The sequence below is a fragment of the Flavobacterium sharifuzzamanii genome, assembly GCF_003254585.1.
Classification (GTDB): Bacteria; Bacteroidota; Bacteroidia; order Flavobacteriales; family Flavobacteriaceae; genus Flavobacterium; species Flavobacterium sharifuzzamanii.
Genome location: NZ_QJGZ01000040.1, coordinates 1 through 115,343 on the forward strand (window position 1 = coordinate 1; position 115,343 = coordinate 115,343).

General features: G+C 33.8%; 92 protein-coding genes, 1 tRNA gene, 1 other RNA gene and 1 pseudogene (1 of these 95 running past the window's edge). 61 read left to right on the forward strand and 34 right to left on the reverse strand.

Translation table 11 applies throughout. The features are described 5' to 3' along the window. Window positions 1-2,283, reverse strand: a 2,283-nt coding sequence (locus DMA14_RS15195) for an HYR-like domain-containing protein (protein WP_317047260.1), incomplete at its 3' end; no start/stop codon positions are given. An 826-nt stretch (window positions 2,284-3,109) separates the two neighbouring features. Between DMA14_RS15195 and DMA14_RS15200 the strand changes: the two genes are divergently transcribed. From DMA14_RS15200 to DMA14_RS15225, 6 genes are all read left to right on the forward strand, one after another. Then, window positions 3,110-3,595: a SixA phosphatase family protein gene (locus DMA14_RS15200; protein WP_111377238.1), complete on the forward strand. Its 486-nt coding sequence runs from the start codon at window positions 3,110-3,112 to the stop codon at window positions 3,593-3,595. A gap of 5 nt (window positions 3,596-3,600) precedes the next feature. After that, entirely contained in the window at window positions 3,601-5,679 is a 2,079-nt protein-coding gene (gene ppk1, locus DMA14_RS15205) for a polyphosphate kinase 1 (RefSeq protein ID WP_162536293.1), read from the forward strand. 33 nt (window positions 5,680-5,712) lie between these two features. Continuing rightward, window positions 5,713-6,603 (forward strand): Ppx/GppA phosphatase family protein, encoded by an 891-nt coding sequence (locus DMA14_RS15210; RefSeq protein WP_111425457.1) that lies wholly within the window; start codon window positions 5,713-5,715, stop codon window positions 6,601-6,603. A gap of 20 nt (window positions 6,604-6,623) precedes the next feature. Further along, a complete protein-coding gene (locus tag DMA14_RS15215) occupies window positions 6,624-7,196 on the forward strand; it encodes a TMEM175 family protein (RefSeq protein WP_111425458.1) in 573 nt (190 codons plus the stop codon). Window positions 7,197-7,208: 12 nt separating this feature from the next. Next, window positions 7,209-7,769 (forward strand): Crp/Fnr family transcriptional regulator, encoded by a 561-nt coding sequence (locus tag DMA14_RS15220; RefSeq protein WP_111425459.1) that lies wholly within the window; start codon window positions 7,209-7,211, stop codon window positions 7,767-7,769. 182 nt (window positions 7,770-7,951) lie between these two features. Next, window positions 7,952-8,530 (forward strand): NAD(P)H-dependent oxidoreductase, encoded by a 579-nt coding sequence (locus DMA14_RS15225; RefSeq protein WP_111425460.1) that lies wholly within the window; start codon window positions 7,952-7,954, stop codon window positions 8,528-8,530. Window positions 8,531-8,654: 124 nt separating this feature from the next. Here DMA14_RS15225 and DMA14_RS15230 read toward each other — a convergent pair whose 3' ends face one another. The 3 genes from DMA14_RS15230 to DMA14_RS15240 form a co-directional block, all read right to left on the reverse strand. Then, entirely contained in the window at window positions 8,655-9,071 is a 417-nt protein-coding gene (locus DMA14_RS15230; protein WP_111425461.1) for a DNA polymerase III subunit gamma/tau, read from the reverse strand. A 254-nt stretch (window positions 9,072-9,325) separates the two neighbouring features. Further along, window positions 9,326-10,411 carry a DNA polymerase III subunit gamma/tau gene (gene dnaX, locus DMA14_RS15235; RefSeq protein ID WP_111425462.1) on the reverse strand — a complete coding sequence of 362 codons (1,086 nt, stop codon included), beginning with the start codon at window positions 10,409-10,411 and terminating at the stop codon, window positions 9,326-9,328. Window positions 10,412-10,472: 61 nt separating this feature from the next. Further along, window positions 10,473-11,129 carry a hypothetical protein gene (locus tag DMA14_RS15240; RefSeq protein ID WP_157957714.1) on the reverse strand — a complete coding sequence of 219 codons (657 nt, stop codon included), beginning with the start codon at window positions 11,127-11,129 and terminating at the stop codon, window positions 10,473-10,475. Window positions 11,130-11,260: 131 nt separating this feature from the next. On the opposite strand from DMA14_RS15240, the gene DMA14_RS15245 reads away from it, so the two are divergent. Then, the gene (locus DMA14_RS15245) at window positions 11,261-12,058 is read left to right on the forward strand and encodes a peptidase (protein ID WP_111425464.1); all 798 of its coding nucleotides are present in this window, start codon (window positions 11,261-11,263) and stop codon (window positions 12,056-12,058) included. A gap of 14 nt (window positions 12,059-12,072) precedes the next feature. Continuing rightward, on the forward strand, window positions 12,073-12,468 hold the full coding sequence (locus tag DMA14_RS15250; RefSeq protein WP_111425465.1) for an NIPSNAP family protein: 396 nt from the start codon (window positions 12,073-12,075) through the stop codon (window positions 12,466-12,468). A gap of 231 nt (window positions 12,469-12,699) precedes the next feature. On the opposite strand, the gene DMA14_RS15255 is transcribed toward DMA14_RS15250, so the two are convergent. Beyond that, entirely contained in the window at window positions 12,700-12,993 is a 294-nt protein-coding gene (locus DMA14_RS15255; RefSeq protein ID WP_111425466.1) for an SH3 domain-containing protein, read from the reverse strand. Between the two features lie 126 nt (window positions 12,994-13,119). Between DMA14_RS15255 and rnpB the strand changes: the two genes are divergently transcribed. Further along, window positions 13,120-13,451, forward strand: an RNA gene (rnpB, locus tag DMA14_RS15260) — RNase P RNA component class A. A 30-nt stretch (window positions 13,452-13,481) separates the two neighbouring features. Next, a complete protein-coding gene (locus DMA14_RS15265) occupies window positions 13,482-14,729 on the forward strand; it encodes a cation:dicarboxylate symporter family transporter (protein ID WP_111425467.1) in 1,248 nt (415 codons plus the stop codon). Window positions 14,730-14,818: 89 nt separating this feature from the next. On the opposite strand, the gene DMA14_RS15270 is transcribed toward DMA14_RS15265, so the two are convergent. The 3 genes from DMA14_RS15270 to DMA14_RS15280 form a co-directional block, all read right to left on the reverse strand. Further along, window positions 14,819-15,013 (reverse strand): hypothetical protein, encoded by a 195-nt coding sequence (locus DMA14_RS15270; RefSeq protein ID WP_111377225.1) that lies wholly within the window; start codon window positions 15,011-15,013, stop codon window positions 14,819-14,821. Window positions 15,014-15,107: 94 nt separating this feature from the next. Next, window positions 15,108-15,794, reverse strand: a complete 687-nt coding sequence (locus DMA14_RS15275) for a response regulator transcription factor (protein ID WP_111425468.1) — start codon at window positions 15,792-15,794, stop codon at window positions 15,108-15,110. 10 nt (window positions 15,795-15,804) lie between these two features. After that, entirely contained in the window at window positions 15,805-17,163 is a 1,359-nt protein-coding gene (locus DMA14_RS15280; RefSeq protein ID WP_111425469.1) for a sensor histidine kinase, read from the reverse strand. A 139-nt stretch (window positions 17,164-17,302) separates the two neighbouring features. Here DMA14_RS15280 and DMA14_RS15285 point away from each other — a divergent pair, with 139 nt between their 5' ends. Continuing rightward, window positions 17,303-19,417 carry a TonB-dependent receptor domain-containing protein gene (locus DMA14_RS15285; protein WP_111425470.1) on the forward strand — a complete coding sequence of 705 codons (2,115 nt, stop codon included), beginning with the start codon at window positions 17,303-17,305 and terminating at the stop codon, window positions 19,415-19,417. Between the two features lie 95 nt (window positions 19,418-19,512). Here DMA14_RS15285 and DMA14_RS15290 read toward each other — a convergent pair whose 3' ends face one another. Both DMA14_RS15290 and DMA14_RS15295 read right to left on the reverse strand, forming a co-directional pair. After that, complete coding sequence (locus tag DMA14_RS15290) at window positions 19,513-20,118, reverse strand: RsmD family RNA methyltransferase (protein WP_111425471.1); 606 nt, start codon at window positions 20,116-20,118, stop codon at window positions 19,513-19,515. Beyond that, the gene (locus DMA14_RS15295) at window positions 20,115-20,936 is read right to left on the reverse strand and encodes a DUF3822 family protein (RefSeq protein ID WP_111425472.1); all 822 of its coding nucleotides are present in this window, start codon (window positions 20,934-20,936) and stop codon (window positions 20,115-20,117) included. The genes DMA14_RS15290 and DMA14_RS15295 overlap by 4 nt, the downstream gene beginning before the upstream one ends. Before the next feature lie 294 nt (window positions 20,937-21,230). Here DMA14_RS15295 and DMA14_RS15300 point away from each other — a divergent pair, with 294 nt between their 5' ends. Then, window positions 21,231-22,640 carry an ATP-dependent DNA helicase gene (locus DMA14_RS15300; protein ID WP_111425473.1) on the forward strand — a complete coding sequence of 470 codons (1,410 nt, stop codon included), beginning with the start codon at window positions 21,231-21,233 and terminating at the stop codon, window positions 22,638-22,640. A 161-nt stretch (window positions 22,641-22,801) separates the two neighbouring features. Continuing rightward, the gene (ygiD, locus tag DMA14_RS15305) at window positions 22,802-23,632 is read left to right on the forward strand and encodes a 4,5-DOPA-extradiol-dioxygenase (protein WP_111425474.1); all 831 of its coding nucleotides are present in this window, start codon (window positions 22,802-22,804) and stop codon (window positions 23,630-23,632) included. Window positions 23,633-23,704: 72 nt separating this feature from the next. Here ygiD and DMA14_RS15310 read toward each other — a convergent pair whose 3' ends face one another. Continuing rightward, window positions 23,705-25,042, reverse strand: a complete 1,338-nt coding sequence (locus DMA14_RS15310) for an outer membrane protein assembly factor BamB family protein (protein WP_111425475.1) — start codon at window positions 25,040-25,042, stop codon at window positions 23,705-23,707. Window positions 25,043-25,385: 343 nt separating this feature from the next. Here DMA14_RS15310 and DMA14_RS15315 point away from each other — a divergent pair, with 343 nt between their 5' ends. The 3 genes from DMA14_RS15315 to DMA14_RS15325 all read left to right on the forward strand — a co-directional run bounded on the left by DMA14_RS15315 (window position 25,386) and on the right by DMA14_RS15325 (window position 27,479). After that, window positions 25,386-26,195, forward strand: a complete 810-nt coding sequence (locus DMA14_RS15315; RefSeq protein ID WP_111425476.1) for a class I SAM-dependent methyltransferase — start codon at window positions 25,386-25,388, stop codon at window positions 26,193-26,195. A gap of 155 nt (window positions 26,196-26,350) precedes the next feature. Beyond that, the gene (kdsB, locus tag DMA14_RS15320) at window positions 26,351-27,085 is read left to right on the forward strand and encodes a 3-deoxy-manno-octulosonate cytidylyltransferase (protein ID WP_111425477.1); all 735 of its coding nucleotides are present in this window, start codon (window positions 26,351-26,353) and stop codon (window positions 27,083-27,085) included. Window positions 27,086-27,098: 13 nt separating this feature from the next. Continuing rightward, window positions 27,099-27,479 carry a hypothetical protein gene (locus DMA14_RS15325; protein ID WP_111425478.1) on the forward strand — a complete coding sequence of 127 codons (381 nt, stop codon included), beginning with the start codon at window positions 27,099-27,101 and terminating at the stop codon, window positions 27,477-27,479. 79 nt (window positions 27,480-27,558) lie between these two features. On the opposite strand, the gene DMA14_RS15330 is transcribed toward DMA14_RS15325, so the two are convergent. The 8 genes from DMA14_RS15330 to DMA14_RS15365 all read right to left on the reverse strand — a co-directional run bounded on the left by DMA14_RS15330 (window position 27,559) and on the right by DMA14_RS15365 (window position 42,654). Next, window positions 27,559-29,970, reverse strand: a complete 2,412-nt coding sequence (locus DMA14_RS15330; protein WP_111425479.1) for an alpha-ketoacid dehydrogenase subunit alpha/beta — start codon at window positions 29,968-29,970, stop codon at window positions 27,559-27,561. 190 nt (window positions 29,971-30,160) lie between these two features. Next, window positions 30,161-32,908: a gluzincin family metallopeptidase gene (locus tag DMA14_RS15335; RefSeq protein ID WP_111425480.1), complete on the reverse strand. Its 2,748-nt coding sequence runs from the start codon at window positions 32,906-32,908 to the stop codon at window positions 30,161-30,163. A 289-nt stretch (window positions 32,909-33,197) separates the two neighbouring features. After that, window positions 33,198-33,926: an LOG family protein gene (locus DMA14_RS15340; RefSeq protein WP_111425481.1), complete on the reverse strand. Its 729-nt coding sequence runs from the start codon at window positions 33,924-33,926 to the stop codon at window positions 33,198-33,200. 625 nt (window positions 33,927-34,551) lie between these two features. Further along, on the reverse strand, window positions 34,552-37,383 hold the full coding sequence (gene uvrA / locus DMA14_RS15345) for an excinuclease ABC subunit UvrA (RefSeq protein WP_111425482.1): 2,832 nt from the start codon (window positions 37,381-37,383) through the stop codon (window positions 34,552-34,554). Between the two features lie 101 nt (window positions 37,384-37,484). Further along, complete coding sequence (locus DMA14_RS15350; protein WP_111425483.1) at window positions 37,485-38,438, reverse strand: Fic family protein; 954 nt, start codon at window positions 38,436-38,438, stop codon at window positions 37,485-37,487. A 64-nt stretch (window positions 38,439-38,502) separates the two neighbouring features. Beyond that, a complete protein-coding gene (locus DMA14_RS15355; protein WP_111425484.1) occupies window positions 38,503-40,287 on the reverse strand; it encodes a chloride channel protein in 1,785 nt (594 codons plus the stop codon). 72 nt (window positions 40,288-40,359) lie between these two features. Beyond that, a complete protein-coding gene (gene ggt / locus DMA14_RS15360; RefSeq protein WP_111425485.1) occupies window positions 40,360-42,048 on the reverse strand; it encodes a gamma-glutamyltransferase in 1,689 nt (562 codons plus the stop codon). Between the two features lie 21 nt (window positions 42,049-42,069). Further along, on the reverse strand, window positions 42,070-42,654 hold the full coding sequence (locus DMA14_RS15365; protein WP_111425486.1) for an acyl carrier protein phosphodiesterase: 585 nt from the start codon (window positions 42,652-42,654) through the stop codon (window positions 42,070-42,072). A gap of 429 nt (window positions 42,655-43,083) precedes the next feature. Between DMA14_RS15365 and glmM the strand changes: the two genes are divergently transcribed. Further along, entirely contained in the window at window positions 43,084-44,472 is a 1,389-nt protein-coding gene (gene glmM, locus DMA14_RS15370) for a phosphoglucosamine mutase (RefSeq protein WP_111425487.1), read from the forward strand. A 66-nt stretch (window positions 44,473-44,538) separates the two neighbouring features. On the opposite strand, the gene DMA14_RS15375 is transcribed toward glmM, so the two are convergent. Then, window positions 44,539-45,411: a lysophospholipid acyltransferase family protein gene (locus tag DMA14_RS15375; protein WP_111425488.1), complete on the reverse strand. Its 873-nt coding sequence runs from the start codon at window positions 45,409-45,411 to the stop codon at window positions 44,539-44,541. Between the two features lie 120 nt (window positions 45,412-45,531). On the opposite strand from DMA14_RS15375, the gene DMA14_RS15380 reads away from it, so the two are divergent. From DMA14_RS15380 to DMA14_RS15390, 3 genes are all read left to right on the forward strand, one after another. Continuing rightward, window positions 45,532-46,170, forward strand: coding sequence for a rhomboid family intramembrane serine protease (locus tag DMA14_RS15380; protein WP_111425827.1), 639 nt, complete (start codon window positions 45,532-45,534; stop codon window positions 46,168-46,170). Window positions 46,171-46,221: 51 nt separating this feature from the next. Next, a complete protein-coding gene (locus DMA14_RS15385) occupies window positions 46,222-46,914 on the forward strand; it encodes an SIMPL domain-containing protein (RefSeq protein ID WP_111363535.1) in 693 nt (230 codons plus the stop codon). Window positions 46,915-47,100: 186 nt separating this feature from the next. Continuing rightward, entirely contained in the window at window positions 47,101-48,273 is a 1,173-nt protein-coding gene (locus tag DMA14_RS15390; protein ID WP_157957715.1) for an XAC2610-related protein, read from the forward strand. Between the two features lie 191 nt (window positions 48,274-48,464). Here DMA14_RS15390 and DMA14_RS15395 read toward each other — a convergent pair whose 3' ends face one another. After that, entirely contained in the window at window positions 48,465-49,835 is a 1,371-nt protein-coding gene (locus DMA14_RS15395) for a sensor histidine kinase (protein WP_111425490.1), read from the reverse strand. Between the two features lie 249 nt (window positions 49,836-50,084). Here DMA14_RS15395 and DMA14_RS15400 point away from each other — a divergent pair, with 249 nt between their 5' ends. Next, window positions 50,085-51,062, forward strand: coding sequence for a YheT family hydrolase (locus DMA14_RS15400; RefSeq protein ID WP_111425491.1), 978 nt, complete (start codon window positions 50,085-50,087; stop codon window positions 51,060-51,062). 9 nt (window positions 51,063-51,071) lie between these two features. Here DMA14_RS15400 and DMA14_RS15405 read toward each other — a convergent pair whose 3' ends face one another. Continuing rightward, window positions 51,072-51,839: a DUF2490 domain-containing protein gene (locus tag DMA14_RS15405; RefSeq protein ID WP_157957716.1), complete on the reverse strand. Its 768-nt coding sequence runs from the start codon at window positions 51,837-51,839 to the stop codon at window positions 51,072-51,074. A 256-nt stretch (window positions 51,840-52,095) separates the two neighbouring features. Between DMA14_RS15405 and DMA14_RS15410 the strand changes: the two genes are divergently transcribed. The 20 genes from DMA14_RS15410 (at window position 52,096) to DMA14_RS15505 (ending at window position 80,950) form a co-directional block, all read left to right on the forward strand. Then, entirely contained in the window at window positions 52,096-52,722 is a 627-nt protein-coding gene (locus DMA14_RS15410) for a TetR/AcrR family transcriptional regulator (RefSeq protein WP_111425493.1), read from the forward strand. A gap of 28 nt (window positions 52,723-52,750) precedes the next feature. Then, window positions 52,751-53,992, forward strand: coding sequence for a TolC family protein (locus tag DMA14_RS15415; protein WP_111425494.1), 1,242 nt, complete (start codon window positions 52,751-52,753; stop codon window positions 53,990-53,992). 11 nt (window positions 53,993-54,003) lie between these two features. Continuing rightward, a complete protein-coding gene (locus DMA14_RS15420; protein ID WP_111425495.1) occupies window positions 54,004-54,906 on the forward strand; it encodes an HlyD family secretion protein in 903 nt (300 codons plus the stop codon). An 11-nt stretch (window positions 54,907-54,917) separates the two neighbouring features. Further along, the gene (locus DMA14_RS15425) at window positions 54,918-55,868 is read left to right on the forward strand and encodes an ABC transporter ATP-binding protein (RefSeq protein ID WP_111425496.1); all 951 of its coding nucleotides are present in this window, start codon (window positions 54,918-54,920) and stop codon (window positions 55,866-55,868) included. Beyond that, window positions 55,858-56,601, forward strand: coding sequence for an ABC transporter ATP-binding protein (locus DMA14_RS15430; protein ID WP_111425497.1), 744 nt, complete (start codon window positions 55,858-55,860; stop codon window positions 56,599-56,601). The genes DMA14_RS15425 and DMA14_RS15430 overlap by 11 nt, the downstream gene beginning before the upstream one ends. Window position 56,602: 1 nt before the next feature. After that, window positions 56,603-57,709, forward strand: coding sequence for an ABC transporter permease (locus tag DMA14_RS15435; RefSeq protein ID WP_111425828.1), 1,107 nt, complete (start codon window positions 56,603-56,605; stop codon window positions 57,707-57,709). After that, entirely contained in the window at window positions 57,706-58,830 is a 1,125-nt protein-coding gene (locus tag DMA14_RS15440) for an ABC transporter permease (protein ID WP_111425498.1), read from the forward strand. The genes DMA14_RS15435 and DMA14_RS15440 overlap by 4 nt, the downstream gene beginning before the upstream one ends. Window positions 58,831-59,160: 330 nt before the next feature. Beyond that, window positions 59,161-59,430: a hypothetical protein gene (locus tag DMA14_RS15445; RefSeq protein WP_157957717.1), complete on the forward strand. Its 270-nt coding sequence runs from the start codon at window positions 59,161-59,163 to the stop codon at window positions 59,428-59,430. Window positions 59,431-59,600: 170 nt separating this feature from the next. Beyond that, window positions 59,601-60,437: a hypothetical protein gene (locus DMA14_RS15450; RefSeq protein WP_111425500.1), complete on the forward strand. Its 837-nt coding sequence runs from the start codon at window positions 59,601-59,603 to the stop codon at window positions 60,435-60,437. A gap of 30 nt (window positions 60,438-60,467) precedes the next feature. Next, window positions 60,468-61,505: a hypothetical protein gene (locus DMA14_RS15455; protein WP_157957718.1), complete on the forward strand. Its 1,038-nt coding sequence runs from the start codon at window positions 60,468-60,470 to the stop codon at window positions 61,503-61,505. A gap of 275 nt (window positions 61,506-61,780) precedes the next feature. Next, window positions 61,781-63,178, forward strand: a complete 1,398-nt coding sequence (locus tag DMA14_RS15460; protein WP_111425502.1) for a DHA2 family efflux MFS transporter permease subunit — start codon at window positions 61,781-61,783, stop codon at window positions 63,176-63,178. 139 nt (window positions 63,179-63,317) lie between these two features. Further along, window positions 63,318-65,690, forward strand: a complete 2,373-nt coding sequence (locus DMA14_RS15465; protein WP_111425503.1) for an arylsulfatase — start codon at window positions 63,318-63,320, stop codon at window positions 65,688-65,690. Between the two features lie 31 nt (window positions 65,691-65,721). Then, window positions 65,722-67,299: an arylsulfatase gene (locus DMA14_RS15470; RefSeq protein WP_111425504.1), complete on the forward strand. Its 1,578-nt coding sequence runs from the start codon at window positions 65,722-65,724 to the stop codon at window positions 67,297-67,299. A 1,061-nt stretch (window positions 67,300-68,360) separates the two neighbouring features. Beyond that, window positions 68,361-71,450 carry a SusC/RagA family TonB-linked outer membrane protein gene (locus DMA14_RS15475; protein ID WP_111425505.1) on the forward strand — a complete coding sequence of 1,030 codons (3,090 nt, stop codon included), beginning with the start codon at window positions 68,361-68,363 and terminating at the stop codon, window positions 71,448-71,450. A gap of 11 nt (window positions 71,451-71,461) precedes the next feature. Further along, window positions 71,462-73,402, forward strand: a complete 1,941-nt coding sequence (locus DMA14_RS15480; protein WP_111425506.1) for a RagB/SusD family nutrient uptake outer membrane protein — start codon at window positions 71,462-71,464, stop codon at window positions 73,400-73,402. 289 nt (window positions 73,403-73,691) lie between these two features. Then, window positions 73,692-74,927, forward strand: coding sequence for an SGNH/GDSL hydrolase family protein (locus tag DMA14_RS15485; protein WP_111425507.1), 1,236 nt, complete (start codon window positions 73,692-73,694; stop codon window positions 74,925-74,927). Window positions 74,928-74,965: 38 nt separating this feature from the next. Further along, complete coding sequence (locus tag DMA14_RS15490; RefSeq protein WP_111425508.1) at window positions 74,966-75,820, forward strand: sialate O-acetylesterase; 855 nt, start codon at window positions 74,966-74,968, stop codon at window positions 75,818-75,820. A 329-nt stretch (window positions 75,821-76,149) separates the two neighbouring features. Continuing rightward, a complete protein-coding gene (locus DMA14_RS15495) occupies window positions 76,150-78,681 on the forward strand; it encodes a glycosyl hydrolase 115 family protein (protein ID WP_317047261.1) in 2,532 nt (843 codons plus the stop codon). A 234-nt stretch (window positions 78,682-78,915) separates the two neighbouring features. Further along, window positions 78,916-79,890 (forward strand): ornithine cyclodeaminase family protein, encoded by a 975-nt coding sequence (locus tag DMA14_RS15500; protein WP_111425510.1) that lies wholly within the window; start codon window positions 78,916-78,918, stop codon window positions 79,888-79,890. Next, window positions 79,883-80,950: a proline racemase family protein gene (locus tag DMA14_RS15505; RefSeq protein ID WP_111425511.1), complete on the forward strand. Its 1,068-nt coding sequence runs from the start codon at window positions 79,883-79,885 to the stop codon at window positions 80,948-80,950. Before DMA14_RS15500 ends, DMA14_RS15505 begins: the two co-directional genes overlap by 8 nt. 103 nt (window positions 80,951-81,053) lie before the next feature. On the opposite strand, the gene DMA14_RS15510 is transcribed toward DMA14_RS15505, so the two are convergent. From DMA14_RS15510 to DMA14_RS15530, 5 genes and pseudogenes are all read right to left on the reverse strand, one after another. Further along, window positions 81,054-81,134: transfer RNA gene (locus DMA14_RS15510), tRNA-Tyr, on the reverse strand. A gap of 412 nt (window positions 81,135-81,546) precedes the next feature. Next, window positions 81,547-81,933: pseudogene (locus tag DMA14_RS15515) on the reverse strand (TlpA family protein disulfide reductase); the annotation flags it as partial. Window positions 81,934-81,951: 18 nt separating this feature from the next. Then, window positions 81,952-82,713, reverse strand: a complete 762-nt coding sequence (locus DMA14_RS15520) for a DUF4369 domain-containing protein (protein WP_111425513.1) — start codon at window positions 82,711-82,713, stop codon at window positions 81,952-81,954. A gap of 260 nt (window positions 82,714-82,973) precedes the next feature. Beyond that, window positions 82,974-83,414 (reverse strand): KTSC domain-containing protein, encoded by a 441-nt coding sequence (locus DMA14_RS15525; protein WP_026730047.1) that lies wholly within the window; start codon window positions 83,412-83,414, stop codon window positions 82,974-82,976. 371 nt (window positions 83,415-83,785) lie between these two features. After that, complete coding sequence (locus DMA14_RS15530) at window positions 83,786-84,031, reverse strand: hypothetical protein (RefSeq protein ID WP_111425829.1); 246 nt, start codon at window positions 84,029-84,031, stop codon at window positions 83,786-83,788. Window positions 84,032-84,115: 84 nt separating this feature from the next. Here DMA14_RS15530 and DMA14_RS15535 point away from each other — a divergent pair, with 84 nt between their 5' ends. The 9 genes from DMA14_RS15535 (at window position 84,116) to DMA14_RS15570 (ending at window position 92,372) form a co-directional block, all read left to right on the forward strand. Continuing rightward, window positions 84,116-84,658: a hypothetical protein gene (locus DMA14_RS15535; protein ID WP_111425514.1), complete on the forward strand. Its 543-nt coding sequence runs from the start codon at window positions 84,116-84,118 to the stop codon at window positions 84,656-84,658. Then, window positions 84,658-84,804: a hypothetical protein gene (locus DMA14_RS22930; RefSeq protein ID WP_203418311.1), complete on the forward strand. Its 147-nt coding sequence runs from the start codon at window positions 84,658-84,660 to the stop codon at window positions 84,802-84,804. Before DMA14_RS15535 ends, DMA14_RS22930 begins: the two co-directional genes overlap by 1 nt. Before the next feature lie 76 nt (window positions 84,805-84,880). Beyond that, window positions 84,881-85,114 carry a hypothetical protein gene (locus tag DMA14_RS15540; RefSeq protein ID WP_111289368.1) on the forward strand — a complete coding sequence of 78 codons (234 nt, stop codon included), beginning with the start codon at window positions 84,881-84,883 and terminating at the stop codon, window positions 85,112-85,114. Beyond that, window positions 85,086-85,484 (forward strand): YchJ family protein, encoded by a 399-nt coding sequence (locus tag DMA14_RS15545; protein WP_238989980.1) that lies wholly within the window; start codon window positions 85,086-85,088, stop codon window positions 85,482-85,484. Before DMA14_RS15540 ends, DMA14_RS15545 begins: the two co-directional genes overlap by 29 nt. Window positions 85,485-85,590: 106 nt before the next feature. Further along, the gene (locus DMA14_RS15550; protein ID WP_111366997.1) at window positions 85,591-86,709 is read left to right on the forward strand and encodes a vWA domain-containing protein; all 1,119 of its coding nucleotides are present in this window, start codon (window positions 85,591-85,593) and stop codon (window positions 86,707-86,709) included. Between the two features lie 152 nt (window positions 86,710-86,861). Next, window positions 86,862-88,325, forward strand: coding sequence for a MoxR family ATPase (locus tag DMA14_RS15555; protein WP_111425516.1), 1,464 nt, complete (start codon window positions 86,862-86,864; stop codon window positions 88,323-88,325). A gap of 100 nt (window positions 88,326-88,425) precedes the next feature. Next, the gene (locus tag DMA14_RS15560; RefSeq protein ID WP_111425517.1) at window positions 88,426-89,280 is read left to right on the forward strand and encodes an EamA family transporter; all 855 of its coding nucleotides are present in this window, start codon (window positions 88,426-88,428) and stop codon (window positions 89,278-89,280) included. A gap of 448 nt (window positions 89,281-89,728) precedes the next feature. Further along, window positions 89,729-91,015: a Glu/Leu/Phe/Val family dehydrogenase gene (locus DMA14_RS15565; protein WP_238989981.1), complete on the forward strand. Its 1,287-nt coding sequence runs from the start codon at window positions 89,729-89,731 to the stop codon at window positions 91,013-91,015. Window positions 91,016-91,148: 133 nt separating this feature from the next. Further along, complete coding sequence (locus DMA14_RS15570) at window positions 91,149-92,372, forward strand: sterol desaturase family protein (RefSeq protein ID WP_111425519.1); 1,224 nt, start codon at window positions 91,149-91,151, stop codon at window positions 92,370-92,372. A gap of 220 nt (window positions 92,373-92,592) precedes the next feature. Here DMA14_RS15570 and DMA14_RS15575 read toward each other — a convergent pair whose 3' ends face one another. Continuing rightward, window positions 92,593-94,191 carry a DUF6377 domain-containing protein gene (locus DMA14_RS15575; RefSeq protein WP_111425520.1) on the reverse strand — a complete coding sequence of 533 codons (1,599 nt, stop codon included), beginning with the start codon at window positions 94,189-94,191 and terminating at the stop codon, window positions 92,593-92,595. 483 nt (window positions 94,192-94,674) lie between these two features. Between DMA14_RS15575 and DMA14_RS15580 the strand changes: the two genes are divergently transcribed. The 6 genes from DMA14_RS15580 to DMA14_RS15605 all read left to right on the forward strand — a co-directional run bounded on the left by DMA14_RS15580 (window position 94,675) and on the right by DMA14_RS15605 (window position 104,336). Further along, on the forward strand, window positions 94,675-95,196 hold the full coding sequence (locus DMA14_RS15580) for a DUF5004 domain-containing protein (RefSeq protein ID WP_111425521.1): 522 nt from the start codon (window positions 94,675-94,677) through the stop codon (window positions 95,194-95,196). Between the two features lie 8 nt (window positions 95,197-95,204). Next, complete coding sequence (locus DMA14_RS15585) at window positions 95,205-96,287, forward strand: hypothetical protein (RefSeq protein ID WP_111425522.1); 1,083 nt, start codon at window positions 95,205-95,207, stop codon at window positions 96,285-96,287. 28 nt (window positions 96,288-96,315) lie between these two features. Then, window positions 96,316-99,333 (forward strand): SusC/RagA family TonB-linked outer membrane protein, encoded by a 3,018-nt coding sequence (locus DMA14_RS15590; RefSeq protein WP_238989982.1) that lies wholly within the window; start codon window positions 96,316-96,318, stop codon window positions 99,331-99,333. A 28-nt stretch (window positions 99,334-99,361) separates the two neighbouring features. Continuing rightward, window positions 99,362-100,873, forward strand: coding sequence for a RagB/SusD family nutrient uptake outer membrane protein (locus tag DMA14_RS15595; protein ID WP_111425524.1), 1,512 nt, complete (start codon window positions 99,362-99,364; stop codon window positions 100,871-100,873). Window positions 100,874-101,047: 174 nt separating this feature from the next. Further along, the gene (locus DMA14_RS15600; RefSeq protein WP_111425830.1) at window positions 101,048-102,292 is read left to right on the forward strand and encodes a glycoside hydrolase family 71/99-like protein; all 1,245 of its coding nucleotides are present in this window, start codon (window positions 101,048-101,050) and stop codon (window positions 102,290-102,292) included. Window positions 102,293-102,317: 25 nt separating this feature from the next. Further along, on the forward strand, window positions 102,318-104,336 hold the full coding sequence (locus tag DMA14_RS15605; RefSeq protein WP_111425525.1) for a glycoside hydrolase family 97 protein: 2,019 nt from the start codon (window positions 102,318-102,320) through the stop codon (window positions 104,334-104,336). Window positions 104,337-104,650: 314 nt separating this feature from the next. On the opposite strand, the gene DMA14_RS15610 is transcribed toward DMA14_RS15605, so the two are convergent. Then, a complete protein-coding gene (locus tag DMA14_RS15610; protein WP_111425526.1) occupies window positions 104,651-105,565 on the reverse strand; it encodes a hypothetical protein in 915 nt (304 codons plus the stop codon). 175 nt (window positions 105,566-105,740) lie between these two features. Here DMA14_RS15610 and DMA14_RS15615 point away from each other — a divergent pair, with 175 nt between their 5' ends. The 3 genes from DMA14_RS15615 to DMA14_RS15625 all read left to right on the forward strand — a co-directional run bounded on the left by DMA14_RS15615 (window position 105,741) and on the right by DMA14_RS15625 (window position 109,281). Beyond that, entirely contained in the window at window positions 105,741-106,217 is a 477-nt protein-coding gene (locus tag DMA14_RS15615; protein WP_111425527.1) for a MarR family winged helix-turn-helix transcriptional regulator, read from the forward strand. A 60-nt stretch (window positions 106,218-106,277) separates the two neighbouring features. Beyond that, window positions 106,278-107,699, forward strand: a complete 1,422-nt coding sequence (locus tag DMA14_RS15620; protein ID WP_111425528.1) for an MATE family efflux transporter — start codon at window positions 106,278-106,280, stop codon at window positions 107,697-107,699. Window positions 107,700-108,114: 415 nt separating this feature from the next. After that, window positions 108,115-109,281, forward strand: coding sequence for a hypothetical protein (locus tag DMA14_RS15625; RefSeq protein ID WP_111425529.1), 1,167 nt, complete (start codon window positions 108,115-108,117; stop codon window positions 109,279-109,281). Window positions 109,282-109,368: 87 nt separating this feature from the next. Here the strand turns inward: DMA14_RS15625 and DMA14_RS15630 are convergent, their stop codons facing one another. After that, window positions 109,369-109,803: a DUF6526 family protein gene (locus DMA14_RS15630; RefSeq protein WP_111425530.1), complete on the reverse strand. Its 435-nt coding sequence runs from the start codon at window positions 109,801-109,803 to the stop codon at window positions 109,369-109,371. A gap of 300 nt (window positions 109,804-110,103) precedes the next feature. Further along, window positions 110,104-110,589, reverse strand: a complete 486-nt coding sequence (locus DMA14_RS15635; RefSeq protein ID WP_111425531.1) for a DNA-deoxyinosine glycosylase — start codon at window positions 110,587-110,589, stop codon at window positions 110,104-110,106. 171 nt (window positions 110,590-110,760) lie between these two features. Between DMA14_RS15635 and DMA14_RS15640 the strand changes: the two genes are divergently transcribed. Next, on the forward strand, window positions 110,761-111,786 hold the full coding sequence (locus tag DMA14_RS15640; protein WP_111425532.1) for a helix-turn-helix domain-containing protein: 1,026 nt from the start codon (window positions 110,761-110,763) through the stop codon (window positions 111,784-111,786). A gap of 231 nt (window positions 111,787-112,017) precedes the next feature. After that, a complete protein-coding gene (locus DMA14_RS15645) occupies window positions 112,018-112,968 on the forward strand; it encodes a bifunctional helix-turn-helix transcriptional regulator/GNAT family N-acetyltransferase (RefSeq protein WP_111425533.1) in 951 nt (316 codons plus the stop codon). Window positions 112,969-113,098: 130 nt separating this feature from the next. Here the strand turns inward: DMA14_RS15645 and DMA14_RS15650 are convergent, their stop codons facing one another. The 3 genes in view from DMA14_RS15650 to DMA14_RS15660 are tightly spaced (each overlapping or abutting the next) and all read right to left on the reverse strand, a layout consistent with a single transcriptional unit that may run on beyond the window. Then, complete coding sequence (locus DMA14_RS15650; protein WP_111425534.1) at window positions 113,099-114,298, reverse strand: NAD(P)/FAD-dependent oxidoreductase; 1,200 nt, start codon at window positions 114,296-114,298, stop codon at window positions 113,099-113,101. Then, window positions 114,295-114,810, reverse strand: a complete 516-nt coding sequence (locus DMA14_RS15655) for a low affinity iron permease family protein (protein ID WP_111425535.1) — start codon at window positions 114,808-114,810, stop codon at window positions 114,295-114,297. The genes DMA14_RS15650 and DMA14_RS15655 overlap by 4 nt, the downstream gene beginning before the upstream one ends. Next, on the reverse strand, window positions 114,810-115,343 hold the 3' portion of the coding sequence (locus tag DMA14_RS15660; RefSeq protein ID WP_111425536.1) for an AsmA family protein. 2,286 nt of this gene lie beyond the right edge of the window; the window shows 534 of its 2,820 coding nt (coding positions 2,287-2,820); the start codon falls outside the window, past its right edge; its stop codon occupies window positions 114,810-114,812. The genes DMA14_RS15655 and DMA14_RS15660 overlap by 1 nt, the downstream gene beginning before the upstream one ends.

The window sequence follows — 115,343 nt, forward strand, 5'->3', positions numbered from 1 at the left end:
AGTAGTATCCTGAATTGTGATCACTTGAGTGAAAGTGTCAGAAGTATTTCCGCAGTCATCTTTAACGGTCCAAGTGTTGGTGTATGTTCCAGCGTTTCCGCATCCTTGAGAAGCTACGAATTGACCGCTTACTTTAATGATATTGGTAACATCGGCATCGCACAAGTCAGATGCTGATGGAGACTTTCCTTGAGCTATAATAAGTCCAGCTGCATCGCTGCATTCTACTGTTGTATTTAGCGAACCGGCAGCAGTTGTCCAAATTGGAGCAGTAGTATCCTGAATAGTGATTACCTGTGTGAAAACTGTCGAAGTGTTATTGCAGACATCTTTAGCGGTCCAAGTGTTGGTGTAAGTTCCAGAATTGGCACATGTTCCAGCGGCGAAAGCTCCGCTCACTTTTGTATAGGTTACAGTTCCACCGCAATTGTCTGTGGCAACAGGAGCCTGATTTTGTGCTGCTGTCAATCCTGCAGTATCGCTACACTGTAAAGTAACATTTAAAGTGCCTGCAAGAGTTGTCCAAGTTGGTGCAGTCGTGTCTTGAATAGTGATCACTTGAGTGAAAACTGTTGAAGTGTTATTGCAGACGTCTTTAGCGGTCCAAGTGTTGGTGTAAGTTCCAGAATTGGCACAAGTTCCAGCAGCGAAAGTTCCGCTCACTTTAGTATAGGTTACAGTTCCACCGCAATTGTCTGTGGCAACAGGAGCTTGATTTTGTGCTGCTGTTAATCCTGCCGTATCGCTGCACTGTAATGTAACATTTAAAGTACCTGCTTGAGTTGTCCAAGTTGGCGCAGTCGTGTCTTGAATAGTGATCACTTGAGTGAAAACTGTTGAAGTATTATTGCAGGCGTCTTTAGCGGTCCAAGTGTTGGTGTAAGTTCCAGAATTGGCACAAGTTCCAGCGGCGAAAGTTCCGCTCACTTTAGTATAGGTTACAGTTCCACCGCAATTGTCTGTGGCAACAGGAGCCTGATTTTGCGCTGCTGTCAATCCTGCAGTATCGCTGCATTGTAAAGTAACATTTAAAGCGCCTGCAAGAGTTGTCCAAGTTGGCGCCGTTGTGTCGTTAACAGTTACTATTTTTTCACAAGTAGAACTGCATCCATTTAAAGTAGTGGTTAATAATAATTTAAACGTTGTATTACAAGTAGAGCCAGCTTGAACAGTGACGTTTTGTAAATTTGTAGCCGATGTTATTGTAGCGCCATTTGCAGTTGCCGGAGGCAAAGACCACGAATATGTTGTCATACTGGCTGGAGCCGCATAAACATTAGAAGAAGATAGACATACAGGGCCACTAGTGCCAGTAATAGAACAAGCAGTTGGAGTATTTACCGTTACGGTTGCTTCACTTGTCGCAATATTACTTCCAGAGCATAAACCCGAATTAGAAAATATTGCTCTGAATTTTGTGGTTTGTGTTAAACTACCTGTATTGTAAGCTGTTAAACCTACGGTATTGGCAATATCTACCCACACTGAAAAAGGAGCAACAGATGATTGCCATTTAATTACATTAGAATTAGCATTTAGACCTGTTATTGTTAAAGCAGCACTAGCTCCTGAACATATAGTTGAGTTTGGTCCAACTGTTCCTTTTAGTGGAATTCCGAAAGTAAGTGGAGTATTAGTACATAGACTTGAATTAGGTGAGTTACCACTAACAGAAGCTAATTTTGTAACGTTAATTACACCTGGGTTATTGGGATCACAAATGTTAATTCCCAAGCTTCCAAAAGGAACATTAAACTCTAAAAATGTAGCACCAGAATTACAATTGGCATTACCTGCCTTAGCACCAAGACCTGCAGGGATAACATTAGTTTGAGTTTTAACACTGCCATTTCCTGTGTATAAAGTAAAACCATTTCCGTTAGAATTAATTTCTAAGATATACTCAGCACCGGCTACAGTAATTGTTCCCCCAAATGAATCTGATGTTAATCCTGTTGCTGGATTATTATCAGTATCTAAGTACAATCTAAAAAGTGCCGAACCACCATTCCCAATATCCATACCTAATCTTAAAACTTGATTTTGGGTATCAACTTTAGCGCGAATCGTACCAATGTTGCATGTTGAAGAAGGGTTAGCTAATAATACTGTGCTGTAAACCGTTCCAGTCGCATATTCATCACCAACTGCACCTGGGCCAGGGCAGTAATTGCCATCATATGTGTTTTGAGAATAGCCACTTGTAGTAAATATTAAAAGTAACGTAATATAAACGCATTTAATATTAGTATTAATATTCGTTAAAAGAGTAATGTTTTTCATAATCTCTAATTTTTAATCTTTAGTAAATTTTATTTTGAGATTCTTGAGTTATAATCCGTTTTAATTGATTATAAATTGCCGAGGCTGTTCTTGGTAAAAATTATAATATTGACTTAAAAAATTGGCTTGTAGAAAAATGAGTGTTTTTGATTTTTTTTTAAGTTTTAGGTTAATGTTCAGTAAAAATCTCAAGAAGATGGAAAAACTTTTCTATTCATTTAAATGGGACAAATAGCTTATTAATCACATCCTGCATTTCTAACAAAAAAATAACTTACAATTTTGACACTTTTTAGGACCGTTCAAGTGACACTTTTTTATTCTTATAAATTGTTTCTCTGTTTTGTGATATATTTAATATTTTAACAGAATCAAAGTTATATTAGAGTTTTTCTAATATGATTTTTTTATCTGTAACTAACCTAAAAACTCGTTGAAGTGTTGTTTTTTTATCAAAAAATGACTCAAAAACACTTTTTTTTAACTCAAAAAAGTAGAATTTTTCTCCTCATTTTTTTGCTTTATTGATGATATTAAGTTTCTTTGTTGTGTATTAAGTGATTAATAATCAGGTATTTAGTTAATTTTTTGGAATATTGCGGAATGTCGACTAAATACTAATTTTATAGATGAAGTACATAAAATGACAAAAAGTAGCTTTTCTAATTTTTGCAGTCCAAAAGTTTTTACAGGGCATTTATTCTTGTTAAAATTTTGTTATAATGTTAACAGAAATAAAAAAAAGAAAAGGTTTAAGATATCTTTTGTAAATTAGAACTTAATTAAAAAAATGACCTGCAATTCAGGTTTTTAAAATTTGCTACTTATGAAAAATCTTATATTAATTCGTCATGCCAAATCTAGCTGGGAAGCACCATTGAAAGATTTCGATCGTCCATTGATGAAAAGAGGGATTTTAGATGCGCATGATGTTTCATTAAATATTTCAGAGTATCTTCCAAAAACGTATATTATTTGGAGCAGCACAGCCGCGAGAGCCACAGAGACTGCTTTAATTTTTGCGCAAAACATATCTTATCCATTAGAAAGCATCATTTTTAGAGACGATTTGTACACTTTTGATGAGAAGCAGCTCGAAAAAGTTATTAAATCGTGTGATAATAGTTTTGAAAGCGTTATTCTTTTTGGACATAACGAGGCTATTACAAATTTTGTTAATAAATTTGGGGATGTTTTTATAGAAAATGTACCAACTTCAGGCTTTGTATCGTTACAGTTTGATGCCGAAAGTTGGGACACGATCCATAAGGGCAAAACACATAAAACTATTTTCCCCAAAGATTTAAAATAATTACAGTGTACGAACAGAAATATATCGATAGAGAAAAAAGCTGGTTAGCGTTTAATGCGAGAGTGCTTCAGGAAGCAGCAGACAATACAGTACCACTTTTAGACAGACTGCGTTTTGTTGGAATTTTTTCAAACAACTTAGACGAATTTTTTAGAGTTCGGTACGCGGCCATTCGACGATTAAGTCTTTCAGGTATTTCTGGTGAAAAATATTTAGGCGGTATTTCTGCTCATCAATTAATTAAAGATATTACTGAAATTGTAATTCAACAACAATCTGAGAGTTTGCGTATTCTCGGAAACATTGAAGCAGAACTAGAATCTGAAAATATTTTTATTATCAATGAAAAACAGATTACACCAAAACAAGAGTGTTTCTTAAAGGACTTTTATACCCAAAAATTAAGTCCAGAACTAGTGACTATCATTTTAAATGATTTGGCTGTTTTTCCAATTCTAAAAGATACTTTAGGATATTTGGCAGTTCGTTTAGAATTAGCAAATGATGAGGTTCGTTATGCCTTAATTGAAATCCCAAAAAATATCAACAGATTTGTCGTTCTTCCTTCTGAAGACGAAAAACAATATGTTATTTTAATAGATGATGTTATTCGTTTTAAACTGAAAAACATCTTTAATATATTTGATTACAAGAGCGTTTCTGCTCACATGATCAAAATTACTCGTGATGCGCAATTGGATATAGACAGTGATTTAAGTAAAAGTATGCTAGAAAAGATTGCTTCGTCTGTAAAAGATCGCCGAATTGGAGAGCCTGTTCGTTTTATTTACGATAATTTAATTGAAGAAGATACTCTGCAATTTTTCTTGGATAAAATGAAAATTGTAGAAACAGATAGTATAATTCCAGGAGGAAGATATCATAATCGTCGCGATTACATGAGTTTTCCAAATCTCGGTAGATACGATTTGTTGTATAAACCAAACGAACCACTGCCAGTTCCAGGTCTGAGTTTGGAAGGAAGTATTTTGGAAAAAATCTCTAAAAAAGATTATTTAGTGCACGCACCTTACCAGTCATTTTCATATTTGACTAAGTTTTTGCGTGAAGCCGCTTTAGATCCAAAAGTAACAAGCATTAAAATTACATTATATCGTTTAGCAAAGAACTCACAAATTATTAGTTCTTTGATAAACGCAGCCAAAAATGGTAAAAGAGTAGTTGTGCAGATCGAACTTCAAGCACGTTTTGATGAAGCTTCGAATATTTCTTATGCAGAACAAATGCAGACAGAAGGCATCGAACTTATTTTTGGTATCAAAGGATTGAAAGTGCACAGTAAGATTTGCGTAATTGAAAGAACGGAAGAAGGTAAAAACCGTCGTTACGGATTCATCTCAACAGGAAACTTCAACGAATCTACGGCAAAAATTTATACTGATGTAACACTTTTTACATGTCATCAAGGGATTTTAAAAGACACATCAAAAATATTTGAGTTTTTTGATATTAATTATAGAGTTCATAGATACAAACATTTAATTGTATCACCTCATTATACCAGAACCAAATTCATCAAACTAATTGATCGTGAAATTCTTCATGCATTGGCTGGTAGAAAAACGCACATTAAATTAAAAATGAATAGTTTGTCCGATTTTAAAATGATCGATAAATTATACGAAGCAAGTAATGCAGGAGTAAAAATCCAGCTTCAAGTAAGAGGAATATGTTCTCTAATTCCGGGAATTCCGGGAATGAGCGAAAACATCGAAGCCATAAGTATTGTAGATAATTACTTAGAACATTCGAGAGTTTACATTTTCGGAAATGCAGGCTTAACCGAGGTTTACATTTCGTCTGCCGATTTTATGACTAGAAATCTTGACGGCAGAGTCGAAGTAACCTGTCCGATTTACGATCTTGAAATCAAAAAAGAATTGATTGATAACTTTAATATTGCTTGGAAAGGAAATGTAAAAGTGAGATATCACTCTTATAAATTAGATAATAAATATAAGCCGAAAAATCATCATGCCCCATTTAGAGCACAATTTGAAACCTATAAATATTATCAGAATAAAGTAGCCATACTTGAAGAGGTTCCTCAAAAAGTAAATTAATAATAAATACCAATTTCAAATCATAAAGTGAGCATGATTAATATTAGGAAGTTCGCAGCGATAGATATCGGTTCAAATGCCATGAGGCTTTTGATTGCTAACGTTGTTGAACAAGAAGGCAAAGAACCGCAGTTTAATAAAAGTTCCCTTGTTCGTGTGCCAATTCGTTTAGGACAAGATGCCTTTACAGTTGGAGAAATTTCACCAGAAAATATAGATCGAATGGCGGATGCAATGAAAGCATTCAACCTTTTGATGAAAGTACATAAAGTAGAGCGTTATATGGCATTTGCAACTTCTGCAATGCGCGAAGCTTATAATGCAAAAGAAGTTGTGGCTTTAATTAAGAAAAAAGCCGACATTAAAATCGAGATTATCGACGGTAAAAAAGAAGCAGCAATTATTGCTTCTACAGATTTGCATCATTTAATTAAATCTGACGAAACTTATCTTTTTGTGGATGTTGGAGGTGGAAGTACCGAGTTTACTTTATTCTCTGATGGAAAAATGATTACTTCAAGATCTTTCAAAGCGGGAACTGTTCGTTTATTGAACAACATGGTTCATGATTCAGTTTGGGATGAAATCGAAAAATGGATTAAAACCAACACGGCAGATTACGATGAAGTAACATTGATAGGTTCTGGAGGAAACATCAATAAGCTGTTTAAAATGTCTGGAAAACAGCAAGAAAAACCGCTTTCATACATATATGTTAATTCACAGTATGCATTTTTAAATTCATTGACTTACGAACAGAGAATTGCCGAACTGGGTTTGAACTCCGACCGTGCCGACGTAATTATTCATGCAACAAGAATTTATCTAAACGCTATGAAATGGAGTGGTGCGCGCCAGATTTATGTTCCTAAAATCGGACTTTCTGATGGTATCGTAAAAGCAATGTATTACGGTAAAATTTAATATTTATATTTTCTTTGTAAATGAATAAAGGCAGACTTGAAGCTTTTAGTGATGGCGTTTTGGCTATCATTATTACGATTATGATTTTGGAAATTAAAGCCCCAGAAGGGCATGAATTTGCAGATTTAAAACCACTTATTCCGAAGTTTTTAAGTTATGTTTTGAGTTTTATTTACGTTGGAATATACTGGAATAATCACCATTATTTACTTCATGGTTTATCAAAAGTAAATGGGAAAGTATTATGGAGTAATCTGCACTTTTTGTTTTGGCTTTCTTTAATCCCCGTTTCTACCGCTTGGATGGGAGAGCATAATTTTGAAAAAGCCGCAATGACGATGTATGGAGTTGTGCTACTTCTTTCTGCAATCTCTTATATTATTTTGCAATATACTATAATGTGTAGCGAAGGAAGCAATTCTGCTTTAAGAAAAGCACTAAACAAAGATTATAAAGGTAAAATCTCCTTAGTTTTATACGTTATCGGAATTGTTACGGCATTCTTTAATCAGTGGGTTTCTGGGGCGGCCTATTTTACAGTTGCAATGTTATGGCTTATTCCAGACAAAAGAATCGGAAAGATTTTTTCTTAAAATGAATAGTTTATGAAATCTGTTTTTCAGTCCATTCAAGATTTTTCTGCTGATGAATTGAGTCTTTTAGATAGCTTGATTACATTTCGGACATTAAAAAAAGGAGAACTTCTCTTGACTGAAAATCAGGTTTGCAATGAAATAGTTTTTATCGAAAAAGGAATTCTCCGTTCCTTTTTTGTCAATCATAAAGGTGACGAAATCACTAATTGTTTTGCTTTCGAAAATGAATTTATGGCTTCTTTTGCCAGTTTTATCACAGAAGAAAAAGCAGAGGAAAACATTCAAGCACTTACAGATACAGAATTACAGATTTTAGACCGAAAAGCTTTGGAAAAACTCTATCTATCAGGTTTTAACTGGCAGGAAACAGGTAGAAAATTAACTGAATTAGAATTTGTTAACCTGCACAAAAGAATGGTTTCTTTTCAGAAACTATCAGGGGCACAACGCTACGAAGAACTTTGCCAAAATCATCAAAAGTATATTCAGTTAATTCCGTTGCAATACTTAGCTTCCTATCTAGGAATTACCCCAAGACATTTAAGCCGGATCAGGAAAGCGGTTGTTTAATTTTTTTGTTTCCCGCAGATTTTGCAGATTGAGCAGATTTGTTTTTTTTAAACTTATTGACTTGGAAGAAAGAATCTGCTCAATCTGCAAAATCTGCTAGAGAAATAAATCTAAACAGTTTTTTCAGGACATTTGTCCAGTGAAAGAAAATGTACTAATAGTATTTTTGAAAAAACATAAACATGAAAAAAATACTAATTATAAACGGACACCCAAACGCCGAAAGCTTCAATTTTGGAATTGCAGAATCGTATCAAAAAGGTGCCATAGCTTCTGGTGCACAAGTAGAAACCATCACAATTGCCAATTTAAACTTTAGCCCAAATCTCAAATTCGGTTACCAAAAAAGAACAGATCTAGAACCAGATTTATTAGAATCTTGGGAAAAAATTAAAAGAGCCGATCATTTGATTTGGATTCATCCCGTTTGGTGGGGTGGACTGCCGGCGATAACAAAAGGATTTATAGATCGTTTGTTTTTGCGAGGAATGGCTTTTCAATACCGTGAAAATTCAGTTTGGTGGGATAAATTGTTAAAAGGCAAAACAGCTCACATTATCACAACTCTAGATCAGCCGGGCTGGTATTATCGTTTGTTCTTTGGAAGACCAAGCGTTAATCAGTTGAAAAAATCTACTTTAGAATTCTGTGGTGTAAAACCAGTTAAAGTAAGCTTCATCGGAGTTATAAAAGGTTCTAAGGAAGAACAAAGGAAAAAATGGCTAGAGAAAATTTACAATTTCGGACTAAAAAACAAATAGATTTTTATTTGCTGCGACTCGAGCGATGGCGAATTGGCGAAGCAAATTCAATAAATTATTAAACAGTTTTTAATAAAGAAAAAAAAATCATGAAAATTCGAGAAATTCGTGGCCAACAAAAAAATTAGTCCTTCAAATCCAATCCAAATGTTGAACGCAAAAGCTCGATGTTTGGATTAATTTCTAAGAAACGATTATATCTATCTTGATTATTATAAGTTCGTTTTGTTTCAGCCTGCTCATTTACAATTACTTCGATTGTTATGTCGTGATTATGTAAATGACCTTTTAAATGCCCCAATAAACCATTCATCTGACTTTCAAATTCTAGTTTAGAACCTTCATTTGGCAGTTCGTAAGAAATTGTGGTTCCGTTTAGAACAGGATCGCTAATCAATAGAATAGATTCCATGATTCTAAGCCCTTTTTGCCCTAAACGTTCTGCATATTTGTTCCAATGAAGACGCATATCGGTTTCGTTAAATTCCTCAGTAGGCAAAACTGAAGAAGGTTTAACATACGATTTGCTGCTTGCTTCCAATTCTTTTTTCTTACGGATACTGGCAAGAGAAAAAGCAGAAACTTTAGGCGCGCCATTTGCATCTGTTTTTGGAGCTTCTGGAGCCTGAACTTTTGGAGTTTCAGCAACTTGTTCTGGTTGAGGAATGGCAACTTTAGTTTCAGTTACAGTCTGAGAAGCTTGATTTTCAGTTGCAACAGAACTTTCAACTATGGACTTTGGACTTTGGACTTCAACTATAGAATAGCCTCCGTTTTTAAAGTAAACGGGAGGAATTATGAATTGCTCAACTTTTTTTTTTCTCCATCAAAGTTGATAGAGGCCAATTGCATCAAGCATAATTCAACTAAAAGTCGTTGATTCTGGCTTAATTTGTATTTTAAATCGCAATCATTCGCAATGTCAATTCCTTTTAGCAAAAAATCCTGAGAACATTTTTGCGATTGTGCAGCATACATTTGCTGTGCTTGCTCACCAACTTCTAATAAAGCAATAGTCGAAGGTGTTTTGCTTACTAATAAATCTCTGAAATGTGAAGCCAAACCTGCAATAAAATGATGCCCATCAAAACCTTTGGCTAAGATATCATTGTATGCTAATAAAAGTTTCGGAATCTCATTTTCCAGAAGTAAATCAGTAATCGAAATATAAGTTTCGTAATCTAAAACGTTTAGGTTTTCGGTTACAGCTTGACGTGTCAAATTTGTTCCGCAGTAAGAAACTACACGGTCAAAAATAGACAAAGCATCACGCATGGCACCATCTGCTTTTTGAGCAATAATGTGCAATGCATCATCTTCAAAAACGATTCCTTGACTTTCAGCAACATCAGCCAAATGTTCTTTAGCATCTTTTACTGTAATTCTTTTGAAATCAAAAATCTGACAGCGAGATAAAATCGTTGGAAGGATTTTGTGTTTTTCTGTTGTTGCTAAAATGAAAATAGCATGTTTTGGCGGTTCTTCTAATGTTTTAAGAAAAGCATTAAAAGCGGCCGAAGACAACATGTGGACCTCGTCAATGATATATACTTTGTATTGTCCAGTTTGTGGCGGGATTCTAACCTGATCGATAAGGTTACGAATATCATCAACCGAGTTGTTTGAAGCAGCATCTAACTCAAAAACGTTAAAGGCAAAATCTTCAGTAGGATCGTCATATCCAGGCTGATTTATTTTTCTTGCCAAGATACGCGCGCAAGTTGTTTTACCAACTCCACGCGGACCTGTAAACAAAAGAGCAGAAGCTAAGTGATTGGTTTCAATAGCGTTCAACAAAGTGTTTGTAATGGCCTTTTGCCCCACAACATCCTTAAAGGTCTGCGGGCGATATTTTCTTGCCGATACTACAAATTGTTCCATATTCTCTTTTATTGGATAGCAAATATATGACTTTTGTTTCGTTGTTTAAAACCGATTTTAGTTATTTAGAGAAATTCTTTTTCTTCAAAATAACAAAGAATAAAATAAGAAATAATACGATGTTGACAATCAAAGAAATGATAATGTATTGGCTGTAAGTTTCCAATTTTGCATCTGTTTTTTCTTTATCAGAAATTTCTTTTTGAGAATTTTTATAGATTCTTAGCTTCTCTAGTTGATAAATCCAATCTTGTAAATTTCGATTTTCAAATTTCAGATCCCAAACATAAAAAGACAATAATTTTATTTGATCATCTATCTTTTGTGAGGTTCTGATTTCTGGCGGAGAAGGCATGGAGTCACTCCCATAAGGTTTAAATCCAGTGCTTGGAGAGCAACCGCTCACTTCGATAGTTTTATCGTCATTAAAATAAGCGTAAACAATCCAAAGTTGTTTTAGAGAAGGAATAATAGAACAATTGCCAGAATATTTTTGTGTAATGAACTGAGCATTATATTTTCCTTTGAAGAGTTCTATGATTTTAAAAGTATAGATTCTCTTTATTGAATCTACTTTTATAACTTCTCCGTAAAATACAATATCATATTTTAGTCCTATTTCTACCATTTTTTCTCTGTCAATTGTTTGGCATTCACATGAAAAAGAATAATTGGTGATTAATAAGGTCGCAATAAGTAATAGGCATTTTAATTTCATGAGATCAGTTTAGAATACAATAATAAACTTTTTACGTTTATTTTTTCATCTCTAAATTGAATTTTTGTAATAAAAAATGTACTATTTTTAATCCGAAACTAAGTGGCATTTAAAAAAAACGTCAATCATTCATGAACGCAAAACAAATAGTTAAATTAAGTAATATCATCGGAATTTCCTCTATAATTTTATTAGTGTATTGGGTCTTTACATTTATTGTAATTGAAGTTTTCGGACTAAAGGTTTTTAGAGAAAACATGACCGAAAGCTTTTATTTAAGCATTCTTGGAATTTTGGCTCTCATGGCTGGATCTCTTATAGTGAATCTCATGTTTAATTTGACCAGAATTGCAGAAAGAAAAAATGAAGATGAAGTAAACGCCAAATCAAATCGACGCAAGTTTGCTGTTTTGCTTTTAATTTTCCCGTTAATTCTAATTATACTTTTCGGAGGTAATTATTTGACTTCAGCCAAAAAAGAAAAAATGCTAATTAGTTCTGCAAAATCAATTATAGAATCTAACAAGGCAAATAGCGATAAACTTTTAAATTATACTTTTTCCAAATCTTACATAAAAGAAACCACAGGAATTTTAAGAGTTTTGTCAGTAACAGATAAAAATTTTCCTAGTGTAACTTTAATTGTGAAAGATTCTATTAAAGATTCGCCAGTTTTTCTTGGTTTTAATGCCTATTATAATGAAGGTTTAGATAATGATACAATACAGCCTCAAAAAGTGAATTATATTTATCAGACTACTAAAGAAGAAAGAGCTTATCTTAATGAGGTTTTTAATGAAAATAGTGAAGAGTTAAGATATAGTTCAAGCAATGGTAATTACGAATTGTTTTACCCATACAAAAAGAACGGAAAAACGATTATCATCTATTTTTCTGAACAGCAGCGTTATGGTAAATTAGGAAGCTGATAAAATTATAAATCATGAAGAAGTATTTTCTACTAATAATTTTGTTTGCAGCGTTTGCTGTAAAAGCACAAAAAACTCAAACGAGTCCAGTTTATCAATTGCGAATCTATGAGATTTTCGAAAGCAATAAAAAAGAATTTCATGAACGTTTTCGCGATCATGCCATGCACATTATGAAGAAATATAACTTTAAGATTATTTCCATTTACGAATCAAAATCAGATAAGAAAACCGAGTTTGTATATTTTCTGGAATGGCCAGATGAAGCATCTATGAAAAAAGCTTGGGAAGATTTTAGAAAAGATCAGGAATGGATTGATATTAAAAAGCAATATACTGCAAAATATGGTGATGTAGTTGGGAATATCGAAGATCGTGTTTTAACTAAACTTGATTATTCGCCTAATTAAAAAAATGAAAAGAGTTTATTTTTATGTCATTCCTAAGGAACGAAAAGAATTTCAGTTTCTAGGAATGACATAGATTATCGAATCATTTTTTGTTCTCATTTGTTTTACTTGATTTATAAAAGATTCTTTCTTTTGAAACCGATTGCTCTAGCCCTGATGGCAGCGGCATCCTTTTGTGGCGGGGTTCGCCGCAAAAGATATAGCGTACAGCAGGTTCCCGGCTCCTAAAAGCTATCTTCTCTTAATACTTAAATCCAATAAAAACTGTGCTGTTTCCTGATCTGAATCGGCTGAGAAACCAGCAACGTAAACTCCTTTTTTACCCGTAGTCGACTTAATTCCGTATACAACTGCCTCATCTGCTGGGTCTGACTCACCCTCGTATCGATACACATGAACAATTTCAAATTTCTCAGGATTCTTTTTAATCGCATCAGCATTTCGATTAAAATCACAAGTAAATCCTTTTTCATTCAATTGATCTAAAGCTTTTGAAACAGTTGCGTAATGATACATTCTTTTCATGATAAACTGAATTTATTAATAATAGATTTCTAAAGATAACTATTTTAAAATTAAAAAGTTATGATAAAATTCATAAAATCTAAAATTTAAAATCATTATTGTTAGTTCTTAAATCGCTACTTTTGCAGCGCAGACCGCCTTATCGTCGTCCGCCTCGGCGGAGGGAGGAAAGTCCGGACACCATAGAGAAGCATAGCGGGTAACGCCCGTCGGTTCCGATGAAAATCGGGATTAGGACAAGTGCAGCAGAAAGTATGTACAGGTAATGCTGTAGTGAAACCAGGTAAACTCTATGCGGTGAAATACCAAGTATATCGGCATTTAAGGGCTTCTCGTTCGTTGCCGAAGGGTAGGTAGATTGAGTCCATCAGTAATGGTGGATCTAGATAAATGATAAGGTATTGTTTTGTTGAAAAATAAGACAAGAACAGAATCCGGCTTACAGGTCTGCATTTTTTATATATTTGTGAACTATCTAACTTATTCTCATGAATATTACTACTCCAAATTCTTCGTCAAAATCTAAAAAAAGCCTTTTTAGAACCATAGTAACCAATCTTACTTTTTGGGTTTTAATTGCTATTATTGCAGGTGTTTTACTTGGACATTTTTCTCCAGAAAATGGTGTAAAGATGGAATTTTTGGGGAAGAAGTTTATTCAGTTAATTTCACTCTTTATTGGCCCAATTATTTTCCTGACCATCGTTTTGGGAATTTCGGGTATGGGAAATCTAAAAAAAGTTGGTCGAATAGGGGTTAAAGCTTTAACATATTTTGAAGTAGTTTCGACCGTCGCTTTGGCAATTGGTGTGACTGTTGCTTATATATTTAAACCTGGAAAAATTGATAAATCGGGACTGACTTTTGGTGATGCAAGCCAATATACAAATGGAGCTGCAAAGGATTTTTCGTGGCTGCAGTTCTTCTTGTCCAATTTTACGCTACAGGTTTTATTGGCTGCTATTATATGCGGAATTGCATTAAACTTCTATCAAAAAAGAGAACAGACTATTTTGGTTCTAGAACGTTTTTCGAAAGTCGTTTTTACTGCTTTAAAGTATGTAATGTATCTTGCTCCAGTTGGTGCTTTTGGCGGAATGGCTTATACGATAGGAAAATTTGGTTTAGCAACTTTGATTCCTCTTGGAAAATTGATGCTATGTGTTTATCTGACTATGGCGTTATTTGTGTTTTTGGTTTTGGGAAGCATATTGCGATATTATAAAATAAGTATTCTTTCGATTTTAAAATACATTAAAGAAGAACTTTTACTGGTTTTAGGAACTTCGTCTTCAGAAGCTGCTTTGCCAAGTATTATGGTGAAATTGGAAAGAATGGGATGCAGTAAATCGGTTGTGGGATTGGTGATTCCGACTGGTTATTCTTTTAATCTCGATGGAACGTCGATTTATCTTTCGATGTCAGTCCTTTTCATTGCGCAACTCTACGATGTGCATTTAACTTTTTTTGAAATCATGACGGTTATCGGAATTCTGATGATTACTTCGAAAGGAGCAGCGGGCGTAACTGGAAGCGGATTCATTGTTTTAGCATCTACCTTAACAGCCTTGCATAAAATTCCAGTTGAAGGCTTGGCATTTCTATTGGGCGTAGATAAATTCATGAGCGAAGCCAGAGCGATTACCAATTTAATAGGAAACACAGTTGCCACGATAATAATTTCTAAAACAGAAAGAGATTTTATAGAATTGAATCTTGATCCCGTTTCAGAATAGTTATTTTTTAGGGTCAAAGGTACAGAGGCTCAAAGACACAAAGGATTTAAAACTTTGCACCTTTGAGCCTTTGTTTCTTTGTACCTTTTTTAACTTTCGTCTTTTGTTGTTCTTACCAAGCTGATGCCCGACGTAAAAAACACGATTCCGAGTATTCCGTAAATAATAAGCGATTTTATATCTCTGGTTTCTCCAGATGTGCCGGCAAAAATAACCGCGGTATAAATAAGTCCTATAATTCCGAGGATTGTAAGCAATCCGCCGAAAAATCTTTTTAGGTTCATGATTGTTAGATTTAAAAGTTCTCTAACAAAGTTAAATTTTGATGAGTTAATTGCTGTTATACAATTGCTTATGAGAAATTATATGATTCGAATGCTATTTTTCTATTTTAAATTCCAATCCGATATTGCGAACGCTTTCTATTTTGATTTTTGGATCTGAATTAAAATACTTTCTAAGTCTGCTGATAAAAACATCCATGCTTCGTCCTGAGAAATAATCATCTTTTTTCCAAACCGACATCAAAATCTGATCTCTCTTTAATAGCTGATTATGATTGAGATAGAGATACTCAATAAGTGAAGCTTCCATCTCCGTAAGCTGCTGAACGTGATTTTTATTATTGAGAGTTAAACGTTCGTTATCAAAAATATACGAACCAATTTCAATCATATTATTTCCGTCTAGACTTCTTTTTTGCTCTATCCTCTTTAAAATATTCTGTAAACGAAGAACCAGTTCGTCTACTTCAAAAGGTTTTGCGATATAATCATCTGCGCCAAGTTTTAGACCAATGATTTTATCTTCTTTGAGCTTTCTAGCTGTTAGAAAAATAAAAGGAATTTCTGGATTGATGTTAATTATTTTTTCAGCCAATGAAAATCCGTCCATTTTGGGCATCATGACATCAAAAATACAAATATCAAAAACCTGGTTTTTAAAATAGTCCAAAGCTATTTCTCCATTTTCTGCCCAGATTACTTCAAATTGATGCAATTCTAGGTATTGTTTTAAAATCGCCGCAAAGTCAAAATCGTCTTCGGCTAAAAGTAATCTTTTCAAAATAAGGGAATTAAACTTTTAATAAAATAGTAAACTGAGTTCCTTTTCCTAACTCGCTAATAACATTAACAGAACCTTGATGCGCTTTTACAATTTGATCGACATAATACAATCCTAAACCTAAGCCTTTTGTATTATGCAGGTTTCCTTGTTCGACACGATAAAATTTCTCAAAAAGAAAGGCTTGTTTGTTTTTGGCAATTCCAATTCCGTCATCTTCAAAACTGATAGAAAATTGGTTTTCCACCATTTTTGTTTTCACTGTAATAGTGTTAGATCCGTATTTTGCGGCATTTTCCAAAACATTTAGAAAAGCGGTTGTTAGATGAAATTTATCTAAAACTAGAATCGTTTTCTCTGTTTGAAAATCGGTTTTTAGATTGATTTTTGGAAAAGTAATTTTAAAATCATCAACAATAGAAAGCAGAAATTCTTCGGCAGCTATTTTTTCCTTTTGCAATTCAATTTCGTTTTCTGCCAAAGAATTCGCCATAACCTGATCGATCAAATTCTGAAGACGGTTATTCTGGCGTGAAATAGTGTTCACAATGGCGTTGAAATTTTCTTCGTTTTCACGAATGCTTTTCTGCGCCAAAATCTTTGTCGAAATACCTAAAGTTGCCAAAGGTGTTTTAAGTTCGTGTGTAATATTATTGATAAAATCGGTTTTTACATCACTCACTTTTTTCTGTTTAATTAAAGCTTTTAAGGCAATAACAAAAAGCGTAATTAAAGTCAGAATTGATAATAAAGACAGAATCAGAATAAAAGTCATTCGCCTCAAAATAATCACTTCCCAATCTATTACAGAAACGTACATAGAATCTTCTGTAAGCAATTGATATTCCTGATTTTCAAAAGTTCCATTGGTTGTTCCAACATAATTTCTAACTAAAAAAGCGTGATTTAAAGATGCCAGATTTCCATACAATTTATTTTGGATAAAAGGTTTTTCGGAAAAAATAGTATCAGCTTTTTTTGCATTTTGATACAAGATAAATTTGTTGAGGACAATGGCAAAATCAATTTTAAAATTCGGCAAATCTCTTTCAAATTTTCGCTGAATTTCTTTTGTTACAGCGTTTTGGTATTCATTTCTTAAAACTCCAATTTTAAGATCTAGTTTTGTGTTTTTTCCTTTTATATATCTTTCTGAAAGGCTTTTGTAAAGCGCTTCTTTTTTTGCCACAAAAGCCGAATCAATATCGCTATAATTATTCGAAATCTGAGCAATTTCATTTTTAATCTGCGTATGAAACTGCGCCACTTTATATTCGTAGGCCGTTTTTACCAAATAACATTGCACGGTCATAAGCACAATTAGTGCAATGACAGAAAATGCGATTAGTAAATTGATTCTTTGTTTCATATTCGTTCAAAATTCTGTTTCAAAAATACAGCTTTTACTATACAAATGGCAGATTAACCCTGCATTAACCTACGATTAACTTTCAGAACTAGGTTTTCAAAGCATTTTTGCAGCAACACTAATCAATTTAAATTTTAAAATGAATCTTTATCTGCCATTAAAACTTCTAATAACACTTTTGCTTTTTTGCCTTTCCTGTATTACCAATGCTCAGAATGAAACACCAAAAGATTCTACTTCAAATCAATTAGATGAAATTGTCATCAGTCAGGAGAAAAAGACTTTTACAAACTCAAACGGAAATATAAAAGTTGATGTTGCTAATTCGGTATACAGCACAATTCCAAATCCAGTTGATTTACTTTCAAAATTGCCATCAGTTCAAGTAAGTACCGATCGCGAAAGTATTTCTATTGTCGGAAAAGGAAATCCACTCATTTACATTGATGGGCAAAAAGGAACGATAACCGATTTGAATGCTTTAAGTGTCGCTGATATTAAGACAATTGAAATTATAAAGAATCCGTCTTCAAAATACGAAGCTGAAGGTCGCGCTGTGATTTTAATTACTCGAAAATTGAGCAGAAAAGACAGTTTTAGAACTGAAATTTCTGAGGTTGCATCTTTCAAAAGAAATTACAATAATTATTTGGGTTTTAATTCCAGTTTTAAAAAAGGTAAATTAGAATGGAAAGCCAATTTCAATTACAATAAATTAAATCCTTGGGAAAAGCATACTTTAGATTATGAAATTCCAAAAGCTTCCATTAGTTCCAATTATGATGTAATGGCAAATACGCATCGCAATCAATATGTTTTTGGAGGTGGGATGTTTTACAAAATAAAAGAGGAAGATTATTTTTCGGTCAATATAAATGGAAAGCTGCAGAATGATACTTTTGACATTAACACTTTTACTTTTAATCAAAATCAAGATCAAGCAAATAATGTTTTCACGCTTAGTGGCAATTCAAGTAAAAAAGACTTTGTAAATGCATTTGTAAATTATTCTAAAAAAATAAAATCTATAGACACGCAGCTTTTTGCTGGTTTTCAGTATTCCAATTTTAATCAGCATTTAGAGAGTTTAGTGGCCAATAATTACAACGAAACAGATTTTGAATTATCGCAAAACCGTGATCAGAAGTTTAATGTTGATGTTTTTTCTGGAAGAATAGATTTGGAGAAAAAGTTTAAAAATGAAATGAATCTAGAATACGGCGGATTGTATTTAAAAGCAAAATCGTTATCAAACGCAGATATTTTTGATTTTGAGAAAAATACTAGCGAAGTTTCAGATTATGATTTTAAAGAAGAAAACCTCGCAGCTTATATTCAGTTTTCGGGAAAGCTAAAAAAAATCGATTTCTCATTCGGGTTAAGAGCAGAAAACACCAATGTTTATGCAATGTTTAGAACACAAGTTTTACCTTCTATTGATAAGAATTACACCAATTTGTTTCCGAAAGCCAATATTACTTTTACTATTGACAGCACAAAAAGTATTATTTTAGATTATGCGAAAAGCATTGTCAGGCCTAAGTATTCTTCATTATGTCAGATTGCTACCTATATAAATCCCTATTTTTTGTACGGAAGCAGTATAAACTTAGGTCCAGCATTTGTAGACGAAATTTCGAGTTCTTTTCAATATCTTGATAAAACTTTAAAATTTAGTTATTATCAAACCAAAGATGTTGTTAATCCGACTTTTGTTTTTAATGATGAAACAAATGTGCTGATGATTACCGATATTAATTTTAAGCGCGAAACTGGTTTTACAATAGATTTGACGCTTCCGTTTACTTATAAATTCTGGACAGCAACAAATTCTCTCGTTTTTGCAAAAAGCAAGACCGAAGATGACGCAGCTTTATTACATCCATCAAAACCTTATTTATATTATTATTCCAATAACACTTTTAAACTGCCGAAAGATTTCAGTTTTGTTTTTTCTTTTTGGGGAATGACAAAACAAAACGATGGGATTTTTGAACGAAAAGCCAATTTTATAGTCGATTTATCGCTGGCAAAAACATTCGGAAAAAACTGGAGCTGTACTTTAAATTACAATGATGTTTTTAAAACTACGAGCTATACAGATGCTTTTAGCATTAACAATATAAATTCAAAGTTTAAATATTTAGTTGATGCAAACGAGATTTCTATTGCAGTTCGTTATTCTTTTGGAAAAGTAAAAGATTCCGAATTTAAAGGGAAAAGTATTAATGAGAATGAAAATAGAATTAGATAAGGTTTGAAAAACCAAAAAAGAAAATTCCAAATTCCAATCCTGATGTTTCAGGCAAAATTGGAATTTGGAATTTCAATATTTAATATTTCAAAAATTTATCCTTCGTCTTCTTCAACGTCTTTTTTAGTACTATCGTGCGGTAATTCTTCATCATCATCAGTCGAATTTAATTCGAAGAAACTAAAGAAAGAACCGCCATAACTTTTCTGGAAAGAAAAATTACTCATATGATCCAATTTGGTATATTTTGAATGCTCGATAATCATCATCCCGTCATCTTCCAATAAATCTCTTTCAAAAACCGTTAGCACAATTTTTTCAAAAGTTGCTTGATCCAATCCGTAAGGAGGGTCTGCGAAGATAATGTCGTAAGTAGTTTTGCAGTTTTCTAAAAACTTGAAAACATCGCTTTTAGTTGCAGCAATATCAAAATCATATTCTGATGAAACTTGTTTGATGAATTTAACGCATCCGAAATCTCCATCAACAGAGGTTATAGGAGCGCTTCCGCGTGAAGCAAACTCATAACTGATGTTTCCCGTTCCAGAAAAAAGATCTAGAACCTTTAAGCTGTCAAAATGAAAATGATTATTCAAAACATTAAACAATGCTTCTTTACTCATGTCAGTCGTTGGTCTTACAGGTAGATTTTTTGGCGGAAAAATTCTGCGTCCTTTGTATTTTCCTGAAATGATTCTCATGATTGAAATAAGATATAATGTTTTTGATTTTGAGCAGTTGTAAAGCTGTTTCTTTCTTTTAGTTTTGAGACATCCATAAAAGAAATATGGCGCACGTATTTGTAAGCTATAGCATAAAACGGATCATTTTCTGAAATTGTTCCCAACAATTCTAACTTAAAACTCTCGGGATTCATGCTCATTTGCTCAGCCGTAAATAGAATGTAGTAGATAAAATCTTCTGGAGTATTGTATTCGAACGAATTAAACAATAAAAGTTTCTGATTCTGAACCACGATAATTTCAAAATTACCTAGATTAAAATTCACAATCATTTTCTTGTCGTCATTGTTTCGTGAGTTGTCCAGAATTTTTTCGACCAAAATGGTATTAGCGTGCTTAGAATCAAAAGAACCCACATTATCGATCAGGAAATTGTTGATATTCACATACGGAATATAAACAGAATTCATCTGATAATTTGGGATTTGGTCAAAAGTAAAGTGGTCTGTTTCAAATACTTTTGTAGTGTATTGCAGGTAACTCCCTAAATAATTTTCATCAAATAGAGCAGTTGGGACAAAAGTCGAAAAATTATTATTATGAATAACCATTACTTCGTCATAAGTCTCTTTTAATTCAGGATTGGTCTTGAAAGCATTGTTGAATAAATCTTCAATTCGGCTTGTTTTGCTAGTGGTGTCAAACTTTATTTCTTTAAAAGAAGTAATGACATTGTTTAAAGTATCAAAACAGCAGTATGAAAATCCATTCAGAGAAACCTGAATAGAAAGTTTTCTGTAATTTTTTGAAGTAATGTTAGTATTTTGTAATGACATAGTTGATTTACAATTCGTTACCTGTTTTAAATCAAGAAAGAATTTAAGCGACCACAAACTTACAAATTAAAAAGGAACAATTATAATTGCAATTTCAAAAAACAATTTGAATCTAAGTTTAAAATAAGGTTAAGAAAAAGTATATTTATTTGATAATTAATTGGTTAATGTGTTTTTCTCTTTTGGGCTTTGAATATTTTCTATTATTCCAAGAATTTTAAAGTTTGGAATTTGGAATTTAAAGATTGGAATTTAAAATTAAAAAAGTCGACCTTTGTATTTCAATATTATTTTATGAATTCTGCACAGTTTTACGGTATTTTACAAAAACGATTTCCTTTTCCTCCAACGTATAAACAGGATATTTTTTTTCAGAAAATTGCAATTTTCCTGACTGAACCTCAAAACGACACCATTTTTGTTTTGAAAGGATATGCTGGAACGGGAAAAACAACCGTTATTTCTACTATTGTCAATAATCTAGCAGACATAAACAAAAAGTACGTTTTATTGGCGCCAACAGGACGTGCGGCAAAAGTAATTGCCAATTATTCTAATAATCCAGCTTTTACAATTCATAAAAAAATATATTTTCCGAAGAAGTCTTCTGGTGGTGGAGTGGCTTTTACCAAACAAGTCAACAAACATAAAAACACCATTTTTATTGTCGATGAAGCTTCGATGATTTCAGATAGCACATTAGACAGCGGATCGCTTTTGGACGATTTGATTAATTATGTGTATTCGGGACAAAACTGTAAAATGATTCTTTTGGGAGATACAGCCCAGCTTCCGCCAGTCAATTTGGATGTCAGTCCTGCTTTAGATATTGATACTTTGGGTTTTCATTACAGCAAAGAAATTGATCATATCGAATTGGACGAAGTCATGCGTCAGGAGGAAAGTTCTGGAATTTTGTACAATGCTACGGAATTACGTGAATTGCTGAAAGAGAGTTTTTTAACTGAATTTAAATTTAATGTAAAGAAGTTTAAAGACATTGTTCGACTAACAGATGGTTATGATATTCAAGATGCAATAAATACTGCATACAGCAATTATAGTATCGAAGATACTGCTTTTATTGTCCGTTCAAATAAAAGAGCGAATCAATACAATGAACAGATTCGAAGCCGAATTTTATTTAAAGAAAGCGAACTTTCGGTAGGTGATTTCTTGATGGTTGTAAAAAATAATTATTTCTGGCTAAAAGAAACTGATGAAGCTGGATTTATTGCCAACGGAGATATCATTGAAGTTTTAGAGCTTTTCGGAATTAGAGAATTATACGGATTTACCTTTGCGAAGGTAAAAATCAGAATGGTCGATTATCCAGAACAAAAGCCTTTTGAAACGGTTTTAATTCTAGATACTTTAACTAGCGAATCGCCTTCTTTAACGTATGAAGAATCAAATCGTCTATACGAAGAAGTGATGAAAGATTATGAAGATGAGCCAACCAAATACAAGAGATTTCAAAAAGTAAAAGAAAACGAATATTTCAACGGACTACAAGTTAAATTTTCATATGCCATAACCTGTCATAAATCGCAAGGTGGGCAATGGAATACGGTTTTTATAGAACAGCCATTTCTTCCAAACGGAATTGATACTGATTACATTAGATGGCTTTACACCGCTATGACACGTGCCAAAAATAAGCTATATTTGATAGGCTTTAAAGACGAGAGCTTTGAAGAGTAAATTTTAGCCACAGATTAAAAGGATTTCCACAGATTTTTTGATTTTGTTTTTCAAATAATAATTAGCGTAATCTGCAAAATCTGCGATAGAAATTTAAACGCATTCTAAAAAGAAATCTTTTTAATCCGTTTAATCTGTGGCAAAAGAAAAATCTTTTTACAATGACAACACTAAACGACTTACATTCGATTTCATCAACGTTTTCGAATACCGATAAAATGCCAGTTCTATTTTTAGGACATGGCAGCCCAATGAATGCTATTGAAGAAAATCAGTTTGTGACTGGTTTTCGTAATCTGGCAAAAACATTGCCGCAGCCTAATGCTATTTTATGCGTTTCTGCGCACTGGTTTACAAAAGGAACAAAAGTGACTTCGATGGAAATGCCAAGAACAATTCATGATTTTGGAGGTTTTCCGCAAGCGCTTTTTGATGTTCAGTATCCAGCAAAAGGAAGTCCAGAATTAGCGTTTGAAACTCAAAAGCTCTTAGATCCTGTTATGGTCGAATTAGATGAACATTGGGGATTAGATCATGGTGCTTGGAGCGTAATTAAACATTTGTATCCAAATGCTGATGTTCCTGTAATTCAGCTAAGCATCGATTACACGAAATCGGGGCAATATCATTTCGAATTGGCTCAGAAACTGCAAGCACTACGTTACAAAGGCGTTTTAATCATCGGAAGCGGCAATATTGTCCACAATCTTAGAATGGTTGATTTTAGAAATTTTGATAAAGACAATTATGGTTACGATTGGGCAATTGAAGCACGTGAAACTGTAAATAATTATTTATTGGATGGAAATTTTCAGCCTTTAATAGATTTCGAAAAAATGAATAAAGCTGTTCAATTGGCGGTTCCAACGCCAGAACATTATCTTCCGTTATTATATACTTTAGGTTTAAAAGATAAAACAGACGATTTAAGTTTGTTCAATGATAAGTTATTGGCAGGTTCATTAAGTATGACCTCAGTAAAACTCATGTAATATACTTTGTGAATCTTTGCGGCATATCTATTACACAAAGATTCACAAAGTTTGTACAGAGATTCGCTAAGATTATTTTTGCTTTTTTAAGTTGTAAGCATAAAGATAACCATCTGCACTTCCGTAAAAAATAACATTATTGCTGATGAATGGAGAAGAAACAATGGAACCTAATTTGTAAAATTCATCCAGCACTTTTTGATTTTCAGAATAAATAGATAAGTCAGCTTTTTGGGCTACGAATCCAAAATCTAAAAGATTGTTTTTGAGAGTGCTGCCCGCATATTTAGTTCTGTTTTCGGTTGGGATTATATGCGATTCTTTTCCATCAGAAAGAAGATTTAAGTCAAAGAAATTCCCTGTGAAATCCCCAAAATAAATCGTATTTCCGGCAATTGCTGGCGAAGAATAAACATATCCGTTTCCTTTAAATCTGTATTTTTCTTTTCCTGTTTTGGGATCCAATGCCAATAAAGCGTAAGTATCAGATGTTCCAACATAAAGTATATTATCTTTAACAACAGCCGTGCTTAAAATCCAAGAATTTTCGGCATCGTATTTCCAGATCACTTTTCCTGTTTCGGCATCAAGCGCAAACATATAAGGGTCTCTAGCACCAAAATAAACCATTCCGTCATAAACAGTAGCAGAAGCTTGAATTCCTGTAAAACCTGTTTTAATTTCAGTAGTAAATTTCCATTTCTCTTTTCCCGTTTTACAGTCCAAAGCATAAAAAATGCCATCCCAACCACCAAAATAAAGGGTGCTTTTGTCTAAAACAGGAGTGCTGTGTATGGCAGCTTTTGTCTCGAAATTCCATTTTAAAGTTCCAGTTTTACCATCAACAGCGTACATGTTTCCGTCACTGCTTCCGAAAATCGCCAATGCCGATTTATTATCAAAGTAAATGACTGGGGTTGAAAGATAAAAATCCCATAGATCGGCCATAAGTAAATCGCTCGGTTTCATGCCCCACATTCCAACTTCGCTATACCAGTGTTCGCCTTTGGTTTTAAATCGCCACATTTCTTTTCCTGTTTTGGCATTTACAGCATAATAATGTCCATCAAAACTTCCAAAGAAAACAATGTCATTATAAATACTTGCAGAACTGTGAATAGCTCCATTGGTTTTAAATTTCCATTTTAGAGTTCCCGATTTTTCATCGACAGCATAGAAATAACCATCTTCGCTACCAATATAAACTGTTCCGTTTTGTGCAATTGGAGAAGAAAAGATTTTACCCTCGGTCTTAAATTTCCATTTTAAATCTTGCAAAGGCTGATATCCTTTTCCTGAAAAAATGCGATTAGAAAACGGGTTTAAAATATCCGATTTGTTCTGAGAATAAGTATTAGAAGTAAAAATTAAAAAGAAGTAGAGTAGGAGAAAGGTAAAGTTTCTTTTCATGGTTTTTCTTATAAAAGTAAAAATATTATAAGAAACTAAAATGCAATGCTTTAAGAAATATGTTATAAATATATTTTAGAAAGCGCTTTGCGAATAGTATATCTGTTTTTAGATGGAAATAGCCAAAGAAGGCCTCAAAGTTTTCCAATTGTTTTCCATTTAATTTGTTTATTTTTGCGTAAGTAATTGTTTGTCAGTTGATTGTTTGTTTTGTGTCTTCTTTTTAAGTAGTTTTTTAAATGCCTTTTGTGGTTAACTGGTGATAATTTAAAAAAATGATAGAAGATGTTTACAAATTAAGTAAGAGTGCGGCATCAGCACTATAATCACTGATAAAATTAAGATGAATCCAAACAAAGCATTATGGGAAAAAGGCGATTTTACGCGCGTTGCAGAATCTATGAGAGAGAGTGGTGCGGAATTGGTTGCTAAAATTGGAATTAAAGAAAACAGTAACGTTTTAGATCTCGGCTGTGGTGATGGTACTACTGCAATACCTTCGGCAAAAGTAGGAGCCAATGTTTTAGGTGTTGATATAGCAAGAAATTTAGTTGAAGGTGGCAATCTGCGAGCAAAAAAGGAAGGATTAGATAATATTGTATTTAAAGAAGGTGATGCAACCGACTTGAATGAATTGAAAAATCATTCTTACGATGTTACGATGAGCATTTTTGGAGCAATGTTTGCTCCAAAACCTTTTGATGTTGCCAAAGAAATGGTTCGTGTCACAAAACCTGGAGGTAAAATTATTATGGGTAATTGGATACCGGGAGATCCAACGTTGATTGCACAAATCTTGAAAATTAGTTCTGAATTTACTCCGCCGCCTCCCGAAGGTTTTGTGAGTCCAATGCTTTGGGGTATTGAGGATAACGTAATCGACAGATTCACTAATGCTGGTGTGCCTAAAGAGAATATTTCTTTTGAGAGAGATACCTTTACATTTAAAGCCGCATTCCCACCTTCGGAGTGGCTAAATAGATTAAAAACTTACTATGGTCCAACGATGAATGCTTTTGAAGCTGCCGAACAAAATGGGAAAACTTCGGATTTGTATGCTAAACTTGAAGGATTAGTTTATAGCCAAAACCAAAGTAATGACAATTCTACATTAATTCCAGCAACATATCTTCGTGTTACAGTTTTGGTTTAGTTTTCTGTCTTAATATTTTTGAACATGATTTTTCATCCTTTACAGAAATTGAAAAACAGAAAATTTAAAAGTAATTTTTGCATATTTGCAAACACTTAAAATAGGTGAAAATTAAATTATTAAATTTTGAGTTTTAAACTCAGTAAAATATAAGAATGAAAATAATAGCGGTAATTCCAGCCAGATATGCTTCGACACGTTTTCCTGCAAAACTAATGCAGGATTTAGGAGGTAAAACAGTAATTCTAAGAACCTACGAAGCAGCAGTATCAACAAAATTATTTGATGATGTTTTTGTAGTAACCGATTCCGATTTAATTTTTGAAGAAATTGTTTCTAATGGCGGAAAAGCCATAATGAGTATCAAAGAACATGAATCTGGAAGTGATAGAATCGCAGAAGCTATTGCCGATCTCGATGTTGATATTGTGGTAAATGTCCAAGGCGACGAACCTTTTACTGAAGCAGAACCTTTAGCACAGGTTTTATCTGTCTTTAAGAATGACCCAGATAGAAAAATAGACTTGGCTTCGTTAATGCGTGAAATTACAAATAAAGACGAAATCAATAATCCGAACAATGTAAAAGTGGTGGTAGATCAGTCACAGTTTGCATTATACTTTTCACGTTCTGTAATTCCGTATCCGAGAGAGAAAAATGTTGGAGTACGATATTTTCAGCACATCGGAATTTATGCTTTTAGAAAACAAGCTTTATTAGACTTTTACAGCCTTCCAATGAAATCTTTGGAAGCTTCTGAGAAACTAGAGCAATTAAGATATTTAGAGTTCGGAAAACGTATCAAAATGGTCGAAACGACTCATGTAGGAATCGGAATTGATACAGCTGAGGATTTGGAGAGAGCTAGGGCTATGTTGAAGGATCTTTAAATAAAAAAAAATCATGAGAATAAAACTTATTGCTTTGTTTTTATTTGCATTTACTACAGTTGGTTTTTCGCAGGACAAAAAATGTGTAGAATTTAAAACTGGAAAGTTTTCGTATTTTAATCCTGCTTATAAAAGATATAAAGTTGATAGAAAAGAAAAAATTCAAACAGAAACTGATACAGTCACTGGAATTGTACTTGAAGGAGCAATAGAATGGAAATCTGATTGTGAATATGTTTTAACTTATACAAAAGTTCCAGATAATGCAAAAAAAGGAGTTTTAGGTCAAAAGAGTAGTGTTCAAATAGTCAGTATTTCAGGAAATAAAATTTTATGTAGATCTGAAGGACTAGGTTTAAAAAAAGATATAGAAATGATTAAAATTGATAATTGAGAAAGAAACAAGAAATATTATTTAAAAGAAAAGCTCCAAATATTTGGAGCTTTTCTTTTATCTAAAACATTCTAAATCCTTAGTATAAACTAGGAAATTTTGAAGGATTAACTTCATGCATCATATCGTAAATTTTCTCGTAAATGTCTTCAGCAGAAGGTTTAGAGAAATAGTCGCCATCAGTTCCGTATGCTGGTCTGTGGGCTTTAGCAGCTAAAGTTTGCGGTTTGCTGTCTAAATGTTTATAAGCATCTTGTTCTTCTAAAATCTGTTGCAAGATGAATGCTGAAGCTCCTCCAGGAACATCTTCGTCAATTACTAAAAGACGATTTGTTTTAGCAATACTTTTTACAATGTCTTTGCTAATATCAAACGGAAGTAAAGATTGAACATCAATAACTTCGCAATCAATTCCTTTTTCTGCTAATTCATTAGCCGCTTGCATAACCAATCTTAAAGTTGATCCGTAAGAAACTAAAGTAATATCAGAACCTTCTCTTAAAGTTTCTACAACTCCGATTGGTGTTTTGAATTCACCAAAATTCAAAGGTGTTTTTTCTTTTAAACGATATCCGTTTAAACATTCGATAACTAAAGCAGGCTCATCACATTCTAACAAAGTGTTATAAAAACCAGCTGCTTGTGTCATATCTCTTGGAACCAAAACATGGATTCCGCGAATAGCATTGATAATCATTCCCATTGGAGAACCAGAATGCCAGATTCCTTCCAAACGGTGTCCACGAGTTCTAATGATTAGTGGAGCTTTCTGTTTTCCAACAGTTCTATATTGCAATGTAGCTAAATCGTCACTCATGATCTGAATAGCGTACAATAAATAATCTAAATATTGAATTTCAGCAATCGGACGTAAACCTCTCAAAGCCATTCCGATTCCCTGACCAATAATAGTCGCTTCACGAATTCCGACATCGGCAACACGAAGTTCACCGTATTTTTCCTGCATTCCTTCAAGACCTTGATTTACGTCTCCGATATTTCCAACATCTTCACCGAAAATTAAAGTTTCAGGATATTTAGCAAATAATGCGTCAAAGTTATCACGAAGGATCATTCTTCCATCCAAATCTGCTTTTGCATTTTCAACATATTTAGGAAGAACTTTTTGTACAGAAAATACATTTTGATTAGACTCAGAATGTAAATTACTGCTGAATTTTTCTTGAGTTTCGTTTAAGAAATTTGTAATCCAGTTAGATAAAAGAACTTTGCTGTTTGGCACTTCAATAAAACGAAGAATCTTTCTAGCATAAACTAATAATTCCTTTTTTAACGGCGCTTTAATTGCAGATAATTCAGAAATTAATTTTTTGATTCTTTCTTTATGATTGATGCTTGCTTCAGCAATTTGCTCCAATAAAGCTAAAAGATTCTTTTGTTCGTCAATAATTGGATTAATGAAGTTATTCCAAGCTTCTTTTTTAGCTTCTAAAACTTCTTTCTTTAATTCGAAATCAAGTTCTGCCAATTCCTCTGGAGAAGCGATATTAATTGCAATCATCCATAAACGCATTTGGCGAATACAGTCAAAATCTCTTTCCCAAGCCAGTCTTTCTGCACTTTTATAACGTTCGTGAGAACCAGAAGTAGAGTGACCTTGTGGCTGTGTTAATTCGTTTACGTGAATTAAAACTGGTACATGTTCTTCGCGAGCGATTGCTCCAGCTCTTTCATAAGTAGAAACCAGTTCTGCATAATCCCAGCCTTTAACTCTAAAGATTTCATAACCTTTAGAATCTTCATCGCGCTGGTATCCTTTTAAAATTTCAGAAATATTCTCTTTCGTAGTTTGGTGTTTAGCGTGAACTGAGATTCCGTATTCATCATCCCAAACACTCATTACCATCGGAACTTGTAGAACTCCTGCAGCATTTATAGTTTCAAAAAATAAACCTTCAGAAGTACTCGCATTACCAATAGTTCCCCAAGCAACTTCATTTCCATTTACAGAAAACTTATCTTTAATGGTAATTCCGTCAACGTTTCTGTAGATTTTTGAAGCTTGCGCTAATCCCAATAATCTTGGCATTTGGCCAGCAGTAGGAGATATATCTGAACTTGAATTTTTTTGTTTTGTTAAGTCTTTCCAAGAACCGTCTTCGTTTAAACTGTGCGTAACAAAGTGTCCGCCCATTTGTCTTCCCGCAGACATTGGATCAAAAGCTAAATCGGTATGACCATATAAACCAGCAAAAAACTGTTTAGCGTCCAATTCGCCGATAGCCATCATAAAAGTTTGATCGCGATAGTATCCAGAACGGAAGTCTCCATTCTTAAAAGCTTTAGCCATTGCCAACTGTGGCACTTCTTTTCCGTCTCCGAAAATACCAAATTTAGCTTTTCCGGTTAATACTTCTTTTCGACCTAAAAGACTACATTCACGGCTTGTTACCGCAATTCTATAGTCATTCAATACCTCAGTTTTGAAATCTTCAAATGTCAGTGTAGTATTGCTTTTTTCTTTTATCATAATCTTGCAGGGTCATGTTGTTTATGTCGCGAAATTACTTAAAAACAATCAATAATCATAATTCTTTGAAGTAAATATAATTTAATTATTTGTATTCAAATCTAAAAACTACGTATTTTATTTATGTGATTTTTATGTAAAATTTAATTTTATTGATAATTTCGCAAGTTTTTGTTTAAAATTCATTTGATTAAAACCATTTTCGGGTAAAAAGTGTGACTAACGTTTTTGGCGAAAATGTGATTATAAATCGTATTTTTTCATTGTATTTTGGCTGTGTTATTTCCCACCCATTATTAGAATAAACAGGGAAATAGAGTTCAAAGTAGTCTGGAACAAGGTTTAAACGCACTCCAGAATCGTAGGCAAAGAACTCACTTTGGTGTTTGTTTTTCAAGAAACCAATGTCTCCGTAAAGCTCAACCCAGTTCCATATCGCATAACTTGCATTTAAAGTTGCCATCCATTGATTGGCATAAGAAGGTTCTAATTGTGATTTGAAACCTCCCTCAGCAATAACATATTGTTGGCTAAAAAATCCTGTGCTTTCTGATCTTCCAAATAAATTATAATCAAATAAATAATCAGTTGGACGGTCTAAACCAAAACTGAAATAATCTGAGTTTGTTGTGTTGTACAAGAAACTTCCTGCGTATAATCTTAAGTTTAACTTTTTATTATTCTCAAATAATCTTCTGTATTCTACTTCTCCTGCAACTTTTCCAAATCCTCCAGAAAATTGCAGATCGGTCATAAAGCTAAAATGATCAATTAATTCTGTTTTTGTATTAGCATATCGCGCATTAAATACAGAATAATTAGGTTCTGAATTATCTGTTATATAGCTGCTGGCTTCACGATTTACAATGACTTGACGGAATAAAAATGTTTGTTTTCTATTGTCTCTGAAATCTTTTTCGCGTATGCGAAACACCACCATTGGATTTAATCTCAAATAAGTTGCATCTGGCGCATAATGAAAATAATTTTGACTGATAGAATATCGAACATTAAATAAGGTACTGTTTCTATAATACTGATTCCATGAAAAGGCTGACGAACCAGAAATTGTTCCTGCTTTTATAGAATACGCCGGATTAATATCAAAATTAAAAGGTTTGTCTAAAATGGTTTTATTTTGGAAACGGACGCCCGGTGTAAAACCATCATATAAGTTATAGTTTAATGTCGGAATATATAAAATCTGATTGTAGTATGGATCTTCTAAATCTTTAGCAAAATTAAATTTTAAAGGACGGTTCAGAGAAACATGTTTTAGAGATCTCCAATTGTTTCTCTGGTTGTACTCTGGAACTTCATTGTCATAATTAATGACAATTTTATCTGCATTTTTTCTGCTGATTTCGTAAACTGAATCTTTTGTTTTGGGCTCTATCCATTGTTTAAAAACCACTTCCTTCTTTTTAACTCCATAAATTGGAATAGGAGCGTAGATTCCTGTTTTATTTTTAATCGAAAAAGTAATGCTGTCTGCTGTTCTGGAAACATTCGAAAATTTATAATCTATAATATCTCTCGAATCGATAATTGTTTTAAAGAACCAATCGATATTTTTTTGGCTTTTTTGAGTTAGTATTTTTTCAAAATCATATCGATTAGACTGTCCAATTTGGTTAAGATTGTAAAATTCTTTTACACTTTTAGGAACAATATCATGATTAAGGTAATCATCCAAATAACTCAAACTTAAACCTGCACGATATTTACTGGCAATTTGTTCGTTAAATTTTATGAGCGTATTTTTGGGATCACCAAGAGGTTGATCCAAATTTTTACGCGCCATAAGCATATAATAATAGCTGTATTGCTCATTAAAAGTCAGGTTGGTAATGTGATAACTTTTAAAGAGTTTCATGTCTGAAAGTTTTCCCAGCATTTTCTCATCCTGATGATGTTCTTCCATGTACTTCATCATGGTATAAATCTGGATTCCATCATAAACCCAATTATCTTTTCTAGGATCTAAACGCAGACTGTTTTTGAGGTAGTTGTTTAAGAAAGTCTTTAAAAATTGAATTTCAAAAATAAAGTCGTCTTGAAATGGACTGATAAAAGAGGGCAGCTGATTTAAACCATAAAATGGATTTCTATCATAATCTGCCTGAGAAACGGTAATTCTTTCATGTGGATATTTGCCAATGAATTTCTCAGCATAAGAAACTACACGGTTTATAATAATAGCTTTCTGGTATTCGTCTATTTTTTTATTTTTTAAATTCGTCAGAACCTGTAATGAGCCATTATCATAAGTTCTAAAACTATTTTGCTTTTCTATATAAAGATTTAAATCGGTTCTGTTTTTGCCTGAAAACGAATAAATACTATAACCTTGATTGGTTGAATCTTTTGAAACGGAATTTAAATCGGTCGTTATAGAATACTCATTAGGAATCTTAATTTCCACCTCATAATCACTCACGGCATTGGCAATATCATCCAGATTGAAATTGTTGTACTTTACAAAAAAGCCATTTTCAAATCGGGCAGGACTTAGAAACCAATTTTTTAATGCCATACCGCCATTTTGAGTAAATCCAAAATGAGTGAACTTATCGTTTGGGATTTTTACAATGTAATTAAGATGCAAATCGATTTTTTCGTTTGGAAGAAGTTTGCGATTCAAACGAACAGTAACATAATCAGGATCTTCAGCACTTCTTTCCCATTCAAGAGCCGAAAAATTAGTTTCAGTCAGATTTATAATCGTGGTTTTTCCTCTATCCGCCGCTTTCGCTAAGTGAAAACCTCTGTAGAACTCATCAGAAAAACGTTTTGCCAAAGGCGTATTTTTGTCTGCAAAAGCATTATTCCAATCATTCAAAACAATTGAAGTCAGAGTATCATTTGTATTGTTATAATACGTAATATCCTGTTTTATGTTCAGTGTTTTAAGTTCAAGATTTACCGCCACTTCCATCTTAGATTGATGTTGTGCAGTAAGTTTTATCGAAAATGATAAAACTAAAACGAGGCAAATAATTTTATAAAGTGCTTTCAAATAATGGCTTAAAAATTATCAGACATATTTATATTATGGATATATTGAAGTTACGGATTTTTGTAAAAATAGTATAAAAAAAGCTGTTTAAAAAAACAGCTTTCAATTTTTGCGTATTTGCAGTATATTTTAACCATATCAGTGATATAAGTTCATTTAAAAAGATTGCTTTAATCGTTACGTTTATATCAATTATATGGTTCGAAAATTAGAAATTCGGACTTAAATCGTACTTTTTGTAGAATTTATCCAATGCTTCAACAACTTCGTCTTCAGTGTCTACAATTTTAAATAAATTCAAGTCTTCAGGGCTTACTGTGTGCATTTTTTCAACCAAAACAGTTTTAACCCATTCGATCAAGCCAGACCAGAATTCAACTCCAACCAAGATAATTGGAAACTTTCCAATTTTCTTAGTCTGAATCAAAGTGATAGCTTCAAACATTTCGTCCAAAGTTCCAAAACCTCCTGGCATAACCACAAATCCTTGTGAATATTTTACGAACATTACTTTTCTCACAAAGAAATAGTCGAAATTCAAGTTTTTATCATGATCAATATATGGATTAAAATGCTGCTCAAACGGAAGTTCGATATTTAAACCAACCGAAGTTCCTCCTCCCAAATGCGCACCTTTATTTCCAGCTTCCATAATTCCGGGACCACCTCCTGTAATCACACCGTAACCTGCTTTACTGATTTTATAAGCAATTTTTTCTGCCAATTGATAATACTTATCCTCTGGTTTTGTTCTCGCCGATCCAAAAATAGAAACACAAGGGCCAATACGTCCCATTGCTTCATAACCATTTACAAACTCAGACATAATCTTAAAAATTGCCCAGCTGTCATTGGTTTTAATTTCATTCCACGTTCTTTGTTTCAAACGATCCTGAATTACTTTATCTTCATCATTATCAAAATCTTCTAATCTCATTTTAGGTATTTTAATTTATTATTTTATTTATGTTTTTGTCCCTGTAATTGTCATCCTGAGCGTAGTCGAAGGAAGGAGCTGATTCCTGCTGTCCGCTATATCTTTTGTGGCGAACCCCGCCACAAAAGGATGCCGCTCCCATCAGGGCTAGGGCATTCGGTTTCAAATAAACATTAGGTTTAATTGAAACATGTTTTCTTTAAAAAGCTTGAATTTTTCAAAAAAAGCGGACACTAAATTAACGCTTTTTTCTAGAATTGTTATAAAAACAGGAATTATAATCCAAAAGTAATGTTGAGATAATAATCAAATAAAGGTTTTTGATTCATTATCAGGTGTTTGTTACATTTAAAAGCAGTAAGTTTTTTTTATATCTAAATCTTTTGAAATTTAAAGCCAACTCTCTCTGCAATTTTGGTAAAAGATAAATTATAAAGTTTGTTTAAGCATTTTTGTCATTTCGACGAAGGAGAAATCTCCGCGAGAAGCTCGGCAAAGATTGGATTTTCATCACGGAGTTACTTGTGGAGATTTCTCCTTCGTCGAAATGACAATGATTGTGGTTGTTTTGCTCAAAAACAAAATTCCTTGCACCCTTAGCTTTAAAATTCGATAAAAATCATTCTTACTCCAATTCTTTTTTCAAAAACTTAGCCGTATAGCTCTTTTTATTCTGTGCCACTTCTTCTGGAGTTCCTTTGGCAACCAATTGTCCGCCGCCTTTTCCACCTTCTGGCCCGATGTCTATAATATAATCCGCAAGTTTTATAACATCCATGTTATGCTCGATTACAAGAATGGTATTTCCTTTATCAACCAGTTTATTGATTACTTCCATCAAAACGCGAATGTCTTCAAAGTGTAAACCTGTTGTTGGTTCGTCTAGTATATAAAATGTATTTCCAGTATCTTTTTTAGATAATTCTCCAGCCAGTTTGATACGTTGCGCTTCACCACCAGAAAGCGTTGTACTTTGCTGCCCAAGCGTTATGTATCCCAAACCAACATCTTGAATCGTTTTGATTTTTCTATAAATCTTCGGAATATTTTCAAAGAATGGAACCGCTTCATCAACTGTCATATCCAAAACATCAGAAATAGATTTTCCCTTATATCTAATTTCTAAAGTTTCTCTATTGAAACGTTTTCCTTGGCAAGTTTCGCATTCTACATAAACGTCTGGTAAAAAGTTCATTTCGATAGTTCTAACACCAGAACCTTCACAAGTTTCACAGCGTCCGCCTTTAACGTTAAAGCTAAAACGTCCAGCTTTATAACCACGAATCATACTTTCGGAAGTCATTGTAAACAGATTTCTAATTTCTGTGAAAACCTCTGTGTATGTTGCGGGATTCGAACGTGGCGTTCTCCCAATCGGACTTTGGTCAATATCAATTACTTTGTCGATATGTTCCAGACCTTCAATCTTTTTATAAGGCTGCGGTTTCTTTACTCCATTAAAATAATACGCATTTAAAATCGGATATAGCGTTTCATTAATCAAAGTCGATTTACCGCTTCCTGAAACTCCTGTAACACAGGTTAATTGCCCTAACGGAACTTCAATCGAAACATTTTTAAGATTGTTTCCTGTTGCTCCAGTCAGTTTTAAGAATTTACCATTTCCTTTTCTTCTTTTCTTCGGAATATCAAACTTCATTTTGCCGTTCAAATATTGAGCGGTAATAGTGTTTGAAGCTAAAGTTTCTTTCGGAGTTCCGATACTGATGATTTCTCCTCCATATTTACCTGCTTTTGGTCCAATATCAATTACATAATCAGCCGTTTCGATCATGTCTTTGTCGTGTTCAACTACAATAACAGAGTTTCCGATATCACGTAATTGTTCCAAAGAATGAATCAGTTTTTCGTTATCCCTTTGGTGTAAACCAATACTTGGCTCATCCAAAATATATAAAACACCAACAAGCTGAGATCCAATTTGTGTTGCCAGACGAATACGCTGTGCCTCACCACCAGAAAGCGATTTTGAACTTCGGCTTAATGCCAAATAATTCAAGCCGACATTCATCAAGAAGTTCAAACGGTCTTTTATTTCTTTTACCACTTCAGAAGCAATTAAAAGCTGTTTGTCTGTCAAATGGCTATTTAAATCTTGAAACCAAGCTGTTAAATCTGAAATGTCCATATCACACAATTCGGTGATATTTTTTTCATTGACTCTAAAAAATAAAGCTTCTTTTTTAAGACGAGAACCTTCGCAGACAGGACATGGAATTTCATCCATGAAATCTTTTGCCCAGCGTTTTATGCTTGTTGTGGCGCTTTCGTCATATTGATTTTTGATGAAATTAGAAATCCCTTCAAAATCTATTTTATATTCTCTTGTAACGCCAAGATCTTTTGAGTTAATAGAAAATTTATCTTTTCCACCATACAAGATCATTTGCATCGCTTCTTCTGGAATTTTCTCGATTGGATCGGTTATTTTAAATCCGAATTTTTCTCCAATGGTTTCCAATTGTTTGAAAATCCATGAAGATTTATATTCGCCAAGCGGAGCAAAACCACCAGCTTTTATAGACAATTTTGGATTTGGAATAATCTTTTTAACGTTGATTTCGTGAACAGTCCCTAATCCGTTGCAATGCGGACAAGCTCCTTTTGGGGAGTTGAATGAAAATAAATTCGGTTCTGGATTTTGATACGAAATTCCTGTTGTCGGACACATTAAATTTCTACTGAAATAACGAACCTCATTAGAATCCTGATCCAAAATCATTAAAACATCTTCACCATGATGCATGGCAGTATTGATGCTTTCAGATAATCTTTTTTGTGTATCAGGATTATCTTCAATTACCATTCTATCGACAACAATCTCAATATCATGCGTTTTGTAACGATCCAATTTCATTCCTGCAACCAAGTCTTGAACTTCTCCGTTTACACGAACTTTCAAGAATCCTTGTTTGGTAATCTGCTGGAAAAGTTCGGCGTAATGCCCTTTTCTGGCTTTAATAACTGGAGCAAGAATATTAATTCGTTTTCCATTATAATCCTGAATAATCAGATCTTTAATCTGTTCATCAGAATACGAAACCATTTTTTCGCCCGTGTTGTAGCTGTATGCATCTGCGCCACGTGCGTATAATAGCCTTAGGAAATCGTAAATTTCAGTAATAGTTCCAACTGTAGAACGCGGACTTTTACTTGTTGTTTTTTGTTCAATCGCGATTACAGGAGAAAGTCCATCTATTTTATCTACATCCGGACGTTCTAATCCGCCAAGGAATTGTCTGGCATAAGCTGAAAAAGTTTCAACATAACGACGCTGACCTTCAGCATAAATAGTATCAAATGCCAAAGAAGATTTTCCCGAACCTGATAAACCAGTAATTACAACCAGTTTTTCACGCGGAATGGATATATCGATATTTTTTAGATTGTGAACTCTTGCACCAAGAACTTCAATAGTATTGTCTTTATCTAACATAATTTTGAGCAAAACGCAAAGTTACCACTTTGATTTGTTCTTTTAGTGCTCGATAGCAAAACTTTATGTTACAATTAGTAACAAAAAACGCTGATTGTAAATCAGCGTTTTCTTTTTCGGGTTGCCATATAGTTTTCTATTGCTTCTTTGGTGGTGTACCAATTTCTACCTTCTTTGTAAGCATCAATTTTTCCTGTTCTGGCCAATAAACTTACATATTCTTGGCCGTAAGGCGTGTCAGGTTCGCGAACAATATTTTGAATAGATTGATAATCATAAGTGCTTCCTGGCATCGCACCTAGATAAATATTGAGTGTTCTTTCGAGCGCTTGGCACATTAAAAGTGTTAGTTTCTGATAATTACCATTATTTGCTTGATTGAGTGCTTCGTAATATTTTTTGCGATCATTTTTTAGAATAATAGCCGGCGGAAAACCACATCGCATCAATAATAAATTCATGCTTAATCGAACCGTGCGCCCATTTCCATCAAAGAAAGGGTGAATCCATACCAGTTTGTGATGGTAAATTGTTGCTAGCTCAATATCGTTCAAATCTAACGGATTCGTATTGATAAACTCAATTAGTTCGTCTAGATAATCGGAGACTTTATTGGCATTTGGAGGCATAAAATTAGCTCCTGAAATACGAACTCCTCCGTTGCGAATTCTTCCGGCAAAATCTTCTTCGATAGAACGCATTACCAAACCATGAATAGAGAGAATGTCTATACTTCTTAACTTGTAATTATCATCAACAATAGAGTAGAGGTAATCAATAGCTTTATCGTGATTATGGGTTTCAAAGTGTTCACGAAGCGATTTGCCTTTAATGGTAATTCCTTCTTGAATGACCATTTGGGTTTCTCTCAAACTAAGTGTGTTTCCTTCAATGCTATTGGAATTGTATGTCCATTCTAGAGAAAGGCTTTCTCGTATTTTATTCAAGGCAATATTAGGCAATGGTCTGCTGTTTTGCAGTTCCTGCCTTTTTTGGTACAATCGATCAAAGGTTGATTGAAATTCTTCTCTGTATGATAGGTCAATATTAAACATAATCCTACAAAGGTACTTCTTAATATCGGATAAATAAAATTTTTAACGTATCCGATATTAAAGATTATTCAATTGTCATAGAACGAAGTTTTGTTCTATATGCTTCAAGTGCTATCGATTTGGAAATGAAACCATGATATTTTCCATCTCGCAAAACAGGAAGAAAGGCAGATTTTGAGGTTTCAAATTTTCGCATTACAATTTCCATACTGTCAAGTGTAGAAATTGTGGTCGTTGGCACTTTCATTATGTCTCTAATAAAAGTATATTTTACGCGATAAGTATTGAAAATAATCTCTCGAATATCATTAAAATGAACTACTCCGACCAAATCTTTTTCATTGTTTACAACTGCAAAAACAACTTGGTTAGAATGCGAAATCAGGTCTACCAATTTGCTCATGTTTTCATCTGGGTGAACAGTTAGATAATCGCATTGAATAATTGAGTCGATATCTAAAGTCGATAAAATGTTAGAATCTTTATTGCTTGTAAAGGCGTGACCTTTTTTAGCTAATCCTTTTACGTCAAGCGAATACTTTTCAAAACGTTTAGAAATGGCAAAACTAATGGAAGAAACAATCATTAGCGGAATCATTAATCCATAACCTCCTGTAATTTCTGCAATTAAGAAGATCGCAGTTAAAGGCGCATGAAATAAACCACTTAAAATTCCTGCCATTCCAACCATAGTAAAATTACTGATAGGAAGTTTTGATAAACCTATCATCGTAACTAGTTTAGAGAAGAAATATCCTAAATATGATCCTAAGAATAGAGAAGGAGCGAAGTTTCCTCCATTTCCACCGCTTCCTAGAGTTAATCCTGAAGCAAATACCTTAACCATCATAGTGGCTCCAATAAATAAAAGTAAAACCCACTGGTTATTTCTGAAATCAGCAAATAAAGTATTATCCAATAATTTTCCTGGATCGGTTTCAGATAAAGTTTTGATACTTTCATATCCTTCACCAAACAGAGTTGGGAAAATAAAAATTAGTAAAGCTAATAGGGATGAACCAATTAGAGCTTTTCTATAAGGATTGATTTGCTGTTTCGCAAAATAATGTTCTACTCTCTGAAAATTTCTTGAATAATAAATCGCTGCCAATCCAGTAAGTACGCCTAAAATAACATAAAATGGAATGTTATGATAATCAAATGTTTCTTGCTTTTTGAAACTTAAAAGAATGCTTTCATCTAAAACAATTGCAGAAACCAATGCACCTGTAGCCGCAGAAATCATAATTGGAGTAAAAGCAGAAATACTGACATCTACCAATAAAACTTCAATAGCAAAAAGAACTCCTGCAATTGGGGCGTTAAATGCTGCTGCGATTCCAGCTGCAACTCCACATCCAATTAATAAAGTTCGATCCTTATACTGCATCTTATAATTCTGAGCATAATTTGAACCAAATGCAGCTCCAGTAATTACGATTGGACTCTCTAAACCAGCAGAACCTCCTAAACCTACCGTTAACGAACTCGTCACAATTTGAGCATACATCTGCTTTCTCGGAATAATACTAGCTTTTTTGGCAACTGCATATAAGATTTGTGAAGTCCCTTTTTGAATGCTTCCATTAAGAACTTTATTTACCACAAAAACCGTTAATGTAATACCGATAATAGGCAGAATACTGTTAATGAAACTCAATTTCAGGATTCCATTAATATAGGTGGCAAAAGAGAATACGCTATGCGCGAAAGTTTTAAGCACGATAACAGCAAGGGAACAAGATATTCCGATAAGAACGCTTGACAAAAAAAGAAACTGCTTTGGAGTCATTAAGGATTGTGCCAAAGCAATGATGCTTTCGAGTCTTCTGAAATATTTTTTTAGCATTCTGTTTTAAAATTATCGTTCTTACAAAATTAGTTCATAATGTTAGATTAAAAAAATAAAAACTGAGAACTATTAAAAACCAACGGCTTTATCATCGCCTCTAAAGTCAGCTCCTCCTTCTAATTTATTGTTAGGTAAAACTAAAATAGCATCTACTTTTCCGATAATAGGAGTTGGTTTTTCGTTGATAATATAACTTTTAGCTTTAAGACTATCAATGGTTTTGGTTTCAAAAGTATTTGGTTCGAAAGTAATTAAATCTGGCAGCCACTGATGATGAAAACGAGGAGCATTAACTGCTTGCTGCATGCTTAAATTATATTCGTAAACGTTTAAAATAGTCTGTAAAACTGAAGTTATAATAGTTGAACCTCCTGGTGTTCCAACGACCATAAAAAGTTTTCCGTTTTTTTCTACAATTGTTGGCGTCATAGAACTTAGCATTCGTTTTTGTGGGGCAATGCTGTTGGCTTCATTTCCAACCAAACCAAACATATTTGGAGAACCAGGTTTAGCGCTAAAATCATCCATTTCATTGTTTAAAAAGAAACCAAGTTCATCACAATAATACTTAGAACCATAACCATCATTCAGCGTTGTCGTAGCTGCAATAGCATTCCCGAATTGATCGACAATTGAGTAATGTGTAGTTTCTGTACTTTCGGCATAATTTACTTTTCCTTCTTTTATTTCGCTAGACAAAGTCGCTTTTTCCGGATTAAAACTAGCCATTCTTTCACGAAGGTAATTTTCGTCTAATAGTTCTTTCATCGGAATTTTGACAAAATCTGGATCGCCTAAAAAATAACTTCTATCAGCATAAGCTCTTCTTTCTGCTTCCACAATTACCTGAATGGCTTCTGCAGAATTATGCCCCATTTTTGCTAAATCATAAGGTTCAAGCATTTTTAAGATTTGAGCCAGACAGATTCCGCCGCTGCTTGGTGGAGCCATTGAAGTGATTTTTAAATCTTTATAAGTAAACTGTAAAGGTGTTCTCCATTTAGCTTCGTATTTCGCTAAATCCTGCATCGTGATGATACCGCCTTTTTCTTTTAGATAACTAACTAGGATTTTTGCCGTTTCGCCTTTATAAAATTCGTTTCTTCCTTTTTTCTGAATCCTTTTTAAAGTTTTTGCAAGTGCCGTATATTTTATAGTGTCGTTTTCTTTGTAAACTTTTGATGCTGGAGAATTCTCACCGTTTATTTTTACAATGCTTTCATGATAATCCTTTAAGCTTTTCTCTTGTTTTTTGGTCACTATAACCCCTCTTTCTGCTAAAGCAATTACAGGCTCAAGGATTTTAGAAATAGGCATTGTGCCATATTTTTTATGAACAGCAAAAACGCCGGCAATTGTTCCTGGAACGCCAATAGCAAGTGCTGTCTGAGTGCTTTTTCCTTTTATAACATTTCCTTCGCTGTCCAAAAACATATCTTTTGTCGCAGCTAGTGGAGCTTTTTCGCGATAATCCAAAGAACCAACTTCGCCATTTGCTTTTCTATACACCATAAATCCGCCACCGCCTATATTTCCAGCAAACGGAAAAGCAACTGCAAGAGCTAATTCGGTCCCGACCATGGCATCAAAAGCATTTCCTCCATTTTTCATAATATCAGAACCAATTTTAGAGGCTTCTTCGCGAGCAGAAACCACCATTGCTTTTGTAACAACTAATCCGGTAGGGTTCGGAGCTGACTGTTGTGCATTACTGCTGCTTATATATAAAAGGGCGATTAAAATCGTAATTTTTTTCATGTGTATTAAAATTAAATTCACTTAAAGAGAAAGTAGTTTTTCTTTGGCTTTTGTTCTCATTTCTTCAAAGAAAAGTGTAAATTCTTCTTCAAACTCATCATAAAACTCAGTAAGTTCTTCAACAGCAAACTGCATTTGAGAAATGTTTTTAGATCTTCTGTCCATTTGTGTTAAAATGTTCTGGATTCCTTCAGTGGTCCGATAACTCAAAAGCCAGTTCCTTTCAATCATATACGGCATTAAACCTTGTGTTTTTTCGGTTAAAATATCATAATTATCGTGTAACGAATGATAAAAACGTTTAACAAAAAGCTCTAATTCTTCATCAGAATATTGTGTCCAGTTTTTGGCTAAGAAATGATCGTAAACGATATCTACAATAACTCCCGCATAATGATGATATCGCTCGTGAAGGCGTTTAGTGCTTTTTCTAAAGATATCATGAGAATCGGTATAAGTGTCAATGAATCGATGCAGTAAAATTCCTTTTTGTACATCTTCAGGAAAATGCTCAAACTGTTTACCGCGAATTCCATCCGCCATAAAATTCCCGATTTTAATTAAATCATTGTCTCCAGAAAGATATATATGGGCTAAGAAATTCATTTTTTGTAAGTTTCTAAGAATCGAATTTTCTACGATTCTAAGTTATTTTAGTAAATGTATAAAAACTTTTTTAAATCATTTTGTTATAAAAATAACGAGATGCAAGTAGTTTCCTATAGGTTAAATTTAAAACCTTAGAAACTTAGCACCTTAGTAACTCGCTAACTTTTTTATATAAAGTTGCTAAGGTCCTAAGATACTAAGTTACTAAGTTACTAAGTTTTTTGTATGAGTGCTATTTGTAGGGCTTGTACGATTTAGTTTATTACTCTTTCATATAGGTGCGATAGTGATATATGCTGAATATCTAGTTATTTCAGTATTTTTTTTGTGGCTTTTTCGCAATGATTGGAGAAACTTAGAATCTTAGCAACTTAGTATCTCAGCAACTTTTTTATATTTGTAAAAAAATAACCCTAACTCACAAAAATGACTCTAATAAAATCTATTTCTGGAATCCGCGGAACGATCGGAGGAAAAGTAGGAGACAATTTAACTCCTGTTGATGCTGTAAAATTTGCATCGGCATACGGAACTTTCTTAAAAAATAATATTGCTAAAGATAAATTGACAGTTGTAATTGGCCGCGATGCAAGAATCTCTGGACCAATGATTCATAATTTGGTAGTGAATACTTTAATTGGTTTAGGAATCGATGTAATTGATCTTGGACTTTCTACAACGCCAACTGTTGAAGTGGCTGTTCCGTTGGAAAAAGCTGACGGAGGAATTATCCTAACAGCATCTCACAATCCAAAACAATGGAATGCTTTAAAATTATTAAATGCTAAAGGTGAATTTTTAAGCGGAGCTGACGGAGCTAAAATTCTTGAAATTGCTGAAGCCGAAGCTTTTGATTTTTCTGATGTGGATAGTTTAGGCGAAGTTATTTCTAATGACGCTTACATGGATATTCATATCGATGAAGTTTTAAACTTGCCATTGGTGGATATCGAAGCTGTTAAAGAAGCTAAATTTAAAGTGGTGGTTGATGGTGTAAATTCTTCTGGAGGAATTATTATTCCGAAACTTCTAAAATTAATGGGAGTTGAAGTAGTAGAATTGTACTGCGAACCAAACGGACACTTTCCTCATAACCCAGAACCTTTAAAAGAGCATTTAACTGATATTTCTGAATTGGTTGTAAAAGAAAAAGCTGATTTTGGAATTGTAGTAGATCCAGATGTAGATCGTTTAGCTTTTATCAGCGAAGACGGTGAAATGTTTGGCGAAGAATATACTTTGGTTGCCTGCGCAGATTACGTTTTGAGCAAAACTCCTGGAAATACAGTTTCTAATATGTCATCTTCTCGTGCTTTAAGAGATGTTACTAAAGCGCATGGCGGAAGCTACGAAGCAAGTGCAGTAGGAGAGGTGAATGTGGTAGAATTAATGAAGAAGAATAATGCAATAATCGGTGGTGAAGGAAACGGTGGAATTATCTATCCTGAGTTGCACTACGGACGTGATAGTTTGGTTGGAGTTGCTTTATTCTTAACGCATTTAGCAAACAAAAAAATGTCCGTTTCTGCTTTGAGAGCTTCTTATCCAGAATACTATATGAGCAAGAATAAAATTGAATTGACCCCGCAAATCGATGTTGATGCAATTTTAACTCAAATGACGGAGAAATATAAAAATGAAGATATTTCGACAATTGACGGTGTAAAAATTGATTTTGCTACAGAATGGGTTCATTTAAGAAAATCAAACACAGAACCAATTATTCGTATTTATACTGAAGCGCCTTCTCAAGATGCTGCAGATAAATTAGCACTTCGAATTATTGATGAAATTAAAGTAATTGCTGGAATCTAAGATTTCAGTTTTTAAAATAATAAAAGCCTCTTTGGAAATTTCTAAAGAGGCTTTTTCTATTTTGGATTATTCAATGCGGTGTTTCCATCTTTTGTGCGTCCACAAATAAAATTCTGGAGCTTCTAGAATCTGTTTTTCTACTTCTTTAAGATACATTTCAGTGATTTTAAAGTTTTCAAATTCTTTCGGATTATCAGCAAGAGGAATAAAAGTAGCCTCATAATAGCCTCTTCTAACTTTTTTAACCTCTACAAAAAGTACTGCCAAATCATATTTTTTGGCTAATGTTTCGGCACCCGTATGCACAGGAACTTCAACACCCATAAATTTCATCGAATGAAAAATCCTTTCCATCTTTGGCGATTGATCGCTCGCTAAACCATAAAGGCTTAAAATGCCCTCACGCTGGTTTTTGGCCATTGTTGGAATTGCTTTTCGGGTTTCAATCATCTCGGTGTTGTATTTTGAACGGATTTTTCGAATTAATCTGTCAAAATAAGGATTAGCCAGCCTTTTGTAAACTGCAACTCCTTGAAAACCAAGTTTAGGATTAATGGTTAAAAGCCACTCATAACTTGCATAATGCGAAGCCACAAGAATCACGCTTTTTCCTCTTTTAGCATAATCAAGTACAAGATCAATGTTTGTTACATGAAATCTTCTTTCCATTTCTTCAGGAGACATGCTCATGGTTTTTACCATTTCTAGAAACAGGTCACACATATGTTTGTAGAATTTTTTTTCAATCACTTTTCTTTCCGCATCATTTAAATGAGGTAAAGTCAGCGCCAAGTTTTCACGCACTACTTTTTTACGATATCCGATTACTCTGTAAATTAAAAAACAGACAAAATCTGAGAATAAGTAAAATACCGGAAAAGGAAGTATAGAGATAAGCCAAAGCAAAGGGTAGGCTAAAATATAAACAAGAAACTGCATGTAAATTTTTTTTGACAAAGATAAATTAAAAATGATTAGCGACTGCTATTTTGCATTCTTGCTAACTTATCTTTAAGAATGATTATATTTACAATTCTGAATTCACAATACTTATTACTTATGAATATTATTTTAATAGCGATTATCGTTGCGAACGTTGTTATTAGTTACAAAGGCTTTAATGATCTTTATTTTTTTAGAAAATACGAATTTCACGTAGGGAGCATTCGTTCTGGAGAGCAAATTAGAATGCTTTCTTCTGGTTTTCTGCACGTAGATATGATGCATTTGATTTTTAATATGCTGACTTTGTATTTTTTTGCTCCTGTAGTTTTAGGCTGGCTTGGTAATTTTTCTTTTCTTCTGGTTTATTTTGGAAGTTTAATTTTCGGAAGTCTTCTTACCATGTTATTTCATAAGAATGATTATAGTTATAGAGCCGTTGGTGCGTCTGGAGCTGTAACCGGAGTTTTGTACTCGGCAATATTACTTCAACCTGACATGATGCTTGGAATATTTTTTGTCATTCCGATGCCGGCTTATATTTTCGGAATTTTATATTTATTATATTCGATTTACGGAATGAAAGCCAAAAATGATAATATAGGGCATACAGCACACTTTGGAGGTGCTATAGGTGGGTATTTGATTACTTTAATCAAAATGCCTTCTTTATTTACAGACCATACAATGATGGTTATTCTGCTTGCGATTCCGATTTTGATACTTTTTGGAATGGCAAAATTGGGAAAACTCTAAGCTTGGCACAACTTTTGGAATGCTCTTGTCAAACATTAAAATTTAACAAAAATGAAAAAACTAGTATTATTTTTAACAATCATGTTTATGACTATGTCTTACGGCCAAGAAATCAAACAAATACCTCTAATTAATGTTAATGGAGAAGGAAAAGTAAAAGTAGCACCTGATCAGGTTTGTATTTCAGCTTCGGTTGAAACAAAAGGGAATAATGCTAAGGACGTTAAAAAACAAAATGACGAAAAGATGGATGCTGTTTTAAAATTCATCAAAAAAATGAATATCCCAACAGCAGATTTCAAAACAAAACAAGTAGCTCTTAATCCGCAGTACGATTATGAGAAAAAGAAAACTTCTTACAATGCTACACAAACTGTAGAAATCGTAGTAAAAGATTTGGCTAAGTATGATGAGTTAATGGAAGGTCTGGTTCAACAAGGAATAAACAGAATTGACAGAGTTTCTTTTGAATCATCTAAACTAGCGCAATACGAATCTGAAGCTAGAAAATTAGCGATGAAAGATGCTAAAGTAAAAGCTGAAGAGTACGTTTCTGTTTTAGGACAAAAAGTAGGTAAAGCGTTTACAATCTCTGACAACTCTCAAATTTACCGTCCACAGCCAATGTACGCTGCTATGAGAATGAAAGAAGCAGACTCAATGGGAGGAGCTTCAAACGAAACTTTAGCAATTGGCGAAATCGAAATTACAGCAAATGTTAGTGTAAGTTTTGTGTTAGACTAAACATTTATAAAATACCAATATTGAAAAATCCAAATTCCAATTCAAACTGGGATTTGGATTTTTTTGTTTTATGAAATAGCTTATTCTATCATTATTAAGACTTTTAAGGTGGCATTTGATGGTTTTTTCATTATAATTTTATTGAATTGTTTTTCTGCAAACGAACTCTTAAATCAAAATTCTAATATGAAAAAATCAATTTTATTATTCCTTTTTATTGTAATGCTTTTTTCCTGTCAGCATAGAACTGAAATAATAAAGAAAAGATCTGAAATTGCAAAAGATACTGTTCTAAGGAAAGAACTTAAAGTAGGTACAATTGCAGATAAATATTTAGATACTACTAAAACAAAAAAAGATAAACCTGAAAAAATAGTTAGCGATGAGGGTGAAGTAATTTTGTTGCCAAATAATCGTTATGCAGTGGTTATTTTAGATTATTATGAGAATGAAAAAGAGGAAGATCCTGAAAAGAAGTGGGTTGTTTTTCCTGTTAAAGTCAAAGTCTACGATCGAAAGACAAAGAAACAATTACCAGAAATAAAATTTGACGGTTATTTTGGAGAAGAACATGATGATAATTTTGATGGTACTATTAATTATGGAGATTTTAATTTTGATGGAAAAATGGACGTCGCAATTCGGACAGGCACACCATACTATCGATATTTCTATAAATGGAATTTTTATTTAGCTACTTCTAAAGGGTATAAGTTTAGCAAATCTTTTTCTAAAATAATGGATGATGCAATTGCATATTTGAAGCTAGATGCCAAGAATAAAAGGATATTTGCATATAGAGAAGCTGATTATTATAACTGTGCAGAGTATAAAATTAAAAATAACAAAGCTGAATTGATAAAAGTAACTAGCACTTCTCATAATCCTTCGCCTTTTACTGGACATTCAGAAAGCATTTGGAATGGCAAAGAAATGGTTATGACTAAAAATTATAAAACACTATACAATGATTTAAAGGAAGTCGAAAAAAAAAGCATTTTGTCTTTTGATGTTAATCATAAAATAAAGAAAATCCTCCTTTTTATTGATAATAGTATAAGCGAAACTCTGTGTTATGCAGAAGTTAAAAATGATAGTATTGTAGATTTCGGTGCTTCGGGTATTAAGGTTTATTATAGTACAAAAGAAAATACATTAGCTTTTACAGTCGAAAATAAGCAATTTAAAATATATCAAAGTGTAAACAAAATAGATGTTGAGATGACTGAAAATGGTAAAACAACTAAATTAAGTGGAGATATTAAAAGTAAAAAAGGAAGTTTATCAAATCTAAATAGTAAAAAATGGGAAAATGAATCTTGGTATAGGTATTATGTAGTAATCGAAAATAAAAAATAGGATTTGTTTCTGGTTTTATCAAAAAAGCGGAGATAAAAAAGATAGTATGGTCGATTTTTTGTTATGCAGATGATCTTGATTGTAATAAAAAAGTATTGATTGTTTTTAGTTTTTTTGAAATGTAGATTGATAAATTTATCAAATTTCAAATTCCAATTCAAACTTGGAATTTGGAGTTTCAATATTGGGATTTAAACAACCTTTAGCGGAAGCGTAAATCTAAACGTACTTCCCTTTCCTTGTTCGCTTTCTACTGAGATTTCTCCTTCATGAATATTTACAAACTCTTTGCAAAGCAATAATCCAAGTCCGCTTCCGAGTTCGTTTTCTGTGCCTTTCTGTAGCACTTTTCCGTTAATTTTAAATAACTTTTCTTTGATGTAATCAGGAACTCCGATTCCGTTATCTGTAATAGAGATTTCTGCTTTCTGATTTGTCTTGGTCAGTTTTAGCTTTATTTCTCCATTCTTGTCTGTAAATTTAATGGCATTGCTCAGCAGATTACGCAAAATGGTGCTAATCATATTTTTGTCTACTTCTGCTTCAACCAGAAAAGCCGATTCAAAAGTGATGTTTATATTTTTATTTAAAGCTGCATTTCTGCTTAGCTCGATATTCTCTTCAATTAAAGCATTTAGCAGTATATTTTTAGGATGAAAAGTAATCATTCCGGTTTGGACCTTAGACCATTCTAAAAGATTTTCAAGAAGTTTGTAGATGTTTTTATTTGAGTCATGAAGCAATTCTGATATTTCTTTAATTTCTTCACGGCTGTACTGTTCTATATTTTCCAGCAAAATTTCAGAAAGAGAAACCGATGATCCTAAAGGGCCTCTTAAATCATGAGAAATAATAGAGAAAAACTGATTTTTGTCATTCAAAAGCTTTTTGATTTTATTATCCTGCCTTTCTTTAACTAAAAGCAAAAAACCTACAATTCCAATTAAGGTCAGAAGGAAGAGGCAAATGCTGTAAAAGCTATCAAAAGTATCGTTAGAAATAATAAGTTCTTGAGGATGTAAATATCTGTGAACTATTCGTATTGCAATTAGAATTTCAAATCCTGAATAACACAAAACATAAAAAGTCTTGAAAAAGCTTTTTTCCTTTTCTATAAAATAAATAATGGTAGGCAATAAATAGATGGCGAAAACACCAATGCCGCCAATGATAACACGAGTATTCATTGAAGCATAAAAAAGTGTTGAAATATTAAAAAGCAATATTGCTATTGCTGTAATGGCTATCTGAATTTGAAACTGTCTTTTTGCATGAGCTTTAATAAGCGATAACATGGCAAGGGTTTCAAAGCAGCAGGCACCAAAAATCATGGAATTAGCAATATTAATAGAAGCAAAGTCTGGAATAATATTTCGTAAGAGAGCCAATATCCAAGCAAGAGTCAGTATTAATTTACCTAATCCAAACCATTTTAATATTTTTTTGTTATCACTATTGGCATAAGAAAACGAAAAACTAAAAATGAGGAGGCAGGTAAAAAAATTACCCCAGAAATAAAGCAGAAAAATGGTTTTTGGATCTACTGGTAAAAGCTCAAACATTAATAGGATTTTGATTTTTGGAAATCGATTTTACAAATATACAAATAAACTAAACATTTAGACCTTCAACGGCTGTTCTAGCGCTATGTTCCTGTATATTTAACAATTAGTTTTCTTTAGAATTGTTGCTGTTTTTTTAAATTTACATAAAGTTAAATTATTCAAAAAAGGGAATAATTAAAAGAAAGAATTAAATTACATATTGAATGATTTCTTAGATTTGTAAAAAGTACCACAAAACTCTTTGTTATGCCATTAATTGAACATTCAGAATATGATTCTCCTTCGATTATTCATCGCAATAGGCATATTTCTACCATTTATGCCGCCTTGATTAAAAAGTTTGAAGTGCCTGAATACACAAGAGAAAAGCATGAATTGAATGACGGAGATTTTATCAATATCGATTACATTTTAAATGACTCAAAAAAAGCAGTTATTTTATGTCACGGATTAGAAGGCGACTCACGCAGAACGTATAATAACAGTTGTGCGGCCTATTTTCTGCAGAAAGATTTCTCAGTTTTTGCTTGGAACAATCGTACTTGCGGTGGAGAGATGAATCGTCTTCCGAGATTGTATCATCACGGAGCGGTTGATGATCTTGATGAAGTGGTGCGTTTTGCATTGAGAAAAGGAATAGAAGATATTTATTTGATAGGATATTCGATGGGTGGGGTTCAGCTTCTTAATTATTTGGGCTGGACAAAAATCGATCAACGCATAAAAGCAGCGGTTTCAATTTCGGTGCCAACGCATATTGCTACAAGTGCAGAAGTGCTTAAACAAGGTTTTAATAGAGTGTATTTAAAGAATTTCACAATAGATATTAAAAAGAAACTGAAATACAAAGCAGCTCAATTTCCTGATTTTATCAACCGTGATCAAATCGATAATATTTCTACTTTTGACGAAGTCGATCAGTATTTTACGGCACCGCTTCATGGTTTTGCGAGTCGTGACGATTATTACGAACGCGTTTCTCCAGAGTTTTCACTTAAAAACATTACAACTCCAGTTTTAATTATTAATTCTCTAGATGATCCATTTTTGGGAGAAAGATGTTACCCAAGAACGATTGCCAAAGACAGTGCATATGTATATTTAGAAACGCCTAAGTATGGCGGTCACTGCGCTTTTCCGCTTCGTGATTCTGAATATTCTTATGCTGAGAAAAGAGCTTTTAAGTTTTTTGAATCTTTCAAATCGAACAATACTTTCTTTTAGAGGATAAATTTATTCATCGCCCGAATTCTCAATTTCAGAAGGCGCTTTTTTTCTAATGCTGGTACTCAGATAAAAAAACAAACGAATCGTATGATTCATGTCGTACTGATAACCGTTGTATTTTTGCTGATACACATTCATATAGCCAAAATCGTAACTCCACTTAGGATTGATATTTTTTTTGATTCCGATAAAAAAGCGGTTTTGATCAAAAGTATTGTAAACAACTTCTTCTCCAAAATGCAGTAAAATCTCATCTGAAAGCACCATTTGAGGCCACGATTTTTTATCAGAAATTCGGAAAGTAAAACTCATCAGATAACGAATTCTATTAGTAAAACGCCAATCGCCGCTAGGTTTATCGTTAACGATTTTTTCCTGCCAGCGCTGTTCATTTCGCAAACGCTGCAAAATGCTTACATTTCCAAATTTTGTGTTTAATTGTGCCTGCTGATAAATTCTGTTTTCATCTGAAAAAGTACTCCAATCAGGATTGGAAGGGGCAAGCCACATGTGTGCATATCCTAGATTAAGAGAAATATTTGAATTTGGAATATAGCTAATTCCTCCTCTTATAAAATAAAAACTCGGGTCGGAAACAAAATCATTTCGTCTGATATGAAAGTCACCAATCATACCCCAATGATCGGCAAATTTGGTGACAGTGTTTATAGATACCCAAGTCTGAAGCTGCTGGTTAATTTCTTTTTCCTGTCCTTGCCCAAATGCATTTATAGAAAGCAAGAAAATCAGGATTCCGATAAAATTGGTTTTCATAAAAAGCATGATAGAAATTAATAAAAAGTAAATTTCTTTTAAAATTGGTGATAAATAATCAATTAATAGAGTAAAGGTATTCTTTTTTAACGAGAAATTATATCGTATATTTAAGTTTTAATTTGTTTTATATCAGGTTTTTATGTGTTTTAAATCAAGGAATCAAATATGTTAAACAAAATTTTTAATCATTTGATTAAAAATTTTGTTTAACATATTTATAAAAAACTTAAATTTGCCTTTAAAAATATTAAATATGAGTGCTTCAGCATCTGAGAAAAAAGATTCTACTACAGAAGAAAAGATAAAAATAGCAGCCAAAACAGTTTTCTATAAAAAAGGCTTCTCAGCAACTCGAACTAGAGATATTGCAGAGGAAGCAGGTTTGAATCTTGCTTTACTTAATTATTATTTCAGAAGTAAGGCTAAACTCTTCGAAATTATAATGGCAGAAACTTTTTCTGGTTTTATAGGAAGTATGAAAGTGATTTTGGATGATGAAAAAACTTCTTTGGAACAAAAAGTAATAACTATTGCCGAGCGATACATTGATTTTATCACTGTAGAACCAGAAATTCCAACTTTTATTTTAACTGAAATCCGTAATAATCCAGAAGAACTTTTAAAAAGACTGCCGGTTAAAGAAATCGTAAATGATTCTGTTTTTATTAAGCAATTTCAAGAAGCTGTTCAGAATAAAGAAATAACGGAGCCTAATCCGTTGCATTTTTTGATGAATCTGTTGGGATTGGTCGTTTTTCCATTTATAGTCAAACCCATTATTATGGGAAGCAGAAATCTAGAAACAGAACAGTTTCATGCGCTAATGCAAGAGCGCAAAAAAAAGATTCCGATCTGGATTAATATGATGTTTAAAGCCTAATACTAACTAGAAGTTAATTTATACTGTAATGAGAAGGAAATTATACTTTAAATATATTGGAATTTTGTCCTTTATAACAGCTCAAGCACAGACCTTGACAATTGACCAAAGTTATCAGTTGGCTGTTGAGAATTATCCTTTAATAAAACAATATGAACTCATTGAAAAAAGTAAAGAATATACTTTGAGTAATGCTAATAAGGCTTATCTGCCTCAAATAAGTCTAACCGCAATTGAAGGATATGTTTTTGGAGATTTTCCGACTTTGGGAAGCTCAGGAAACGACAGCAAATTTAAATTTATTGGTCTTGGACAAGTCAATCAGACTATTTGGGATGGAGGCGCAACCAAAACGCAAAAAAAGATTATTGAGGCATCTTCAAACACAGATAGAGCTTCTGTAGAAGTCTCGCTTTACGATTTACGTTCTCGAGTAAATCAACTTTATTTCGGCGTATTGCTTATTGACGAGCAATTGAAACAGCTTCAAATTCAAAATGCCATTATTGCCAATAATATTGATAAGGTTAAAAAACTTCACGAGAATGGTTTGGCATACAAAACGGATGTTGATGAAATGAAAGCCGAACAGCTCAATCTCAGTAGGCAGAAAAAAGATTTTGAATATACTAAGGCAGGCTATCAAACGATGCTTTCTTATTTGATTGGGAAAAATATCAATCAGGAAAAATTTGGGAAACCTTTTAATTCGTCAAGTCTCGACACCATTATCAAGCGTCCGGAACAATTGCTTTTTGCCAGTCAGCGAAATCTAGTAAATGCACAATCCGAAATGCAGAAAGTAAGTCTTATGCCTAAAGTTGGATTACTGGGCGCAGGCGTAGTTTTGGCACCTGGAATTAATTTGGGAACCAATAAAATTTCTACCGTTGGAGTTGCTGGAGTTAGTGTTGGATGGGATATAAAAGGACTATACAAAAATTCAAACGAAAAACAGCTGACGCAGCAGAATTTGAAAAAAATAGAAGTTCAGGAAGAAACATTTTTATTTAATACCAGATTTCAGATGAATCAAAAAACAGCTGATATTGAACGACAGAAAGCGATTTTGAAAGACGATGATGAAATTGTAAAACTTCGTCAGACTATTCGCGAAGGATATCAGCTGAAATATGACACTGGCGCTGGTCCGTTGATAGATTTATTGAATGCGACAGAAAAAGAAGGAAACGCGCGAGCAGAAAAAGCCTTGCACGAAATTCAATTGCTTTTGGCAGAATACGAGTATCAAACAATCAAAGGAAATTAATACTATACACTATGAAAAAGATAAAGCTTTTATATTTTCTTATTCCAGCAATTTTCATGTTTTCATGCAATAATAAAGAAAATGATTTTGATGCTTCGGGCTCTTTTGAAGCTGTTGAAACCATTCTGTCAGCAGAAGCAAACGGTCAGATTTTACAGTTGAATGTAGAAGAAGGCCAGCAATTAGAGGCAGGACAAAAAGTTGGTTTTATAGATAGTACGCAGCTTTCTATAAATAAAATGCAATTGCGCCAGAATGAAAAAGCAATTCTGAGCGGAAGACCGCAAATACAGATACAGACTGAAAGTTTAAAAAGACAGCTCGATAATGCCATTTTAGACCGCAACAGAACTGAAAAATTGGTAAAAGGCGGAGTAGCTTCTCAAAAGCAATTGGATGATATAAATTCTAAAGTAGCCGCTTTACAAGCGCAGATAAAGGCTCAGAAGAGTTCGCTGGAAACCACTACTGAAAACTTGAATCAACAAGGAAATACGGTTGGAGTTCAGTTAAAAGGAATTGAAGATCAATTAAGTAAAAGTGTTATTGTAAACCCAATAAAAGGAACTGTTTTGGCAAAATATGCGGAACAATATGAAATGGCTGTAATTGGAAAACCGCTTTATAAAATTGCCAATCTAGAAACACTTGATTTGAGAGCATATATTACGGGAACACAATTGCCTCAAATTAAAATTGGGCAACAGGTTAAAGTGCGTATAGATGAGGGTGAGAAGAAATACAAAGAATATCAAGGTGCAATTGCATGGATTTCAAATAAATCTGAGTTTTCTCCAAAAACAATTCCGACTAAAGACGAACGAGCTAATTTAGTCTATGCTATAAAAGTAAGAGTAAAAAACGATGGCTATCTGAAAATTGGAATGTACGGAGAAGTGCTTTGGTCCAAATAAAACAATAGTTTATGCCTGCAGTTACATTAAAAAATATTATTAAAAAATATGGTGATTTTGTCGCTGTAGATGAAGTGTCTTTTGAGGTGCAGAAAGGGGAACTTTTTGGATTAATTGGCCCAGATGGCGCTGGAAAAACTTCGATTTTTAGAATCTTAACAACATTACTTTTGGCGGAAGGAGGCACGGCAACTGTTGAAGGGCATGATGTCGTAAAAGAGTATGAGGAAATTAGAAATAAAGTAGGCTACATGCCTGGAAAATTCTCATTGTATCAAGATTTGACAGTAAAAGAAAATCTCGAGTTTTTTGCCACTATTTTTGGGACTACAATTGAAGAAAATTATGAACTGATTAAAGATATTTACGATCAGATAAAACCTTTTAATGACAGACGTGCTGGAAAACTCTCGGGAGGAATGAAACAAAAACTGGCTTTATGCTGTGCGCTAATTCATAAACCTGAGATTTTATTTTTGGACGAACCTACAACAGGTGTAGATGTGGTTTCGCGCAGTGAATTTTGGGATATGCTGGCAAAACTTAAAAAGCAAAATATCACAATTGTAGTTTCGACTCCTTACATGGACGAAGCAAAATTATGCGATCGAATTGCGCTTATCCAAAACGGAAAAATAATGACGGTCGATGAACCGCAGCAAATAATAAACAGTTTCCCGAAACCGCTTTTTGCAGTAAAAGCAAAGAATATTTACAAGCTTTTGCAAAATCTTAGAGACGAAAAAGAAGTTGAGAATTGCGATGCCTTTGGAGAATTTCTTCATCTTACATTGACTTCAGAGTTTATAGATGAAGAGAAAGTTAAAGCTATCGCTCAAAAATACAATCCCGAAGGCTTGGAAGTAAAAAGGATAGAACCAACTATTGAAGACAGTTTTATTCGTCTAATGCGAGAACAGAACAATTCTAGAGAACCAAAAGAAATGCTAGATGGAAAATAAAGCTATAATTTGTAAAGATCTAACCAAACAATTTGGCGATTTCAAAGCAGTTGATAAAATTAGCTTTGAAGTGAGCGAAGGCGAGATTTTTGGTTTTTTAGGAGCCAACGGAGCTGGAAAGACAACTGCGATGCGAATCCTCTGCGGACTTTCTTTTCCTACTTCGGGAGAAGCCAGAGTGGCGGGTTTTGATGTGTATAGACAGCAGGAAAAAATCAAGAAAAATATTGGTTATATGAGTCAGAAGTTTTCGCTGTATGATAATCTGACTATTTTGGAAAATATTGAGTTTTTTGCTGGCGTTTATGGAGTTTCAAGGCCTGAAATTAAAGAAAGAAGCAAGGATCTGATTTTGACTTTAGGTTTAGAAAAAGAAGCCAAAAAATTGGTTGGCGGATTGCCTTTAGGATGGAAACAAAAACTAGCTTTTTCTGTGGCGGTATTTCATCGCCCGAAAATTGTTTTTCTAGATGAACCTACAGGCGGTGTTGACCCAATAACCCGACGACAGTTTTGGGAAATGATTTATCAAGCGGCAGCAGATGGAATTACAGTTTTTGTTACTACACATTATATGGACGAAGCTGAATATTGTGATAGAATCAGTATTATGGTCGATGGGCATGTTGCAGCAATAGATTCTCCATCAGCATTAAAAAAACGCTTCAATGCCGTTTCTATGGATGAGGTTTTTTATGAACTGGCACGAAATGCCAAAAGAACATCAGATTAGTATGAAAAGATTACTGGCTTTTATTCGAAAAGAGTTTTATCATGTTTTCAGAGATCGGAGAACTTTGCTGATTCTCTTTGGACTTCCTGTTGTACAAATTGTTCTTTTTGGTTTTGCCTTGAGCAGCGAAGTAAAGAATATCGGAATTGCCATTCAAGATAATTCACACGATATTCATACCGAAAAAATGATACAAAAGATACAGTCCAGTTCTTATTTTCATGTTGAGAATCCGATTTTGAATTACAATGATGTTGAGAACAGATTTAAAGACGGAAGCATAAAATGTGCAGTCATTTTTCAGTCCAATTTTGCTTCTGATATTCAACGTCTCGGAGGGGCAAAAATTCAAGTAATTGCAGATGCATCAGATCCTAATACAGCAACAATTGTGACCAATTATTTAAATGCCATTATTAGAGATTATCAGCAGGAATTAAATCCGTCTGCGAAGTTAAATTATCAAATAATTCCAGAATTAAGGCAGCTTTATAACGAAGAGCAAAACGGTTCGCTCAACTTTATTCCAGGTGTAATTGCCTTGATTTTTATGATTGTCAGCACAGCTTTGACTTCTGTTTCTGTTGTGCGCGAAAAAGAACTTGGAACTATGGAAATTTTGCTTGTATCACCTTTTAAACCCATTATGGTTTTAATCGCAAAAGCAATTCCGTTTTTAGTGCTTTCTATAATCAATTTCATATTGATTATTCTTCTTTCGGTATATCTGCTTGATGTTGAGATTAAAGGAAGTTTTCTGCTTCTTTTTGCAGAAAGTATTTTGTTTATTATCACTTGTCTTTCTCTCGGTTTGCTGATTTCAAATGTTACCAATTCGCAACAGACAGCCATGCTGATATCGATGATGGGAATGATGGTGCCTACTTTGATACTGACTGGTTTTATGTTTCCGATAGAAAATATGCCTTGGATATTTCAAGCGATTTCTCATTTAATTCCCTCGCATTATTATTACATCATTGTAAAAGCTGTAATGCTCAAAGGTTTAGGCTTTTCATACATCTGGAAAGAAACTCTAATATTGGCAGTAATGACAGTTTTATTGCTTACAGTCTCTTTGAAAAAATTTAAAATCAGATTGTCATGAAAGTGCTTCGTTTTATATTGCAGAAAGAATTTCGCCAGATATTTAGAGATAAAACCATATTGGCCATGATGTTTTTTGTGCCGACAATACAGCTCATTATTTTGCCGCTTGCGGCTAATTTTGAAGTAAAAAGTGTAAACATTGTTTATGTAGATCAGGACCATAGTTCGTATTCTCAAAAATTAATCAATAAAATTGGTTCTTCGGGATACTTTCATATTGTAGGAGCTCCAGCATCGTATTTGGAAGGTATCAAGTTTATTGAAAAAGGAGATGCCGATCTAATTCTAGAAATTCCTTCTGGATTCGAAAGAAACTTAGTAAGAGAAGGCAGTCAGAAAGTAAATATCGCCGCAGATGCCATTAACGGAACCAAATCAAATATCGGAAATGCTTATTTGAATGTTGTGCTGGCAGATTTTAGTAATGACTTGGATATTCGGTTTAAATTACCGCCACAATCTGCTTCTGTTTTGCCATCCTTAATTTCTTTAAACAGCACAAATTGGTACAATCCGAGAGCAGAATATAAATACTATATGGTTCCTGGAATTCTGGTTTTATTGCTCACTTTGATTGGCGGATTTATTACGGCACTAAATATTGTAAAAGAAAAAGAAATAGGTACAATTGAACAGATTAATGTGACACCAATTCAGAAATGGCAGTTTATTTTAGGCAAACTCATTCCTTTTTGGATTGTTGGAATGATTGTATTTACAGTAGGCCTCATCGTAATGTATTTGATTTACGGAATATTTCCGCAAGGAAGTTTCTTAGTCTTATATCTTTTTGCAGGAGTCTATCTGATCGCTTTATTAGGATTGGGGCTCTTGATTTCGACATTTGCAGATACGCAATTGCAAGCCATGTTTATTGCGTATTTCTTTATGATGATTTTTATGCTCATGAGCGGTTTTTTTACCAGTACCGATAGCATGCCGAATTGGGCTAGAACCATTTCAGAATTTACGCCTGTAACACATTTTATAAAAGTGGTTCGGCTTATAGTTTTAAAAGGAAGTGGTTTAAAAGAAGTGGGAACAGAGCTTCTGTACTTGTTTATTTTTGCTGTTGTCTTGAATGCTTTGGCGATTTATAATTACAGAAAGACAAGTTAAATGAATTAGGACTTTGTTTTTATCAATAGTAAGCGCTTCCTCAATAAGAAATGTGATAGAAAAGTATTAAAAATATTTTTTTTGATTTTAATTTATGAGAAAAAGCTTAGAATTTTTGTATATATGCTTGTTCGTTAGTGTGTTATTTTTTTTCTGTTTGCGTGTTGTTACATTGGAGTACGGGAAACCGTAATTAAATCATTATTTAAAAGGCTACTTTTGCTTTTTTAAACATGGAAATAATTACATCTTATGTCCCCAAATAAGTATATTTTTTTCTTTTTATTATTCATTTCACTATCCTATTCACAGACCAAACGTGCTGCTGTTATGGTAAATGCCAGAGCGCAAAAGGATAGAGTCTTAATTCGCTGGGCTGTTAATTCTCCAATCGAATGGCAGAAAGCAAATAAAAAAGGATTTATAATTACCAGAACTGCAGTTTTAAGTGACGGTAATGTTCTGTCTCAACCAGAAAAAATCCGTTTAATTCCGAAATCATTATATTCTTGGATCGATTTTGTTCAAAAAGATAATAAGTCTGACGTAAATCTTAATGGGGATAATTTTTCTCTGTTAACACAAGTTTCTTTTTCGTGACCACAAAATGAATAGATAAATTATAAAAAGGTTGTTGATTACAATAAAATGGAAATGATATTCAATATTGAATAATACTTAAAAACAGAACATAATACCAAAATCAGACAATGAATTATCGTTGTTAAAGCGAAAAACATTTTTTAAAAACAAAAACTAAAAATTTAAACATGAAAAAAAATCTTTTAACTCTATTAGTAATATTAATTGGAGCATGCAGTTTTGCACAAAAATTAAAAATCGACAAAGGAGAAATACAACTAGACGAAAAAACAATAGGTTTTGTAGAGGGGAAAAAACCACTTTTTACCATTTTTAGCTTAGATAAAAATTATTCAATTACGGCAGAACTAAAGAAAGCCCCAAACGAAGAGTCTTTGGTATTGCCATGGATTGAGCTTAAAGATCTAGCTACAGGAAAAACTAACGAATTAGAATTTAAGAACAAAAGCAGAAAATTTAGTGCCTTCAATTATGATCGCAGTATTATCTACGAACTATTAGACAGAGGTATGATAGGAGCAGAAGGTTTAAACAAAGAAACAATTGAAAGTTTTATCAACGGCGAATCAGCAGGTATAGCTGCAAAACGTTTAGGAGTTCAAGGAGAAGTGGATAATGCAAATAAAATAGCCGATACGTACCAATTAACAATTGATGATTCAGGAACTATTTACAGCATTAAGGCACAAAATCAAAATCCAGACGATAAAAGAATTGGGTTTGTAAGAGTGACTTCGCCTTCTTCAAATGGAGATTTAAAATATGAAGTTTTAGACCTTAATAGTAACTTAATCGGAACTTGGTTTGCCAGAGGGGGAATGTTCTCAGGCTATGATAAACTTCTGAACGAACAGGTAATTACTTTTGATAAAAAAGTGCTGAAAGCAACTTTTGATAATAGAGGAAACCCTATAGGTTATAAAATGAGTAAAGACATTACAGCTATGAATATTGTTAGGGTATTAGTTGGAAATGGCTATACCTTAGGAAGTCAGGCTAAATAAAATAATGAATTAATATATAAAATGGTAAAAATGAAGGAAAGGATTTTATTAGTAGTACTGCAGTTTTTTTTAATACTAAGTAGCTGTTCAGGGCCAGAAAGTCAGCCGGGAGGAATGCCTGAAGAGAAAGGAGAAATAAAAGCAGATTACATAACAAGTTTCTTCATCAATGACTTTGTTGTTAGTGCTGATAATACACTTTATAGTATTGGGCAAACTAACGATGAAAAAGGATATTATGTAAGTTTAAAAAAGACTGATCTTGATGGTAAAGAAACCACACTTAAAAATCTTGATTTAGGAACTTATTCATTTGCCAGACTTGCTTTGGCAAATAATGGAGATCTTCTAATGGTTGCAAAAGGGAATAATGAACCACATCAGGATAAAATAATGCGTTTCGAAAATAACTTTTCGGAGTTGAACCCATTTTATACTATGAAACCAATAAGTTCTCCGTTTGCCAGTAAGATTAATCTTTTTCGTATCTGTAATAATAACGATAATACTTATTTTGTTTTTGACTTGAATGCAAGGAATATAAAACGAGTTTTACCAGAGTTAAACGGAGATGTTTTTGTTGCTGGTTCGGGTAAAGATGAAATAAAAGATGGTACAGGGCTTGATGCAAGTTTTGCTGCTGTAACAAAAATAATTAGCTTGAATAGTGTTTTGTATTTAATTGATGAAGTTTATGATCCAAGTACAGGGACTTACAAAAACTCTGCGATTAGAAAATTAGAATATATAAACAATGAGTGGAAAGTAACAACTCTAGTTTCAGCAAGAAATGGTGACCATTTTACTGATCTTACTTTTGATACAAAAAATGAATTATATGTAGTGAATGCTGGAAAAGGAATCTTTAAATTAAATCTTCAGGATAATAATCTGTCTCTTTATAAAGATGGAGATTTAAAAGTTAGAGCAGCCGGTAAAGGGGTTTACTCTTCCTTCAAATATACTGAAATGCTTAAGTTTAAAGGGAACGATATTTATTTGCTAGTTTCTGGGAACTTAATTAAAATCTCTGATTTCCAAGCAAAATTTGCAGCTGCAGAAAAATAATATAAAATAAGCACTGCAGTTTTGTAAATAATTGCAGTGCTTTAAAATGCTCTGAGCGAAAAATACTTTATTGCTTTTACTTCTTGTTATCAAGAAATTGCTGTAGCCATAGAAAATGAATTACGATTTCGTATCTCGTTAGGTAAAAACAAAAGCCCGTTTGAAAACATTCAAACGGGTTTTTGTTTTTATAATCCACTTAGGATTTTTCTTAATTAAGATTTTTTTCTTAATTTTCATAAGCTATAAATGAAGTTTCTATCTAAAACTATAGGATGCTAGATAATAAAGAAGAAAAAAAAGAGCAAAATGCAGTAAATCTGCTTCCTTGGGTAACGGCAATTGCCATGTTTATACAATCATTAGATGGTACTATTCTGAATACTTCGCTTCCTTCAATAGCTGGAGATATGGGATATTCACCAACAGAAATGCACTCCGTTATTGTGACTTATACACTTACATTGGCCATGTTTATTCCGCTTTCAGGATGGCTGGCAGATAAATTTGGCACAAGAACAATGTTTATGATTGCTGTATTTTTGTTTATTATGGGGTCTTTATTTTGTGCACTTTCTACCGATTTAAAATCCTTTAATTTGGCTCGCGTTCTGCAAGCGGTTGGAGCTTCAATGATGGTTCCAGTTGCGCGATTGGCTATTTTATATCAATATCCGAAAAGTGAACTGCTCAAAACGATGAATTTTATAACCGTATTTGGATTGTTAGGAATGGTTGCGGGTCCAAGTTTAGGAGGTTTTCTTTCTGATAATTTAAGCTGGCATTGGATATTTTTGGTGAACATCCCTATTGGTCTTATCGGAATTTCGATGGCATATCGAATAATGCCAAATTTTAAACATGCCGTTGGAAGGTTCGATTTTAGAGGTTTGATGTATTTTAGCTTGGCGCTGATTTCTATCACTTTGGTTTTAGAACTTATAGGAGACGAAAGAACTCATATGATTGTGATTTTAAGTTTATTATTTCTATCAGGACTGCTTTCGCTTTTTTATTATATCCATTATAAAAGAACTGAAAAACCTATAATTGACTTGCATCTTCTAAATATCAGAACCTTAAAAATTGGATTAATTGGCAGTTTGATCACCAGATTAGGAATAGGCGGATTGCCGTTACTATTGCCACTCATGTTGCAGACCAGTTTTGGCTATTCGGCTTCTGTGTCAGGACTATTATTACTGCCTTCTGCCTTATCAAATGTAGCTGTGAAACCATTCATGGTAAGCATTATAAAATTCTTCGGTTACAGGACAGTATTGATTAGTAACACCATTTTATTGGGAATTATATTGATTATTCTAGGTTTTGTAACGAAGGAAACGCCGCTCGGCTACTATATCTTGCTGATGATATTTTATGGAGTTTTTACTTCTGTACAAATGTCTGCAATGAATACGATAACACTTTCAGATTTAGATCAAGATACGGCTAGCGGAGGAAATACAATGCTGGTAATTATGCAGCAGCTTTCGGTAAGTTTTGGAGTTTCTGTTTCTAGTCTTGCACTTTCATTATTTCAGACAGGTATTTTTGATTTAAATACAGACAAAGCATTTAAATATACTTTTATTACATTGGCGATTTTTACTATTTTATCCAGTTATACATTTTCTAAGTTAAGCAAGACAGATGGAGAAGGGTATATGTAAATATATCAGATGAAGATTTTGTACGTTTAAAAAGTAATTTTTCGATGAAAATTGGTTGCAAATTATAATTTGAAACATCATAAAGAGATTTTGTTAGCCGCATGTTTGTAAATTAGTGCGTACCTCTAAATTTCTAATTATGAAACCTTTTATCAGCCCAAAGTTGCTTATAATTTTTGCTGTATTTTTTTTCAGCTGCAACCAATCACAGAAAACAGATTCTGTAACAGAAAAAACGGATTCGGGAGAATTAGACCGAACCACACTCCCAATTCCTGAGCCACCATTTGGGGGCAAAATCGGAGAGACTTATAAAGATTCTAAAGAAGAATGGCCAAAACTAGTTACTCCGCCACAAGGAGCGCCAAATGTTATTATCATTCTTTTAGATGATGTTGGATTTGGACAAGTGAGTACTTTCGGAGGTCCAGTTCCAACTCCAGAATTGGATAAACTAGCCGCAAATGGCTTAAAATATAACCGATTTCACACCACCGCAATCTGCGGACCTTCACGTGCTGCTTTGTTGACAGGAAGAAATCATCACAATGCAGGTTCAGGTTTCTTGGCCGAATGGGCAACAGGATATCCAAGTTATAATTGTATGATTCCTAAAACCACTGCAACATCAGGTAGAATTTTAAAAGGAAATGGATACAGTACGAGCTGGTTCGGAAAAAATCATAATACGCCAGATTGGGAAAGCAGTATTACAGGACCGTTTGACCGCTGGCCGACAGGTTTAGGTTTCGATTATTTTTACGGATTCATTGGTGGCGAAACACATCAATACTATCCAGTTCTTTTTGAAAATACGAAAGCGGTAGAACCAGATAAAACTCCAGAACAGGGTTATCATTTCATGACCGATATGACCGATCGAGCAATCAATTGGTTAGAATACAGTAAATCGGTTGCACCTCAGAAACCAGTTATGATGTATTTTGCTCCAGGAGCTGCACATGCACCGCATCATGCACCAAAAGAATGGCGTGACAAATTTAAGGGGCAGTTTGATAAAGGCTGGGATGTGGTTAGACAAGAGACCTATGAGCGCCAGTTAAAAATGGGAATTATTCCAAAAGGAACAAAATTGACTCCAAGACCTGACTGGGTTACACCTTGGGATAAACTTTCAGCAGATCAGAAAAAACTTTTTGCAAAATTGATGGAAAATTATGCAGGTTATCTTTCGTTTGCCGATCATGAAACAGGACGACTTTTAGAAGCCATAAGTAAACTTCCAGACGCCGATAATACCTTAATATTTTATATTGTTGGAGATAACGGTGCAAGTTCTGAAGGCGGAATGGACGGAACTCTTAACGAAATAAAAGCCTTAAATGGGGTTCCTACGCCGTTGGCAGACAATTTAAAACGTATTAATGATATTGGTAATCCTGATACAGAACCGCATTATCCTGTGGGTTGGGCGTGGGCAGGAAATGCTCCTTTTCAATGGGTAAAACAGGTGGCATCTCATTTTGGCGGAAGCCGAAATCCGATGGTAGTCAGCTGGCCAAAAGTCATAAAAGATAAAGGCGGCATGCGCAGTCAGTTTATTCATTTGATTGATGTACTTCCTACTGTTTTAGATGCGTCGCATTTACCAGCTCCAAAAACCGTTGACGGTGTAGAACAGAAACCTATGGATGGAGTTTCTTTCTTATCGACTTTCACTGATAAAAATGCTAAGCCAGTTAGAACCAGACAATATTTTGAGGTATTTAGTAACCGAGCAATTTATGATAATGGGTGGGTAGCAGCAACACAGCATACTTTTCCGTGGAGACAGGATTTTGCACCTGGAAATTGGGACAAAGACAAATGGGAACTTTATAATATTGATGAAGATTATAGCGAATCGGTTGATTTGGCTAAAAAAAATCCTGAAAAATTGGAGGAATTGAAAGCTCTTTTTAAAGAAGAAGCTAAAAAATATAATGTTTATCCGCTGGATGACAGAGGAACAGGCCGTTTAGTTTCTCCTAAACCTACACCTTCAGATCCTAAACGAAAACATTTTACTTTTTACGCGGGAGCTACCAGATTGGCGGAAACTGCTTCTCCCAACACAAAAAATAAGTCACATACCATTACAGCAGAAATTGAACTCAAATCAAAATCAGACAGTGGTGTAATTGTGGCTTCGGGCGGAAGTTCTGCAGGATTTGTATTGTATGTACAGAATGGAAAACTAGTTTATCATTATAATTATTTTGATGAATCACGTTTTGTAATTACCTCAAAAGAATCGTTACCAGTTGGGAAAAGCAAAGTCAGATTTGATTTTATTTATGATGGAGGTGGAACAGGAAAAGGCGGAACAGGTAAACTTTATATCAATGATAAATTAGTCGGGGAAGGGCGAATTGATAAAACGGTTGTTGCACGTTTTGGAATTGACACTTTTGGTATAGGGGAAGATTCTGGATCGCCTGTCGCAAATTCCTATAATGCTCCATTCAAGTTTACGGGAATAATAAATAAGGTTGATATTGATTTGAAGTAGAATTAAGAATTTTAGTTATAAACCCATAATTATGAAAAAATACATTGTTTTATTTGCCGTTTTGGCTTTTGTTACTGAAATAAGTGCCCAGCAGAATTATTTTAACCCAACAGTTAAGGTAAAAGATTATTTAGAACCAGCTATTCCACATCCAGATCAGGACAAAGAGATGAAGGATAAAATGAGTAAACTAAAAAAGAAACCTAATATTCTGATTATTCTTATTGATGATATGGGTTACGGTGATATCGGCGTTTATGGCGGAGGTGTAGCGATTGGTGCACCAACTCTAAATATGGATAAACTGGCTCACGAAGGTTTGCAGTTAACTTCGACTTATGCACAGCCAACTTGTACACCTAGCCGTGCGGCAATTATGACAGGTCGAATTCCGGCTAGATCAGGATTAACAAGACCAACTTTAACTGGTGAAAATCCGAAAGTGAATCCGTGGGCTTCTGAAAATACGACGGCTAAAATACTTTCTCAAAACGGTTATAAGTCGGCAATTTCAGGAAAATGGCATTTAGGCGAAAGCAAAGGAAGTCTTCCGAATGAGGTAGGTTATGATGAATGGCTTGGATTTGGGTCTGTTCAGTCAGAATATGCACAGTTTGTAAACGAATGGATTTATCCTGATTTGATTAATAAACCAGAAAGATTAGCTGCAGTTAAAAAAATGGTGGACCAAAACATTTTAACTGGTGTAAAGGGAGGAGAAAATAAGGTTGTACAGCCAATATCTAATATCGAAGAACTTTCTAAAGTAGATCAGGTTTTTGCAAACTACAGTGAAGACTTTATTCGACGTTCTGTTAAAGAGAATAAACCATTTTACTTAATTCATTCTTTTTCTAAAGTACACAATGACAACTATGTGTCTGAAGGATATAAAGGGAAAAGTCCAGCCGCGATACCATATAAAGATGCTATTGTAGAAGTAGATGACATTGTTGGCAGATTGATGAAACTTTTACAAGATTTAAAAATAGATGAAAATACATTGGTATTCCTTACTTCTGATAATGGACCAAATGAAGATGTTTGGCCAGACGGTGGTTATACACCATTTAGAGGAGGAAAAGGCACAACTTGGGAAGGAGGAGTTAGAGTTCCAGGAATCGCATACTGGAAAGGGATGATTGCTCCGGGACGCATTAGCGATGGTTTATTTGATATTTGCGATATGTTTAACACTTCTCTTTCGGCAGCCGGAGTTTTAGATAAAATTCCAGCATCTAATTATATTGATGGAGTAGATCAGTTATCGTTTTTTCTGTCAGATAAAGGAGTGTCGAATCGAAATGCAGTTTTCATGTATTCGGAAACAAAATTTATGGCGGTTCGTTGGCAGGAATACAAAGTGCATATGAATGTTTTTAATACTTCAGCAACAAGAAGAAACTTAGATCAATCGACTATTCAAAGTATCGGGATGAGTCCGTGGGTATATAATATTTACGCTGATCCAAAAGAACAATTGAGTCAGGGACACCGTTATTTTGAATGGGGAATTCCGGGCGTTATGGGACTCATTTCAGCTCATTTAGCAACGTATCAAAAATATCCAATGAAAGATATTGGTTTGAAAAAACCAGGCGCTGAATAATATTTTTTATAGAATTTACAAAAAAAACTCCTTTTTCTAAGGAGTTTTTTTTTGTGATTAAGTGTAAATGAAACTTTTAAGATTTAAAGCAGATCATGAATTTAGAATCAAATTTATATTTTAAAAAAAATTAGCTTTATGCTTCTACTACTCGTTTTGATTTTAGGTAGTTATAGATAGCTAAATAGACTATGAATTTAATTTACTTGATGTACAGTGTATTAAAATTAAAATCTATATGCATTAATGATTAATAATTTTTTATTTATAAAGTTTGAATTATAGTATCGCTTTTTTAGATAACATTAGATTTAGGAGAAAAAATGATATAAGTTTTCGCATTAGAAAAATGCGAAAAGACTAATAAAATCACATAAAACTATTTATCGTAAATTATATAAACATGATAGCTGAAGAGCGTTATTTATGTATTTGCTAGAATTATTTATGATAAGTATATTATAAAGATTTAGCGTTAAAGAAATCTTGAGTCTATTTTGAAAATCATATTGCAGCTCGGATTGTTTTAGAAAGACAAAAAGTCTATTTTTTAATAATTTATTTTTGAAAGCCTTTCATGAAAATGAAAGTTTTTTTTGTTGAAATAAACAATCGATTGTTTTGAGTGGGCTTTTTAAAGCTTTAAAAGCTAGTTTATCAGTTAGTTACGTTGTGGTGTACGATTTTACTGGGATTTGTTGTTTTTTTTGAGTCTTTAAAACCAAATGATTTTAGTTTTTTTAAATGAGAATATAGAAATTTTAATTTTTATGTTTTGTTTAAGAATTTTGCAATAACGTGTTATTTTTATTAAAGTTATCTACAACGTTGTAGTTGTTTTTGAAGTATTTTTATTTTTTTAAGGGTAATTATGAGGTAAATATTTTTTTAGGGAGTATTTTTTTTATACTTCTCAATAAAAAATTACACAACCGATTGTGTTTGACAGATATTTTTATATATTTGTGATAAATACATTTATTAACTAATACTGCATTTTAACTTTTAAAGTGTAAAAAACTAACCAACAAAAACCAATTTTAATAATTAAATCAATTTTTATGAATAATTTTTTTATTACAAGTAAATCGGAGCATATTAAAAGCTTTGGTTTTTTGATCCTATTGTTTTTGGTCTCAATGCAAATTAAGGCGCAAACAACAGTTACAGGAACAGTTTCGGACGCGCATGGTCCAATTCCTGGTGTGAATGTTAATCTAAAAGGAGCAAAAAACGGAGTAAGTACAGGTTTCGATGGGAACTATGTTATAAGTGCTCCATCAAATGGTGTTCTTGTCTTTAGCTTTATAGGTTTTAAGAACCAAGAAATTACTATTAATGGACAGACTAAGATCAATGTGCTTTTGGAGGAAGATTCAAATAATTTAAAAGAAGTCGTTGTAATCGGATATGGTACTCAAATTAAGGAAGCTGTTACAGGATCGGTTGCTTCATTAGGAGGAAAAGAATTAAATGAAGTGCCGGCGGCCAATATTACTCAAGCTTTGCAAGGAAGGCTTCCAGGGGTTGAGATGACACAAACTTCTTCTAAACCTGGTGCCGCTATGCAGATAAGGATTAGAGGGACAAGATCTCTTACAGGAAGTAATGATCCTTTGGTGGTATTGGACGGAGTTCCTTTTGCGGGTTCTATAGGAGATATTAATCCTACAGATATTAAGTCTGTGGATATCTTGAAAGATGCTTCGGCTACAGCTATTTATGGTTCTCGTGGTGCCAATGGTGTAATCTTAGTGACTACTTTAAAAGGAAGAAAAAATCAGAAAGCTACATTTACATACAATGGTTTTAGCGGAATTAAACAGGTTTTCTCAAAATATCCTATGATGGATGCTTCTAAATTTGCTGCTCTACGTGATTATACAGGTTTATATGTGGATGGTGTTGACGAGAAAAGAAATGTAAATACAGATTGGCAGGATTCATTATACGGTTCTGGCGAGATGATCAGCCATGATGTTAGCGTTTCTGGTGGAAGCGAAACGGGAGCCTACAATGCAGGTTTAGGATATTACAAAGAAGAGTCGGTTCTTCCTGGTCAGAGCTATGAGCGTTTTAGTCTTAGAGCAGGACTGGACCAACAGATTAATCGATCTATTCGTATAGGATTTAATACCAATAGCAATTACAGTATTACGAATGGTGATAATATCGGAACAGGGACTATTCTGCAGACTTCACCACTTGCTAATCCGTACAATGCAGATGGCTCTTTGAAAAGAACAGTTAGCATGGCAGCAGATGATCAGTGGGTTTATACTAGACAATCTATTAAAAATTTAGGAGATGCTTATGTTAATTTAAATAGAGCTTTCAGTTCTTACAATAACATTTTTGCAGAAATTAAAATTCCTGGTGTTGAAGGTCTTAAATACAGACTTAACACAGGATTAAATTTGCGTACATCAAATATTGGATATTATGAAGGTCAGGGAGTTTTTGATGTAAACCCGACAACACTTTCTAATGCTGCGATAACAAATGGCTGGTCTACACAATGGCTGTTGGAAAATTTACTGACTTATGATAAAACTTTTGCAGAGAAACATACGGTAAATTTTGTAGGTCTATATTCAAACGAGCAATATACAGGACAAAGTTCGAGAGTGACTCGAAACGGAATTACTTCTGATGCTTTCCAATTTTATAATTTAGGACAAAGTGAAGAAGAAGCTGTGATTAACCCTGCAGATCAGGATTATACACAATGGGGATTGACATCTTATATGGCTAGGTTAATGTATTCTTATGATAACCGTTATTTTATCTCTGGAACAGTTCGTTCTGACGGTTCATCAAGATTATCTCCAGGTAACAAATGGGTAACTTATCCCGCAGTATCTGCTGGATGGACACTTTCAAATGAGTCATTCCTTAAAGATGTGAAATATATTAATTTATTGAAATTGAGAGCTGGATATGGAGAAACTTCAAATCAGGCAGTATCTCCTTATGCAACTCTAGGAGCTTTAAGTACAAGACCATACAATTTTGGAAGCAATAATTCAACAGGAGTATATGTTACTGAGCTTCCAAATCCTAATTTAGGATGGGAGTTTTCAACTACATGGAACTATGGTTTAGATTTCGGCTTTTTTAATAACCGATTATCTGGTACAGTCGAATATTATAAAACAAATACCAAAAATCTATTGCAACGTGTGGGACTTCCATCAACATCTGGCGTAAGCAGTTATGTAGCTAACGTGGGAGAAACAGAGAACAAAGGTTATGAAATCTCATTGAACGGAGTTATTCTTGATAATCCTAAAGGTGTGACATGGTCTGTAGGAGTTAATTTCTATAAAAATGAAAACAAGCTTGTTGCTTTAGCATCAGGTGCTAGTCGTGATGAAGCAAACAACTGGTTTGTTGGATATAATATTAATTCAATCTTTGATTATGAAAAAGTTGGAATCTGGCAGGAAGGCGATCCATATATGTCAATTTATGAGCCAGGGCCAACTGGAATTAATCAGCAAGGAACAGTTGTAGGATCGATTAAAGTTAAATACACAGGAGATTATAATGCCGATGGCTCGCCAACTCGTGCTATTAATGCAAGTGATCGTCAGATTATAGAAACAGACCCAGATTTTCAGGGAGGTTTCAATACCAATGTAACTTACAAAGGATTTGATTTTAATGCAGTTGGTGCATTTAAAAGCGGAGGTGTATTAATAAGTACATTATATGGAGGAGCAAGCTACATGAATCTTTTAAATGGACGTAGAAGCAACGTTGATGTTGACTACTGGACCCCAGATAACAGAGACGGAGAGTTTCCTAACCCGAGAGGAATCAGAAGCGGTGATAATCCTAAATATATGTCGACAATGGGATACTTTGATGCTTCTTATGTGAAAATTAGAGCAATGACTCTTGGATATACTCTTGATCAAGACTTTACAAGAAATTTAGGCATTGATAAATTAAGACTTTATCTCACAGTGCAGAATCCGTTTGTTTTATTTTCTCCATATCATGATAAATCTGGAATGGATCCTGAAACGAATTCATTTGGTGACGAAAATCAGGCTGTTGCCTCTTATCAGAGAAGATTTTCTGTTATTGGAACAAACACTCCTGCAACCAGAAATTATTTATTTGGACTTAATTTAACATTTTAATCAGAACAGATATGAAACGATATATTTTTAAAAAATTAATTATAGGATCTACGGTTTTACTTTCATTGGCAAGCTGTTCCGATATATTAGAGGAAAAGCCTCATGATTTTTATGAACCAGGTTATTTTAAAACCGAACAAGGTGTTAAACAGGGACTAACTTCTCACTATGCACATTTGCGTTGGATTTACGGACAGGCCTATTTTTATAATGCTTGCCAAACAGGAACAGATGAAGCAACCTATGCGCAGAGTGCAGACGGGAATTTTAAAGATCATGATTTGTCGGGTGTGGGAGTTGTAACCCCAAGTTCAAGCCGTTCGGATGTTTTGTGGAATAACTCTTATTATGATATCAATACAGCGAGCGGTATTATCGAAAATGGTGCAGCCGTAGGAGTTGCCAGCAGTTTAATTGCAGAATCTAAATTTTTTAGAGGATTTGACTATTTTCTTTTAGTGCAAACTTTTGGAGGTGTGCCATTAGATTTAGGAGCTGGTGAATTAAAGTTTAACAGCAATCCTTCGAGATATTCAAAGCGTAATACAGTTCCTGAAGTATACACAAAAGCGATTTTTCCAGATTTGGTTACAGCGGTTAATGATCTTCCAAATGCGCCTAGGTTGACTGGTACGGTAACTAAAACTGTAGCACGATTGTTTTTGGCAAAGGCATATCTTACTTATGCTTGGTGGTTAGAAAACCCAAATAATATTCCAACTTATCCAGATGTTCCAAGAACAGATCCAGATGGACATAATGCACAATGGTATTTTCAAAAAGCTTATGATTTGGCTGTAGAAGGGATTAATAATCCAGGGGCTTATGGACTGCTTGATTCTTATTATGATGTTAACGCAGGAGCAAATGACAGAAATAAAGAAGTAATGCTTTATGCAGATCATACACAGGAAAGTGAATATTATAATGGAGGCAGCCTTACGTACGGAAACGGTGGTGCTCCAGATAACTTTTCAGGGTGGATGGTGACTTGGAACTATACTGCTATAAGAAGTAAAAACGGAACCGCAGCAGTTTCTTCAGTTCAGAGAGAAGCAAATCAATTTTTAGGACGTCCATGGACAAGAATGGCTCCGCCTATTGAAGTTTTCACAAATACTTTTGCAGATAAAACAAATGATTCAAGATATGACGGAACATTTGCGGCAGTTTTCAGAGGAAATTGGAATCTTCAAGGAACTGGTCTTACTGGCGTAGCAACGTTGACCAATGCTAACGGTTTGACAATTAAACCAGGTGATGCCGTTTTAAGCTTCCTTAATGATGAACCATTAACAGCAATCACTTATCCTTCTGGGCAAGGTGACAGCGGAGTAGGTGCGGGAGTATTGCCAGGAAGAGCAGATTATGTGATTTCTCCAAAAGGCATCAGTAGAATTGTATACCCAGGTTTCTGGAAACTTGGACCTTACAGAACAGATAACGCAGGAGGATTAGGACAGCCTAATGCCGGAAGCACAAGACCATTCCCGGTAGCAAAATTCTCTGAATTATATCTTGTTGCCGCAGAAGCAGCTGTCAAAGGAGCTACAGGATCTTTGAGTGCCAGATCTCTTGTAAATGTACTAAGAGCTAGAGCAGGAAAATGGAAATGGGATAATAATGGTAATATGGCTAAAATTCAAGATAATAGTGCCGCTATGACAAATGCAACTCCAGCTGTAATTGATATTAATTACATTCTTGCAGAGCGCTCACGTGAGTTTTTTGGCGAAGGATACCGTTGGTATGACTTAGTAAGAACACAAAAATGGAATGAAATTGCTGGAAAATATTCTATTGGAGGATCAAACTACGGACAACATACACCAGAAGTAGTAACCAGAACAATAGACGCACATCATTACCTAAGACCAATTCCGCAAGGACAAATCGATGGAATGGAAATGTCTGCTGATGAAAAAGCAGCTTACCAAAATCCGGGATATTAAGTTTTATTTTTCTAAAAACTAATTCTAAGCAAATAAGGTCAATTTTATAAATTATCTTATTACGGTTTATTAATGTAGTTTTAAATAAGCCGGGAGTAACCCTCTCGGCTTTTTAATGTTTTTCGAATGTATTTTACAAATCATATAAAATGAGCAAAAAAAAAGATTCTTATACCCAATATATTGTATGCTAATTTATGAGAGCAATTTTTTGCGATAGCAGTAGCCATAAATAAGTACTTATTTGCCAGCTTTTTGAATAAAAAAGATGTTTTAAATTTTAGTAATTATGATAGAAAGATATTTAAAATATATATTGCTTTTACAGCTTTTCACTTTAATAATGGGATGTAAGACCAATCAGCAACAAGCAAATTCTTCTGAAAAAGTGACAGCTGAAAATTGGGTCGGATCATGGGCTTGTGCGCAAATGCTTGTAGAACCAAACAACATGCCTCCAGCTCCAGGTTTGGCCGAAAATACACTTCGTCAAATTATAAAAGTTTCGATTGGAGGTGAGCATATTCGATTCCGTTTTTCAAATGTATTTAGTGATCAGACTACAGTTTTAAAAAAGGTCAGTATAGCCAATGTGCTTGATGCTCCCGCAATTGATAGAAACACACAGAAATATCTCAGTTTTAATGGAAATCAAGAAGTAACACTAAATCCTGGACAGGAAGTATTTTCAGATAAACTAAATTTTCTATTAAAGCCTGGCCAGCTGCTAGCCATAACCATTTATTACGGAGCTGCGTCACAAAAAACAACGGGACATCCAGGATCGAGAACGACATCTTATATTTTGCAAGGAGATAATCTCAACAATGGCAGTTTCTCTGGAGCTGTGAAAACCGATCATTGGTATACTATCATGGGACTTGATGTTGTGGCATCAAAAAATGCATCAAATATTGTTTGTCTAGGAAACTCTATTACAGATGGGCGCGGATCAGGAACAAACAAACAAAATCGCTGGACAGATATTCTAGCCGCTAGATTAGCTGCAAATAAAGCAACTCAAAGTATTGGAGTTTTAAATTTAGGAATAGGAGGAAATTGTGTTGTAAAAGGTGGATTAGGCCCAACAGCATTAGATCGTTTTGACCGTGATGTGCTTTCGCAGAAAGGTACAAAATGGCTAGTAATTTTAGAAGGAATAAATGATATAGGAGGAATTAAACGTGCAGAAGACGCTCCAATAAAAGCGCAGGAAATTATAGATGCTTATAAAATTATGATAGACAAAGCACACGCCAAAGGCATAAAAGTGTATGGCTGTACAATTCTACCTTTTCAAAAATCATTTTACGACGCACCTTTCAAGCAAGAAGCAAGAGATATTGTAAATGCATGGATTCGAAATAACCATTTTGATGCAGTAATAGATTTTGACAGGGAAATGGCTTCGGAAACTGATTCTAAAACCATTTTAGCAAATATGCATGATGGCGATTTTTTGCATCCTAATGAATTGGGATATCAGAGAATGGGCGAAGTAGTAGACTTGAATTTATTTAAATGAAAATCAATTTAGTATTTAAAAAAAAATAAGAAGATGTCATGAAATCAATAATTAGATTTTTCGCAGTTACAGTTCTTTTTTTTATTGGACAGAATGGATATTCTCAAGATCCAAATTTTCATGTTTATTTAAGTTTTGGACAGTCCAATATGGAAGGTGCTGCTCCGATAGAAGCTGAAGACAAAATAAATATTGATCCTCGCTTTCAAGTTCTGGAAGCAGTAAACTGTCCTGATTTGAATCGAGAGATGGGAAAATGGTATACCGCAATACCGCCATTATGCCGATGCAAAACTGGATTGACACTAACAGACAATTTTGGAAGAACTATGGTTGACCATCTTCCTAAAAACATAAAAGTAGGAGTAGTAAATGTGGCTGTTGGAGGATGTAAAATAGAACTTTTTGATAAAGATAACTTTGAGAATTACATGAAAACAGCACCAGACTGGATGCTAGGTATAATCAAAGAATATAATGGAAGTCCGTATGCAAGACTTGTTGAAATGGCAAAAATTGCACAAAAGACAGGCGTTATAAAAGGCATTTTACTGCATCAAGGAGAATCTAATACAGGTGATACACTTTGGCCTAAAAAGGTAAAAATAGTATATGACAATCTGATGAAAGATTTAAATCTGGATCCTAAAAAAGTGCCATTGCTTTCTGGAGAAACCGTTCATGAAGAACAAAAAGGAAAATGCGCAAGCATGAATAAAATCATTGCTACACTACCTCAGACAATTCCAACATCGTATGTGATTTCATCAAAAGGTTGTGCTGTGGCTTCAGATTTTTTGCATTTTAGTGCCGTTGGATACAGGGATTTAGGCAAACGTTATGCCGAAAAAATGCTTTCGTTATTAGGGTATAAATTAGATAGTCCAAATTAGATAGTCCAAATGAACTTTTTATAGTTCAGGCAGCAGTTGGTTTTAACCAGTTAGATCCAGCAGTTCCAGCAGGAAAAGTAGAAACGGTAAGTTATGATTCAAAAACAGTTGGAACAATCAGAAAAGCAATTATTATTTAAACCTGTTGACGAATCAAATTTTGCAAAATACACTGTTTTAGAAACAACAGATATAGTAAGTATTCTGACGGGCACACACGGCTAGTATAAATATATGATCTGTTTTTGCACTCGCAGAAGAATAAAAGTAGAATTAAAAGATTTTGATTTAAAATAAGCTAAATCTGGAATGAATTGATAAAAAAATGCATGATGAAAAACTATTTGAAATTTATAAGCACTGTAATTATTATTTTAGTAAGTACTATAGCAAAAGCTTCTCAGCCTTTTATAACAGAAGATAGAAGCCAGAACGTTATGGTGCTGAAAGAAAAGTCTTTGTCACTGTCTTTTTTTGTTAATTCAGATTTAAATGCAGGTATTTTGCGAGCTGTAAATAATCTTCAGTCAGATTTTGAAAAGGTTACAGGCCAGCGCCCAATTATTTTAAATCAAAATCCAAAAGCATCATCACCGCTCATTATTATTGGAATGATCGGATCCAATTCGGTTATTGATGATTTAGTTAAACAAAAAAAAATCGAAGGAAAAGAACTCAAAGGCAAAAATGAAAAGTTTATCATACAGCAGGTTAGAAATCCTTTTAAAGGTGTAGATGAAGCGCTTGTAATTGCAGGAAGCGATAAACGAGGCACGATTTACGGAATTTATGAGTTATCCAAACAAATTGGCGTTTCTCCGTGGTATTATTGGGCAGATGTACCTGTAAAACAAAAAGAAAATATTTATTTCATCAAAGGAATATACACAGATGGAGAGCCAGCTGTAAAATACCGAGGAATTTTCCTTAATGATGAAGCGCCTGCATTAAGTGGCTGGGCAAAAGCTACTTTTGGTGGTTTTAATAGCAAATTTTATGAAAAAGTTTTTGAATTAGTACTTAGGTTAAAAGGCAATTATATGTGGCCTGCAATGTGGGGAAATGCATTTTATGACGATGATGTGGCCAGCGGACCTTTAGCAAACGAAATGGGAATTGTTATGGGAACTTCTCATCATGAACCAATGGTTTTGGCACAGACAGATTGGCGTCGATATATTAAAAAGAATAATTTGCCTAATATTTGGGATTACTCTAAAAATAAGAAGGTTTTAGACGAATTCTGGAAAACGGGAATTGAGCGAAGCAAAAATTGGGAAAAACTGGTAACCATTGGGATGCGTGGTGATGGAGACGAAGCAATGAGTGAAGGCACCAATATAAGTTTGTTAGAAAATATTGTAAAAGAACAGCGCAAAATTATTGAGAAAGAAACGGGGCAAAACGCCAATAAAACGCCTCAGGTTTGGGCTTTGTACAAAGAGGTTCAGGATTATTACGATCAGGGAATGCGTGTTCCTGATGATGTAATTCTTTTGTTCTGTGATGATAATTGGGGAAATGTCCGCAAACTTCCTGATCTTTCAAAACCGTTACATAAAGGCGGCTACGGAATGTATTATCATTTTGATTATGTGGGCGGCCCAAGAAACTCAAAATGGATTAATATAAGTCCGATACAAAGAGTTTGGGAACAAATGAATCTCAGCTATGAAAATGGAGTTGATAAAGTTTGGATTGTAAATGTTGGTGATTTAAAACCAATGGAATTCCCAATTAGTTTCTTTTTAGACATGGCATCGAATCCCAAAGATTTCAACTCTCAGAATTTATTCCAATACACAGAAAATTGGGCAGTGGAACAGTTTGGAAATAAATATTCTAAAGAAATCGCCAGATTATTAAATACCTACCCGAAATTTAATCGTCGTGTTACTCCAGAAATGCTGGACAGCAAGACTTATTCTTTAGAAAACTATAATGAATTTGAAAAAGTTGTTAATGAGTATAAAAACTTAGCACTCGATGCATATAGAGTGTATAATGAACTTCCCAATGAATATAAAGATGCTTATTTTCAGTTGGTTTTATATCCAATAGACGCCTGTTGCAATCTTTATGAAATGTATTTTGCACAGGCAAAAAACAGAAAATTAGCAGCAGAAAAAAACAGTCTTGCCAATTATTATGCTGATGAGGTTAAAGTAAAATTTGAACGTGATTCTATTCTTCAAAACAAGTATAATAATGAAATTGCAGCTGGTAAATGGCCTCATGTGATGGATCAAATGCGCATAGGTTATAAAGCTTGGCATGATGGTCCTAAAAATATTCTTCCTGAGGTAAAATATCTTTCTGATAGCGAAATTATTGTTCCGAAAATTTTTCTAGAAAAAGATGGCTATGTGTCTATAAATGCAGCCCACTTTTCTAAAATGAATAATTCAAAAAAAATACATTGGGAAGTCATTCCAGATTTCGGAAAAACATTGAGTGGCATTACAACATTTCCGCAAAATATTTACTCAATGGCAGAAGATAATGTCTTTGTGGAATACGAAATTAATTTTGTTTCAACAGGAGAATTTACTGTAGAACTTTTGCTGGCTCCAACATTGAATTTTAACAGCAATAAAGGTCTTCGATATGAAATATCTTTTAATGGAGAAAAACCGCAGCTTGTAAATTTTAATGGTCATTATAAAGGAGAACTAGGGAAATGGCAAGCAGAACACATAATTCATTCTGCAACCAAGCATAATATTCTAAATTCAGGAAAGCATACACTTCGTTTCAGAGTTTTAGATCCTGGAATTGTACTCCAAAAAATATTGATCGATACTGGCGGTTTGAAGCCTTCTTATTTAGGAGCTCCGGAAAGTGATAGAGTAGTTGAATAAGTTTTGCATATCTTTTTTATTAGATAAAAAGAATATTAAAATGGCAAGAAAATCTTGATATAATAACTTCCGCCGATATCAAGTTAAAGGCTGCCTTCCTCTTTAGTGCACCATGCTAGCGAAGTAAATAATTGTATTATATTAACCTTAAATTAGTGTATGTTATCCAATTTTAGATGAAATAGTATTATGGTGAAATAATCTTCTATTTTTAGTGAAATTTCAACACAATACATGGAACCAATACAACTTATTTCAGATCATTTCATTGAAGAAAAATGTAATTTTAAAGAACTTATAGAACGACTTCGGGCTGGATTTTCGACTTCAGATATCAATGTGCCCATGCGCCATCATCATGATTATTCTAATCCTGAAGAAGGCAAAGATTCAACATTATTATTGATGCCAGCGTTTCAAGCAGGTAAAGATTTAGGTGTAAAAATTGTTACAGTAAGCCCTAATAATGGTAAATATGATTTGCCTTCGATTCAGGGAACGTATATTTATCTTGATGGACACAAAGGGAATATAAAGGCAATTCTTGATGCAAAATCACTAACAGGGAAGCGCACTGCGGCAACATCTGCATTGGCAAGTAGTTATCTTTCACGAAAAGATGCCTCGTCTATGCTGATGATTGGAACTGGAGCATTAGCCATTAATTTAATTCAGGCGCATGCAAGTGTTAGACCTATAAAAGAAGTTTATGTTTGGGGAAGAACCATAGAAAAAGCTCAACTGGTTTGCGATGCACTTAAAAACGCTTCATTTACCTGTAAACCAGTTTCTACTATAGAAGAAATTATTTCTGAAGTTGATATTATCTCGGCAGCAACTTTATCGCCTGTTCCGCTTGTTTTAGGAAAATGGCTGAAAGCAGGACAGCATTTAGATCTTGTTGGAGCATATAAAAAAGATATGCGTGAAGCTGATGATGAAGCAGTTTTAAAATCAAACCTATTTCTTGATACTTATCAAGGCGGATTAAAGGAAAGTGGCGATATTTTGATTCCGCTCACAAATGGAATTATCACCAAAGAAACAATCAAAGCAGATTTATTTGAACTGTGCAGCAATGCAAAACAAGGCAGAACATCAGAGGAAGAAATCACCTATTTTAAATCTGTTGGACATGCGTTAGAAGATCTTGTTGCAGCTGGATATTTTTATGAAGAGTATAATTTAAACACACAAAAAAATGCCTAATACCTACCAAAATATTTGTAATAATACTGAATATAAAGCAGACGCCTCTGTACTGCAGATCAAAACAATCGATATGCATACAGGTGGTGAGCCCTTACGTGTAATTGTTTCTGGTTTTCCAGAGCTTAAAGGAAATAGTGTTTTAGAATACCGACGAGATATAAAAGAAAACTACGATTATTTAAGAACTGCATTGATGTTTGAACCTCGCGGTCATGCTGATATGTATGGTTGTATTTTGCTTCCGCCAAACGATGAGGATGCAGATTTTGGTATTCTTTTCATGCATAACGAAGGTTACAGCAGTATGTGCGGTCATGCTATTATTGCAATAAGCACATTAGCGGCAAAAATGAACTGGATAAAAGTGAAAGAAGGAGAAAATGAATTGAAAATTGATGCTCCTTGTGGTCGAATTTTTTCATATGTCAATATATTAAACGGCGAAGTAACAGGAGTGAGGTTTCATTGCGTGCCAAGTTTTGTAGTAAGCTTAGATCGTCTTGTAAATGTCCCAGAAATTGGAGATGTTGTGTATGATCTGGCTTATGGTGGCGCTTTCTATGCTTATGTTGATTTGAGAAAAAATACCCATTTGAATTTTGGATTAACCGAAGAAAACTACAGAGCGATTATTCAAACCGGAGTAGATATAAAACATGCTGTAATGAATTATAATAAAGATATTCAGCATCCATTTGAGGAGGATTTGAGCTTTTTATACGGAACTATTTTTATAGATGAACCAATGAATATCACTAATCACAGCCGAAATGTTTGTGTTTTTGCTGACGGAGAAGTAGATCGTTCTCCAACAGGTTCAGGCGTTTCTGGAAGAATAGCGATTGAAAAAGCTAGAAATGCAATAGATATGAATGAATTTATCACGATAGAAAGTATAACGGGAAGCACATTTATCGGATCGCTTGTGAGAGAAGAAAAATTTGGTCCCTTTAAAGCTGTAATTCCACAAGTTGAAGGAACGGCTTTTGTAACAGGAGCAAATACATTTTTAATAGATCCAAAAGATCCTATGAGGAATGGGTTTATACTTCGATAATTAATTCTGTAAAACAAACAAACTGTAAGTCATTTAGATTAACAGTTTTTTTATTTCTCAGTTTAGAGCATAAAAAAGTCCTAATCAAAGATTAGGACTTCCGTGGGGAGAGCAGGATTCGAACCTGCGAAGTTTTCACAGCAGATTTACAGTCTGCCCTCGTTGGCCGCTTGAGTATCTCCCCGACTCTCTAGCGTTGTGCTTAGTTGTTCTAAGCGGTGGCAAAGATAGGAACTCTTTCTACATTTCCAAATAAAAAAATGACTTAATTTTAAGTTGTTTTAAAGTTATTTTTTAATTCATTGGAATTGAATAGAATAAAATTCGCTGAAATATTCTTTTTTTTAGTTTATTTTTTAAAGTAGGATTAGGATTACGTGATATAAAAATCTTTTCTTAAGGCTTAATCTTTCATAAACTCTTCAGCCATTGTGTTTGTTGATGCTTTGAGCGAAATATTGAAGAAAAAAGAAACTATGCGATAAGCCGAACTTTTATTTCTTTTTTGATGAATTTCTATTTTTAAGTTTGTGATATGCCGTAAAACAAAAAAATCTCCACTAAGGAGATTTTTTATAAAATTATATCAAGGTATATTATTTAGCTAGCAATTCTTTGATTTTTGCTTTCAGTTCATCACCTCTTAAATCTTGTGCAACTACTTTTCCTGATGCGTCAAGGATAAAAGTTGCTGGAATAGATTCAACGTTGTATTGTCTTGCAATTGGCTCGTCCCAAAATTTCAGATTAGAAACTTGCGTCCAAGTTAAGCCATCTTTTGCAATAGCTTCTTTCCATTTCGTCGCATCTTTGTCTAAAGATACTCCTACAATGTTTAATCCTTTTGAGTGAAATTCTTTGTAAAGAGCCACTATATGAGGATTTTCTTGTCTGCATGGTCCGCACCAAGAAGCCCAGAAATCTACAATAGTAACTTTACCTAAGCTTTCTTTAAGCGAAACTACTTTTCCCTCTGGATTAGGAGCCGAAAAATCTGCTCTTCATTTAGCGCTGCCTACCGCTGGAGCTGTAGCACCAACAGATGGCATTTTTGCTTGACCAAATCTAGTTTTGATTTCTTTACCTGGAGCAGTGTTTTTTAAAGACTCATCCAAACCGTTGTAAAGACCTTCTAATTTTTTCATATCAGCTGTTGGGTCATTCAATAAACTTTGAATAATTAAAGCTGTAATGAAAGATTTTGGGTGATTTTCAGCGTAAGCTAAATATTTCTTTTTGCTTCCTTCTTGAACTTCTTTTTGAATTTCCATGTATTGTTTCATCAAGCCATTGATAGTTGCTGTATCTTGAGCTTGTTGAGCTTGTTTCATTTTATCGTTGTTCTTTTTCTGGAAATCAATTAAGCTTTTTTGAGTTTTGTTCATATCTTCCATGAAAGTCACATACTCATCATTGTTGTAAGTTCCAGAGATTTTAGATTTATGGATACTATCTTTATCAATAGCAACTTTAATTTCTCCAGTTTCTAAGATGAATGGGATAGGTCCATTAGCACCTTGTAATATTAATGTGTGGAAAGCTGGTTCAGTAACTTTTCCTTTTATTTCAAATTTTCCGTTTTCAACTTTTACTGTATCAAGAGAAACTGGCATTCTTGTAGCAGGATCCTGACCTTGTAAGATAATCGTTTTTCCATTTTCAATCCCTGTAGCAGTACCAGTAATAAGGTATTCTCCATCTTTAACTTTACTGCAAGAAATTATAGCTGCAGAAGCTGTAAGTACAAAAAGTATTTTTTTCATTATAAAAAATTAATTAGTTAATTGATTTGTGCAACAAAAGTATCTAAAATTATAAAACATATAGAATTTTGTAACCTAAAATTTTGTTATAGTTTTTTTTGTTCTAATCGTCCTAAAATCAAGGGGTTTGTTGCTTTTATTTGATTTAAAACTCTTATTTGATTTTTGTTTCTAATGTGAAGATAGGATTTTTATAATAATAATGTATAAAAAAAGCACTCTATAAAAAGAGTGCTTTCTGTAATATTGTAATCTAAAAACTATTCTTGGTTTGTTTTCTTTCTCCAAGTAAAAGCATTTAAGATATGTCTTTTTGCAAATCTCGCTGGAGAATCAGCATTTACCATTTTTACGTAAGTTGCTTTAGGAACGCTGATGTATTCGTAAACACTTCCGTTAGAAAAGTCAATAATTAAACGACCTTCAACAAATTTAAAATCTGTAATAGAACAAGTTGTAATTGTTTCTGTGTACTCAGGTAAATTAAGTTTGATAGTATCAGGGTGAATACTTACTAAAAAGTGGTAAGCTTCGATAATCGTTTTACTTTTTTCTTCTGCTTCTTTTAAACCAGCTTCATTTCCCACAAATTTATCAGGATGAGATTCTTTCATCGCATTACGATAAATTGTCTTTAAATCTTTTAACTCTGCAGTTTTTTCTACGTTTAGTAACTTGCGGTATTCAACTATTTTTTTCATAAATAAAAGGTAACTACTTGTCTATTAGTTTGAAATCGTTTTGTTTTAGTTCAAATCGACAAATTTTTTGCAAAGGTACACTTTTTTTTAACTTTTCAGTTTTGATGTAAAAAATATTCAGGAAAGTTAGTTTATTAAAACGTTAACTGAGAGTTTTAACGCAAAGTACACAAAGGTTTACGCAAAGAGCACAAAGATTTTTTTGAGATTCATTAAAATGAAAAGTTCGCAAAGCTATGTCAGCACAAAGCTTTGCGAACTTAAATATTCTCAATGTATAACTTCAAGTAAAAATAAACTTAGCGTCCTTTGAGGTAAAACTTAACCGTTTCAACAAAAACTTGAAACTTGAAACTTGAAACAAAATAAACCTATTCCGGCTTATGATTCGCTTTATCGAAGTTTCTTGATTTTTTAGGATATTTATCGTAACTCATGTCGCTTGGGTTTTCAATAACAGATTTTATAGTAATCCAATCTCCAACCTCAAATTTGGCTTGAACCATTTTGTAGTCTAAAAGATATTCGCCACAGAAATAATTATTATTTTCATCTTTTTCGATAATGCCGGTAAAAACTCCTTTTTGTGGCATTTTTTGTTCTGAATCTATAGACATGATTTTTTGTTTTGAATTAAAGTACAAAGGTAAGCAATTTAGGTTTGTTTTAGGGAGTTCGCCGTAATCTGAGTATATTTGCACATGCAGAAAAATTTTAAACCACATCCTAATTCTTTTAAAAACACGTTTTGCGCTTTTAATGAAGTACTTCCAGAAGCCATTAAAGGATTAAAAAAGCAATTTGAAAGCAAAGCAGGAAGTAGTTATTATTATACAGAAGAAGGAATGTATCGTGTTTCTAATCATTGGGGAAGACTGGCCAATAGTAAATGGCGATTGATTGCTCGTGATCCTGAGACAGAATCGAAGACTAAAATTGGTTTTGCAAAATGGACAGAATTTTATCCAGACAATGCAACTGATAAACTGTATTATATAGAAGCCGATTTCGAAAAAAACATAGCCAATTATCAACATAAAAATAATCCTGAGTATAACGGAAAAGCGGTTTTAAGAACAAGTGCTGAAACCACAAAAAGATTAAAACAGATTAGAAATTTACAGCAGCTGACTAATTGGGCAAAACATTTTGATTATGAAGACATTGATGATTTGCGAAAACAGATCATTAATGAATTGATTTTTACTGAAAAAACGTTAGAACAAATTAAAAGAGAAGTGTAATGGGACGTAATAACGAAAAGAACATCAAGAAACATAACGATAAATTGCACAAAGCTCAGGCAAAAGCTAAACAAGCCGAAATTGCAAGAAAAGAAAAACTCAAAGAAATAGTAAAGAAGTACAACGAAAGTAAAAACGAAGAATAAATAGTTACAAGTTTCAGGTTTCATGTTACAAGTTAGCACAGCAAACCTGAAACTTGAAACCTGAAACAAAAAAATAATGAATAGCAAATTCGAAACACTAAAAGCAAACGTACAGGAAATCATTGATTTGATTGCTGCGAAAAACGATAGAGAAGCAAACAATAAATTATTGGAAGTAAGCGAAACGCTAGACGAAATGATTGATTTTGCTGAAGAAGACGAAGAAGTGAGAGAAATCACTCGTTACCAGGTTTTACTAAATCAGCTTCATGTAAAAATTAATGGAGAAGAACCAGTCGATGGAGAATAAAAAATGTTTCTGCGATACAGGATTGCTTTTTGAAAATTGCTGTGAATTGTATTTAAATGGTAATCAAAAAGCACCTTCAGCATTGGCTTTAATGCGATCTAGGTATTCGGCTTATGCAACTCACAATGCTAATTATCTTATGGAAACAACTCATGTTTCTGAAAGAAAATACTATTCAAAACCTGAAATTTTGAGATGGGCAGTCTCCAATAAATGGCAGAAATTGGAAATTTTGAGTTTCTCAGAAGACACAGTAGAATTCAAAGCTTATTTTTTAGATTCAGATGATAAACTACAAGTGCATTATGAATTTTCTACTTTTAAATTCGAAAATGGTGCTTGGTATTATTTGGACGGAAAGTTTGAATAATTATTATATCTAACACTGTTAGTTGAGATTTTTGGTTAAATATTTTAACTAAAAATTAATAAACGATTCGTTTTTCATAATTCCAAAAAGATGTAATTTTAGATTTATGAAAAACGAATTTAAAAAAGGCTTTTATTTTAAGACTTACGAAGCTCCTTTTCAGTCTCCGTTTGACAAACTTTTTACGATTTTTAAAGAGTTAATCACCCATACTTCGGGTGATTTTGATGAAGCAATAAACTGGCTTCGGGAACTGGACAAAGAATATAAACTTACCGACGAAAATTATACTATTGACGATTTTATTGAAGACCTTAAGAAAAAAGGGTATATAAAAGATGAAGTAAAAGGCGATGGAAGTTCTGGTTTTGGGATTACGGCAAAAACTGAAAGAGCTATTAGACAGCAAGCTTTAGATCAGATTTTTGGAAATTTGAAAAAGTCTGGAAACGGAAATCATAAAACAAAATACGCAGGGAGCGGTGATGAACACACAGGAGAATTCCGCGAATATAACTTTGGCGACAGCTTAGAAAGAATTTCTTTGACTGAAAGTCTTCGAAACGCTCAGGTTAATAATGGTGTCGAAAGTTTTATGCTAACTGAAAACGATTTGATTGTAGAAGATGCTCAGTATAAAGCTCAAATGAGTACCGTTCTAATGATCGACATCAGTCATAGCATGATTTTGTATGGCGAAGACCGAATTACTCCAGCTAAAAAAGTAGCAATGGCTTTGGCAGAATTAATCACAACAAGATACCCAAAAGATACGTTAGATATATTAGTTTTTGGAAATGATGCTTGGACAATTCCGATCAAGGATTTACCATATTTGCAAGTTGGACCGTATCATACCAATACGGTTGCAGGTTTACAATTGGCGATGGATATTTTGCGTAGAAAGCGAAATACCAACAAACAAATTTTCATGATTACCGACGGAAAACCAAGTTGCGTTCGCGAACGTGATGGTTCTTATTATATGAATAGTAATGGTTTGGATGAATACATTGTAGATAAATGCTATACTCAAGCGCAGCAGGCAAGAAAGCTCCATATTCCAATTACGACTTTTATGATTGCCAGAGATCCATATTTACAGCGTTTTGTGAATCAGTTTACTGAGGCGAATCAAGGAAAAGCATTTTATACCGGAATTAAAGGTTTGGGTGAAATGATTTTTGAGGATTATGAAGCGAATAGGAAGAAGAGGATTAAATAAATAGGTGCAAAGGTTCTGAGGAACAAAGGAGCAAAGGTTTTATCAACACAACGCATATCGTAGAGACGCACTGCAGTGCGTCTAACACAAAGGAATGAAACAATGCTCATTTCTTTAAAACAAAACAATAACAAAATATATGTTTCAATACAATGGAAATAAATACTATAAAGACATTAGGTCAATTAAAAGCCGCTGGATATAAAAGTACAAGCATTAAAGATGAATTGCGAAATAATCTTCGCGAAAAAATCAAATCGGGAAAACCTGTTTTTGAAGGTGTCCACGGATTTGAAAATACTGTTATTCCTGAATTAGAAAGAGCAATTTTATCTCGTCATAATATCAATTTGTTGGGACTTCGCGGACAGGCGAAAACGCGTTTGGCGCGTAAAATGGTCGAATTATTGGATGAATATATTCCTTTTGTAGAAGGTTCAGAGATTAATGACGATCCTTTAAATCCGATTTCTCGTTTTGCTAAGGATTTGATAGCAGAAAAAGGAAATGAAACGCCAATTTCGTGGTTGCACAGGAGCGAACGTTTCTTCGAAAAATTGGCAACTCCAGATGTAACAGTTGCCGATTTAATTGGTGATGTTGACCCAATTAAAGCCGCAAATTTAAAATTGTCTTATGCAGACGACAGAGTAATTCACTTTGGAATGATTCCGAGAGCGAATCGCTGTATTTTTGTAATCAACGAATTACCCGATTTACAAGCTAGAATTCAAGTAGCATTATTCAATATTTTGCAAGAAGGAGACATTCAGATTAGAGGTTTTAAATTGAGAATGCCTCTAGATATGCAGTTTGTTTTTACAGCAAATCCTGAAGATTATACCAACAGAGGAAGCATTGTAACGCCTTTAAAAGATAGAATTGGTTCTCAGATCCTGACACATTATCCAGAAAGCATTGAAATTGCCAGAACGATTACAGAACAAGAATCTAAATTAGATCAAAATCAGACAGATGTTGTTTATGTTCCGAGTTTGGCTAGAGATATTTTAGAGCAAATTAGTTTTGAAGCTCGTGAAAGCGAATACATCGATAATAAAAGCGGTGTGAGCGCGAGAATGAGTATTACGGCGTTTGAAAATTTAATTAGTACAGCTGAGCGTCGCGCTTTGATTTCTGGTGTCGATAAAACAACTTTACGCTTATCTGATTTTATCGGAATTATTCCAGCCATTACAGGAAAAGTAGAATTGGTTTACGAAGGAGAGCAGGAGGGAGCTAATGTTGTTGCTGAAAGTTTAATTGGTTCCGCGATTAGAACTTTATTCCCTGAATATTTCCCTAAAATCGAAAAATTGGAAAAACCAGACGAAAAAACGCCATATTCTGATATTGTGGAATGGTTTTTCGCGGAAAGCGGTTTCGAATTATTAGACGATGCTTCAGACAAAGAATACAAAAGCATTTTAGATGAAGTGGCACCATTAGACGATTTATTAAAAAAATATCAGCCTCAACTGACAAAAGAAGATGTGTATTTTATGAAAGAATTCATTCTTTGGGGATTGGTTGAATATAAAAAACTGAGTAAAGACCGTTTTGCAAAAGGAAATCAGTTTAGAGATATTTACGGAAGTTATATTAGCAAGTTCTAAAAACAATATATTAAAAAATGATCTGGTCTAATCGGTTTTTCAAAACCGGTTGGACCTTTTTGTTTTGAATAGTTTACTTTTACAATCCAAAAATAAATTTATGTTATTCCTTATATTAAGTATTCTTTGCAGCGTTATTGTAGGTGTTATATTCAAAATTTCTAGAAAATATAATGCTAATCCATCACAAATTATTTCGTTTAATTACATCGCTGCGATTACGCTTTGTTACTTTACTTTTGCGCCAGATCTAAATGCATTAGACCTAAATGCGCCATTAGAAATATACACTTCTGTTGGAATTTTACTTCCAATATTATTTCTGTTTCTAGCACTTTCGATAAAATATATGGGAATTGCAAAAACAGATGCAGCACAAAGATTATCATTGTTTATTCCTATTTTGGCGGCTTGGCTATTGTTTAATGAAGGATTTAATACTTATAAAGTTATAGGAGTTTTAGTTGGTTTTGCGGCACTTTTATTCATCTTAAAAAAGCCATCAGACAACGCAGAAAACAAATGGATTTATCCTGCAACAGTTTTACTTGGTTTTGGAATTATAGATATTCTTTTTAAGAAAATTGCTTTATATATAGTTGTTCCTTATACAACATCTTTATTTTTCGTTTTTCTAATTGCTTTTGCCGTTTCTATTTTAATAGTGCTGTATAAACTTTTTATAGCGAAAGAAAATTTTGTTTTAAAAAGCATCCCATTCGGAATATTGGTTGGAATTTTCAACTTCGGAAATATATTATTCTACTTAAAAGCTCATAAAGCATTTGCAGAAAATCCATCAACTGTTTTTGCGGGAATGAATATGGGAGTAATTATTTTAGGAACACTTATTGGAGCTTTTTTCTTCAAGGAAAAACTATCTAAAATCAATATTTTAGGACTGTTCTTGGCTCTTATAGCGGTTGTTTTCATATTTTTATCGCAATTGCAATAATTTTTTTTAGTTTGTAACCCTTTAGTTTACAGTTGTTTTTGTAAGTAAATTAAAAATCTTTTAAATTAACTCTACTAGTTCTATAGAGTTTATAAATATATTTTTGTAGCTTTGTCTCAACAATGAAAAACTATAGTCAAAATATAAGAACGTCTTTTCCATGCAGCTTTGCGATGTGCTGTATGATGAATCACGTTTTGAAATGGCGTTAATAGAGAAAGTACTTGTTAGTTATTTTTTTTTTTTAGCCTTTCATTGCACCATGAAAGGCTTTTTTTTGAATCATTAAAAAATCAAGATATGAGAACCAATAGAAATATGAAAATTTTGATGCGTCGCTGCTTAATCAAGATTCCGTGTTGCAACTAATGACAGCATAAAATAGGCACGATCTTCAGAGAGAAGATTGATAAACATAAAAAATAACCCAAACCTAAAACTATATAGTATGAGCTCAGAAATTATAAAACATAATCCGTTTCAATCGATGATTGATCGCTTTAATATCGCTGCAGATATTTTAAAATTAGATGATTCTATTAAACAAAAATTGCAGCGTCCAGAAAAACAAATTACGGTAAATTTTTCTATTACTTTAGATAATGGAAACGTTCAGAACTTTGAAGGATACCGTGTAATTCACAACACGGCTTTAGGACCTTCAAAAGGCGGAATTCGTTACGATACTGCTGTAAATCTGGACGAAGTAAAAGCACTTGCCGCCTGGATGACCTGGAAATCTGCTGTAACTGGAATTCCGTTTGGTGGAGCAAAAGGCGGCATTATTTGCGATCCGAGAAACCATTCTAAAACAGAATTAGAAAAAATTACAAGAGCTTACACCAAAGCTTTGTCTGATATTTTTGGACCAGAAAAAGATGTCCCAGCACCAGACATGGGAACAGGCCCAGACGAAATGGGCTGGCTGATGGATGAGTTTTCAATTCTTCACGGAAGACCAATTCACGCAGTTGTTACAGGAAAACATCTTCATTCTGGCGGATCTCTAGGCAGAGTAGAGGCAACAGGAAGAGGCGTAAGTATTATTACACTTTTGGCACTTGAGAAATTAAAAATTAGACCTGCAAGAGCTACTGCAGCAATTCAAGGATTTGGAAACGTTGGATTGCATTCTGCATTATTTCTGCATGAAAAAGGAGTGAAAATTGTAGCAGTAAGTGATGTTTCGGAAGCATTTTACAATCCGAACGGGATTAATATTCCAGAGCTGATTTTATATTACAATCTGAATAACAAAACCATAAAAGGATATCCAAATTCAGTTGCCATTAAACATGAAGATTTATTGCTTTTAGATGTTGATGTTTTAATTCCTGCTGCAAAAGAAGATGTGATTACTCAGAAAAATGCAGGTGATATTAAAGCCAGAATTATTGTTGAAGGTGCCAATGGACCAGTTGCTTCAGATGCAGATCAGATTCTGCATGATAAAAATATATTAGTTGTTCCTGATATTTTAGCCAATGCAGGCGGTGTTACCGTTTCTTATTTCGAATGGCTTCAGAATTCGCTTTTGGAGTCTTGGAGAATCAGCCAGATTAATAAACGTCTGGAGGATATATTAGAGAAAGGTTTTGAAACTGTTTTTAGAGTGGCAGTAAAACACAATGTAACGCCTCGTATTGCTGCTTATATTATTGCTTTAAAGAAAGTAGCCGAAACACAATCGGTTAAGGAAGTGGCGCTGGAAGCTCCTTTATTTAAGCAGAATTAAAAATCAGGTTTACTTCGTAAAAGATCATTTTCGTTGATTACGTTTTTTGTCTGCTAAAAACGTAATTGACGGAAGTGTCTTTTTCGTTTGAACTAGTAATTATAATTTTTAGAATCGAAAAGTATCATACAAAATGAAAAACATCAATTTTCTAGCATTTGCTATGCCGGCCTTTTTTCTTTTTTTGTTTTTAGAATATAAGCTTGCTCAACGTAGAAAAAAGCCTGAAATTTTTAACTATGAAAGTTCTGTTTCCAATATCTCCATCGGAATTGCAGAGCGTTTGATTAACTTATTTGTTGCGGCGAGTTTTTACCAGCTGTATTATTTAATTTATGATGATTATAGAATATTTGAGATTCCGAGTAATGTCTTAGTTTGGATTGCATTAATTCTTGCAACTGATTTTGTCTGGTATTGGTATCATCGGTTAGGACATGAAGTTAATTTTTTCTGGGCAGCGCATATTGTACATCATCATAGTGAGGAGTTTAATTTTACAGCGGCAGCTAGAATTACGACATTTCAAGCCATTATTAGAACAGGATTTTGGTGTATTTTGCCATTAATTGGTTTTCATCCGAGTATGGTAATTACCATGCTTATTGTTCATGGCGCATATTCTTTCTTTACGCATACACAGCTTATCGGTAAAATAAAATGGCTGGAATATGTTTTTGTAACACCTTCTGTTCACGGTGTTCATCATGCTTCCGACGAAAAGTATTTGGACAAAAATTACGGTGATATGTTTACGTTTTGGGATCGCCTTTTTGGGACTTTCCAAACCGAAGAAGAAAAGCCTAAATACGGATTAACGCATCCGCTAAAAAGCTATAGTTTCTTGTGGCAGCATTTTCATTATTATTTTGAAATCTACGAATTATGGAAACGTTCGAGCGGATTCAAAGGGAGATGGAACGCTGTTTTTGGAAGTCCAGCCGATATGGATCAGGATATTCGTCCGATTCTCGAAAAACGTTTTCTGCAAGATAAAGCGGCTCCAAACCAAAGGCTTCGATTTAAAAATTACCTTTATATACAATTAGGAATCTGCACACTTATTTTAACTGTTTTTACCTATTATTTTGATTATTTAGAATTGTATGATAAAATGTTTGTACTTTCTTTAGTAATCATCACTTTAATCAATTGCGGTGCTTTATTAGAACAGCGCAAATGGATTTATTATCTTGAATATGCTCGCTTGGCGATGATTTCGACTTACTTTTTATATGAAGAAGATTTAATCGCATTTTTCTTTGTTCCGATTGCAGTTATGATTTTTGCGGAGCAATTGTTTTCATTGAGTGCGATTTATCAGAATACCATTTTGCAATTAGAAACAACAGAATAAGATAGTCCCAGAGGGACAGAATATTTATAGAAAAGATATTTGCAGATGTAGAAAAGCCCCAGCGGGGTGACATAAATATATGTCACCCCGCTGGGGCTTTTTTGATGGTCGTTTGAATTGCATTCTATAAATATGCCGCTCCTCCGGAGCTGTGATACTATTTATCGTTTGCACGTAGCAAAAAAACTTAGAACCTTAGCATCTCAGAACCTTAGCAACTTTAAATTGTCTTTATCTCCATAATCTTCTGCTCAAAAGTATCTTTAAAGTCAGATTTGCTTTTAATTCTAGTTTTATACGTATAAATGGTAGCTACAGAAAGTTCCAGAAATTCTGCCATTTGACTGCTGTCTTGAATCCCTAATCTGTACAAAGCAAAAATTCGCAATTCTGTATTTAAAAGCTCGCCTTTTTTGACAATGCATTTATGATCGTTTGGAAATAATTTATTGAAATCGGTTACGAAAGTCGGAAACAATTTCAAGAAGATTTCGTCAAACTGATGAAACAGATTTTCGCGTTCTTCCTTTACATTATAACGCTTTAAACTCGCAATAACTTCATCGGTTTTTTTGGTGATGATTTTATGCAGCGTACTTTTTTGAATGTGATCTATTTTATTAATGAAAGCCGAAGTTGCTTTGATAAAATAAGTAATGTATTCTTCTTTGATTGCATTGGCTTCACTTAAACTCACATTCATTTCCTGCAATTGCAAATAAGAATCGGCCATAATCTTTCTCGCTTTATTTTTCTCTTTTAATTGCTTGAAAATGATGCCCAGAAAAACGAAAATGATAATTGTAAGAATCGTCAAGAGAATAATAATCTTTTCCAGTTTATCATTCTTATCCTTTACATTATTAAGCTGTGCTTTTTCTATAATTGGTAGAATCGACGAAATCTCAATTTTTCGATGTCTCGCATTATAAAATGTTGCATCATCCATCGCGATATTGATATACTCGTTTGCCTTATCCAAATAACCCATTTTAAAAAGTTCATTGGCTAAATTTCGAAGTGCAACGGTCTCTTTGGTCGCATTTTTAACATCAGCAATTGCGGCAAGAGCCAAGTATTGAATAGCTTTTTTTGTATAACCTCTTTCTGAATAAATATAACCGAGACTCGAAGTGGCTATTCCATAATAATCGGGAGGCAGATTGTAGTTGTTTATCCAGTAACTAAATGCAAATTCGGCGCCACGCCAATCTTGCTGTTTCAGGCGTTTCAAACTTTCTGCTGCCCAATACTCATTAGTATTTGTTCCAATTAATTCTAAAGCTTTTTTGAGAAAATGATTTCCCTGCTGTACATAATGAATATTAAAACGCTGATCACTGCTATAATCGGCCAAATCATAATAAGCACGTGCTTTGATGCTATAGTACTCAAATTTATTTTTGATATCTAATTTGCTTTCATCAACCACATTTAAAGTATCAATTGCTTCTTTAAAAAGCCCAGAAGAAAGCAGAACAAAACCTTCTTTTATTCGGCTTTTGGCTAAATATTTTGGGTTTTTCAAAACTTTTGCCTTGATTTTTGCTTCATCTAAATAATAATAAGCGGAATCATATTTAAAAGATTTGTATTCATCAAACAATGACATATAGCAATTATACAATTCTTCATTATTCTGACTAAGGGTAAACTTTGATATGTTTTTCTTTAAAGATTGAATTTTTCGATATTTCTGGTTCAGGTAAACCTCTTTTTTTAAGAGCACCTGATCTAATTCTTCTAAATAAGGATTTGTCTCTTTCGCAGTAAGAGAAAAACCGCCTAGGAAGAAAAGCAGCATCAATATTCTTTGCATGATTTGTTTTGGTTTAGGGAAAAAAGGTCGGTTGATAGATATGATTAGTTAATTCGTTTTAAAATTAAGAATAAGTTTGAGATTAAGCTAAGCCTGTTTTTCAAGAATCTTAAAAAATGTTTAATATATAGCCTTTGAAGGGGATTTTCAGAGTGAAAATAAGCTGTAAATGTTAAAAACAGGTAAATTATTTGCAATTATACAATAAAAAGAACTTATATATATGCATAGTGAAAAAAATATACTTATTATTTTTCATATTGTCATTTTTACCATTTAAAAATAGCTATTTTTCATCTAAACAGCGTCTTGATTTTTTACTAAAACATAAAAATGTAAATATCTTATAATTAGTAAGTTATGTTTTTTATTATTTGAATTTCATCTTGATTTTTATCAGATTTTTTTTTTTGGATTTATTTAACGGCTAGTTTCGCTGTATCCTTTTGAAGGGGATAACAAACTAACAAAAACCAAAAATTTATGAAATGTAAAAGTCTTTATTGGCTAGCTTTTATGATGTGTTTTTTTGCAATCGGATGCGATAACACAGATGACGGAAGCTACGTAGAACCGATTACCCTTTATGAAAAAGTAAATGGAAATTGGGGATTAACAAATCTGAAAATGGTTGATGAAGTTGCGAAAGCAAATAATATCGAACCAAACGAAGACAACTTGAGTACTTATTTTAACTACGAAGATTTTAAAATCAAATTTAACGTAGATGAAAAGAACAATCCAACAAGTTATGAAGTAACCGGAGATGTCCCTCCTTTATTTGCTCCAAAAGGGTATTGGGCATTAAGCTCAGAATTTCAGCAGACCAACGGTATTGGAACAAAAATCTATTTGTACAGCGATGCGCAAAAAACGCAAAAAACAGATGAATTGGTACTGGCTTCAGTTCCAGGTAAAAACAAAGAAATGCAGATTCAATTGGTGCATTCTTCTGGCGGTGTTGCTTTCGTGTCTTACGTATTTAAATTAAATGCTATTAATTAAAAAGTAATATGAAAAAGTTTATATATACAATTTTACTTGCCTTGTTGATGGCTCCTAATTTTATTCAGGCACAAGAAGCCGCTGGAGCTGTAGGGCCAATATCATCATTTCCTGTTATTTACAAATATGATGAACAAGTTACTTGGTATTTTGATATGTCGGCATCGACATTTGCTGAAACAGAAGATTTATACATCTGGATCTGGTCTCCATCTGAACCAGATGCTGGACACTGGGAAAACTCTTCTGACTTTGCAAAACTGAAATACGAAGGAAACAGAATCTGGAGTTTTACTTTAACTCCGACAGTTTATTTTTCTAAGACTCCAGATCAAATTGCTAAGAGTGATGGATTCTGGTTTCGTCTGAAAAACAAAAATGGATCTAAACAAAGTGATGTTGCCAACGTGCCTTATACTGATTTTTCATCTTTTTATACTTCAGGTGAATTATTTAGATCATATCCGTCAAAACCATTAATTGACAAGCCGGTAAGTATTATTTTTAATGCAAATCTTAATCCTGCATTCGCTGGTACTCCAAGTGTACATATGCATGGTGGTATGAATGACTGGGCTATTCAACAAATGTATGAAGCCGCAAAACCAGAAATTGCCGCAAAAACAAAATTGAAAGACCTAGGGAATGGTTTTTATAAAATGGATTTTATTCCTAAGCAGTACTTCAATGCTCCAGATGATTTTGTGATGGAAAAGATAAATTTTCTGATGGTAGCAGAGAATTGGACAGCAAATTCGGGAGATCAGGTTATTTACGCAGGAGAATTTGTTCCGCCACCGCCACCAAGTTTTGCTTTCTTTCCTTCGCAAATCAGCCAAAAAGATTTTCTTGGAATGTCAAGAAAAAATAACGAAGCAGGCGTAAACAAATTAATCTACACTATCACAGCTGGACCAAAAACAATTTCGGGTGAATTTACTGGAGGAACTGCAGAAATTAAAGGTTTTGTCAATTTAGTTTCAGAGTTAAACGGAATTCCAAGTTTAAGCGAAATCCATGTTTTGGTAAAAGACAATAAAGACAAAACGATTTCGGATACGACGATTCCGCTTAAAACTTTAGATAAATAATCACTATTAAATTAAAACACCAATTCTAATGAATAGTAAAAATACAAAAAGCGTCCTGCATCAAATGTGGACTGCTAAGGGAGCGGTATTGATGATTTTTATGCTTTTTCTTTCTGCTAGTACTTTCGCGCAGACGAAAAAACAAATCTCAGGAACCGTTTATGACAATACGGGTACGGTATTGCCGGGAGCTTCTATCATTGAAGTAGGAACAAAAAACGGAACTACAACAGATTTTGATGGTAAATTTAGCCTTCAGGTAGCCGTAGGAGGTGCAATCGAAGTTTCGTTTATCGGATCAACCACACAAAAAATCCAAATTACGGGAAGTACTTCTAATGTTGAGGTGCGTCTGCAAAATGATGGATATACATTAGCAGAAGTTCAAGTAGTTTCTGTAGGTTACGGAAAAGTGAAAAAATCAGATTTAACTGGAGCAATTTCGACAGTTGGAGCAGATGATTTAGTAAAAGGAACTATTTCTTCTACAGAACAGGTTTTGCAAGGAAAAGTAGCGGGATTGAATATTATTCGTCCTTCTGGAGATCCTGCAGCAGGTTCTACAATTCGTCTTCGTGGAGGAACTTCTTTAACAGCAAGTAACAGTCCGCTAATTGTTGTGGATGGAATTGCTGGTGTTGATATTAACGTGGTTCAGCCTTCAGATATTAAATCGGTTGACGTTCTTAAAGATGCTTCGGCAACAGCAATTTATGGTTCTCGTGGAGCAAACGGGGTAATCATGATTACAACAAAATCTGGAACAAAAGGAGTTTCTGTAGTGTACAGCGGATTATCTAGTGTTGGATATGTTAATGATAACTTAGATTTATTATCTGCAAATCAATGGAGAGGTTATGTTCGTCAGAACGGAGTTGCTGATGCAGTAGATTATGGTGCTAATACAAACTGGCAAAAAGCAATCGAGCAAACAGCTATTTCTCAGTCTCATACTTTAAGTATCAATTCTGGTAAAGCTGATAGCGGTTTTAGAACTTCACTTTCGTACTTAAACAACGAAGGAGTTATTAAAAAATCTGGTTTAGAAAGATTAAGCGGAAATGTTAGCGCTTATCAATTTCTTGGAGACAACAAAGAAGTAAAATTTGATATGGGATTATTTGCAAACATTGACAAATGGCACCCAATTGATTACAGAATTTTTGAAAGAGCTTACAACTTAAATCCAACAATTCCAGTTTACGATGCAAATGGAGATTTTAGTGTTGTAACAGGAAACCTTTATCAAAATCCAGTTGAGATTTTAACCAACAGAACTTTTGATAACGAAAGACACAGACTTTTAGGTTATTTTAAAACAGATGTGAAATTCTTGAATGACTTTACTGCAACAGCAAATATTTCATTAGAGCACAATGCTGTAAAAGGAGGAACTTACAAACCATCTTATGCGGTTATGGAAGGACAGACTGAAGGAGGTTTTGCACAAAGAACTTATGCAGAATATACAAATGCACAAGGAGAGCTTTATGTGAATTACAGCAAAGTTATTGACAAGCATAATATCAGCGCTTTGGCTGGTTATTCTTATCTTGAAAATATCTATGAAGGTTTTGGAGCGCAAAGAGGAGGATTTGTAACAGATGCTTTCAGCTACAATAATTTAGGAGCTGGTTACAATTATCGTTTAAGCGATGTGTATTCATACAAAGGAAAATCAAATTTAGTTTCTTTTTACGCTCGTGCTAACTACGGTTACGATGGCAAATATTTATTGACAGCAACTGTAAGACGTGACGGATCTAGCCGTTTTGGAGAAAATAATAAATGGGGAACTTTCCCATCTGCTTCTGCTGCATGGAGAGTTTCTAACGAAGAATTCATGGAATCTTCAAAAGGATGGTTAGACAACTTAAAATTAAGAGTAGGTTGGGGGATCACAGGAAACCAAGATGGAATTGGTGAGTACAAATCACTTTCTATCTTAGGAGTTGGAAATGACAGTTATTACGATCCAGTTACTAAAACTTGGAGTTTGGCTTATTCTCCAAAACAGAACCCAAATCCTGATTTGAAATGGGAGTCTACAGAACAGGTTAATATTGGTTTCGATTTTGGTCTTTTCAACAGAATTACAGGATCATTCGAATATTATTCTAAAAAGACAAAAGATTTATTATATACTTACGAAGTGCCTCAGCCACCATATTTAGTGGGAACAATGTTGGCAAACGTTGGAGAAATGTCAAACAAAGGGGTAGAGTTAACTTTGAATGCTGATATTATCAGAGGAGATAAATTCAACTGGAATGCTAATTTGACTCTTGGACATAACGTTCAGAAAATCGAAAAGCTTTCTAACCCAACTTATAAAACAGATGTTATCTATAGCGGATCTCTTCATGGTTTAGCAGGTATGTCTGGGCAGTATTCTCAAATTATTGCGGAAGGATATCCTGTTGGAACTTTCTGGGGATTCAAAAACGCAGGTTTAGATTCTACAGGGAAAATACAGTATTACAATGCTGCAGGACAAGTTGTTGACGAAAGCGCTTTGGTTGATGCTGATAAAACAGATTTAGGAAATATTCAGCCAGATTTGACTTTAGGTATCGGAATGAATTTTACTTATGGAAATTTTGATCTTGGACTTTCTGGATACGGAATGTTTGGACAAAAAGCTTTGAACGCGACAAACATGATGTTGAATGATCCAACTAGATTGCCAGCTTATAATGTGCCAGATGCTTTCTTAAGCAGCGGTATTACTTCTGCGCCTAAGTATTCTGATTACTGGATAGAAGATGCTTCTTTCTTTAGACTTCAGACATTAACTTTTGGTTATACTTTACCATTGAAATACAAAAAATCAAAAGTTAGAATGTATGTAATGGGAGAAAACTTATTTGTAATTACAGGTTACAAAGGTGTAGATCCAGAGATTGGTTTAAATGCTCAGGACGGAATTGGCCAGACTGGAGTAATGGATCAAACTGGTTTGGCAGCTCCTGGAATTGACAGATACAACAATTATCCTCGACCAACTACTATTTCTGTTGGATTAAATTTTACGCTGAATAACTAAGCGAATTGATAACCAAAAAATATTAACAATGAAAATCAAAATAACAGCAGCAATACTTTTAAGCATGCTTTTTACAGTATCTTGTACTGATTTGAACGAGCAGCTGTATGATCAGGTAGAAGATGGAAATTTCGGAAATACAACCAAAGAAGTTGATGCGCTGGTAGGTGGAGCTTATTCTTCTTTAAGAGGATTCAAAGATGATATCTCAAATAATTACCCAACTTGCGAATATGTTTTCTTTTTGAATGAAGTAGTTTCAGACGAAGCTACAATTCCGACAAGAGGTACAAACTGGTACGATGGAGGACAATACCAAGATGCGCAAAAGCATACTTGGAAATCAGATAATAGAATGATTCTTTCGGCTTGGCGTTACAACTATACCGGAATCGCAAAAATCAACGCAATTATCTATCAAATCAATAAATCATCTCTTAGCGATAAATCGAAAGAACCGATTTTTGCCGAATTAAAAGCGCTTAGAGCATATTACTATTACAATCTTTTAGATTTATTTGGAAATGTGCCAATTGTAACCAATTTTGAAGATACAGATCTTCCGACAAATTCAACAAGAAAACAAGTTTATGATTTTGTTGAAAAAGAATTGACAGATGCTATTCCGCATTTAAATCCAAATGTGGTGTATTCTAAGATGACTAGAAATGTAGCGTATTCTATTTTGGCTAGATTGTATCTTAATTCAGAAGCATTTATTGGTCAGCCACGTTGGCAAGATTGTATCAATATGTGCCAAAAGGTTACGGGATACAGTTTGACACCAGATTTCTTTTCGAATTTCGTAACAGAAAATCAAACTTCGCCAGAAATTATTTTTGCAATCCCTTACGACTCAAAAGCAGGAACAGTTGGAAACTATATGAACTCAATGTCTTGCCATTACAGTCAAAATCTAGCTATTTCTGCAATTCCAAATAACTATCCTTGGAGTGCAAACGGAATGTGCGCGCAGCCAGGAGTTTATTCTTCTTTTGCAGATACAGACAAAAGAAAGAAATGTATGCTAGAAGGCGATCAAATCAATCTTGCGACAGGAAGCGTAATTATTATGAGTAACGGAGAACCTCTTACTTATACAGAAAACCTAACAAGTTTAGAAGATGCAAAAGAAAATGAAGGAGTTCGTTTGCATAAATATGAAATGAAAGCAGGAGAACAATGGGAACGTGATCACGATTTTGTGTTAATTCGTTACTCAGAAATCTTAATGATGCAAGCAGAATGTTACGTTCGTTTAGGATCTCCAGATTTAGCAAGACCATTTGTACAGCAAGTAGCGTCTCGTGCTGGAGAAGAATTGCCAACAACAATTGACCTTAAATTTATTGATCAGGAGTTACTGAAAGAATTCACATTTGAAGGAAGAAGAAGAACAGATAACATTCGTTTTGGAACATTCTTCGAGCCATGGTGGTCAAAAGGCACAACGGAAAAATACAGAGCAATTTTCCCAATTCCGAGCACCGTTTTAACTACTAATAAAAATCTAAAACAAAATCCTGGGTATCCAAATTAGGTTACTAGAATGTCAGTCTTCCATGTTGGTTAGTCGTGGAAGGCTGACATGTTTTTAAAATGATTATCTGCGAGGCTCTATTTAGCCACAGATTAAAGGATTTTCACAGATTAATAATCCTTTTTAATCTTTTAATCTGTGGCAAAATATAAAAATAACAAACAGTACATCAATATGAAAAGATATATCACATCGTTGGTTTTTGGTTTGATGAGTATTGCGATGGTTGCTGGATGCAGCAGCGATGACAAAGGTTCAGACAAACCAGTAGAACCAGAAAAAACAAATCCTGTTGCGATTGAGAAAACCAACAGCACCAAGATTTACATGCACTATATGCCGTGGTTTGAAACCAACGAAAGCAGTGCTGATAAAAAATGGGGATATCATTGGACAATGGCAAACAAAAATCCGAACAACGTAGGAGCAAACGGCCGAAGAGAAATTGCATCGTACTATTATCCGCTGATTGGACCTTATCACTCAGGCGATAAAAATGTGATCGAAAATCATTTATTGTTGATGAAATATTCAGGAATTGATGGAATTCTGATTGATTGGTACGGCACTTACGACGTTAACGACTATAGAATGGTCAAAGAAAATACAGATCAATTAATCGAAATGCTAGACAAAGTAGGTTTAGAATATGCCATTGTATACGAAGACCGATTTTTAACCAATGTTGTCAATGCAGGAAAAGCTATTTCGGTAACCGGTGCAGCAAAAACAGATCTGGCTTATGTAGAAAAGAATTATTTTTCTGACGCTAATTATATTAAGATTAATGGTAAACCGCTGTTAATGAATTTTGGGCCAATTGTACTACAGACCCCAGCTGAATGGACAAATGTTTTTAATACTTTAACAGCGAAACCTACTTTCTTGACACTTTGGGATCACTCTTCAATGGCGGGAGAAAATGCTTCTGGTGAATATGCTTGGGTATACAAAGACAACAGTTATCTCACAAACTTCTATACCAACACCAAACCAAAATTGGGTGTGGCAATGGGAAGCGCTTATCCTGGTTTTAAAGATTTTTATGCCGCAGGCGGAGGTGGAGCAGCGATTGGATGGACAATCGAACATAACAATGGAGCGACACTTGACGAAACTTTGACTTTGGCAAAAAATGCAAATGTAAATTACCTGCAGCTGATTACGTGGAATGATTTCGGAGAAGGCACTATGATTGAACCGACAGTAGAATTTGGATATTCTTTCATTGAAAAAATCAAAGCTTTTGCCGGAGTAAAAAATACAGAAAGTGTATTCCCAGAAATCAGCAAATTGTATGATTTACGCGTACAGAAAAAAGGAAATGTCGAGATCCAGAAAAAACTTGACCAAGCGTTTAATTATTTTGTTTCGATGCAGCCAGCAAAAGCAAAACAAATAATAAGCGAAATAAAATAGAGCTGTAATTAATACAATTTAAATAATGAAAAACAGAAAATATAGATACTGTCTTGTGGCTTTAGCATCAATGCTGGTTATGGCCTGCAGTACTAAAAAAACGTATAAAATCAGTTCTCCAGAAAAAATCTCTGAATTAACGTTTGAACTAACTCCTTCCGGACAGCCGCAATACAGTTTTTCTTCTAACGGAAAATCGGTTATTGAGCCGTCTCTTATGGGATTTGAGTTTCAAGGTTTAGCTAAAATGACAGATGGATTTGAAGTCGTTTCTACAGAAGAAAAATCGGCAGATGAAACTTGGGAACAGCCTTGGGGCGAATTCAAAAAAGTAAGAGACCATCATAACGAACTGATTGTTCACTTAAAAGAAGCAAAAGGTGAGGAGCGCTTGGTTGATATCATTTTTAGAGTTTTTGATGATGGTGTCGGATTTCGCTATGAATTTCCAAAACAGCCACATTTAGGAAAAGTCAAAATCTCTAATGAAGTGACACAATTTACTTTTAAAGATAATAACGAAGTTTGGTGGATTCCAGTTCATCGCGAAAACAGTTATTACGAAAGTGAATACCGCAAGACGTTAATGAGTAAAACAGATACTATTAATACTCCGGCAACTTTTGAAACCAAAGACAAATTGTACGTCGCAATTCACGAAGCTAACTTGACAGATTTTGCCTCAATGACGCTTTTAAAAACTACAGACAAACAGTATAAAAGTGATTTAGTACCATGGGCAGATGGTGTAAAAGTATATGCAGAAACACCTTTTAAAACACCTTGGAGAACTATTGTAGTAGGTAAAAATCCTGGAGAAGTAGCAACTTCGACTATTATGCTGAATTTAAATGAGCCTTCAAAAATAGAAGACTTATCTTGGATTACTCCTTCAAAATATATTGGAATTTGGTGGGGAATGCATTTAGAAAAATACACTTGGGGACAAGGTCCAAAACATGGCGCAACAACCAAAAACACAAAAGAATATATTGATTTTGCTGCGAAAAATGGTTTTGACGGAGTTTTAGTTGAAGGATGGAATGAAGGCTGGGACGGTGACTGGACAGCTGATGGTTCTGCATTTAGTTTTGTAAAAGCTTATCCAGATTTTAATTTAGAAGAAATAACCAAATATGCTGCTGTAAAAAATGTTCGTTTAATTGGACATCACGAAACGGCTGGAGCAACTAAAAATTATGAAAACCAACTGGAAGATGCTTTCAAACTGTATCAGAAAATGGGAGTGAACTCAGTAAAAACAGGTTATGTAAACAAATATTTGGATAAAAAAGAGTGGCATGATAGCCAGTACGGAGCGCGTCATTACAGAAAAGTGATCGAAACTGCGGCTAAATATCATATCATGATTGATAACCACGAACCAATGAAAGGAACGGGTTTACAGCGTACATATCCAAACTTTATGTCTCAAGAAGGCGGACGCGGACAAGAGTACAATGCATGGTCTGTAGACGGAGGAAATACACCAGAGCATTTAACGACTTTGCCATTTACAAGAATGCTTTCTGGACCATTTGATTACACACCTGGAAATTTCAATTTTGATTACAAAACTCCGTCTGGAGCAAAAGTGCAGACCACTTTGGCAAATCAATTGGCATTGTATGTGATTATTTTCAGTCCGCTACAAATGGCATCCGATTTACCTGAAAATTATGAAGGCAAACCAGAATTTCAATTCGTAAAAGATGTGCCTTGCACTTGGTCTGATACTAAAGTATTAGATTCTAAAATTGGAGAATACACTACAATTGCCCGTAAAGATTGGGATGAGAAAAATTGGTACTTAGGATCAATCACAAATAGAAATGCAAGAGACTTAAAAGTGGCCTTGTCATTTTTAGATAAAGACAAAGAATACGAAGCAGAAATCTATGCAGACGGACCTGGAGCAAATTATAAAACCAATCCGTATCCAGTTACAATCTCTAAACAAAAAGTAAACAGCAAAACTGTTTTAAATATCAAATTGGCAGCTGGCGGAGGAACAGCAGTAAAATTCTCTCCAATCGAAAAATAAATATTTTGAGTTAAGTTAAGTAAGTTTAAGTTTGGCAATAAACCCGATAGCTGGAGAGTTATCGGGTTTGTTTTTTTGTTTTTTTGTTTTTTTGTTTCAGGTTTCAAGTTTCAGGTTGGAGAAGCTTGAGTGTAGTTTTAACGCAGAGAGCGCTAAGGATTACGCAAAGTTCGCAGAGGTTTTTTAAGGTGGATTTTATAAAAATGTAAAGTTCGCAAAGCTTTGTATGAAAGCTTTGCGAACTTTGCGTAATCCTTAGCGCTCTTTGCGGTTAAAAAAACTTAGAACCTTAGCATCTTAGCACCTCAGAACCTTTATTTAGTAACTTTAACATGTTTTCCAAAAGTGTAGACCGCTGTAATAGTTGGTCCGTTATATCCCCATTTTAAGAAACCATTTAAACGTTCTTGAACCGTATCTATTCTAAAATTCAAACCAGTATAACCTGCAGTAAGACTAAAGTTGTCTACAACATTATATAAAACCGATAAATTATAGCTTATGATTCGGCCATCAGTTTCATCAATTTTTACTGCGAGATAATTTACGTTAGCATATAGTCCCCAGCGTTTTCCAAGAACAAACTCTCCCCAAATTCCAACATCTGGCAAAGGAGCAGTAAAGTCAAATTTATCGTGATATTCTAAACTTTGCGTATTAGCATTTAATTTTAGGCCTAAATCAGCAAACAGAACATGCGCACCAATTAATAAACCAGCTTGATATTTAGGTTTCGATAAAATGGCATAACCATAAGCAATTCTAGCAATCTGTACATTAAAAGTACCACGAACACTTCCATTCAATGGATAAGTATGATCTCCGAAATTTATATCTCTTTGCAGTGTTTTTGTTGCAGTTCTATCTAGTACAAAATATTCAAAGCCTAATCGTGATCTTTTCGAGATACGCCAATCAAATGTTCCTAAAAATGATGCGGTCGACTTAGAAAATCCTAAATCATTTTCAAGATCAATTTCAGTTCCTATATTTCCGTTATTGCCTTCAACTTTAACTTGAGTATTATTTACAGGAAAAAATCCACCGGCAGTAACTTTAAATTTTCTATTGTGCCAGGGCAGATCCTCTACACTATTATCTTGAAAGTCGTCAGTTTCGGTTTTTAGAGTTGTTGTTAAGTCTTCGTTTTTTGTGGTTTCAGCAACAGTTTGAGCGTTTAGCGGAATCCAAAGGAGCATCATTACCAAAAAAATAAATAATTGTTTCATCAGAGTAATTTTTAAGTTTTTATTAGGCAATATTTAACAATTAAAGTTAGTAAAAATAATCGTTCATTTTTCTTTTTTTATTTGAATTATTTTTAGAAACAAATTGGATATCAATAAAATAAGGAATTGTTTAGAAAAATAGTTGACATGTCACTCTTTTTTGTAATTTTGTCTCATGGAAATTAAACATACCGATAAAGAGAATTTTTCAAATTTTTGGAAAGAAGAAATATCAGATAGTTTCTTCTTTCAGATTCATCGTATCAAACGAGCAATTTTCAGACGTACGAATGCGTTAATGAATGAAGCAGGAATTACATTACAGCTGGAGCAATTGCCATTGTTGATGATTCTACACCATAAAAGTCTTTCGCAAAGAGAATTGTCAGACAAAACAATGCGTGATAAATCGTCTATTTTAAGAAGTATTACAGCACTCGAAAAAAAGAATCTTGTTGAGGTGGTAAAAGACAAAATGGACAAGCGAAAAAATATTGTAAGTCTTACAAGTGAAGGAATCACATTGGCTAAAAGCATTCGCTCCCTGATGAAAAGAGCAGAAGAGGAAGTCATGTCTGTTTTTTCTCCAAAAGAAAGAATTGAGGCTTTGAATGCAGTAAGATCTTATGCAGATAAGCTAGAAACGCTTTAATTTTTTTTGAACTTTAAAAGTTGATATGTCAACTGATTTTTAAATTATTATTTTGAATAAATGAAAAAAAACGAATTGTTAGAAGGGCCAATCCTTTCTTCATTATTAAAATTAGCAGTTCCAATTATGATTGCTAATCTTTTGCAAGCCGCATATCAGCTGGTAGATGCTTTTTGGGTTGGGCGTCTGGGCGGAGATGCCGTTGCAGCAGTTTCGATAAGCACGCCTGTAATATTTTTAACCATAGCTTTAGGGACGGGATTGGCGATTGCTGGTTCTATTTTAATTGCACAATATTTTGGTGCTGGAAACCAGAAAATGGTCAATCATGTGGCGGCGCAGACTTTGTCGATGGTGATTATTGTCTCTGTTGTCTTGTCGATTATCGGATATATTTTGAGTCCATACTTTCTATACTTACTAAAGGTAGAGCCAACGGTTTATGTTGATGCGTTAGGATTTATGCGTGTCGCGTTTGTAGGTTTGGTTTTTAGTTTCGGATTTATGATTTTCCAATCAATTATGCGTGGTGTTGGGCGTGTAACGTTGCCTGTTTATATAGTTTTAGGAACCGTTATTTTGAATTTTGCGCTAGATCCATTATTTATTTACGGATGGAATTTTATTCCAGCACTAGGAGTAAAAGGTGCAGCGTTGGCAACTTTATTTACACAGCTTTTGGCTATTATTATCGGATTTGCCATTTTGTTTAGAGGAAAACACGGAATTCATCTTCACATTTCCGATTTTAAACCAGATTATAAACATATAAAAAGAGCTTTTGAAATTGGTTTTCCATCTTCAATCGAACAGTCAATGCGTGCTTTGGGAATGATGGCAATTACATTTTTGATTGTCCGTTTTGGGACTTTAACAGTTGCTTCTTATGGTGCGGGTTCCAACTTGATTCAATTAATATTAATTCCAGCTTTGGGATTATCAATGGCGATTGCAACTCTTGTCGGACAAAATATTGGAGCAGGAAATGTTACTCGTGCTGCTGAAATATCAAAGCTAGGAGCATATCTTGGTTTCGGATTATTGACTGGTCTCGGAATTATAGCTTTTATTTTTGCTCCATATTTAATTGCTTTTTTCGTTCCAAATGATCAAGCGGTTATTGAAGGTGGAACAGAATTGCTAAGAATCACTTGTCTTTCTTGGGGATTTCTAGGTTTACAGCTTTGTTTGACAGGTGTTTTTCGCGCCGTTGGAAATACCAAATTACCTATGATTCTAACCTTGGTTTCGCAATGGGTAATCCAGTTTCCGCTTGCTTATATTTTATCTCATAATACTTCTTTGGGAAAAATTGGAATCTGGTGGGCTTTTCCAATTGCTTCTGTTGTAACAGCTTTAATCACAGTCGCAATATATGCAAAAGGCGATTGGAAGAAAGAAAGATTAACAGGGAAAACGAATAAATTAATAGATAAAGTTGAAAGTGAAATTGTGAAGGAAGGGTTTGATATTTCTAAATAGAGGTTATAAGATGCTAAGGTTCTGAGGTTCTAAGTTTTTTTTTGTAGAGATGCACTGCAGTGCATCTAACGAAAGATTGGCAGATTAAGGATATCCTGCATTTTAGACTTACTACAGTGCGTCTCTACAGAAATTCTTTGTCGATTTGTTTTATTGAATAGCTAATTTTTGCGAAATCTTATATTGAAAACGTGATGCGTGAGGGATGGGAATAAGCTGCCGAAGCAGCATGGACAGCCCGACAGCATTATAAGAAAAGGGCGAATATGCGTTGCTATTATTAGCCCTTTTTTTATAATGTTGGCACGCCCAGATTATTTTACTTTTAATTGTTTAAATATATTTTTGAGGTAGTAAAAATAAATTTTAAGTACCTTAGTATCTTAGCATCTCAGAACCTTAGAACCTTTTAAAAATGACCAAAAATCTAAAACGTTATTTCATAAAATCTATTATTGTATTAGCCTTAATTCATTTAGCTTACTTTTTATACGGTTATTTTACTTTTGAAGGGCTTAAAAATATTGACATCTATACTGAATTTTACCGATTTAAATTTTACGATGACGTTTCGATTTCACACTTTTTCGTAAGCGGATTGTTTTTACTCGTTTTCTTGATTTTTCTTGTTCGAAATCATTCGAGAGAGAACTACAAAGGTGGCAATCTTTTTAAAGTTGCGGTTTGTCTGCTGCTGATTTCGTTTTTGACTTTTTCATTTTTCATTAGTTATAGTTTCGGAATGAATGCTAAACTGAAAACGGAATTGTCTGAGAATGATTTTAATAATGACAAAAAACTGCTGAATGTTTTAAATCCGTTTTTGTATGGATATACTTCTTATAGCTCTGAGAAATTATTCAATTATGAAAACATTTTATACCCAAAACCTTATCCTGTTATTAAACAAGAAGATACTATTTCGCCTGGTGAATACGCAATAACAGAAACCAGTTATTATAGTATTGATACCATAAAAGCCCTGACAAATACTTTTGATAAAACGACTAATAAAGCAGATAGTATTTTTGATATTCTAGGCTTCGATAAAGAAGAACTGCATAAAAGAGTGATCTCAAAAACAGTTATGGGAGATAGCACCGAAATTGTTTTCAAGAGTGCTCAAGTGCATCCAGAACATGATAGTAATATTTGTATTTTTCTGGAAAATAAATCTTTATTTAATCCTATTCATGGAGATTCTATTGGTGTACAAACCTATCAGGCAGCTGTAGACCGTTATAAATTGCTTTATAATTCTAAGAAAGATTCGCTAACCTATACTTTCCAGAAGTTGGATACTATTTTAAGAAAATACGATATAGAAACGAGTCTAGTTCCGAAGCAATTAACTCAAGATGTGTATCATTACAGAGATAACCAAGACGAACCGCTTAACGGAATTAGAAATACTTTTGATAGAAAAGCTTTAGCAGAAAAATTTAAAACTTTAGATAAGTTATTTTACGAACCTAATTACTTGCATCCAAGTATTATTGCAATTTATTTTGCTGTGATTGTTGCGGTTTGGATTGTATTGTTTTTGTTTTATATCCTTTTCAATAAGAAAAAAGTTCAATAACAATGACAAATTCAAAAATCAAAGCATAATTGAAAATTGTTATTGGAATTTGGAATTTGGAATTTGGAATTTGGAATTTGATTTTTACTATACCCTGTGGTAATCTGCTTTCCAGTGTACGATTGCTTTTTTGATTGCATCACCGGTCAAGCTGTTTTTTAAAACATCTTCTATAAGCGGAATCAATTCATTGTCGGGTGCAAACCGAAGTGCAAATATTTGATCGTCTGTAAGTTTGTATTCAAATTCTTCAAATCTTTTGCCTGTTAAAGTAAAATAACGATAACGCATTTCTAACCGTACAATTCTATTTTGAAGCGTCAATGCATAGTGCTGGCGCAACATATAAGCCAATACAAAAAGAAAGATAAAGGCAACGCTGATAAATGCCCAGATTAAATGATCTTCTGTTGTAATGCTCAAATAAATGCTCGCAATCAAGAATAAAATTAAAACAGGATAATATATAAAATGGTGTGGGGTATAAAACCGTATATGATTATAATATGTCTGAATTTTCATGTTTTTATTTTTTAATGGCAGCCTATAAAAACAAAACTACTCTATATTTCTATAGAGTAGCTTTTTCCCAAAAATAAACTAACATAACCAATGTTCTCTTTATAGACTAAACTTTTTACAGTTTGCTTTGTAAATTTTAATAAGAAGAAAGCCTTTTCATTTCGCTAATCAAATCTTCACTATGGCTTATTTTTCTTTGATGTAAAATTAGATCGAGAGCAGTTGTTTTTTGTTATACTTTAAACGGAAAAAGTTACATGATTCCAATATTTGTATTTTAATTATATAAAATCATAGTTTTTATAATAAGGTTTTAATGATGCTCCATTTGTTTAATTTATCTTGGAAAGTCTTGCCAGCATTGGCAGGGCTAGTTGAAGGAAGTGTAAATGTCTTATACTCTTTTTTTAGATGAACATATTTTTTAAAAAATGCAGCTGCTTTTTGTCCGTTAAAAAGAATGCTTTCTATTTGAGGATGAGTTTCTAAGAAATTTTCAAAATCATTTGCGATTTCATTTTTAATAGCGCTATCCAAGCTTCCAACGCGTTCGCAAAATTGTAAGACATCCCAGAGTGCAATGTTGTTTTTAATTAATAAGTTTTTTCGTATTTCATAATCATTGGAAAATTCTTCTCTAAGAATTTGAAACATAAATTTCCAAAAGTTATTTTGGTTATGACCATAATATTGATTTAGTTCTAAAGATTTTGTTCCTGGCATTGTGCCTAAAATCAGAATTTTGGAAGTTGGAGAACTTATTGGAGCAAATGAAAAACTTTTCATATTTATTTTTTAATGTAATTCTAGTTTATGTTAAAATAAACATTAATAAGGAATTATAAAACAAAACCAAAAAATTATATAACACTTTTGGTCTGTCTTTAAACGAACTTTGACTTTCAGATTTCTAGAAATAATCTGTTTAGCAAATTATAATTTTAAATCCGGCGAACCATGAAAATAGTTACTATAAATACAGAAAAAACTCAAAATATATTTGACGAACTTCAAACTAGTTTTGGCGGAAAAGTGACTTTTGACTTAGACGAGTATTCACTTGAAGTAGAAAATAGTTTTGCCGAAGGTGCAATTATTGGAGCTTCTTTTAATGATAATATATCGTATGTTCAGTTTGATATGACATTTTCAATAGATGTTAGATTGGACATTCTAAATGTAAAATCCTCACCAATTTATTTTGCTTATTGTTCTAAAGGAAATCTTTCGCATAGTTTTGGATTAAATGGAGAAGAGCGAAAACTGAAAACTTTTCAGACTGCCATTGTTACATCAAAAAACAATGAGGACAATATTTTATTTTTTGAAAAAGGAAAAAAAACAAAACTGACTTTAATTGTTGTCGGAACTCAGATTGATGCTGCAAGTCAGACGCATTCTTTAAACCAACAAGTGAAGGATACTTTTTTTGAGAATAATCAGGCTTCAGATTTCTTTTATATCGGATCTTATAATTTGCAGATTGCAGAGAAAATTGAACAGCTTAATTCGATTACTCAAACCGGAATTGTTAGAAATCTACTGAAAGAAGGAATCATGAGAATTATTCTGGCCATGGAAATCCAACAGCATTCAGACGATTTGCATGCTTTTGCAAACGAAGCAAACGGATTGACATTAAGAGAGCTAGAAGAAGTAAAAGATCTTTCGGAATTTATAAAATCAAATCCAGAAGAAGCTTTTTCAATTAAATCTTTGAGTAAAAAATCAGGTCTTTCTCCAAATAAACTTCAGGAAGGTTTTAAAATGATTCATAATCGAACCGTAAACGATTATATCACACACATGAGAGTTTTAAAAGCAGAAATATTGATTAGAACCTCAGACTTAAATATTTCTGAAATAGTGTATTGCATTGGTTTTACCAGCAGAAGCTATTTCTCTAAAATATTCAAACAAAAATTCAACTGCAGCCCAAAAGAATATAAGTTTAATTTGAATTCTCTAGCAATTACTGCGTAATTGAGGTGCAAAGGTGGAGAGTTACAAAGGTGCAAAGGTTTTTTTAGTAAAATAATGTAGTTAGCTATTAAGCAATATATATTTAAAGACTAAGATTCATAAATCTTAGTCTTTTTTTTGAAGAAAAACTTTGAACCTCTGCATCTTTGAAACTTTGTACAAAAAAAAACTTTTGCCAAAAAAGATTTTTCCATACATTTGTATAACTAGTTATATAATTAATTATTTGTTATGGAATTTTTTGATAAAGTTGGAAAATCGGCATTGGGAAGCCGCTTACGTTTAATGACTGCTGTTGTTACTGATGATGCTGCAAAAATATATGAATTGTATGGAGTTGATTTTGTGCCGAAATGGTTCCCAGTATTTTATACATTGACAGAAGAACGTGAAATTACGATTACTGAAATAGCCAATGAAATAGGACATTCTCAGCCTTCAGTAAGCAAAATTATTCAGGAAATGATTGCTGCTGGACTAATTGAAGAAAGTGCAAAAACAGAAGATAAAAGAAAGAATAATGTTGTTCTTACCGAAAAAGGAATTTTGATTTCGAAGAAAATCAAACAGCAGTTGGAAGATATTGATGTTGCAATTGAAGGAATAATTGCTGAAAGCAAACATAATTTGTGGGCAGCATTGGAAGAATGGGAATTTTTATTGGAGCAAAAATCTTTAATTAAAAGAGTTAGCGAACAAAAGAAAAAAAGGGAAAGCAAAGATGTAAAAATTGCAGAATATAAAGCAGAATATCAAGAAGCTTTTAGAACATTGAATGTAGAATGGATTTCGACTTATTTTGAAATGGAGGAAGCCGATTACAAGGCGCTGGACAATCCTGAAGATTATATTTTGAAAAAGGGCGGAAAAATTCTGGTAGCTTTGTATGAAAACGAGCCTGTTGGAGTTTGTGCTTTAATTAAAATGAATAATTCCGAATATGATTTTGAGATGGCAAAAATGGCCGTTTCTCCAAAAGCACAAGGTAAAAGTATTGGCTGGCTTTTAGGAAAAGCAATTGCCGAGAAAGCAAAAGAACTCGGTGCCAAGAAAATATATTTAGAAAGTAACACGATCTTAAAACCCGCCATAAATCTATATTATAAATTGGGTTTCGAAAAAGTTTTTGGTCTCGAAACGCCTTATAAAAGATGTAATATTCAGATGGAGTTAGTGCTTTAGGAAAGGTTCAAAGGTTCAGAGGATTAAAGGTGCAAAGCCTTAAAGTTTATTAGTTTGTAAAGGTTCAAAGAAAATACGACAGAGATTGAAACCTTTGTAACGATGTCCCTTTGAACCTTTGCACCTAAAATTATCTCCCAAACCTATAATACTCCAAATCTGTATTTTTTTTGTTGTGAAGTGAATCTAGGATAGAATTCATTGCGAGAACGCTGAAGGTAATTCCGTTTCCTCCGAAGCCTAGAATGTAATGTTCATTTTTCCTAGGATTTGGTTTTCCGAAGTAGGGAAGCCCATCTTTAGTTTCCCCGAAAGTTCCTGCCCAGGAGTAATCAATTTTAAAATCTAGATCAGGAAATCGCTTGTAAAATTGTTTTAAAAGATATTGCTCTTTTTTAGGCAGCAATTTATCCCGTTTGTTAGTGTCTTTAAAATCTTCATCTCCGCCGCCCATTATAATACGATTATCTTCTGTCGTTCTAATGTAATGGTAAGGTGAAGCTGTATCCCAAAATATAGAATGCCTGAAATTTTCTGGAAGATCAGGCTGACTTTCAGAAGTAATAACGTAAGTGCTTTTTAAATCGACAACTTTCTCTTTTAGCGTTTCTGTGCTTTCGTAACCTGTGCAATGAATAATATGATCGGCCGTAATAACATGTTTTGAGCCTGTAGTGGCAATAATTTTACCTTTTTGATGCTGTATGGAAGCAATATTAGTGCGGTCAAAAATAGGCATGCCTTTTTCATGGCAATGGAACAGAAGATCGCTTGCCAGTTTGAAAGGATCCATAACTGCTGCGGTTTTAGATTCTATTCCTGCAATGGCATTCAACCCCATTTTTTGCAATTCTGATCTGCCCAGCCAGCTGATTTCAAAACCATGCTGTTTTCTGGCTTTATACTCATTTTTTAAGTAAGGCACATCCTTCTTTAGAGTAGTGAAATAAACGCTTTTTTTGAATTCGAAGCCACAATCGCAACCGACTTCATCGATGATACTTCTCAAATCAAAAATGGCTTTTTTTCCATTTTGATAACTGTCTACGGCACATCTTGTGCCACGAAGTTTGATGAGCTGATGTAACGGAACATCAATTTCGTACTGCAGTAAAGCTGTACTTCCAGAAGTGCTTCCGCCACAGACATCGCGACGGTCTACAAGAACAATTTTTTTGCCTTCGTTTAGTAATTTATAAGCGGTTAAAGCGCCCGTAATGCCACCGCCAATTATTAAAATATCGGCGGTGATATCGGAATCTATTGAAGGGTAACTTTGTTTTATGGCATTTTTTAGTGGCCAATAGGTTTCGGTAGAGCTCAATTTCATTTTTTGGTTATTTTTTTAGAGGTGTTTTTGGTAGTTTTTTTAATGTTATCTGGTTTTGTATTTTTTTCTTTTTTGCGATTATGAAGTTCGTTTGCTTCGGCAATTGAATGTGAGGTTCTTATGCTTAGGTCTTTTTTTGCCAATTGACTTAAATGATGATAGTATTTCTGGATAATGATCATTTCTTCTTCGGTCATATTTTCAATATCAACAAGACTGTTACTAGATAGTTCGTTTGATGCCACGAGTTCGTTTAGTTTTAACTGAATGGCAAGCGAATCTTTATTTTGTGCTTTTTGAATTAAAAAAACCATTAAAAAAGTAATAATCGTAGTTCCTGTATTGATGACCAATTGCCAGGTTTCTGAATAATCGAAAATAGGTCCAGAAGCAGCCCAGACCACAACAAGAACAAAGGCACCAATAAAGGCAGGAGTGCTTCCTGCAGCTTTTGAAACTTTTGTAGCAAACTTTTCGAATGCACTGCTTTTATGTTGAGATTTGGAATTCATTATTTCTTTGTTTTGGGTTTGCTTACTTTTTCTTCTCGAATAACTTTATTGTTTTTTTGATCATACACAGCAGGATAAATTTCTTGCCCAGTTTTACTGAATATTTTAATTTTTGGAGCTTCGTGCGTTCCGGTAATTACAATCGGAAAACCAATGATTCCGAAAAGTGGAAGACCTAAACGCATTCTTAAATCCAAAAGTCCGTCAAAGCTTGTAGTTCCTTTAATGGTTGGCCTAAAACTGGCCACACTAAAGGTAAATGGCTCAATATTTATAAGATTTTTATCTATTGTCGATTTAATTTCAATTCCTTTCATATCAGGATTATTCAAACCGCTTTGTCCCGTTTTAGAACTGATTCCGTCAAAAAGTTTCAGTCCTTTAATTTTCACATCGCGTAAATTAATTGTCCCTCCACCTTGCATAGATTCATAAATTGGTCCCATATTGCCGTTCAAATCTCCCTTTACTTTGTAATCAACAGAGATTATTCCGTGTGCTTTTTCAGCTGCAGAAACCATGTCATGAAACAT

What these genes read in the sequence shown, in the direction of transcription:
- DMA14_RS15200 (WP_111377238.1), top strand. Translation starts at nt 3,110, where the DNA reads ATGAAAAATCTTATATTAATTCGTCATGCCAAATCTAGCTGGGAAGCA.
- DMA14_RS15210 (WP_111425457.1), top strand. Translation starts at nt 5,713, where the DNA reads ATGATTAATATTAGGAAGTTCGCAGCGATAGATATCGGTTCAAATGCC.
- DMA14_RS15215 (WP_111425458.1), top strand. Translation starts at nt 6,624, where the DNA reads ATGAATAAAGGCAGACTTGAAGCTTTTAGTGATGGCGTTTTGGCTATC.
- DMA14_RS15220 (WP_111425459.1), top strand. Translation starts at nt 7,209, where the DNA reads ATGAAATCTGTTTTTCAGTCCATTCAAGATTTTTCTGCTGATGAATTG.
- DMA14_RS15225 (WP_111425460.1), top strand. Translation starts at nt 7,952, where the DNA reads ATGAAAAAAATACTAATTATAAACGGACACCCAAACGCCGAAAGCTTC.
- dnaX (WP_111425462.1), bottom strand. Translation starts at nt 10,411, where the DNA reads ATGGAACAATTTGTAGTATCGGCAAGAAAATATCGCCCGCAGACCTTT.
- DMA14_RS15240 (WP_157957714.1), bottom strand. Translation starts at nt 11,129, where the DNA reads ATGAAATTAAAATGCCTATTACTTATTGCGACCTTATTAATCACCAAT.
- DMA14_RS15245 (WP_111425464.1), top strand. Translation starts at nt 11,261, where the DNA reads ATGAACGCAAAACAAATAGTTAAATTAAGTAATATCATCGGAATTTCC.
- DMA14_RS15250 (WP_111425465.1), top strand. Translation starts at nt 12,073, where the DNA reads ATGAAGAAGTATTTTCTACTAATAATTTTGTTTGCAGCGTTTGCTGTA.
- DMA14_RS15255 (WP_111425466.1), bottom strand. Translation starts at nt 12,993, where the DNA reads ATGAAAAGAATGTATCATTACGCAACTGTTTCAAAAGCTTTAGATCAA.
- DMA14_RS15265 (WP_111425467.1), top strand. Translation starts at nt 13,482, where the DNA reads ATGAATATTACTACTCCAAATTCTTCGTCAAAATCTAAAAAAAGCCTT.
- DMA14_RS15270 (WP_111377225.1), bottom strand. Translation starts at nt 15,013, where the DNA reads ATGAACCTAAAAAGATTTTTCGGCGGATTGCTTACAATCCTCGGAATT.
- DMA14_RS15280 (WP_111425469.1), bottom strand. Translation starts at nt 17,163, where the DNA reads ATGAAACAAAGAATCAATTTACTAATCGCATTTTCTGTCATTGCACTA.
- DMA14_RS15285 (WP_111425470.1), top strand. Translation starts at nt 17,303, where the DNA reads ATGAATCTTTATCTGCCATTAAAACTTCTAATAACACTTTTGCTTTTT.
- DMA14_RS15290 (WP_111425471.1), bottom strand. Translation starts at nt 20,118, where the DNA reads ATGAGAATCATTTCAGGAAAATACAAAGGACGCAGAATTTTTCCGCCA.
- DMA14_RS15295 (WP_111425472.1), bottom strand. Translation starts at nt 20,936, where the DNA reads ATGTCATTACAAAATACTAACATTACTTCAAAAAATTACAGAAAACTT.
- DMA14_RS15300 (WP_111425473.1), top strand. Translation starts at nt 21,231, where the DNA reads ATGAATTCTGCACAGTTTTACGGTATTTTACAAAAACGATTTCCTTTT.
- ygiD (WP_111425474.1), top strand. Translation starts at nt 22,802, where the DNA reads ATGACAACACTAAACGACTTACATTCGATTTCATCAACGTTTTCGAAT.
- DMA14_RS15310 (WP_111425475.1), bottom strand. Translation starts at nt 25,042, where the DNA reads ATGAAAAGAAACTTTACCTTTCTCCTACTCTACTTCTTTTTAATTTTT.
- DMA14_RS15315 (WP_111425476.1), top strand. Translation starts at nt 25,386, where the DNA reads ATGAATCCAAACAAAGCATTATGGGAAAAAGGCGATTTTACGCGCGTT.
- kdsB (WP_111425477.1), top strand. Translation starts at nt 26,351, where the DNA reads ATGAAAATAATAGCGGTAATTCCAGCCAGATATGCTTCGACACGTTTT.
- DMA14_RS15325 (WP_111425478.1), top strand. Translation starts at nt 27,099, where the DNA reads ATGAGAATAAAACTTATTGCTTTGTTTTTATTTGCATTTACTACAGTT.
- DMA14_RS15330 (WP_111425479.1), bottom strand. Translation starts at nt 29,970, where the DNA reads ATGATAAAAGAAAAAAGCAATACTACACTGACATTTGAAGATTTCAAA.
- DMA14_RS15335 (WP_111425480.1), bottom strand. Translation starts at nt 32,908, where the DNA reads ATGGAAGTGGCGGTAAATCTTGAACTTAAAACACTGAACATAAAACAG.
- DMA14_RS15340 (WP_111425481.1), bottom strand. Translation starts at nt 33,926, where the DNA reads ATGAGATTAGAAGATTTTGATAATGATGAAGATAAAGTAATTCAGGAT.
- uvrA (WP_111425482.1), bottom strand. Translation starts at nt 37,383, where the DNA reads ATGTTAGATAAAGACAATACTATTGAAGTTCTTGGTGCAAGAGTTCAC.
- DMA14_RS15350 (WP_111425483.1), bottom strand. Translation starts at nt 38,438, where the DNA reads ATGTTTAATATTGACCTATCATACAGAGAAGAATTTCAATCAACCTTT.
- DMA14_RS15355 (WP_111425484.1), bottom strand. Translation starts at nt 40,287, where the DNA reads ATGCTAAAAAAATATTTCAGAAGACTCGAAAGCATCATTGCTTTGGCA.
- ggt (WP_111425485.1), bottom strand. Translation starts at nt 42,048, where the DNA reads ATGAAAAAAATTACGATTTTAATCGCCCTTTTATATATAAGCAGCAGT.
- DMA14_RS15365 (WP_111425486.1), bottom strand. Translation starts at nt 42,654, where the DNA reads ATGAATTTCTTAGCCCATATATATCTTTCTGGAGACAATGATTTAATT.
- glmM (WP_111425487.1), top strand. Translation starts at nt 43,084, where the DNA reads ATGACTCTAATAAAATCTATTTCTGGAATCCGCGGAACGATCGGAGGA.
- DMA14_RS15375 (WP_111425488.1), bottom strand. Translation starts at nt 45,411, where the DNA reads ATGCAGTTTCTTGTTTATATTTTAGCCTACCCTTTGCTTTGGCTTATC.
- DMA14_RS15380 (WP_111425827.1), top strand. Translation starts at nt 45,532, where the DNA reads ATGAATATTATTTTAATAGCGATTATCGTTGCGAACGTTGTTATTAGT.
- DMA14_RS15385 (WP_111363535.1), top strand. Translation starts at nt 46,222, where the DNA reads ATGAAAAAACTAGTATTATTTTTAACAATCATGTTTATGACTATGTCT.
- DMA14_RS15390 (WP_157957715.1), top strand. Translation starts at nt 47,101, where the DNA reads ATGAAAAAATCAATTTTATTATTCCTTTTTATTGTAATGCTTTTTTCC.
- DMA14_RS15395 (WP_111425490.1), bottom strand. Translation starts at nt 49,835, where the DNA reads ATGTTTGAGCTTTTACCAGTAGATCCAAAAACCATTTTTCTGCTTTAT.
- DMA14_RS15400 (WP_111425491.1), top strand. Translation starts at nt 50,085, where the DNA reads ATGCCATTAATTGAACATTCAGAATATGATTCTCCTTCGATTATTCAT.
- DMA14_RS15405 (WP_157957716.1), bottom strand. Translation starts at nt 51,839, where the DNA reads ATGAAAACCAATTTTATCGGAATCCTGATTTTCTTGCTTTCTATAAAT.
- DMA14_RS15410 (WP_111425493.1), top strand. Translation starts at nt 52,096, where the DNA reads ATGAGTGCTTCAGCATCTGAGAAAAAAGATTCTACTACAGAAGAAAAG.
- DMA14_RS15415 (WP_111425494.1), top strand. Translation starts at nt 52,751, where the DNA reads ATGAGAAGGAAATTATACTTTAAATATATTGGAATTTTGTCCTTTATA.
- DMA14_RS15420 (WP_111425495.1), top strand. Translation starts at nt 54,004, where the DNA reads ATGAAAAAGATAAAGCTTTTATATTTTCTTATTCCAGCAATTTTCATG.
- DMA14_RS15425 (WP_111425496.1), top strand. Translation starts at nt 54,918, where the DNA reads ATGCCTGCAGTTACATTAAAAAATATTATTAAAAAATATGGTGATTTT.
- DMA14_RS15430 (WP_111425497.1), top strand. Translation starts at nt 55,858, where the DNA reads ATGGAAAATAAAGCTATAATTTGTAAAGATCTAACCAAACAATTTGGC.
- DMA14_RS15435 (WP_111425828.1), top strand. Translation starts at nt 56,603, where the DNA reads ATGAAAAGATTACTGGCTTTTATTCGAAAAGAGTTTTATCATGTTTTC.
- DMA14_RS15440 (WP_111425498.1), top strand. Translation starts at nt 57,706, where the DNA reads ATGAAAGTGCTTCGTTTTATATTGCAGAAAGAATTTCGCCAGATATTT.
- DMA14_RS15445 (WP_157957717.1), top strand. Translation starts at nt 59,161, where the DNA reads ATGGTAAATGCCAGAGCGCAAAAGGATAGAGTCTTAATTCGCTGGGCT.
- DMA14_RS15450 (WP_111425500.1), top strand. Translation starts at nt 59,601, where the DNA reads ATGAAAAAAAATCTTTTAACTCTATTAGTAATATTAATTGGAGCATGC.
- DMA14_RS15455 (WP_157957718.1), top strand. Translation starts at nt 60,468, where the DNA reads ATGAAGGAAAGGATTTTATTAGTAGTACTGCAGTTTTTTTTAATACTA.
- DMA14_RS15460 (WP_111425502.1), top strand. Translation starts at nt 61,781, where the DNA reads ATGCTAGATAATAAAGAAGAAAAAAAAGAGCAAAATGCAGTAAATCTG.
- DMA14_RS15465 (WP_111425503.1), top strand. Translation starts at nt 63,318, where the DNA reads ATGAAACCTTTTATCAGCCCAAAGTTGCTTATAATTTTTGCTGTATTT.
- DMA14_RS15470 (WP_111425504.1), top strand. Translation starts at nt 65,722, where the DNA reads ATGAAAAAATACATTGTTTTATTTGCCGTTTTGGCTTTTGTTACTGAA.
- DMA14_RS15475 (WP_111425505.1), top strand. Translation starts at nt 68,361, where the DNA reads ATGAATAATTTTTTTATTACAAGTAAATCGGAGCATATTAAAAGCTTT.
- DMA14_RS15480 (WP_111425506.1), top strand. Translation starts at nt 71,462, where the DNA reads ATGAAACGATATATTTTTAAAAAATTAATTATAGGATCTACGGTTTTA.
- DMA14_RS15485 (WP_111425507.1), top strand. Translation starts at nt 73,692, where the DNA reads ATGATAGAAAGATATTTAAAATATATATTGCTTTTACAGCTTTTCACT.
- DMA14_RS15490 (WP_111425508.1), top strand. Translation starts at nt 74,966, where the DNA reads ATGAAATCAATAATTAGATTTTTCGCAGTTACAGTTCTTTTTTTTATT.
- DMA14_RS15495 (WP_317047261.1), top strand. Translation starts at nt 76,150, where the DNA reads ATGATGAAAAACTATTTGAAATTTATAAGCACTGTAATTATTATTTTA.
- DMA14_RS15500 (WP_111425510.1), top strand. Translation starts at nt 78,916, where the DNA reads ATGGAACCAATACAACTTATTTCAGATCATTTCATTGAAGAAAAATGT.
- DMA14_RS15505 (WP_111425511.1), top strand. Translation starts at nt 79,883, where the DNA reads ATGCCTAATACCTACCAAAATATTTGTAATAATACTGAATATAAAGCA.
- DMA14_RS15520 (WP_111425513.1), bottom strand. Translation starts at nt 82,713, where the DNA reads ATGAAAAAAATACTTTTTGTACTTACAGCTTCTGCAGCTATAATTTCT.
- DMA14_RS15525 (WP_026730047.1), bottom strand. Translation starts at nt 83,414, where the DNA reads ATGAAAAAAATAGTTGAATACCGCAAGTTACTAAACGTAGAAAAAACT.
- DMA14_RS15530 (WP_111425829.1), bottom strand. Translation starts at nt 84,031, where the DNA reads ATGTCTATAGATTCAGAACAAAAAATGCCACAAAAAGGAGTTTTTACC.
- DMA14_RS15535 (WP_111425514.1), top strand. Translation starts at nt 84,116, where the DNA reads ATGCAGAAAAATTTTAAACCACATCCTAATTCTTTTAAAAACACGTTT.
- DMA14_RS22930 (WP_203418311.1), top strand. Translation starts at nt 84,658, where the DNA reads ATGGGACGTAATAACGAAAAGAACATCAAGAAACATAACGATAAATTG.
- DMA14_RS15540 (WP_111289368.1), top strand. Translation starts at nt 84,881, where the DNA reads ATGAATAGCAAATTCGAAACACTAAAAGCAAACGTACAGGAAATCATT.
- DMA14_RS15545 (WP_238989980.1), top strand. Translation starts at nt 85,086, where the DNA reads ATGGAGAAGAACCAGTCGATGGAGAATAAAAAATGTTTCTGCGATACA.
- DMA14_RS15550 (WP_111366997.1), top strand. Translation starts at nt 85,591, where the DNA reads ATGAAAAACGAATTTAAAAAAGGCTTTTATTTTAAGACTTACGAAGCT.
- DMA14_RS15555 (WP_111425516.1), top strand. Translation starts at nt 86,862, where the DNA reads ATGGAAATAAATACTATAAAGACATTAGGTCAATTAAAAGCCGCTGGA.
- DMA14_RS15560 (WP_111425517.1), top strand. Translation starts at nt 88,426, where the DNA reads ATGTTATTCCTTATATTAAGTATTCTTTGCAGCGTTATTGTAGGTGTT.
- DMA14_RS15565 (WP_238989981.1), top strand. Translation starts at nt 89,729, where the DNA reads ATGAGCTCAGAAATTATAAAACATAATCCGTTTCAATCGATGATTGAT.
- DMA14_RS15570 (WP_111425519.1), top strand. Translation starts at nt 91,149, where the DNA reads ATGAAAAACATCAATTTTCTAGCATTTGCTATGCCGGCCTTTTTTCTT.
- DMA14_RS15575 (WP_111425520.1), bottom strand. Translation starts at nt 94,191, where the DNA reads ATGCAAAGAATATTGATGCTGCTTTTCTTCCTAGGCGGTTTTTCTCTT.
- DMA14_RS15580 (WP_111425521.1), top strand. Translation starts at nt 94,675, where the DNA reads ATGAAATGTAAAAGTCTTTATTGGCTAGCTTTTATGATGTGTTTTTTT.
- DMA14_RS15585 (WP_111425522.1), top strand. Translation starts at nt 95,205, where the DNA reads ATGAAAAAGTTTATATATACAATTTTACTTGCCTTGTTGATGGCTCCT.
- DMA14_RS15590 (WP_238989982.1), top strand. Translation starts at nt 96,316, where the DNA reads ATGAATAGTAAAAATACAAAAAGCGTCCTGCATCAAATGTGGACTGCT.
- DMA14_RS15595 (WP_111425524.1), top strand. Translation starts at nt 99,362, where the DNA reads ATGAAAATCAAAATAACAGCAGCAATACTTTTAAGCATGCTTTTTACA.
- DMA14_RS15600 (WP_111425830.1), top strand. Translation starts at nt 101,048, where the DNA reads ATGAAAAGATATATCACATCGTTGGTTTTTGGTTTGATGAGTATTGCG.
- DMA14_RS15605 (WP_111425525.1), top strand. Translation starts at nt 102,318, where the DNA reads ATGAAAAACAGAAAATATAGATACTGTCTTGTGGCTTTAGCATCAATG.
- DMA14_RS15610 (WP_111425526.1), bottom strand. Translation starts at nt 105,565, where the DNA reads ATGAAACAATTATTTATTTTTTTGGTAATGATGCTCCTTTGGATTCCG.
- DMA14_RS15615 (WP_111425527.1), top strand. Translation starts at nt 105,741, where the DNA reads ATGGAAATTAAACATACCGATAAAGAGAATTTTTCAAATTTTTGGAAA.
- DMA14_RS15620 (WP_111425528.1), top strand. Translation starts at nt 106,278, where the DNA reads ATGAAAAAAAACGAATTGTTAGAAGGGCCAATCCTTTCTTCATTATTA.
- DMA14_RS15625 (WP_111425529.1), top strand. Translation starts at nt 108,115, where the DNA reads ATGACCAAAAATCTAAAACGTTATTTCATAAAATCTATTATTGTATTA.
- DMA14_RS15630 (WP_111425530.1), bottom strand. Translation starts at nt 109,803, where the DNA reads ATGAAAATTCAGACATATTATAATCATATACGGTTTTATACCCCACAC.
- DMA14_RS15635 (WP_111425531.1), bottom strand. Translation starts at nt 110,589, where the DNA reads ATGAAAAGTTTTTCATTTGCTCCAATAAGTTCTCCAACTTCCAAAATT.
- DMA14_RS15640 (WP_111425532.1), top strand. Translation starts at nt 110,761, where the DNA reads ATGAAAATAGTTACTATAAATACAGAAAAAACTCAAAATATATTTGAC.
- DMA14_RS15645 (WP_111425533.1), top strand. Translation starts at nt 112,018, where the DNA reads ATGGAATTTTTTGATAAAGTTGGAAAATCGGCATTGGGAAGCCGCTTA.
- DMA14_RS15650 (WP_111425534.1), bottom strand. Translation starts at nt 114,298, where the DNA reads ATGAAATTGAGCTCTACCGAAACCTATTGGCCACTAAAAAATGCCATA.
- DMA14_RS15655 (WP_111425535.1), bottom strand. Translation starts at nt 114,810, where the DNA reads ATGAATTCCAAATCTCAACATAAAAGCAGTGCATTCGAAAAGTTTGCT.